This is a genomic window from Gluconacetobacter diazotrophicus PA1 5 (assembly GCF_000067045.1).
GTDB classification, from domain to species: Bacteria; Pseudomonadota; Alphaproteobacteria; order Acetobacterales; family Acetobacteraceae; genus Gluconacetobacter; species Gluconacetobacter diazotrophicus.
In genome coordinates this window covers 3,862,561-3,944,163 of the sequence record NC_010125.1, presented here as the reverse complement: position 1 = coordinate 3,944,163, position 81,603 = coordinate 3,862,561, and the positions used below count along the sequence as shown (strand labels likewise).

Below are 81,603 nucleotides of genomic sequence, written 5' to 3'. Positions count from 1 at the left end.
CGCATGGCTGGGACGGTTCAGGCGGCTCGCCAAAGACTGTGAACAATCCATTGCTTCCTCAACCGCATGGACATTGATCGCCTCGATCCGAATGCTCACACGACGGACAGCAAGGCATTGTCACGGTTGAAGAACTTTCGGATCGGGCTCTAAGCAGGCTGTCGGATTGGGCGCTGTCGTAGTGATGAGTGATGGCGACGACGGCGTTTATGCGGCCGTCAGTCGCGTGATCCTACGGCAATTATATGCGAGGGCGACGAGCGTCCATTCTGTTGCGACGTTGGGGAGGCCACGGAGATGGAAACGGGTGAAGCCCATGGCGCTCTTGATGATACCGAAGACCGGTTCGACGGTCTGCTTGCGTAAGGCGTAAAGGGCTTTTGCCGGGTTCTGTTGCAGCCTGGCCTTCATTTCCAGGCGCCAGGGCTCGGTGATCCGGCGCGGCTCCCTGGGTGGCGGTTCTGGCCGGAAGTCATAAGGGCGCCGATTCACAGGGCGTCCGATGGCGACCAGCGGGTCCACGCCGCTGGCCTGCAACGTTTCGACGGCTTTGCCGCTGGCGAAACCCGTGTCGGCGAGGACGGTTCGTGGCAGGCCGATCCTCTCCTCCATACCCAGGATGGTGGCGGCGAAGCTGGGCGCGTCCGCCGTCGTCGCAACGACGCCATTTTCCAAGATCAACTGGCTGCCCTCGGCACAAACCACGGCCTGGGCATTGTAGGCTTGCCGGTATTCATGCGCGTCGGAGCGGCGCATCAGCTTGCTGTCCGGATCGGTCAGGTTGATCTGCCGGTCTGGTGGCGGTTCATCGTCCGGTTCTTTCGGCGGCCGACCGCGCCGTCCCCGCTTCGCATCAAAAGCTGCCTTCTTGCGCTCATATTCTGGTCGGGCGGTCTTGGCCTGCTCGCGGGCTTCCGCCTCCAGTCGCGCACAGGCTTCATCCAGCTTTGCCTTCAGAGCCTCCCGCCGGGCCAGTTCCTCCGGCAACGCCTGATGATCCACATCGGTTGTATCCGCCGCCTCTGCCCGTTCCATCAGGGTGGAGATATCGGTGGCCAGTTTCTCGCGCAGCTCTTTCGCGCGATCATAACGAATGGAACGGTATTTCGAGGCATTGGCATCGATCTTCGTGCCGTCGATCGACACCGTGCCAAGCCGCACCAGTCCCGTCTCGCGTGCCAGCAGGAGTACATGCATGAACGCTGCCTCGATCGCCGTGCGGTTGCCGCGCCGGAACGTCGCGATCGTGTCATGGTCAGGATGCAGGTTCGCCGCCACAAAGCGCATACCGATATCACGATATGTCGCCCGTTCGATCCGACGCGATGAGAACACGCCGTTCGCATAGGCGTAAATCAGCAGCGCCAGCATCAGGCGCGGATGATACTGCGCCTTGCCGCCAGTCCGCACAGGAACGGAAAATGCCCTCAACGGCACCCGCTCTACCGCCGCCACGATGAAATGCGCCACATCGTCCGACGGCAGCCATGACTTCAGATCCGGCGGCAGAAGATACGGCTGCGATCGATCAAACGGAATGAAGCTGCTCATCCTGAAAGCTTACCGCAGATCGCCAGAGCCAGGTACCCCAACCCGACAGCCTGCTAAGAGCCTGTTTGGAAAGTCATGGATGAGCGTTTCTTCGGGTGAGATTGGCGCCCATGGCGACGAAGATCATGGCCTGTGAGACATCGATGCGACGCTCGTAATCGCGCACGAGGCGTCGCCATCGGGTCATCCATCCGAAGGTTCGCTCCACGACCCAGCGCCGGGGGAGAACCTCAAAGCCTTTCGCTCCGTCCCTGCGACGGATCACCTCGACGACGAAGTCCAGGTAGGCAGCCTTGTCCATCAACTGGAGCCGGTCATAGGCACCGTCCGCGAATAGATGCTTGACCCACGGCCAGCGCTTGCGGATCGCGTCCAGGATCATCTGCGCTCCGGCGCTGTCGGAGATGTCCGCCGGCGTCAGGTTGACCATCAGCAGGCGTCCGTCCGTATCCACGGCGATATGCCGCTTGCGCCCGACAATCTTCTTTCCAGCGTCGTAACCTCTTGTTTTCGCGTGCGGCGCCTTGATGCTCTGGCTGTCGATCACTCCGGCCGAAGGGCTGGCTTCACGGCCCGAGCGCTCCCGGTCAAGCATCAGTTCCACATCATGAATGGTCTGGAACAGGAACCGCCGGGCCAATTCCCTGAACCAACCATAGACCGTACGCCAATGCCCGAAATGGATCGGCAGCATTCGCCAGCCGCAGCCGGATCGAACCAGGTAACGAACCGCGTTGATCACCTCGCGGAATTCGATCTCGCGCGGACGCCCCGTGCGTCCCGGCTCGGGCATCAGTGGCGCGATGCGCGCCCATTCCTCCTCCGTCATATCAGACGGATAACGCTTCGTCTTGCGGGTAATCCTGGCCATGCGGCCTCTCTGCTCTGGCGTCCACATCCAGAGCTTGAATCACACTTCAGCGACTTTCCAAACAGGCTCTTAGGAAAATGAGAAAAATTGTTTTTTACAATAACAAATTTGGGGAGGGTGAAAAATGACAGAGGATGAGGTCGTTAAGGATATTTTGTCCAGATTGATGGGTGATCAGAAATCGAGTTTTCCATATTATAGAAGCGATATCCACACGGAGTATCAAGCGAATAAAGCTACGGATCTTCCTCTTGTTTATATGTGGGGAGAAACGGTGGATGCTGACGGCAACTCAGGCTTTTCCCTTTCTGTGAATGGGAATATTGTGGGTCGTATGCTTGAGGAGTATATGCCACGAAGTCATCCGGAATTTCCGGATGTGCGGGATCACATCATCGGGCTGATTTCTCGTGTACAAAGAGATGTTGTCATCTCTATGTGTCAGAAATTCCGGTGTACACCGCGCCAAATCGCTGAGAACTTACCACGTTAGTCCGCAATTTTTTGTCTCCCTGTTACACTATTGATAATAGTGTAACAGGCCGCACCGTCCGAGCCGCCCCGGACCCCGGAAAAACCGCCCGCTCACCGCCTTTTTCCTGGTACCGCGTCGCCCGGCCTGTTACACTTCTCGGGAAAACATGCCCAAAGCGCCCCATCCAGCCCCGCCTCGCCCCCTGCGTCAGTTGGCCATCTTCCCCGAGGCGGCCGAGCTGCGGCACGTCGTGCCGGCGACCAATTGCTGGCGCTTCTACCGGCTGTGCCTCCAGGACGATCTGTTCGGCGGCACCGCCCTGCTCCGCCAGTGGGGACGCATCGGCACCCAAGGGCAATCCCGCCTCGATCTCCATGCCGATCGCGGCCAGGCCCAGGCCGCCCTCGCAACCCTGCTGCGGCAGAAGGTCAAGCGGGGCTATCGCTCCAGAGAGAAGACGTGACGAAGGCAAGGGCGAGGGCGCTCCCTCGGCAGGCCATTCCATCCGGCACAGCCGGACGGAACCTTGCGGCCGCCTCGCCCTCGCGCTCCCGGCAGGAGCCTCGGGCTCCTGCACCTCGGGACGTCAAGGCGGCGCCGGCGGCCGGCATGCAGCTCTTCGATCCGAGCGGCGCGCGCAAATATCTCACCGTCGCCGAGCGTGACCGCTTCCTCAAGGCGGCCGAGCAGGCGCCGCGTGAGTCGCGCACCCTGTGCATGACCCTCGTCTGGTCGGGCTGTCGGCTGTCCGAGGCCCTGGCGCTGAGTGCCGATCGCGTCGATCTCGCCGCCGGCGTGCTGGTGTTCGAGAGCCTGAAGAAGCGTCAGGCCGGCGTCTATCGCGCCGTGCCGGTGTCTCCTGCCCTGCTCGACGCCCTCGACTTGGTGCATGGCATCCGCCAGGCGCAGAAGCGCCGCGATCGCGGCCAGGCGGTGCGGCTGTGGCCGTGGGCGCGGATGACCGGCTGGCGGGCGGTGCATGCCGTCATGCAGGAGGCCGGGTTTCCGGGCCGGCTGCCTCGCCCAAGGGGCTGCGCCACGCCTTCGGCGTCGCCGCCGTCACCAATGCCATCCCCCTCAACCTGGTCCAGAAATGGCTCGGCCACGCCCAGCTCACCACGACCGCCATCTACGCCAATGCCGTCGGCGCCGAGGAACAGGATATCGCACGCCGAATGTGGGGATAATCGGTGCTGATCCACGGCCAACCAGTGGGCGAAGTCCGTTTCGCTGAGTTGCCGTGCGATTAGAGCGTGATGATTTCGGTCTGAATCGGAATATGGGTACCCAGATTGCCGAAAATCTGATTCAACATGCTGTCTGGATTGGAGGCCAGCATGGATGGCGCGTCCTTATTCGATGGATCTTCGCGACCGGGTTGTGGCAGCCGTGGAGACAGACGGCCTCTCCTGCCACGAGGCCGCGAAGCGCTACGGTGTAGCACCCAGCACCGCGATCCGGTGGATGCAGAGCTTTCGGCGGACCGGCAGCGTTTCCCCTGGCCAGATGGGCGGCCACAAGCCGAAACGGCTGACGGGTGCGCATCGGGAATGGCTGATCGAGCGTTGCAAGGCGGGGGGCTTTACCCTGCGGGGCTTGGTCGCAGAACTTGCCGGGCGCGGGCTCAGGGTCGATTATCGCTCTGTGTGGGTCTTCGTCCACGACGAGGGGCTCAGCTTCAAAAAAAACACTCGTCGCAGCCGAACAGGACCGTCCTGATGTCGCCCGACACCGGGCGCGATGGCAAAAATACCAACACCTCATAGATCCCGCCCGCCTGGTGTTCATCGATGAAACCTGGACCAAAACCAATATGGCGCCGCTACGCGGCTGGGCGCCGCGTGGCGAACGGCTCCGGGCCAAAGTGCCTTGGGGTCATTGGAACACCATGACCTTTATTGCCGCCCTGCGGGTCGATCGGATCGATGCGCCGTGGCTGCTCGATGGTCCGATCAACGGCGAAAGCTTCCGCATCTACGTCGAGAATGAACTCGTGCCGACGCTCAGGCCTGGTGACATCGTGATCGCTGACAACCTCGGCAGCCACAAAAACAAGGCAGCACGCGCAGCCATCCGACAGGTCGGCGCGCGCCTGATCCTCCTGCCAAAATACTCCCCAGACCTGAACCCCATTGAACAGGTCTTTGCCAAGCTCAAGCACCTGCTCCGCAAGGCCGCGGCTCGAAGCCGCGACGCAGTCAGTTCAACCATCGGCGAACTCCTGCGCAGCTACGCTCCCAGCGCATGCGCCAATTATTTCATAAACTCAGGATATGGACCAACCTAAAATCATCACGCTCTAGAGACACGATTTTTCTTTGAAAGACGGAGGTGGTGAATCTGGCCTCGGGCTTCCCCTCTTGCCGGCAAGACGGGTTATCGCGTATGACCACATGCAAACATGCGGTCATGTAAGGATATACACATGCCAACAATCGCGATCATCAGTCAGAAAGGCGGCGCTGGCAAGACCACCCTCGCCTTGCATCTGGCCGCCGCCGCCGAGGATTCCGGGCATACCGCGCTGGTGATCGACCTCGATCCGCAGGCGACGGCGAGCCAATGGGCGGCATGGCGTCAGGATGCGCCCCCGGTCGTGATCGACAGCGCGCCCCCTCGCCTCGCCGCCAAGATCGAGCAGGCGACGGGTCAGGGTGCGGCGTTCATCGTGATTGATACCCCCCCCCATGCCGACAGTGCGGCCAGCGCTGCCGTCGAGGCGGCCGACCTGGTGCTGATCCCGTGTCGGCCGAGCGCGTTCGACTTGGCCGCGATCAAGACGACTGCCAGCCTTGTGAAGATGCGCGGCAAGCCCGCGTTCGTGATCTTCACGGCGGGAAGCCCGACTGCGCCGCGCATGTATGACGAGGCCGCGCAACTTGTGCGGGATTATGGGCTGGAGGCTTGCCCGCACCATATGGCCGATCGCGCCGCCTTCCGTCACGCAGCGGCCGAGGGAAAGACCGCGATGGAGATCGAGCCGAACGGCAAGGCGGCCGATGAGGTGAGGCAGATTTACAAGTGGACATGCAATCATGTAAACATGCAATCTTCAAAGAAGCGGAGAGCCAGCGCATGAGCAGCCGGAAAGGATCATTGCTTGCATTGCGGGATCGCGATCCCGCGCCGTCGCCGGCGAAGGCCGAGCCGGAGAGCAAGGCGGCCACGCCGATCGCGCCCAGCAGCGGCACGGCGATGGGTAGTAGCCCGGTTGCGCCGAGCCGCCAGGGCAAGAAGGCGATGACGGGCTATTTCAGCCCGGAAATGTCGTTCGCCATGCACATGACCGCTCGCAAGCATGGCATGAGCTTGCAGGACGCGATGGCCGAGGCGTTCAACGACTGGCTCCGCAAGATGGGAGAAAGTCCTGTAGGCAAGTGAGTATGTTCACATGCAATCATTTATGAGGAACATGGAAACAGTTGGTCGGATGGTTTCATTGCGGCGAACGGCGTGAAGTGATCCCGGATGTGGGACACGGCTTGCCCTATGATCGACCAGACATATTGAGCGAAAAGATTCAATCGTTCGCCCGCAGCCTTGGGAGGCCTTTGGACAGACTGTCCGTCCCCACTCCTAGATGTTTGGTCCCGGGATTTGGTGGTGCATTATTTTCACATGAGTGGAAGGATGCGCTATGGGCCAGGTTCACCACGGAAGCGCCACGACGACAGCGGCAGTCCGTCGAGCGATACAACATAGTCAAGAGAGCCTGAGGGTTCTGGCGAAACGCTACGGGATCAACCCGAAGACGGTCGCCAAATGGAAGGGGCGGACCGATACGTCGGATCGACGCACCGGTCCGAAGGTCGCATCCTCAACCATCCTGTCGACCGAAGAAGAAGCGATCGTTGTGGCCTTCCGTCGCCATACCCTGCTGCCTCTTGATGATTGCCTTTATGCGCTTCAGGCGACGATCCCGCATCTGACGCGAATCTTCCCTGCACCGTTGTGTTCAGCGCCATGGGATCAACCGCCTGCCCGAGACCGAAGGCGACAAACGAAACGGTCGAAGTTCAAGAGTTATCCGATCGGCTATTTTCACATCGACATTGCTGAAGTCCGCACTGAAATGGGGCGCCTTTATCTTCTGGTGGCGATCGACCGGACCTCGAAATTCGCTTTTGTCCAATTGCACGAGAAAGCGACACGTCGCGTTGCCGGTGACTTCCTGCGTGCTCTGGCCGCTGCGGTTCCCTACCGCATCCATACCGTGCTGACCGATAACGGCACGCATTTTACCGATCCGGCCGGCAATGGATGGACACCCGAAGACATCAAGGCCATGCGGGCGGATGGTGTCCTGTTCCGGTGCCACTCTTTTGAACTGGCCTGTGCTGATCTCGATATCGAGCATCGACTGACAAAGCCGCGACATCCCTGGACGAGAGGATGAACCGCACGATCAAGGACGCCACCGTCAAGCGCTTCTACTACGAAACACATGACCAGTTGCGTCAACACCTCGCCGACTTCGTTACCGCCTACAATTTCGCCCGCAGGCTCAAGACCCTGCGCGGCCTCACTCCATATGAATTCATTTGTCAGCAGTGGGAAAAAGAACCATCACGGTTCATACATAATCCGCACCACCAAATCCCGGGACCAAACATCTAGGTAGACGAAGATAGCGGCGGATTCCGTCAGGACGAAGGGGCCGTTCTCCACGGTCCGATCCAGCAGGATCGGCACCTTGCCGTTAGGATTGAACGCCAGAAATTCCGGCGTCTTTTGCTCGCCCTTGCGGACGTTGACGCCATGCAGCGTATAGGAAAGACCAAGCTCCTCGAGCGCGATCGGCACTTTGACGCTGTTCGGCGTCGCGAACGCATAGACATCGAACAGCGGCCGTTCTTCCTCGGCCGCCGCGCGTATGAATGAACCGGACATCGAGACACCTTTCTTCTGGCCCGACTTGTCCGGGCCCCTGAAAGACATGTCTCCGTACCGCTCGACATGGCAGATGCGTCGAGGCGATAAACGCCATTCCCAGGAGGAATGGCATGGATCGATATCAGGCGATGGCAACGTTCGTGCGGGTAGTGGAGACCGGCTCGTTCTCGGCCGCCGCGCGTCACCTCAACGTCGGACAGCCAGCGGTGTCCAAGACCATCGCGCAGCTCGAATCCCGGCTTCAGGTCAGTCTGCTCATCCGCTCCACACATGGGCTGACGCCGACCGAGGTGGGACAGAGCTTCTATGAGCGGGCGCGAAACGCCATCCAGGAAGCAGACGAGGCGGAGCTTGCCGCGAAGGGAGCAGGGGCGGGCCTGTCCGGGCGCCTGCGCGTTTCCGCCGCGACGACATTCGCCCGACTGCACGTCATCCCGAAGCTGCCGCACTTCCTGGCGGCTCACCCGCATCTCGACGTCGATATCATTCTCGACGATCGCATGATCGACCTTGTGGCCGAGGGCGTGGATATTTCATTGCGCATGGGGATGCTGTCCGATTCCACCGCGGTCGCGCGGAAAATCGCAACCGGCGGGCGCTCGGTTCTTGCAACGCCCGCCTATCTCGCACGGGCCGGGAAGCCGCAGAGCCCGGCGGATCTCGCGAATCACGAGGCGATTATCTACAGTCAGCAGCCCAATGTCTGGTCGTTCACGCGCGATGGCGCGGCCGTTTCCGTCTCTGTCGGCGGGCGGCTGCGCGTCAGCGCCGCCGAAGGGCTGCGCGCCGCATTGCTGGCCGACATGGGACTGACCATCGCCTCGGACTGGATGTTCGCGCCGGAACTGGAAAACGGCGCCATCGTCCGGGTCCTCGAAGCCTGGTCGCTGCCGCCGATCGGTCTGTGGGCCGTCTTTCCCGCCGGTCGCATGATGACCGCGAAAGCGCGCCGGTTCGCGGCGTTCGTCGAAGAGATCATGGGATCGAAGCCGGCCCCTTCGCAAACGGCATGATTGTCAAAAAAAAGCCCGGGACCAGCCGGCCCCGGGCTTCATGCAGGCGTCAGCGCCGCCCGGTCACCGTCCCGAAACCGGGACCGTCCCCGTGCGCAGCGTCGTCGCGCCCGTCAGGTCGTCATAGCGCGTATCGGTGTCGCCCGGCGTGTCGATGCCGCCGGCGGGCGTGGGGTGGTGCAGCCCGTCATATTGCAGGATCGAGAACGTCATCGTCTGGTCGGGCGTCGGCAGCAGCCTGTCGTTCCAGCCGCCGCCCAGCGCGCGGATCAGGCCCACCTCCGCCTGGACATAGCGGGTTTCGACCTGCACCTGCGAAATCTGCGCGTCCAGCGCCGCCTCCTGCGCGATGATCGCGTCCAGATAGGCCGACAGGCCGCCCTTGTACAGGGTCATCGTCATGTTCTGCATGTCCAGCGCGGCCGACACCGCCGCCTTCAGGCGGTCGTTTTCCGCCCACAGCCGGTCGGTGCGCGACAGCCCGTCCTCGACCTCGCGAAACGCCGAAAGGACCGAGGACCGGTAATGGTCGCGCGTCTCGCGATAGGTGGACCACGAGGCCTGCAGCGCCGCGCGGCGCAGCCCGCCCTCGAAGATCGGCATCGACGCCGACGCGCCGTACGACCACATGCTGTTCGCCAGGTTGGCCAGGTCGAACCCGTTGGCGTCGAAGCCGCCATTCGCGTTGAGCGAGATATGCGGATAGAATGCCGCGCGCGACACGCCGATGCTGCGGTTGGCCTGCGCCATCTGCCGTTCCGCCGCCGCGATATCCGGGCGCCGCTGCAGCAGGTCGGACGGCACGCCCACCGGAATAGCCGCCCGCGTGAAGGTCAGCGTATCGACCGGCGCGATATGGAAGCTGGACGGCGCGCTGTTGGTCAGCACCGCGATCGCATGCTCGGTCACCTCGCGCTCGGCCAGGATGTCCATCTCCGCCGCCTGGGTGACGTACAGACGGTTCTGCGCACGGGCCAGGTCCAGCTTGGGCGCCGCCTGGTTGGCAAGCTGCGTCTGCGTGACCGATACCGCGCGTTCGTAATAGGCGATGGACTTGCGATAGATCGCATCCTGCGCGTCATAGCCGCGCAGGGCCACGTAATCGTTGGCCAGTTCCGCCTGCAGGCTCAGCCGCGCGGCGGCGAAATCCGCCGCCTTCTCCTGGGCGGAATATTTCGCCATGCGCACCTGGTTGCGGATCTCCGACCAGAAGTCGGGCTCCCACGACGCCAGGCCGCCATAGAACTCGTCAGTCGCGGTGGTGGCGCCCTTGTAGCGGAACAGGCGGTCCGCCGACTGCTTGTTGTCCGACGCGCCGAAGGCCAGGCCGAAATGCGGCAGCAGGTCCGCACGGGCCTGCATGACCATGGCGCGGGCCTGGACGAAGCGTTCGGCCGCGGCCTGCAGGTCCGCGTTCGCGGCCGTGGCCTTGTCTTCCAGCGCGTCGAGCTGCGGATCATGCAGCATGGTCCACCAGTTGGACGGCAACTGGGTATCGGCCGGCGTGGCGGTGGCGAACGGCGCCTGCCCGTGCCAAGACGCAGGCACGACATAGGTGGGTGGGTGATAGGTGGGCGCCAGGTCGCAGGCGGACAACGCCGCCAGCGACAGCATCGCCCCCCCGGACATGACAGTCCGGCGCAGCGATCGCACGATCATCCCTCGATTTCCTCGCTTGCCTGGTCATACCCCTTGGCCGGCTGGACCACATGCACCTTCTGCCCCTCCAGCAGATCGGCCGGAGGGTTGTTGATGATCCGATCGGTGGCCGTGATACCCGAAACCACATCCGTCTCGGTATCGGCCATGCGCCCCACCTCGATGTTGCGATAATGGACGACATCGTTCGCATCCAGCACCGCAACCTGCATGCCCTTTTCCTGGAAGACCAGGGCAGCAGTCGGGATCTGGAACACTCCCGGCGTCGAAGGCGCCGTCATCTTGACCGAAGCGAACGTGCCTGGCCACAGCACGTGCTTGTCGTTGTCGATGGTGAATTCCGTTACCGCCGTGCGGGTGTTGGGGTCGTAGCCCCGTGCGATCGTCAGGAAGTCAGCCTTGAAAGCCTGGTTCGGGAACTGCGGCACGGTAACTTCCGCCGTCATCCCAGGCTTGAGAATATAAGAGAAGGTCTCGGGCACCGACACGAACAGACGCATCTTGTGCATATCCGACACGACGAAGAGCTGGCTGGCATCGCCATTGCTGCCATGCTCCCCCGCCCCGCTGCTGACATAGTCACCGACATTGATGTCACGTGACGTGACCACCCCGTCGAACGGCGCGACGATGGTCTTGAATTTTTCAAGCGCCTCGAAGCGATCGACATTGTGCTGGGCTGCCTGCATTTCCGCCAGACCCGCCTTGCGGTTCGCATCGGCGACCGAAACCGACTGCCCGGAAACGGCCTGCGACTTCGCCATCGCATGCCAGCGATCGGCACTGACGACAGCCAGGTTGTACTTGGCTTCGGCCGCCGCCAGGTCCGCCTTCGCCTGAGCATATTGCGCGTCCAGGCTTGGGGCATTGATTTCGGCCAGCACATCGCCGGTCTTCACCTCGGCGCCGTAATCCTTGTACCACATCTTCACGTAGCCCGAGGCCTGCGGAAAAATCGGCGCCTGATACCAGGCATCGATATTGCCCGGCAAAGTCAGGGTCACATCCTTGGGCGAAGGTTTCGCATGGACAACGGCCACATCGGGCAGCGCATTGCTAAGCGTCTCCGCGCGCAGTTCGGTCACCGCATGAATCCGGGTGACCACCTGATAACCGACCAACAGGGCCACAGCGCAGACCCCCGTCGCCAGAACGGTATTACGTGACAGGGAAGCCATCAGACGGTCTCCTTCCGGCTCGACGAGCGGTTATAGATGATCGCGTAAACACAAGGAACAAACAGAAGGGTGGAAATTGTGGCCACGATCAGGCCGCCGATCACCGCCTTGCCCAGCGGGGCGTTCTGCGAGTTGCTGATCGACATCGGTATCATGCCCACGATCATTGCTGCGGCCGTCATCAGCACCGGACGGATACGACCGTATCCCGCTTCCAGCGCCGCCTTGAGCGCATCGCCGTGCACTTCCAGCCTCTCACGGGCGTAGGATACGACCAGGATGGAATTCGCGGTTGCCGTTCCCATGCACATGATCGCACCGGTCAGGGCCGGAACCGACAGATGAGTATGCGTCAGGAAGAGACTCCACGCGATCCCGGCCAGCGCCCCTGGCAGAGCCGAGATGATGATGAACGGATCAAGCCAGGACTGGAAGTTGACAACGATCAGCAGGTAGATCAGCACGATCGACACCGCCAGACCGCCCACCAGTTGCACATAGGCGCTGCGCATCGTCGTGGCCTGGCCTTCGACTTCGACGGCCGCGCCGCGCGGCACGTCGCCCGCCGTCTCCGCGATCACCTTGTTCACGCCCGACAGCACTGTTCCCAGATCGGTTCCCTCGGCCGACACGTAGATATCGAACGCGGGCATCGAGTTGTAATGCGAAACCTGGCCCGGGGTTCCTTTGGCGGTGATCGTGCTGATGGCACCCAGCAACTGCATGCCCTTGCCCGACGGATCGCCATCCCCCTTGTCGACCGGAATCGACAGCAGGTCATTGAAATGCGTCAGCTGATTCTGCGTCACGTACGTGTTCAGCAGGAAGGTGACGCCCCAGGCCGGATCATACCAGTACTGGGGATCGACGGTCGAACTGCCCGACAGCGTCATCAGTTCGTTGTCGGCCAGGTCGGCGGCATCGATTCCGGTGGCCTGGCTGAAGGTCCGGTCCCCCTTCACGAACAGGGTCGGCGTCTTCATCGTCTGCTGCAGCGACACGTCCGCAGCACCGGGAACCAGACGCAGCTTGTTCACCAGTTCGACCGCATATTTGTAGCTTTTGCTCAACTCGGGACCGGCGATCTTGATATCGATCGGCGAAGGCGAGCCGAAATTGAGAATACGCGCCGTCAGGTCCGCAGGCTGGAATGTAAAGACCGTGCCCGGGAAGCTGGCCGAAAGCCCCTTGCGCAGGACGGCACGATAATCCCACACAGGCGATTCCTCGTTGGTCAAGGAGATCGTCAGGTCGCAGTCCTGCGTGCCGATGGTGGGGGTGGGAATGAAGGCCTGGTTGTGCGGTCCTTCAGGCAGGCCGCAATTGCTGACCACATCTTCGACCTTGCCGGGCAACAGTTCCTTGATCCGGTCACTGACCAGCGTTGCCGTGCGCCCCGCCACCTCGATACGGGTACCCAGGGGGGCACGCATGTGCATCTGCAGTTGGCCGGACTTGATTTCAGGGAAGAAGTCACGGCCGGCCACGGCATACAGCCCCGTCGACAGCACCGACAGCCCCAGGAAGGTGGAAACGAAACGCACACGGTTATCAATGGAACGCTTCAGGAAAGCACCATAGGCTTCGCGGAAGTGGGTAAAGCGGTGTTCGAACCCACGCTGGAAGCGGACAAACACGTTGCCGCCCTTCAACTCATCGCCATGCGTGTCATGCCCATGCGCGCCATGGGTCTGCCCGGCGAGAAGAAACTTCGCCATGGTCGGCACCAGGGTCCGCGACAGGATGAAGGACGCGATCATGGCGAAGATGATCGCCTCAGCCATCGGCATGAACAGCCAGCCGGCCACGCCGCCCAGTTCGAACAGCGGCAGCCAGACGATACAGATGCAGGTCGTGGACACGAAGGTCGGGATCACGATCTGGTTGGCCGCGTCGATAATCGCGACCTCCAGTTCCTTGCCCATTTCCAGATGGGTGTCGATGTTCTCGATCATGACGGTGGCGTCGTCGACCAGGATGCCGACGGCCAGCGCCAGACCGCCCAGCGTCATGACGTTGATCGTCTGCCCAGCCCAGCCCAGTCCGATGACCGCGCACAGGATCGCCAGGGGGATCGAGGTCGCGATGATCACGGTCGAACGCCACGAACCCAGGAACAGCAGCACCACCAGACCGGTCAGGATGGCCGCTGTCACCATTTCACGCAGCACGTCGATGATCGAATCCTTCACGAAGCCCGAGGCATCGTTCAGGACCGATATATGCGCGCTGGCCGGAATCACCTTCTGCAACCGCGGTATAAGCGCCTTCACACCGGACACGACATCCAGGGTCGAGGCCTCACCGCTCTTCATCACCACCATGATGACGGCCTGACGCCCCTTGACCAGCACGAGATTGGTCTGCGGGTGACCGCCGCGATACACCTGCCCCAGGTCATGCATGTAGATGACCGAGTTGCCGACGCGCTTGATGGGAATATTACCCAGTTCCTCCATCGAACGGGGCTGGGCGTTCGTGGCGACCATCCAGTCCGTGGGGCCGATCTTCTGATCGCCGGCCGGACGCACGATGTTCTGCTTGTCCAGCACATTCTGCACGTCCATCGCAGACAGGTGGTGGGCCTGCAACTGCTTCTGGTCCAGAGCAAACATCACGAAGGCATCCATGCCGCCGTAGGGATGCGGCACGATGGCACCGGGCACGGTCACCAGCAGGGTACGCACGCGAATCTGCGCCAGCTTGAACAGGTCAGACGGCGTCATGGTGTCGGACGTCAGTTCCAGCGTGATGACAGGAACCGAGGACGCCTCCAGCTTCATGATCATCGGTGCCGGAATCTTTTCCGGCAACTGCATCAGAACCGTCTGCGAAATCGCGGTAACGTCCGCTTCGGCCGATCCGATATCCGTGCCAGGCTGGAAGAATATCTTCACGATGCCGCGGCCGTAGTAGGAATCGGACTCCATGTGTTCGATTCCCTCGACCGTCGAGGTCACGCCCTGCTCGTAATTGTACATGACGCGGGCAGCAAACTCGTCGGGCAGCAGACCACCATAGGTCCACACCACCGCGATCGCCGGGATCTTGATGTTGGGGAACACGTCCGTCGGTGTCTTGAGGGCGGACATGACGCCGAACAAGAGAATAAGGATGGACAAGACGACGAATGTGTACGGCCGTCGCAGGGCCGTCACGACTATTGCATTCATATGCGACCTTTTTCCTGTTCAGGACGCTCTCGGCGCGGATCGAACCCAGGACGGACGCCACGGGCGGTCCGCCATTTCATTCCCATCAAGAAACAAGACTGCCTTGTCCCCGCACGAGGGCAGGCGTGAGCCCGGGCCGCCCGGCCCGCGCCACGCCTGTTTTTCCGCGGGGAAGAGCGGCGGCGAGCGGGGATCACCCCCGTAAAGGTCACGGGCTACACGGTAAGGTAGTCATAGCTGGCTCCCCAATGCCGCACGCGCCCCGCTAGAGCGGTGCTGTCTCGGCTGAGAGCCTATACAGAGATATATGTCAAACTATGTATGAAAAGATGTCCATGTGATGAAAACAAATTTCATGAAATTCCCTTAATGACGATCCCGCATGGGATCTATGCGCATCTGTTCACCATTGTTCGACGAATTATTGCGCAACGTAACACAAAACGGGCACAATACCATCGAAAGGCGCGCCGGACCGCCGCCGGCGCGCCTGTGCGGGCAGGTTCAGCGCCGCTTGATCTGCGTGATGTCGCGCACGGCGCCCCGCGCCGCGCTGGTGGTCAGCGCGGCATAGGCCTGCAACGCGACGGACACCGTCCGGTCGCGGTCGGGCCGCCAGGCGTCCTCGCCGGCTTCCTCCATCCGCAGGCGCCGCGCGGCCAGTTCCGCGTCCGGCACGGCGGTACGCAGGATGCGGTTGGGAATGTCGATCTCGATGATGTCGCCGTCGCGCAGCAGGCCGATCGCCCCGCCCTCGGCGGCCTCGGGCGAGATATGGCCGATCGACAGCCCGGCGCTGCCGCCCGAGAAACGCCCGTCGGTGATCAGGGCGCAGCGTTCGGCCAGCCCCTTCGATTTCAGGTAGCTGGTCGGGTACAGCATTTCCTGCATGCCCGGACCGCCCTTCGGCCCCTCGTAGCGGATGACGACGACATCGCCCGCCACGATCCGGTTGCCCAGGATGGCCGACACCGCCGCGTCCTGGCTTTCGAAGATGCGCGCCGGCCCGGTGAAGGTCAGCAGCCCGGCCGCGACGCCCGCCGTCTTCACGATCGCCCCGTCCTCGGCGATGTTGCCGTACAGCACCGCCAGCCCGCCATCCTGGCTGAAGGCATGCGCCCCGTCGCGGATCGCCCCCGCCGCGCGGTCCAGGTCCAGCGCGTGATACCGGCTGGCCTGCGAGAACGCCTGCGTGGTCCGCAAGCCGCCCGGCGCGGCGCGGAACAGGGTCGTCGCGGCCTCGGACGCGCCTGGGGCCGACACGTCCCAACGTTCCAGCGCCTGGGCCAGCGACGGCGCATGGACCATCGACACCTCGCGATCCAGCAGGCCCAGCCGGTCCAGTTCGCCCAGGATGGCGAAGATGCCGCCGGCGCGATGCACGTCTTCCATATGCACGTCGGCCTTGGACGGCGCGACCTTGCACAGATGCGGCACCCGGCGCGACAGCCGGTCGATATCGGCCATGGTGAAGGGCACCTCGCCCTCATGCGCCGCCGCCAGCAGGTGCAGCACCGTGTTGGTCGACCCGCCCATGGCGATATCGACCGTCATCGCGTTCTCGAACGCCCGCGCCGTCGCGATCCCGCGCGGCAGCACGCCGGCATCGTCATGCTCGTACCACCGCCGCGCCAGGCCGACGATGCGCCGCCCGGCCTCCAGGAACAATTCGCGCCGGTCGGCATGGGTGGCGACCAGGCTGCCATTGCCCGGCAGCGCCAGGCCCAGCGCCTCGGTCAGGCAGTTCATGGAATTGGCGGTGAACATGCCCGAGCACGATCCGCAGGTCGGGCAGGCCGAACGTTCGATCGACTCCGACTCGGCATCGCTGACACGCGGATCGGCGGCCGAGACCATCGACGTCACCAGGTCCACATGGCGTTCCACCCCGTCCTGGATCACCCGTCCGGCCTCCATCGGGCCGCCGGACACGAAGATGGTGGGGATGTTCAGCCGCATCGCGGCCATCAGCATGCCGGGGGTGATCTTGTCGCAATTGCTGATGCACACCAGCGCGTCGGCGCAGTGCGCGTTGACCATGTATTCCACCGCATCGGCGATCAGCTCGCGCGACGGCAGGCTGTACAGCATGCCGCCATGGCCCATGGCGATGCCGTCATCGACCGCGATCGTGTTGAATTCCCGCGCGATTCCGCCCGCCTCGGCCACCGCCCCGGCCACGAGCTGACCCAGGTCCTTCAGATGCACGTGCCCGGGCACGAACTGGGTGAAGGAATTGGCGACGGCGATGATCGGCTTGCCGAAATCGGACTCCTGCATGCCCGTGGCACGCCACAGGCTGCGGGCGCCGGCCATGTTGCGGCCATGGGTGGTGGTGCGGGAACGATAGGCGGGCATTTCTGGTGCCTTTCCGGACAATCAGGCGCTTCGGTTCGGGTGGGCGCCCCTTATATGGGACGGAATGGCCTTCCGTGAAGCACCGACTGTCCGGCCCGGCGGGTCAGGACGCGGTCAGCGGCGCCTCGGCCGCCGCATCGTCGCCCGCCGCCAGCACGCGCCGTGCCTGCGCCAGGTCGATCTCGCCCTCCCACGCGGCGACCGCGATGGTGGCCACGCAATTGCCGACGAAATTGCCCAGCGCGCGGGCAATGCCGATGAACCAGTCCACCGACACCACCAGCACCAGCCCGATCGGCGGAACCTGCGGCACCACCGCCAGCGTGGCGGCCAGGATGACGATGGCCACCCCCGGCACCCCGTGCGCCCCCTTCGACGTCACCAGCGCGGTGCCCAGGACCAGCGCCATCTGCCCCCACCCCAGCACCGTGCCGGTGGCCTGGGCCAGGAACAGCACCGCCATGCCCAGATAGATCGACAGCGCATCCAGATTGAACGAATAGCCCGCCGGGATCACCAGCCCCACGACCTCGCGCCGTATGCCCAGCCGCTCCAGCTTGTCCATCGTCTGCGGCAGCACGGCGTCCGACGCCGTGGTGGCCGCCACGATCAGCAGTTCCGCCCGCAGATAGACCAGCAGCCGCCACAGCCCGACCCCGCAGCGCCGCATCACCAGCCCCAGCGCCAGCGTGACGAACGCCGCGACGGTGCCCACATACAGCACCACCAGCAGCCCAAGCTGCCCCAGCGCGGCCGCGCCGTAATGCCCCACCGTCCAGGCCACTGCCCCCAGCACGCCCACCGGTGCCACCCAGGTGACGATCCCCATGATGCGGAACATCACCGCCGTCAGCCCGTCGATGACCCGCGCCACCGGCTGCCCGGCGGGCCCGACCTGCGTCAGGGCGCAGCCGAACAGGATCGCAAAGAACAGGATCTGCAGCACGTCATTGCCGGCGAAGGCCCGCACCGGGCTGGTGGGGACGATGTTCAGCAGGAAGGCGCCGATCCCGCCCTGGCGCAGCGCCGCCGCCGACCCGCCGACCGACCCCAGCGCCACGGCGCCGTCCGTCACGGCCCGCCCGGCCAGGGGCACATGCATGCCCCGACCCGGCCCGGCCAGGCCCGCCGCCAGCAGGCCGAAGCTCAGGGCCAGCGTTGTCATCGCCTCGAAATAGATTAGCGCCTTGATCCCGACCCGCCCGACCGTGCGCAGGCTGCCCGCGCCGGCAATGCCCTGCACCACGACGCAGAACACCAGCGGCGAGACGATCATGGCGATCAGCCGCAGGAACAGGTCGCTCAGCGGCCGTAGCGCCATGCCCAGCGCCGGGTCCAGCAGCCCGATCGCGACCCCGCCCGCCGTCGCGACGACGATCTGGAGGAACAGCGATTGATAAAGCGGCGCCTTCGTCATGCCCACCGCATACGATACGTACCCGCCACGACCAAGAGGCGATCCGGCGATCACCCGCCAGGCGGACGCTCCAGCAGGTCGGCATATTCGGGATGGCGGCGGATGAAGGCCGTCACGAACGAACAACGCGACACCACCCGCATCCCCCGCGCCCGCGCGGTATCCAGGACGGCGCGCACCAGCGTCGATCCCACGCCTCGCCCCTCCAGCGCGGACGGCACGCTGGTGTGGCTCAGCACCAGCCGCCCGCCTTCCACCGCATAGTCCGCGAACGCCACCTCGCCCCCGACAGGCAACTCGAAACGACGGCGGGACGTGTTGTCGATCAGGTCGGTCATGGACGGTCCCTCATGCATGGAATGGCTTTTTCTTTTCTGAAGAAAATGAAACGAAAAGATCCCGGTTCGTTTTTCGGTCCCTCATGCATCTGGAACGCCGTTTATAAAGAGCCTCGATGCCGCCCAAGCATTAGTGAATATTAATACTTGATCCATCATAATTCTCTCCGCGAGAATGAATTATTTTGTAAATTGACTTCTCGGCCTCATAAAATATATTTCATACATATCAGCAGGGTACGAGGCCGATTTCAGCCGGTTGGCCCCGGGATTTTAAGATTCGGTTAAAACTCTCGCCTCATCCAGGCGCTGTCGCGTTACCGATATCTGGCAGCCGCCGGCATCATACCATGACCCCCGTTACTGGAGGCGAATTGCACCGTCGATTCTGGAGGGGCGGCCGCCTGTGGGTTGGCGGCGCCATCACCATTCTGTTGTCCACCACGATGGCCACCGTCATCCTGGTCCATGCCCGTGATAATTTCATGCATACCCGGCAGGACGTGGCGGGCCTGGAGGGGTTTCGCCCGGTCCTGGACGCCGCCAGCCTCATCAGTGCCGAACGGGCCCCTTCCACCATGCTGATGGCGGACGAAACCGCCCCGGCCCGCGACAGGCTGCGCGCCGCGCGCGCCGCCACCGACCAGGCCCTGGCACACGCCGCCGGCACCGTGTCGTCCGCCGCCCTGCAGGAGACCCTGCGGCAGTTGGAGCAGGCCCGGAACCTGGTCGATCGGGCCGCCGAGCGGCCGGACCGGTATGACGGCGTCCAGGGCGCGATCGATGCGCTGTTCGCCGCAGACGATGCCTACTGGACGATGATGATACGGCAGTCCGCCACGCTCATCGGCTCCGATCCCCGGCTGGCCGCCCCGATCCGGCATGCGCTGATCCTGTGCGGCCTGCGCGACAATGCCGGGCGACTGGGTTCGGTGATGCTGGCACCGCTGATCGCACAGACCCCGATGCCGCCGCGCAACGTCTCGGCCAGCGACCGGCTGGCGGGCCGCATGGCCGTGGAATGGCAGTTGCTGGAACTCAATCCCAGCGTTGCGGATCATGGACCGCGCCTCGCCGCGCTGCGGCAGCATGCCGAGCGGGCGTTCTTCGACGACGGGCAGCCCCTGGTGGCCCGGATCATCGCCGAGGGTACCCAGGGCACGCCCTATACGCAGACGGCCGTCGCCTTCGCCGACCGGTATGCCCGGACGCTGGCGCCGCTGGAAACCTGGCGGACGAACGACCTGGACATCGTCCTGTCCGACTTCAGGCGCAAGGCGCGGCACGCCTTCGACATGCTCTGGATCATCAGCGGCGCGACGCTGACCGTCACCGGCCTGATCGCCGGCGGGGTGCTGCTGGTGCATCTGCGGGTGCTGGCCCCCCTGCTGGAAGCCAGCGAGGCCGTCGTGGACCTGGGCCACGACGAACCCCTCCGCCTGCCCCGAAGGCATCGCGGCAGCCGGGAACTGCAGCCGCTGTACGAAGCCCTGGAGATCCTGGACGCCAGGCTGCGCGAACGCGCGGCCCAGACCCAGGCCCTGAAGCATCAGGCCGAAACCGACGAACTGACCCAGCTCCTCAACCGGCGGGCGCTCCAGATCCTGGCGAAACCGAGGCTGGAGATCTCGGAAGCGGACGAACGCGCGTTTCTGATCCTGCTGGACATCGACCATTTCAAATCCATCAACGACCGGCACGGCCATACCGAAGGCGACCGGGTGCTGGTCGCGGTCGCCGCCGCCCTGCGCGAGCAGGTGCGGCCGGACGACCTGGTCGCGCGCTTCGGCGGCGAGGAATTCGCCATCCTGATCCGCGCGCACACCCAGATGACCGCCCTGTCCATGGCGCATCGCCTGCGCCGGCGCCTGGGCAGCCTCAAGGTCGTCTCCGCCCAGAATGTCCGCATTCCCGTCACCGCCAGTTTCGGCGTCGCGGCCGGCGACAATCTGACATGGCGCCAGTTGGTGGCGAAGGCGGACGTCGCGCTGTACGCCGCCAAGCGGGCGGGCCGCAACACCGTCCGCCTGGCCGAACATGATGCCGAACCGGCCGACGAAGGCACGGCGTGACGGGAGGATTCTAGTCCCCGGCCTCCGGCCAGCCGCCGCCCGTCGCCTTGCACAGCGCCACCACATCCAGCAGCACCGCCAGCCGCGCCTGGATGTCGTCCTGCCCCGCGCCACCCAGCTCGGCCCGCGCATCCAGCACCGCCAGCGCATCGCCGGTCCCGTCGCGATAGCGGGTTCGGGCCAGGGCCAGCCGGTCGGTGACGCTGGCCATCGCCGCGCGGTCGCTCTCGCGCGCCGCGCCGTCCGTGCGCAGCGCGACCAGCGCATCCTCCACCTCGCCCAGCGCATCCAGCACGCGCTGGCGATAGGCCAGGGCGGCCTCCTGCTGCCGGGCACGGGCCAGCCGGATCGCGGCCCGCAGCCGCCCGCCCTGGAACAGCGGCAGCGAAATCGCGGGGCCGAACTGGTAGAACGTGTTGCCCCAGTCCGCCAGGCTGCCCAGCGTCAGCGTGCGCTGGCCGACCTGCCCGGACAGCGTGATGTCGGGATAAAGCTGCGCCACCGCCGCGCCGATCCCGGCGGTGGCGGCATGCAGGTCGGCCTCGGCCGCGCGGATGTCCGGCCGCAGCCGTGCCAGCGCCGCCGACAGCACCACCGGCACGCGCGGCGGCGGGTCCGGCAGCGGACGGACCGCGGCAAGCGGGCCGTCCAGTGCCCCCGGCGGCTGCCCGGTCAGGATGGCCAGCCGGTTCAGCGCCTGCCCCGCCTGCCGCTGGAATCCGGCCGCCTGCCCCTGCGCCCGCACCAGCGCCGCGCGGGCCAGGTCGACATCCGTGCCGTCCGCCAGCCCCAGCCGGCGCTGGAACGCCCGCAGCGCCACCGCCCGCGCCCGCGCCGCCGCCACCTCGCCCGCCAGGTCCAGCAGCGCCTGCGCCGCCCGCCATTGCAGATAGGCCCGCACCACGTCGCCCTGCAGCGTCAGCCGCGCATCGCCCTGCCGGGCGACCTGCGCCGCCACCTGCGCGTGTGCCTGTTCCACCGACCGCCGCACCCGGCCGAACAGGTCCAGTTCCCACGATGCGTCGAACCCGACCTGATACAGGTCCGTCCCCTGCGTCAGGCCGCCGATCCCGCCCAGGAACGCCGGCTGCCCCGTGCCGCTGCCCGCCCCCCCCAGCACCGAGAACAATCCCGCCTCGCCCAGCCGTTCGCGCGTATAGCGCGCCGAGGCCCCCAGTTCCGGCAGGCCGGCGGCACGCTGGGTGGCCTCCTGCTCCCGCGCCTGGACGACGCGCGCCGCATTTTCCTCAAAGCCCGGATTGCCCGCCATCGCCCGCGCCACCAGCGCGTCCAGCACCGGGTCGCGGAACATCCGCCACCAGAGCGGATCGGGCCGCGCCACCAGCGCGACACCCCCGCCATGCGCCGACACGTCATGCCACGCCGCCGGCATATCGGCGCGCGGCGCGTGGAAGGCCGGCCCGACCGTGCAGCCCCCCAACCAGACCCAGGCGAGGCCCGCGACCCACCCCGCCCGGACCGCCCGACGCATCAATCCAGCGTTTCCCGATAGAAGCGCACGGCGACCGCGACCGTGCAGAGCGTGAACAGCACGATCGGCCACAGGTCGGGCAGGATCTCCGCCAGCCCGTTTCCCTTCAGCAGCACCCCGCGCACGATGCGCATGGCATGCGTCGTCGGCATCACCTCGCCGATCACGCGGGCGCAGCGCTCGGCCTCGTCCATGTAATGGGTGGAGACCAGCACCGTCAGGCCGCCGCCGGCCATGTCGTGGATCAGGTCCCAGAACGCGCGCCGCGCCCGCGCATCCACCCCCGCCGTCGGCTCGTCCAGCAGCAGCAGCGCCGGCCGGTGCAGCACGCAGGCCGTCAGCGCCAGCCGCTGCTTCCATCCGCCCGACAGCTGGCCGGCCAACTGGCCGGACCGGCCGCGCAGTTCCATGCGGTCCAGCATGGCATCGACCGCACCGCGCGGGTCCGACAGTTCATAGATCCCGGCGACGAGTTCCAGGTTCTCGCGCACCGTCAGGTCCTCATACAGGCTGAAGCGCTGCGTCCCGAAATCCTTGCGCAGGTCCCGCACGTCGATGACGTACTCCCCAGTCTCTTCGGGTTTCGGTCCGTTCATCGCGCCGTTCATCGCGCGGGCGCCCATGCCGGGCTGACCGTCACCGGCTGGCCGGGATTCAGCATCCCCGCCTGGTCGGCACGCGGTCGCGCCTGGACCAGGTAGACCAGCTTGGCCCGGCTCTGGTCGCTGAAGATCAGCGGCGGCGTGTATTCGGCACGCGGTGCGATGAAATCCACCTGTCCCTCCAGCCCCGGCGGGCAGCCGTCACAGGCCAGCCCCACCCGGTCGCCCGGGTGGATGCGCGCCAGCATCCCCTCCGGCACGAACAGGCGGATGACGATATGGTCCGGCGGCAACAGCGAAATGACGGGCGTTCCGGCATCCAGCACCTCGCCCGGCCAGGCCAGGATATCGGCGATGACGCCCGCATCGGGCGCCACGACGTGCCGCTGCGCCAGCCGCCAGTCCATGATCGCCAGCGCCGCGCGCGCCGCCCCCGCCGTCGCCGCTTGCGCGCGGATCTGCTCCATCCGGCCGGTGGGGGCCTGCGCCTGGTCCAGCGCGGCGCGCAGCCCCGCGACGCGCGCCTCGGCCGAGCGCCAGGCGGCACGGGCCGCGTCGCGCGCCTGCAACGTCGCGGCGCCCGCCGGGGCCGCCGCCTCCAGCCGGCGCAGGTCGGCCCGCGCACGGTCGCGCGTCGCCTCGGCATCCGCCAGGTTGGACGCCGCCTGGCGGATCTCGGTGTCGCGGGCGGGGCCCTGCAGGTTCGCCAACTGGCGTGCGCCTTCCTCGGCCTGGCGCACCGCCTGGTCGCGCGCCGCGTGCTCGGCCACGTCGTCCTGGTCGAACAGCGGCTGCCCCACCCGTACCCGGTCGCCCCGCGCGACGCGCAGCCCGGTCAGCAGCCCGGCCTGCGTCGGGCCGATCCGCACGAAATCCGCATCGACATACCCCTGCCACGCCACCGGCACGGCCTGCCGCGACCACGCCCACCACAGGGCGGCCGCCAGCAGCAGCACCGCCGCCCCGGCCACGCCGGCCCGGCGCATGCCCGCGCGCGTCACCGCGTTTCCAGCGCCCCGACCATCGCCCGACCTTTCGCGCATGCCTCAGGCCGCGATAACAGCGCGCCCGCCGCCGCGTCGCGGCCTCAGCGGAATTTTATCGTGACCAGAGGGATTTTTTCGAACGCCCCTGCTGAAAACACGCCCGATGCGTCACGACATCATATGGCGCGACACCGTGATGGGACAACGCCCATGACCCACGCACCGCCCAGCCATACCCCCGCCCGGAACGGGCAGCCGACCATCCCTCCGGCGATGATCGAAACCCTGCGCGGCAACGCCACCCCCCTGCCCGCCCCCGAACTGGCCCCCGGAGGGGTATCGGACCAGCCCGACGCCTTCGCCGACGCGTTCGACCGCTTCGGCGCCGCCCGCGTCGTCCTGCTGGGCGAGGCCACGCACGGCACGTCGGATTTCTACCGCGCCCGCGCCGCCATCACCCGCCGGCTGGTGGAACGCCACGGCTTCACCATCGTCGCGGCCGAGGCCGACTGGCCCGACGGCGCGCGGATCGACGATTACGTGCGCCATCACGCCCCCCGCCCGTGGCGCGGCCCCGCCTTCTCGCGCTTTCCCGGCTGGATGTGGCGCAACGAGGACGTTGCCGCCTTCGTGCACTGGCTGCACCACCACAATGCCGGCCTGCCCGAACACCGCCGGGTTTCGTTCCATGGGCTGGATATCTACAGCCTGGGCGAATCCATCCACGCCGTGCTGTCCTACCTGGACCGGGTGGACCCGCCGGCGGCCGCGGCGGCCCGCGCGCGCTACGGCCGGCTGACCCCGTGGCAGGACGACCCCGCCCGCTACGGCCGCGCCGTCATGCAGTACGGCCAGGACAGTTGCGAGGACGCGGTGGTGGCGCAGTTGCGCGACCTGCTGGCGCGGCGCCTGCACGACGTGCGCCACAACCATGACGGCGGCGCGTCCGGCGGCAACGGCGCGGCCTGGTTCGACGCGGTGCAGAACGCCCGCATCGTCCGCGCCGCCGAGCAATATTACCGCGTGATGTATCGCGGCAGCACCGAAAGCTGGAACCTGCGCGACCGGCACATGTTCGGCACCGTCCAGGCGCTGCTGGCCCATCGCGGCGACGCGGCCAAGATCGTGATCTGGGCCCATAATTCCCATATCGGCAACGCCGCCGCCACCGCCATGGGCTGGGCCGGCCAGTTCAATATCGGCGAACTGTGCCGCATGGCCCATGGCGACGAGGCCGTGCTGATCGGCCTGGGCACCGATCGCGGCACCGTCGCCGCCGCCAGTGAATGGGATGGCGAAATGGAGGTCATGACGGTGCGCCCCGCGCGGACCGACAGCTACGAACACGCCTTCCTGCTGGCCGGCCTGCCGCGCGCCCTGTTCGACTGGCGCGACAACCGCCCATTGCGCGAGGCCGTGCGCGGCCCGTGGCGCGAACGCGCGATCGGCGTGATCTATCGGCCCGACAGCGAACTCGGCAGCCACTATTTCGAGGCCACGCTGGCCGACCAGTTCGATGCGTGGGTCTGGCTGGAAAAGACCAAGGCCGTCACGCCGCTGAACCACGCCGCGCCGCATGGCGCGCCGGAAACCTGGCCGTTCGGTCTGTAGGATGTACGACAACCTCACCCCGTTTCGCGACAGGCAGGAAGCCGGGCAGGCCCTGGCCGCCGCGCTGATGCCCCTGCTGCCCGGACCGGCGCTGTCCGCAGGGACGTTGCCCGGACAGGCCCCCGCGCGGCCGCTGATCCTGGCCCTGCCGCGCGGGGGCGTGCCGGTGGCCGCCGAAATCGCCCGCGCGCTGGGGGGCGAACTGGACGTGCTGTACGTGCGCAAGATCGGCATGCCGGGGCATGAGGAATACGGCCTGGGCGCGGTGGTGGACGGCGCGCAGCCCCGGCTTGTGCTGGACGAGGCCGCCATTCGCGCCGCCGGCGTCCCCCGCGCGGATATCGTGGCGCAGACGCAGCGCCAACTGACCGAGATCGCCCGCCAGCGCCGCGCCTACGGCCAGGGGCGCCGGCCAGTGCCCGTGACCGGCCGGATCGTGGTCGTGGTCGATGACGGGATCGCCACCGGCGGTACCATGCGTGCGGCGCTGCGGGCCCTGCGGGCCAACCACCCGGCCGCCCTGATCGCCGCCGTCCCCGTCGCCCCGCCGGACACCCTCGCCGCCCTGGCGGAGGAATGCGACCGCATCGTCTGCCTGCGCCAGCCCGAACCCTTCCTGGCGGTCGGCGCGCATTACCGTCATTTCGACCAGGTCAGCGACGATACGGTCCGCGATGCGCTGGCGCAGGGGGCGCCCTGAACCCGGCTCCTGCTCCGTTGATCACGGCCACCCCTTGCAGGGGCGAAAGCCGATGGCATGTATTATGCGTGACCTCACAACGCGCCAGGACGAAGCGCGGACGCAACGAGGAGAACATCCCATGATCATTCCCGTTCTGCATATCCTCAACAGCAAGGGCTCGGCCGTCATCACCGTCCGCCCGGACGAAGCGGTGACGGCGATCGCGCACCTGCTGACCCACAACCGGATCGGCGCGGTGCCGGTCGTGGACGGAACCGGCCATGTCGTGGGCCTGGTCTCGGAACGTTCGATCGTCGGGGCACTGGCCCGGCACGGCGCCGAAATCGACCGCCTGTGCGCGTCGGACATCATGACGCACGACGTCCCGACCGCCCGGCGGTCCGAGGACATCCTGTCGGTCGCGCGCAAGATGACCCGCAGCCACAGCCGCCACGTTCCGGTCCTGGACGATGCCGGCCACCTGGTGGGGCTGGTCAGCATCGGCGACATCGTGAAGCTGCGGCTGGAACAGGCCGAACTGATGGCCCGGGAAATGCAGTCCTACATCATGCAGGAAGGATACGGGGCGGTCGCACCCCGCCCCTTCGCGTCCTGAGGCACGGCCCCTGCCCGGCCCCCGCGCGGGGCCGGGCAGGGGCAGCGCCCGATCGATCAGGCATACGTATCCAGCAGGGACGCCGCATCGCCCGTGCCGCCGCTGGCCGTCTGGGACCCGCCGCCGGTCGTGGTCTGGGACACGATGACGCCCTGCGCATTGGTCACGGTCACGGTCGTGGTCCCGTCCGCGTTGATCGTGGTGGTCGTCGTGTCGGTGCTGGAAGATGTACCGGTGGAACCGCCCGAGGACGACGCCGAGGGCGAAAGCTGCGACGATGCGTCGGCCGACGAAATGGTGCTGTTGAGGGAGATCATGAGGCACGCTCCATATTGAATATCACCGGAAACCGGCCCGAGATCCCGAATAGCGTCGACCCCGGCTTCCACGATACTGCGCGGGCTTCCCGCGTCCCGTCAAAGACGTTTTGGTGTATTTTCGTTACCGACGCCCGCGACGATGGAATACCAGCCCCGCCAGATCATATAGAAGGCGACCACGAAGATAACGCAGGCGAAAACCCGCGCCAGCGCGCCCCGCGACCCGGCCAGCCGCCGCGCCGCCCGGGTGCCCCCCAGGCTGCCCGCCACCCCGCCGGCCACGAACAGGCCCGCCAGCGGCCAGTCCACCAGGCCCGACAGGGCATAGCTGGCGGTGGTGCTGAACCCGAACACCGCCACCGCGACCAGCGACGTGCCCACCGCGTTCAGGATCGGCATGCCGGTCGAGGCCATCAGGCCGGGCACGATCAGGAATCCGCCCCCGATGCCGAAGAAGCCGGACAGCAGCCCGGTGGCCAGCCCGGTCCCCGCGATCCGCCCGGCATTGTCGCGGGTGCAGGTGGCGTCCGGGTCGCCCGCCCCGTCCCGGCCGCGCAGCATCAGCACGCCGACCCCCACCATCAGCACCGCGAAGGCCAGCAGCAGGCGCTGCCCGCCCACGATCTTGCCGGCATGCGCGCCCAGCAGCGCGCCCAGCACCCCGGCGGCGGCGAAAACGGCGGCACAGCGCCAGCGGACGGTATGCGCCCGCGCGTGGCTGGCCAGCCCCGCCAGCGCGTTCACCGCCACCGCGGCGGCGCTGGTGCCGATGGCGACATGCGCGTCGCGCAGCCCGACCAGATAGACCATCAGCGGCACGGCCAGGATCGACCCGCCCCCGCCGACCAGCCCCAGCGTGAACCCGACCAGCACGCCCGAGGCCACCCCAAGCCCCGCCTGGACAGGATTCATCGGCGCCGCCCTACAGCGTGTCCAGCGGGATCTTGATATAGCGGGTACCGTTGGATTCCGGCTCCGGCAGGCGGCCGCCGCGCATGTTCACCTGCACCGACGGCATGATCAGCCGCGGCAGGTCCAGCGTCGCGTCGCGCGCGGTGCGCATGGCCACGAACGAATCCTCGTCCACGCCGTCATGGACGTGGATATTGCCCGTCCGTTCGGCCCCGACCGTGGTTTCCCACGCGAAGTCCGGCCGCTCCGGCCCCCCGTAATCATGGCACAGGAACAGCCGCGTGGCGTCGGGCAGCGACAGCAGCCGCCGGGTGGACCGGTACAGCGTCCGCGCGTCCCCGCCCGGGAAATCGGCCCGCGCCGTCCCGAAATCCGGCATGAACAGCGTATCGCCGATAAAGGCCGCATCCCCGATCACGAACGCCATGTCGGCCGGGGTATGGCCGGGCACATGCAGCGCGATCGCGTCGATCTGTCCCAGGCGGAACGTGTCGCCATCGGTGAACAGGCGGTCGAACTGCGACCCGTCGCGGGCGAACGCCGTCCCGGCATTGAAGATCTTGCCGAATACCGCCTGCACCCGGACGATCTCCGCCCCGATGCCCAGCGCGCCCCCGACCTGGCCCTGCAGCCACGGCGCGGCCGACAGATGGTCGGCATGCACGTGGGTTTCCAGTTGCCACGCCACCTCCAGCCCCTCGGCCCGCAGATAGGCCAGCACCGCCGCCGCCGAGTCATGCCCGGTCCGGCCGGATGCCGGATCGTAATCCAGCACGCTGTCGACGACCGCGGCCTGCCGCGTCGCGGGGTCGTGCACCACATGGGTGGCGGTGAAGGTCGCGGGGTCGAAGAAGCTGCGCACCACGGGCGCCCCCGGCCGGCCCGACCAGGCGGCAACCTGCCGCGCCGCCGCCTCCCGCGCCGGATCGCCCGGGGGAATGGCGGAAGCGGCGGATGTGGGATCGGTGGTCATGGTCGTGCCCTTTCCGGTTCTCCCCGGCATCGGCCTGCGGCGTGTCGGGCGCGGTTCACTTTCGCACTTTCATAATTTGTGTATTTCATGTTTGGTATTGCGTCAAGCCGCACGGGATGCAAGAGCCGCCTCATGTCCGACACGCCATCGCCTGCCCTGTCCATTGGGAGTCCTTCCTTGGGGGGCCCCTCCATCGTGCGGATCGGCGATGCCGCGCCCGATTTCCAGGCCCGCACCAGCCAGGGCCCGGTCCGGCTCAGCGACTATCGCGGGCGGTTGCTGGTCCTGTTCTCGCACCCTGGCCGATTCACGCCGGTCTGCACCAGCGAATTCGTGGCCCTGGCCCGCGCGGCGGACCGCTTCGCGGCGCTGGACTGCGCGCTGCTGGGCCTGTCGGTGGACAGCCTGCACGCCCACCTGGCCTGGATCGACGCCATCCGCGCCCGCTTCGGCGTCACCATCCCCTTCCCGGTGATCGAGGACCCGACGATGGCGGTCGGCCGTGCCTACGGCATGCTGGATGCCGCCGCCCGCGACAGCGCCACGGTGCGCGCGACCTATTTCATCGACCCGGCGGGCATCGTGCGCGCCACCACCAGCTATCCGGTGTCCACCGGCCGGTCGGTGGCCGAAATGCTGCGGCTGGTCGCCGCCCTGCAGCGCGCGGCGGTGGGCGACGTCCTGACGCCGGAAGGCTGGGAACCCGGCGCGGACATCGTCCTGCCCACCATCGCCACGGCGGACGACATGGCCGCCGCCGGTCCGTCCTGGTTCTGCCGCATCACGCCGGACCCGCAGGCATGACCGCCCGCCCGCTGACGCGCCCGGCGGCCGAACGGCTGGCCGACCGGCTGCGCCCGCTGGCCCAGCCCCAGCGGCTGATGATCCTGTCGCTGCTGCTGGCCGGCGAACACACGGTGGGCGAGATCGAAACCCGCACCGGTATCGGCCAGCCGGCACTCAGCCAGCAACTGGCCGAACTGCGCCGGTCCGGCCTGGTCACGACCCGCCGCGCCGCGCGGCAGGTCCATTACCGCATCGCGGACACGGCCGGCCTGCGCCAGACCCGCGCCATCCTGACCCTGTTCGGCGACGACGCCCCGCAAATCCGGGCCGAGGCGCCGGCCGACCCTGTCCCGGCTACTCCCTCACCAGCCACTCCGTCACGGGCCGCCCCGCCGCCCGACGGCGCGGCCCGTTTCGTCCATATCCTGGCGCCCGGGACCTGACCGGCTCCTATTCCACGTAATCCGGCTGTTCGCGGTCCAGCTTGCGGCGCAACGCCCGCCAGACCAGTTCCCCCTTGTCTTCCTCGGCGGCGAACTGCGCCTGGGCCCGTGCGATCCGCTCGGCCGAGGGCACATGCAGCGGAACGCCGGTCGATTGCGCGGCGATCTGGATGCGGCACGCCTGCTCCAGGTAATAGATGCGATAGAACGTCTCGGCCACGGTGCGCCCGACCGTCAGCAGGCCGTGATTCTGCAGGATCATCGCATTGCGCGTCCCCAGGTCGCGGACCAGCCGCTCGCGCTCGCCCAGATTGTCGTCGGCCGCGATGCCCTCGTAGGCGTGGAAGGCCACGTCCTCGTGGAATTCCATGCTGATCTGGTTCAGCGGCAGGATGCCCTCCTGCTGCGCCGCGACCGCCATGCCGGCCAGCGTGTGGGTGTGCATGACGCAGGCGGCGTCGGCCCGGCTGCGATGGACGGCGGAATGGATCACGAACCCCGCCGGGTTGACCGGCTGGGACGTCGGCTGCGTCGGCAGGCCGTCGGCATCGACCACCACCAGCGAACTGGCGGTGATTTCCTCGAACAGATAGCCGTACGGGTTGACCAGGAACCGATGGTCCGGCCCCGGCAGGCGCACCGACAGGTGGGTATAGACCATGTCGGTCATGTCGAAGATGGCCAGCAGGCGATAGGCGGCGGCCAGATCCTCGCGCAACGCCTGCTCGGCGGCCTGGATGGTATCCATGATGGAACTCCGGTGAATGGCAACAGGGAGGATGGGGGCACGGTTCGAGGCTTCGCCCGCCCTCGTTGCAGATTAAACATGATTCGCCCAAAGTGAAGTTCAGCGATCACGACAGCAAGCCGGGGAATGGCGTGATATGCAGCATACCCCCACAGACGAAGGATGCCCCGTTTGCCCGGCAGCCGGCATGGCGAACCACCCCGCCCCGCTTCACCCCGCCCCCCGATGGCCAGGCTGCTGGCCGGATTCCTGGTCCTGCTGCTGGCCGGGCTGGGCGCGGCATTCGGCCCGGTCGCCCCGCCGGCCCGGGCGCAGACCCCGCCCCGCCCCGCCTTCGCCGCCGACGGCACGCTGACCGTCTGCACCAACCCCACCCTGCCGCCCATGAGCTTCATGGGCGGCGCCGCGGGCGGCGACATGGTGGGCGAGGATATCGATGTCGGCCGTGCGCTGGGCGCGTACTGGCACGTGCCCGTCACCTTCGTGTCGATGGATTTCGTGGGCCTGTTCCCCAGCCTGGCCGCCGGGCGCTGCGGCATCGTCATCAGCGGCGTGCTGCGCCAGCAGGCGCGCGAGGCCCGGTTCGACGCCGTGCCCTACCAGCCCACCGCGCTGGTGGTGGTGGCGCGCGCCGGCACCGCCCGCGTGGCCTCGATGGCCGCCCTGTCGGGCAAGGTGCTGGCGGTGCAGTCGGGCACCAGCTACGCGGCGCGCGTCGCCCAGGAAAATACCGCCCTGGCCGCCGCCGGCCGCCCGCCCATCATCATCCAGCAATACCCGACCGAGGACGAGGTCGTGCAGCAGGTGCTGATCGGCCGCGCCTTCGCCTTCGTCAGCCAGGATGTCGAACTGTATTTCCGCCAGGCCCAGCTGCACGGCAAGGTCGCGGTGATCGTCCAGCCCGACTACCCGGAATACCGCGATTTCGCGATCTACATGCGCAAGGACGCGCAGGACCGCGCCCGGTTGCAGGACGCCGTCACCGCGCTGCGCGACAGCGGGCAGATGGCGCAGATCCGGCAACGCTGGCAGATCACGCCGGCCGCCGCCGCCGCGGTCCAGGGCGCGGACGGCCCGGCCGGCGGCTTCGACGCGCGCGTCTTCCTCTCGGCCCTCGCCTCGCCCGCCTTCCTGCGCGGGGCGGGGGTCACGCTGGTCATGGCGGTGCTGTCGCACATGACGGCGATCGTGATCGCCATCCCGATGGCGCTGGTGCTGAACGGCCGCGACGGGCTGCTGAAATCCGGCGTGCGCGCCTATGTCGCGCTGTTCCGCGCCGCGCCGACCCTGCTGCAACTGCTGTTCGTGTGGAACGCGCTGCCGCAGTTCCTTCCCGTCTTCCGCGAGGCCTGGTTCACCCCCTTCCTGGCGGCCTGGATCTCGCTGTCGATCAACGAGGCCGCGTACCAGGTCGAAATCAACCGCGCGGCGCTGCAGGCCATCGATCCCGGGCAGGCCCTGGCCGGCGACGCGCTGGGCATGACGCGGATGCAGGTGTACCGCCACGTCATCTTTCCCCAGGCGCTGCGCATCGCCCTGCCGCCGACGATCAACGAATTCATCAGCCTGATCAAGACGACGTCGCTCGCCTCGGTGATCTCGCTGCAGGAATTGCTGGCGGTGACGCAGATCAACGTGGCGCGCACCTTCGCCTTCACCGAATATTACGCGGCGGCGCTGGTCTATTACCTGCTGATCGTATTCTTCTTCCTCGGGCTCCAGCGCCGCATCGAACGCCGCTTCGCCTGGGCCGATCGCCTGGGGGCCGACCGCCGATGATCACGGTCCAGAACCTCCAGAAATCCTATGGCGGCTTCCAGGTCCTGCACAACGTCTCCCTGACGGTCGCGCGGGGCGAGAAGATCGCGATCCTGGGCCCGTCCGGTTCGGGCAAATCGACGCTGGTCCGCTGCTTCAACCGCATCGAACCCCACGATGCCGGCACGATCGTCATCGACGGCACCCGCGTCGACCAGACGATCGAACTGACGCGCCTGCGCTGCATGGTCGGGCTGGTGTTCCAGAACTACAACCTGTTCCCGCATCTCAGCGTGCTCGAAAACTGCACCCTCTCGCCCCGCGTGGTGAAGAAGATCGCCCGCGCCGAGGCCGAGGACCTGGCGATGAATTTCCTGCATCGCGTGAACATCGCCGACCAGGCCGGCAAATATCCGATCCAGCTCTCCGGCGGCCAGCAGCAGCGCGTGGCCATCGCCCGCGCGCTGTGCATGCAGCCCTCGGTGATGCTGTTCGACGAACCGACGGCAGCGCTGGACCCGGAAGCGGTGTCCGGCGTGGTCGACATCATCGACGGACTGGCCGCCGACGCCATCACCACCCTGTGCGTGACCCACGACATGGGCTTCGCCCGCCGCATCGCCGACCGCATCCTGTTCATGGATCGCGGCCGCATCCTGGAAGACGCCCCGCCCGAAACCTTCTTCACCCAGCCCCGAACCGACCGCGCCCGCGAATTCCTCAGCCAGATGCTGCGCTACTGAGAGCCTGTTTGGAAAGTCATGGATGAGCGTTTCTTCGGGTGAGATTGGCGCCCATGGCGACGAAGATCATGGCCTGTGAGACATCGATGCGACGCTCGTAATCGCGCACGAGGCGTCGCCATCGGGTCATCCATCCGAAGGTTCGCTCCACGACCCAGCGCCGGGGGAGAACCTCAAAGCCTTTCGCTCCGTCCCTGCGACGGATCACCTCGACGACGAAGTCCAGGTAGGCAGCCTTGTCCATCAACTGGAGCCGGTCATAGGCACCGTCCGCGAATAGATGCTTGACCCACGGCCAGCGCTTGCGGATCGCGTCCAGGATCATCTGCGCTCCGGCGCTGTCGGAGATGTCCGCCGGCGTCAGGTTGACCATCAGCAGGCGTCCGTCCGTATCCACGGCGATATGCCGCTTGCGCCCGACAATCTTCTTTCCAGCGTCGTAACCTCTTGTTTTCGCGTGCGGCGCCTTGATGCTCTGGCTGTCGATCACTCCGGCCGAAGGGCTGGCTTCACGGCCCGAGCGCTCCCGGTCAAGCATCAGTTCCACATCATGAATGGTCTGGAACAGGAACCGCCGGGCCAATTCCCTGAACCAACCATAGACCGTACGCCAATGCCCGAAATGGATCGGCAGCATTCGCCAGCCGCAGCCGGATCGAACCAGGTAACGAACCGCGTTGATCACCTCGCGGAATTCGATCTCGCGCGGACGCCCCGTGCGTCCCGGCTCGGGCATCAGTGGCGCGATGCGCGCCCATTCCTCCTCCGTCATATCAGACGGATAACGCTTCGTCTTGCGGGTAATCCTGGCCATGCGGCCTCTCTGCTCTGGCGTCCACATCCAGAGCTTGAATCACACTTCAGCGACTTTCCAAACAGGCTCTGATCATATCCGAAACCGCGCCGGACCCAGCCCGCATGGGCGGCAGAAGGCCCCGTCCTTGACTCACCACTTGATATGCAATACGTACCGCATATGATTCGAACCTTTGCCGACAAGCGAGCGGAACAGGTTTTTACCGGGAAGCTGCCAAAAGGCTTTCAGGCGCAGATCGCCAATGCGGCACGACCGAAACTGCGCATGCTGGCAGCGGCGACCGTCCTCGACGATCTGCGGGTCCCGCCGGCAAACCGCCTTGAGGCACTGGCTGGCGACCGGCAGGGGCAATACTCGATCCGCATCAACGACCAGTTCCGGATTTGCTTCGTATGGCGTGACGGCGACGCCTATGATGTCGAAATCATCGATTATCACTAAGGCCAGGAGGTCGGACATGACCGAACTTCACAACGTATCGGCGGGCGACGTGCTGCGGGAGGAATTCATGCTCCCGTTCGGCCTGTCCGCCCGCGCCCTGGCGGCGGAAATCGGCGTGCCGGCCAACCGCCTGAGCGATATCGTGCGGGGGCGGCGGAGCGTGACGGCGGATACGGCCATCCTGCTGGCGGAACGGTTTGGTACATCCGCCGAATTCTGGATGAACCTCCAGGTGGCCTACGACCTTGAAGAAGCACGGGAGAAGCTGGCAAGCCGGCACCGCTCCACCCTGTAATCCCAGCCAGCCGGAACCGCACGCCGGATCGCCACCAGCGCGCGTTTGCGGACAGACTTACCCTCCCAGGACGTAGAACAGGCTGGCCGCGACCGCGATCGTGACCGGCAGGGTGCAGATCCAGGCCAGGGCGATCTTCATCAGCATGCCGCGATTGATGCCCGATCCCGATCCCAGCATGGTGCCGGCGATGCCGGCGGTGATGATGTGGGTGGTGCTGACCGGCAGGCCGGTATAGCCCGCGGTGGCGATCAGCCCGGCGCCGACCAGTTCCGCCGACGCGCCCTGCGCGGGCGTCAGGTGGGTATTGCCGATCTTCTCGCCCAGCGTGTGAACGATCCGGCGATAGCCGACCATGGTGCCGATCCCCAGGCACAGCGCGCTGAGCAGCCGCACCCACCAGGGCGCATATTCCACCGTGGGACGCAGTTCCCGCCCGATGCGGGCCGCGACCGCGCGGTCGGCACCGCTGGCGGCCCTGCTGGCCGAAACCGCCTTCAGCCCGGCCACGACCTCGTACAGGTCGGCACGCAGTTGCGACGCCACCACATGGTCGGCCTGGGTGTGCGACAGGCGCGCGGCGGATGCCAGCGCCTCGGCCCGCAGCCCGTCATGGTCGTAGGCATCCAGCAGCGGTGCCGCGATCGCGGCGCGTTCGGCAATGTGCGCGATATCGGGTGCGGTTGCGGGATTCAGCGCGAAGGTCGCGGGCAGCAGGCCGATAATCGTCAGCATGATCAGCCCGATGCTCTTCTGCCCGTCATTGCTGCCGTGCGAGAAGCTGACGCCGGTGCAGGTCAGGATCAGCAGCCCCTTGACCCAGCCGCGCGGCGGCGCGTCACCCTGCGGCGGCTGGTACAGCGCCGGGTCGCGCACCAGATGCTTCAGCGCGAAATACAGCGCCCCCGCCCCCACCAGCCCCAGCAGCGGCGAAATCGCCAGCGCCCGCAGGATCTTCCAGATCTGCGACCAGTCCACCGAATTGCCCAGGTCGCGCGTATGCAGCAGCGCGTCGCCGACCGCGATCCCGATCAGGGCGCCGATCACGCAATGGGAACTGGAATTGGGAATACCGAACCACCAGGTGAACAGGTTCCACGCCAGCGCGGTGCCGAACAGCGAGATCAGCATCGGCACCGCCGGGTCGCCATTGGGCGGCGACAGCACGTCGGCCGGCAGCAGTTCCACCAGGCCGTAGGCGACGCTGATGCCGCTCAGTACGACGCCGACGAAGTTCATCAGCCCCGACCAGACCACCGCCGTCCGGGGCTTCAGCGAATTGGTATAGATGACCGTCGCCACCGCATTGGCGGTGTCATGGAATCCGTTGACGAATTCGAACACGCAGACCAGCAGGAAGCAGGCGAGCAGCGCGAGGATCGAAAACAGCGAATAAGGTGCGAAATGCAGCATGATGCCGAAGACCGGTTGCAGTGATTTCGAACAACTACAGAAATAATATCATATTTTCATATAATATCAGGACATTCACAAAACATTTCACAGGGTACCCAATGCGGCTCCCCCCCAACGCAAAAGCGGCGCCCCCGGAATCGACCGGAAGCGCCGCTTCTCCAATATCCAGCTGGTCCCATGGGACCGGCCGGGACAACCGGGCGATGCCTTATTGGAAAGGCATATAGCGCATCGACAGGAAGACCATGTTGTCGTCGGTATGCGCCGTTCCGCCGACACCCGCGAAGGCACGGACGTTGGTGTAGGAATACTGCATGCCGAACTGCATGGTGCCGTAATCGCCATGCAGGTAGCGCCACCAGAAGCCGACCGTGCCCTGGGTCACGCGCTTGATGTTCGTAGCCGTGCAGTTCGAGGCCATTTCCGTCTGGCAGCCCGTAGCGATCAGGGCCGGATTGCCGTAGCCGTAGGCCTTGTTGCCGACATTGAACGAACGGCCGCCCAGAATGTCTTCCATGCCGCCATAGGCATAGACATCCATCGACTTGATCGGATGACCGACCAGGCCGGCCAGAACCTGCGCTTCCGGCAGGGCGACCGGCGCGCCGAAGCGATTGGTCGTGGCGTCGGCCAGATTGCTGGTGCCGTATCGGCCGATGCCGTTTCCGACCAGGCCGGACGCCTGGAAGTCCAGCTTGTGCTTGATGATCGGGATCAGCATCGCACCGCCGCCGCCGCCGGCCACGACGACATGGCTCTGGCCATGACCCAGATAGCTGACGCGATCGTGCAGGAAGCGCATCATGCCCAGGGCTTCGAAGTGACCGAACTTCGGATCGGCCGCGCCCTTGAGGATGATGTCGGGCGCCACGTCATCCGAATAGGTGGTGGTCGCGTTGTTGACCTGACCGCCGGCCGTATTGACCGTAACGGTCGAACCCGGCGGCGCGTAGTTGGTTCCCCCCCAGACCGACTGCGGGTTTTCCAGCGACAGACCGATATGGTACTCGCCGTGATTGAAACCCTTGACGGCACGGACGCCGGTATTACGCGTCCAGGTAAAGCCCGGAAGGTACTGCGCGTCGATCACAAGCGGGATGTTCTCGTTACGCTCGTCCATGCCATGCTTGAACATGGTCGCCAGCGACCACATCTGGCCGCCCGCTACGTACCAGTCGTTCTCCGTATCCTGCAGTTCGCCATACACTACGCGTGCACGCAGAACGTAAGAGCCCGATCCGAAAGTTTTTGAACAATACCAGCCTGTTGTGATTCATCCGTCTTTGCGAAGAGATGGAGTGAATGGTGACATGGACTGGTATTGCCCGACGTGAACATAGCCGGGAAGGGTTGCGATATCCATCGGATATGACGGACGGGGAGTGGGCTTTGATCATGCCATTTGTACCCCCGGCGAAACGGGGCGGTCGCCCCCGCACTACGGATATGCGCGAGGTGGTCAACGCGATGCTCTACATAGCCTCGGCCGGGTGTGCGTGGCGCCTGCTGCCGAAATGCTTTCCGCCGGTCTCGACCGTCAGGCGCTATTTTTACGCCTGGCGTGGTGCCGGAGTGTTCGAAGTCATGAATACGGTGCTGGTCATGAGCCTGCGCGAGATCGAGGGGCGTGAAGCCTCTCCGAGCGCGGGCGTGATTGACAGCCAGTCGGTGAAAACCACGGAAAGTGGCGGGCTTTCGGGCTATGACGCGGGGAAGAAGGTCAAGGGCCGCAAGCGCCATATTGTGACGGATACCTGCGGCTTCCTGATCTTTCTCCTCGTTCATGCCGCCGACATCCAGGACCGTGATGGGGCTGTTGATGTCCTGGCAGCGATACGCAGGCGCTTTCCCTGGCTGCGCCACATCTTCGCTGATGGCGGCTATGCTGGCGACAAATTGCGATCCGCGCTCGCCTCCATGGGAAAATGGACCCTTGAAATCATCAGGCGGTCCGATACGGCGAAGGGCTTTCAGATCCTGCCGCGCCGCTGGGTGGTTGAACGGACATTCGCATGGCTGGGACGGTGCAGGCGGCTCGCCAAAGACTGGGAACAATCCATTGCTTCCTCAACCGCATGGACATTGATCGCCTCGATCCGAATGCTCACACGACGGACAGCAAGGCATTGTCACGGTTGAAGAACTTTCGGATCGGGCTCTAAGAGTTGGATTGACGCGAGTTGGACGCCGTGCCGGAGCCCTGGAAATCCACTTCGGAATAGCCCGACGCATGCAGATGGCTGTTCAGGTCGCCCTGCACCAGAACCGAAAGGCGGCTCTGACGTTCGGTCTGATGGTATTCGTTCATATGGGCGTTCGGCGAGTTCAGCCAGGGAATCGTCGCGAAGTTCGAGCTGATATCCGAAGCTTCGTTGCGTGAACGGAAGATGCCCGCCATTTCGAAGAAGCCACCGAGGGTGATCGTCACGCCACCGATTGCGAACTGCCCTTTGCGGAGCGGTGCTTGGGACGAGGAACGAGCCACGGGCATGCCGGTGATCTGCCCATAGGGCGTGTTGTTGATCTGGGGAGCCGGCGACTGCGACGCGCTCAGCCCCTGCACACCGCTGACATACGTGGCCTGCCCCTGCGCACCGCCGACATAACGCGGCGTGGCCAGCCCCTGCGCGCCGCCGACATACTCGCGCCGCATGGCGTATGGATTGCTTTCAGCTTCGATACGTGCCTGGCGGGCAGCATCACGCGCTTCCTGCACTTCGCGCGCATGCTGGGCCTGCTGGGACTTCATCTCCTTCAGTTGGACCTGAAGAAGCCGGATCTGCTTCTCCATGACGTCGATCGACGTCTCGGCATGTGCGGACTTGCCGGGAAGGCACTGAGCCCAGACCAAGGCACTGGTCAAAAGGAGAATGCTCTTCTTTGGTTTGAAGACGGGCACCGGTTTTCTTTCCCATAAAAGAAGTGGACGGCCCCAAGTAGGAAATTGACTGATTTTAATCCAAAGAAGGTTCTTGGTCAGAAATGCTACAATTTTATTACATTGAAATATAATTCTGAATATTTTTAATAATTATTATTTAATAATCATTTATTAATTATAAATAACTCGCACAGCCAATTAATTTTCGCAATATGTCAAACCATTTTGTTCATTATTCATAATTTTAAGCAATTACCTTCGGACTATAAATGAACATTTATGATCGTATTCATATCGTTCCGAAGAAAATACTGCACACAACCGGAAATGCAGCCCGACAGACCATCGACATCCGGCAACACCGTGTCTTTTCTGCAACGGCCCGATGGACCGTGCCCTGCCGAAGCCGAGCAGGGACTGCCGCCGACCCACATGCCAACCGCCCCGAACAAACAAAACGGGCGGGGGCACAAGGCCCCCGCCCGTCAGACACGCGTTTCCAGACCCCTTGCGGAAGCCTGTTGGCGGGTGCATGCCTTACCAGGCGGCGCGAATCGACGCCTTCACCTCGGCCGGCAGGACGACGTAGTCCAGGCCACGGGCAATGCCGTCGCCATTGTCGAATGCCCAGCCGAAGAATTTACGCACGGCCGCGCCCTGGGCGGCATCCTTCGCCTGCTTCGGCACCAGCACGTAGGTCGCCGAGACGATCGGCCACGCGCCCTTGCCGGACGTATCCAGCAGGTCGACCGCGAAATTGGCGGCGCCCTTCCAGTCGGCGGCGGCGGCGGCGCGCGAGAAGCTGTCCAGGTCGGCGGTCACGAAATCGCCGGCCTTGTCCTTCAGCTGCACCGTCGTCATATGGTTGCGGCTGGCATAGGCATATTCGACATAGCCGATGCCGCCTTCGGTGTTGCGGACCGACGCCGCGACGCCGTCATTGCCGCGCGCGCCGACACCGCCGGGCCAGGAAATCGAGCTGCCGGCGCCCGTGCCGTCATGCCACGCCTGCGACGAGCGTGCGAGGTAGGACGTGAACACGAAGGTCGTGCCCGACCCGTCGGCGCGGTGCACCGTCGCGATGGGCAGGTCCGGCAGGTTCACGCCCGGGTTCAGGGCGGTGATCTTCGCATCGTTCCACGAGGAGATGTCGCCCGAATAGATGCCGGCCAGCACCTCGCCGGTCAGGCGCAGCGTGTTCGCGGCGATGCCCGGGATGTTCACGACCGGAACGATGCCGCCCATGACCGTCGGGAACTGGAACAGCGCGCCCTTCTGCAGCTTGGCGGGGTCCATCGGGGCATCCGAGGCGCCGAAATCGACCGTGCCGGCCAGGATCTGGTTCTGGCCCGCGCTGGACCCGACGCTCTGGTAGTTGACGGCGACGCCGCTGGCGCTACGGCCGGCCGAACCCCAGGCCTCGTAGATCGGGGCGGCGAAGCTGGAGCCGGCACCGGTGATGTTCGCGGCATGCGCGACGGAAAGGGCAACCGGGGCAGTTCCCAGAAGGACGGCGGCAAACACTGTGACAGAACGACGCATCGAGTTCAGATCCCTGACGAGCGTGACAGACAAGCCCGGCCAGGCCCCGCTAAGCGCCCCCCAGGCTGCCCTTCTCCTAGCCCGGATCGGCTGGCCAGGGGAGTGATGTGTCCATGACAGTTTCATGACGCTTCCAAGACATCGGCCTGACACCGGCCCGGCATCAGCCTGCCAGCGGAAACCACACGGTAAACGCCGTCCCCCGTCCGACCACGCTGTCGATGGTCAGCCGCCCGTCATGGCGGTCGATGATGTGCTTGACGATCGCCAGCCCCAGGCCGGTGCCGGTGCGCCGCGCCGCCGTGCCTTCGACGCGATAGAATCGCTCGGTCAGGCGCGGCAGGTGCCGGGCCTCGATTCCCGGCCCGTTATCCGTCACGGCAAACGCGATCCCGTTTCGCGCCCCGCCGGTCGCGCCCACGTCCACTCCCACCATCGCCGACGGCGCCGCCTGCCGCACGCGCAGGCCGATCCGCACCGCGCGGTCGGATTCGCCCGATCCGTATTTGATCGCGTTCTCGATCAGGTTCAGCAGCACCTGCACGACCTGGTCGGAATCACCGGGGAAGGACGGCAGGTCGTCCGCCATGTCGATATGCAGGGTGGCCGGCCCACCATCCAGCAGGGGGGCCGTCTCGTCGCGTACCCGCGCGATCACCGCGGCCGGATCGACCTGGCCGCGCGGCTTGCGGTGCTCGCTCATCTGCACGCGCGACAGCATCAGCAGCCGGTCCAGCAGGCGCTGCATCCGCGCGGCCTGCCCGGCCATGACGCCCAGGAAACGCTGCTGCGCCGGCGGATCGTCGGCGGCGGGGCCGCGCAGGGTCTCGATGAACCCCGTCAGCGCCGCCAGCGGCGTGCGCAGCTCGTGGCTGGCATAGGCCACGAAATCGGTGCGCATGCGCTCCACCGCGTCCTGCTCGCTCACATCCAGCAGGGTCGCCAGCACCACCGATTCCCCGCGCCCGATATCGACGCGCCGGAACTGGGCGCGCACCGCGCGGCGCACCGGCACATCCAGCACCATGTCCACTTCCGCCCGGTCGCCCTCGTGCAGCCGCAGCAGCGCCGATTGCGCGGCGGGATGCCGCACGATCGCGCCCAGGCTGTCCCCGAACAGTTCCCACGCCCCGGGCCCCGCATGCAGGATGCGCCCGCCGGCATCCAGCACCAGGATGGCCGCCGGCACCAGGTCCAGCACCTCGATCATGCGCGACAGGGCATCCGCCGAAGGCGGGGCCGCGCGGGCGGGATCGCTGCCAGGGTCCTCCGTGGCGGCCCGGCGCCGCCCGGCGACCATCCGCCACCCCATGCCGCCCGCCGCCAGCAGGGCCATGCCCGCCACGACATCCTCGGGCCACAATCCGGCCATGCCTAGGTCCCGCCGCTGCCCGGACCGATCCGCGCCGTCAAGGACGCGGATCGTCCAGGGCGTAGCCCGCCGCCCGCACGGTGCGGACGATATCGGCCTCGCCCGGCCCGTTCAGGATCAGCCGCAGCCGGCGGATATGCACGTCCACCGTCCGCGGTTCCACATGCACCCCGCGTTCCCACACCCGCTGCAACAGGTCCTCGCGCGAGAAGACCTGGCGCGGATGGCGCAGGAAGAATTCCAGGATGCGGTATTCGGTCGGCCCCAGGGTCAGTTGCCTTCCGTTGCGCTCGGCCCGGTGAGCGACGGTGTCCAGCGTGACGTCGGCGAAGCTCAGCATCTGCTCGGCCGGCGGCGCCCGGCGCATCAGTGCGCGGATGCGGGCCTGCAGCGCCTCGATGCTGCAGGGCTTGGTGACGTAATCGTCGGCGCCGATATCCAGGCCGCGAATATGGTCGGCCTCGCCCGCGCGGGCGGTCAGCATGATGATCGGCAGGGTGCGGGTCGCTTCCTGGTCACGCAGCCGGCGGCAGACATCCAGCCCCGACAGGCCCGGCAGCATCCAGTCCAGCACCATCAGGTCGGGACGCCGGACGGCGACACGCGCCAGGGCCTGCTCCCCGTCCTCGGCCACGCCGACCTCGTATCCCAGTTTTTCCAGGTTGTAGCGCAGCATCATCAGCAGCGCCTCGTCATCCTCGACCACCAGGATGTACGATTTGCGGCCGTTCGTCTGACCTTCGTTCCCGTTCGCCATCGTTCCGGACATTCCGCTACTCCGTCACACCACCGGGCCGCCGCGCGGCCGCGCGACAGGCAGTTGCTCGCCGGTCGCGGCGTAATAGACGCGCTCGGCGATATTGGTCGCGTGGTCGCCGATCCGCTCCAGGTTCTTGGCGATGAACAGCAGGTGGGTGCAGGACCGGATGGTCCGCGGGTCCTCCATCATGTAGGTCACCAGTTCGCGGAACATGGCGGTGTACAGCTCGTCCACCGCCGTGTCGGATTGCCAGACCTCAACCGCGCCCGCGCCATCCTGCTGGCTCATCGCGTCGATGGCGCGGCGCAGGTTCTCCTGTACCAGCCGCCCCATGGTCCGCAGCCCGCCCAGCGCCAGGCGCCCGTCGCCGGTCTCCAGCCGCAACGTGCGGCGCGCGATGCTGGCGGCGCAGTCGCCGATGCGCTCCAGGTCGCCGGTGATCTTCATCGCCGACACGATCTCGCGCAGGTCGCCCGCCATCGGCGCGCGCAGCGCCAGCACGCGGATCGACAGCGCCTCGACATCGCGCTCCAGCGCGTCGACCTGCGGGTCGCATTCCGACGCCGCCATCGCCGCGTCCTCGTCCCGATCGACGATCGCGGCCATCGCCATCGCCATCTGGCTTTCGACGATACCGCCCATCCGCGCCATCATGGCGCGGATCTGGCCCAGTTCCTGCTCGTAGCTGCTGACGGTATGCGCCTGTTCCTTGCCCACGCTGCCCTCTTTCCTGTCAGCCGAAGCGGCCGGTGATGTAATCCTGGGTGCGGCGTTCGCGCGGGGCGGTGAACATGCGGTCGGCGTTGTCCACCTCGACCAGCTCGCCCATGTAGAAGAACGCCACCCGGTCGGCGCAGCGCGCCGCCTGCTGCATGTTGTGCGTCACGATCGCGATCGTGAACTCGCCCTTCAGCTCGTCCAGCAACTCCTCGATCCGCGCGGTGGAAATCGGGTCCAGCGCGCTGGTCGGCTCGTCCAGCAGGATCACCTCCGGCCGGGTCGCGATGGTCCGCGCGATGCACAGCCGCTGCTGCTGCCCGCCCGACAGCGCCAGCGCCGACGCCCCCAGCCGGTCCTTCACCTCGCCCCACAGCGCCACCCGCCGCAGCACGTCCTCCACCCGCTCGTCCATCTCCACCCGCGTCAGCCGGTCGTGCAGCCGCACCCCGAAGGCGATGTTCTCGTAGATCGACATCGGAAACGGCGTCGGCTTCTGGAACACCATCCCCACCCGCGCCCGCAGCACGTTCAGGTCCAGGTCCGACGACAGGATGTTCCGCCCGTCGAACATCACCTCGCCCGTCGCCCGCTGCCCCGGATACAAATCATACATCCGGTTCAGCACCCGCAGCAGCGTCGACTTGCCGCAGCCCGACGGGCCGATCATCCCGGTCACCCGCCGCGCCGGGAAATCCAGCGTGATGTCCTTCAGCGCGTGGTTCGACCCATACCAGAAATCCAGGTTCCGCACCGCCAGCGCCGCCGTCGACGCGGCCGCCGCCGGCACATCCTGCATCACCGTATCCCTCATGCCATCATCCTCGTGGATATCCCTTTGGGCCATCCTACCGCGCCAGGCCCGCGCGCCGGCTCCATACCCGCACCAGCACGTTCAGCACCAGCACCCCCGTCGTCACCAGCAGCGCCCCCGTCCACGCCAGTTGCACCCAGTCGTCATAGGCCGACCCGGCATACTGGTAGATCGCCACCGGCAGGCTGGCCATCGGCGCGTTCAGGTCCAGCGACCAGTTCATGTTGCCCAGCGACGTGAACAGCAGCGGCGCCGTCTCGCCCGACACCCGCGCCACCGCCAGCAGGATGCCCGTCAGCACCCCGCCCCGCGCCGCCCGCAGGCAGATCTGCAGCACCACCCGCCATTTCGGCGCCCCCAGCGCATACGCCGCCTCGCGCATCGTCAGCGGCACCAGCCGCAGCATGTCCTCGGTGGTGCGCACCACCACCGGCACGAACAGCACCGCCAGCGCCACCGCCCCCGACAGCCCCGAGAAATGCCCCACCGGCGCCACCAGCGCCAGATACACGAACAGCCCGACCAGGATCGACGGCGCCGACAGCATCATGTCCGACACGAAGCGCACCACGTTCACCACCCGCCCGTCCTGGCTGTATTCCGACAGGTAGACCCCGGTCAGCAGCCCCACCGGCGTGCCGATCGCCGCCGCCAGCCCGGTCTGCAGCAGGCTGCCCACGATCGCGTTGGCCAGCCCGCCCCCCGCACCCGGCGGCAGCGTCGCCCGCAGGAAGGTCGCGGGCGACAGCCCGGGCAGCCCCCGCACCAGCAGCGTCAGCAGGATCGAGCCCAGCGCCGCCAGCACGATCCCCGTCGCCGCCAGGCTCAGCCCCGTCGCCACCCGGTCCACCAGCCGCCGCCGCACCGCCAGCGGCCCGCCGCGCGCCCAGCCATGCCCGGCCGCCGCCGCCGTCCCCGTCATGCCCGTCGTCACGCCCGCCATCCTAGACCCCGCCCCGGCGCAGCAGCAGCCGCGAGCACGCCAGCGTCAGGAACGAGATCACCATCAGGATGAACCCCAGCGCCAGCAGCGACGACAGCTTCAGGCTGCCCGCCGGGCTCTCGGGAAATTCCAGCGCGATCAGCGACGCGATCGTGTTCCCCGGCGCGAACAGCGACCAGCCGATCCGGTTGGTGTTGCCGATCACGAACGTCACCGCCATCGTCTCGCCCAGCGCGCGGCCCATCCCCAGCATGATCCCGCCGATCAGCGCCGGGCGCGACCACGGCAGCGTCACGCTGCGCATCACCTCCCACCGCGTCGCCCCCAGCCCATACGCGCTCTCGCGCACCTGCGCCGGCATCGCCATGAACACGTCGCGCATCACCGCGCACACGAACGGCGTCACCATCACCGCCAGCACCAGCCCGCCCGTCAGCAGCCCGGTGCCATACGGCGCGCTGCGCAGCACCGCCCCCAGCACCGGAACAGGACCCAGGTGGTGGTTCACCCACGGCTGCACATACCGCGCCATCACCGGCACGATCACGAAGAAGCCCCACATGCCGAAGATGATCGACGGCACCGCCGCCAGAAGCTGCACCGCCATCCCGATCGGCGCCGCCACCACCGCCGGCGCCATCTCCACCAGCCAGAACGCAATCCCGAACGCCAGCGGCACCGCAAACAGCAGCGCCAGCACCGTCGTCACCACCGAACCGAACATCGGCGCCGCCGCCCCGAAATGCTCCGTCACCGGGTTCCACACCGTGCTCCACACAAACCCCGGGCCAAACGCCGACCACGCCGAAACGCCGCCCCACGCCAGGACCGCCACCAGGCCGCCCATTAGAACCAGAATCGACAGCGCGCACGCCCGCACCACACCCGCAAACAGGCGGTCACCCGCCACGCGGCCCATGATTCCATCCGTGTTTCCGGTGAATCCGATTGCGCTTCGCCCCGGCGGAGCAGCGCCCCGCACCACGGGTTGCGGCATCTGCTGCATCCATCCGTTCCCGATGCCGTCTCTCTTCCCACCACCCATAGCCTTCGGCCCATCCCGCTTCAATCGGACAGGACCAGGGGGGCAGTTAAGTTTTTATGACATGGAGGAAGGGGCTATGCGCCCACGACCCGACGCGGCAGCGCCTCCGGCACGGGGCGGGACCGGTGCCATTCCTCCAGCCAGGACGGCACCTTTCCGGCATCGAGGGGACGCGACATCAGGAAGCCCTGCACCACCGGGCAGTCCAGGCCGTCCAGCAGGTCGAGCTGCCGCTGGGTCTCGACGCCCTCGGCCACCACCGTGACCCCCAGGCTCTGCCCGATACGCAGCACCGCGTTCACGATGGAATAGGTATCCCCCGCCCGCTCCAGCCCGACGACGAAGGCCCGGTCGATCTTCACCTCGCTCAGCGGCAGGCTGACCAGGTTCGCCAGGCTGGAAAATCCGGTCCCGAAATCGTCCATGGACAGGCCCACGCCCAGAGCGCGGATCGCGCGCGCCGCGGCGATGGTCGTTTCGGAATCGGTGATCATCGTGCTTTCGGTGATTTCCACCATCAGGCGCCCGGGTGGAATGCCGGATTCCTCCAGGATGGACCCGATCAGGCCCGGCAGGCCCGGATCGCTGAAATGCCGGGCCGACAGATTGACCGACACGACCGGAATCCCCACCCCGTGGGCCATCCAGATCGCCATCTGGCGGCAGGCCTGGCGCAGCGCCCATTCCCCCAGCGCCTCGATCAGCCCGGCTTCCTCGGCCATCGGGATGAAGCGCGTGGGCGGGATGTCGCCCCATTCCGGATCATGCCAGCGCGCCAGGGCCTCGACCCCATACAGCGCCCCGCTGCGCGAGCGCACCTGCGGCTGATAGACCAGCCGCAGCCGGCCATCGGCCAGCGCGTCGCCCAGCGCCGAGGCCAGCATCACCCGGTCCTGCGCCCAGCGGTTCATTTCCGGGCTGAAGAAGCGATAGAGGCTGCCCCCGGCTTCACGCGCCCGCGACACCGCGATCTGGGTATGGCGCAGCAGCGTCTCGACCGTGCGCCCCTTGTCGCGGCCAGCGCAGATTCCGATGCTGATGGGCGAACCGATCGGCATGCCGTTGACGACGACCGGGCTGGCCAGCGCGCGCAGGATCGCCCCCGCCAGGGTCGAAGCCCGATCGACCGCCATCATCCCGCTGCGATCGCGGCACTCCGGCTCCGTCCCGTCATGGCCGCAATCCGTCAGGATGGAAAACTCGTCCTCGCCGGTACGGACCAGGATGTCGTCCTGCCCCACCACGGCCCGCAGCCGTTTCGCCATGCCGCCCAGCACCTCGTCCGCCGCGGCACCCCCCAGCGCGTCGCGGATTTCGCGATAGCGGTTGACGTCGACCGACATCAGCGTCAGGCCGCACCAGTTCGCCGCCCCCTGGCGGGCCGCCAGATGCTCGCGCAGCCACGTGCGGTTGGGCAGGCCGGTCACCGCGTCGTAATGCGCCAGATGAGCGATCTGCGCCCGGGCACGCTCCTGCTCCACCGCCAGGGTGCAGAGCTGGATGCAGGCATCGACCACCCGCCGATGCCACGGCGACGGCTCGCGCAGAGTCTGGAAATACAGCGCCAGGCTGCCCGCGACCGTGCCGCCGCGCAGGCGTATCGGCACCGACCAGCATGCCACCACCCCCAGGGGCCGCATCAGGTCGCGCATCGCCGGCGTCCAGTTCGGGTCGGTTTCGATATCGGAGGTCAGGACCTCCTGCCCCGAAGAGATCGCGGCCCCGCATGTGCCCGCCATGGGGCCGACCGGAAACCCGTCGCATGCCGCCGCAATGGCGTCGGGCATCGCCGCACGACCGGCCATCCAGGCGGTGCCGTCCCCGCTCAGCAGGATGATCGACGCCATGACGCCCGGCGCGATCGCCTCGATCCGCGCGCAGATCAGCGTCATGACGTCGTCGAAATCCATGGCGCGGGACCCGGTGACCCCCGCCAGCGCCGAGGTCACGTCCAGCCGCAGGTGCTGCAGTTCCGTCGCCGGGGTCTCGTCGGACAGGATGACGATCGCGCCGCCGTCCAGCACGCCGCCGTCGCGCACCGGACTGGTCGCGGTGGACATCCAGATATCCTGCCCCGACCGCGACCGCGCGTGCAGGTCGCGGCCGAAGGTCCGGCGCCCATGCAGGTCGCGGCGGAATTCGCCCAGCGCCGCCCGGTCGTCCACATCCGGCGAGAGGATGACGGACACGTCGCGCCCCACGACATCCTCCGGCCGGTAGTCCAGCAGCCGCGTGAAGGCCGGATTGACGTAGACGATCCGGTCCCGGTCATCCAGGACCATCACGCCGCGGCCGGCGTGGTTGACGATCGTGGAAAACAGATGCGCCGCCGTGCGCCGCGCGACCTCGTCCGTCACGTCCCGCAGGGCCGCCACCCGTATCTCTCGCGGCGTCTCCTCCGGCACCTCCAGGCCCACGCCCGGCAGGGCGCCCCCCCGGTTCAGGGTCACCTCCAGCCACAACGCGGCGCCATCGCGGCCTGCCAGCCGCACCTCGCGCGGGGTGCCGTCCGGCGTCATGTCCATGTCGGGCAGCAGGACCGCCAGCGAACGGCTGGCCCATTCCTCGGGCTGTCCGCCGCACAGGCGCGCCGCCGCACGATTGATGAAGAGGATGCGCCCGTCCGCGTCGGTCACGACCACGCCGCCGGGCATGGCATCCAGAACACCTGCCAGGACAACCGGAAGAGTTGACGGCCCGTCGAACATCGCCACCTTTCCTCTTCTTTATTCCCGGCGTGGTCCAGAGACCCGCAAGACGGCGTTATCCGACCGGAACGGTCGAACTGGACCCTAATGCTAACTTACTTCACATCCGTACTGCAATCATGGTCCGCCCTCTTTTCTCTACATTCCGCACATGGCAGCCATTCGGCAAGTAAAACCGCGCTTGAAATGATACGAGACGGCGCAGGCCGGCATATCCCGATGCCCTATGCGACCCCGGGTCATGGCGCATCCGCGCCACGATCGGCAGGGAATGAGATCGTTTCTTATTAACAACGACACATGTGGCCGAAAACGGCCGGAGGTCCTGCCCGGCGGCGGGGGCAGCCGCCAGACAGGACCCGTCGGGATCATCCCCCCGGAAACGATCAAAGCGGGATCGTCGGCGCGAACGCGCAGGCCAGGACGATGGCCGCCAGGAACCCCGCGACGATCGCGACGGCGACCAGCGCGGTGCGGCGCTCGTGATGGGTGGCGAACGGGGTCTCGGCTTTCGGTCCATTTTCCACAATCGGTGTCATGGCAGCCTCCTATGCTCCATGCCCCTCCAACGCGCGGCCGGCCCGGGCGTTTGGCCCCACCGCCGTCCCCGGCGCGGTCTCACCGGAATGTGCCCCCACGCCGGTCCATGCGCGCCGGGTGCCGATGGCGGGCCTCCCGCCCCGGGCGAGGAGGAACCACAACCCGTTGACAACGCGCACCTTTGTGCGAATTCGGCCGACCGGACGAATAAACTCGTGCATTCCCGGCGAAAAATCCCTACAAGCTTTTCACGGCTGGACTTTTCAGCCACGGCAAGATTTCAATGTAGCCGCACTAGCGACAACCTGGCGTCTCCGAAAAACGAAAAGTCTCAACCCCGGGCATGTTCGCTCGGGAGCCGTTTACGAAGGAGACCTGTCATGGCTACAGGCACAGTCAAGTGGTTCAATTCCCAGAAGGGTTTTGGCTTCATCCAGCCGAATGACGGCAGCAGCGACGTGTTCGTGCATATTTCGGCCGTCGAGCGCGCCGGTCTGCGCGGGCTGAACGAAGGCCAGACCATCAGCTACGAGCTGGAGACCGGCCGCAACAACAAGACCTCGGCCGTCAATCTGAAGGCCGACTAAAGGCTGGCGGTTCCGATCCCTTCGGGGAGTACGGACACGGCTTCGAAAAGGGCACCGCAAGGTGCCCTTTTTGCGTTTCAGGCCCCTGGTGGCCGGTTTACGGGTGAGGCCGAATTTTTACAATTTTCACATTCTAGTGATGACCGATTTCGGTTATCGTTCCCATGCTGTGCGAATGACTTCGGCCGGGCTCCCGGACCCGGCCCTTTTCCATCCTTCGCCGAACTCTTTCGTGGTCGAAATGTTCAGACCGGCGAAAGGGGATATCCGCCATGTCCGACGCCGGCCTCTCCCGCGAGGGACTCATCTGGAAAGTAGCCATGGCCGTGGCCCAGGCCGAAAAGGGCATCACCGCCGACCCCAACAGGGGCCGCCTGGGCGGAGACCGCACCTATATCCTGGCGCTGATCAAGGAAGTCGCGGACACCATCGATGCGACCGGCAAGCCCCCCGAACCCGCCATCGAATCCCGCGCCGAATAACGCCGGCCGTCACCTTGCAGCCGCATCGCGGCTGCCCATTGTTCTACGCCAACCCACGGAGGCCACGATGGACACGAAGAAGGGACGCAAACCCGCTGGACAGGCAAAAGCCCCGACCCGCCCAGCAACCGTCGGGACCAGGACGGACGCCTACGCCGACATCACCCGGGGAAAGGACCCCAGGGAGCCCCCCACCGCAGGAGGACAGCCGCGCCACACCCCCGGCGCGACCAAATAGGCAGCCGGCGGCCACCCGGCCACCGTGCGCGTTCACGCCGGCCGTGAGGGACGCGAAGTACCGAAGCGTCTTTCCATCATCCGCACGGCCGGCAGCACGAGGATGATGACCGCCGTACCCGCGCCGGCCAGCAGCGTGAAACCCCGGAAAAGAGCATGGAACGCGACCAGGCTCTCCGCAACGGATACCGAGGCCCCCAGACGACGGATGCCCATCGCGTTCGCCAGCACGCTGCCGCCGTACATCGCCAGACCGGTCGAGATGTAATAGACGGCAACGGACATGTTGCGCACGCGCGACGGCAGGTAGGTTGTGACGACCGACAGGCCCAGCCCGTTCATGACCAGCCCCGCCACCGAAACCGCGGCATAGGCCCCGAACATGCCCCACGGAGCGCGCAGCCCCGATGCCGGACCGGCCGTGTCGACAGACAGGATCAGAAAGCAGACGACGATGAAGACCGACCCGCACGCATATTTCGTCGAGAGCGCGATCGTGCCGAACGTCCTGTCCAGCGCACGGTAAAGCCCGACGAACGGCGGCCCCATCAGCATGGTCAGTCCGGCATTGATGGCGACGATCTGCGGCGCGTCGAGCCGGAAGAGCGTGAACCCGGCAACACTGAAATCGCGATTCAGATCATGCAGCGCGTACAGGACGAAGGTCGACGTCGTCTGTTCGTCGAAGACGCCGTAAAACATCGCCTCCGCAACCAGGATCAGGCAGATCGCAATGCCCGGACGCTCCGCCGCCGCCGCGCTGCGCCACAGCCCGGCCCAGAACAGCGGAATGGCGGCGATGACGATCCAGAAGACCCAGCGCCCACCGGCCGGAAAATTCAGGACGACCCAGTAGAACAGCACCGCACCGCCGATTTCGGCCAGGGCGCGCAAGATGGTCCGTCCGCCCGCCCACGCTGCATCGGTGGCGTATTCCTTGCCGTCCGCCCCCCCGCCAACCAATCCCCGCCCGTTCAAAAGGACCGTCGCGATGCCCAGGAGCAGGCTCACGGCGCAGGTTCCGAAGGCAATCGCATAGCCGTGGCGCTTGCCGATCCAGGGCACGAGCAGGAACGCGAACATGGCCCCCAGATTCACGGCGAAGGCATATAGCGTATACAGCCCGTCGACGGACTGCCCCCTGCCCGCATGCCGCAGGACTAGCGTCGCCATGTTCGTCCGCGTCAGGCCATTGGTCACCGCGATGACGGCTGCGGCCGGCAGGAAGACCGCCGGCCATGTGCCCGAAAGACCCAGCAGACCCAGGGCCGCGCACTGGATCAGACAGCCGCACAGGACCGTCCGCGCCGGGCCCAGCACAGCATCGCCCAGACGGCCACCCAGCAGCGTGCTGACCAGAGACAGCGCGTTGAAGCTGCCGACGAACAGATTGGCCTGCGGTGCCGAGAGCGAGCGGACATCCAGCAGGTAGACCAGAAGGATGCTGAGCATGCCGTAGAAGCTGAACCGCTCGGCGGCCTCCAGCATCAAGGCCGCCGTCAGTCCGTACCGTCCCGCCGCCGCGGTGCCGTGCCGCGTCCTTGACGACATGTCAGAAGGACGCGCGCACGGAGCCAAAGAACTGACGGGGCGCGCCGATGAATAAGGTCGGAGAATCCCCCGAGATCGGATAGCCGAAAAGGCCCATGCCGCCGACATAAGTGGTGTTGAAAAGATTATAGACGTTAAAGCTGACACCCAGATTCTTCATGAATCCGATCGACCCGAAATCGTAGGATGCGGACAGCCCGGCCAGCCAGTAGGGTGAGACATGGGTATCGTTCATATAGGACAGCGGGCGCGATCCGGTATAGGTCGCGTTGAAGCTCACCCGTGCCCGACGATAGGCATAGGACAGGCTGGTCTTGTACATCCATGTCGGATAGCCGACCTGGTTCTTCCCTTTCAGGTCGTAATATTTTCCTTCGTAGTCGACACCGCCGCCATATTGTTCCTTGGCGAAGCTCATGCTGTTGAAGAATTCCAGCCCCCTGACCGGACGCAGCGTCACGGCCGCGTCCACGCCGGTAATCGTCTCCTTGCCCGTGTTGACGAAGGAATTGATCGGATTAGTCGGGGTTCCGGTCGTGATGTTTTCCAGCCGGTTGTAGTAATCGACGTGATAGGCGTCGGCCTGCGCAGAAATCAGCGTGCTGTTGTAGCGATATCCGCCAAGATAGGTCCAAGTGCGCTCGGGGCGGATCTTGGTCTTCACCGACTGGAATTCGGACTGGTTTTCGACCGACCACGCGCCGTCCGACATCAGGAACGGGTTATAGGTATAGGCCCGCATGTTTTCCGCGATGTCGATATAGAATTCGTGATGGTCGCGAAAATGATAATCCAGCGCGACATGTGGCAGGAAGGCACTGGCCGCCGTCAGAGCGCCACGGGGAAGTTCGGCCTGACCGGTCAGGGACTGGTTGTTGTAGACCGCGCCGCCATGCGTCGTGGCGATCAGTGACCGGAACCCCGCGCTGATCTGAAGATGGGGCAGGATGTCGTAGGTATCCTGCAAATGGAACTGAAAGGTATTGGTATTGAAGGAATCCGAAAACCAAGTGGCATAAGGGTCGACGAAGGGACCCAGCGCGTTGCGTGGGCGCCCCTGGCCGAGCGCCGGCTGACTGTAGAGTTCGGCAGGGAACCAGTAAGAATTGTTTTCGTACCAGACCCCGGTATCGATGTGATTCCGGGCGATGGTATAACGGAAGGACTGCGTGAAGCCGATCCTGCGGATACCCTGATGACTGTCCAACTGGGAAAAGGGCGCGCCGGTCGGTGAGGGGAACGTCGGGGTAGCCTCGTAATCGCCGCTGGAAAGGTGGGCGTACAGCACCGTGTTTTCTTCAAGGTTCGGCGCCAGCCTCAGTTGACTGGTGATCGCGGACAGGTAATTGCGCTGGATCTGCGCACCGTCATATTGCGTGGCATTGGACTCGTCGGTCGCGTTGCCCAGCGCGGCGATAGACGACGAATAATTGCCCAGCGCGGCTTCATAGGCTTCCGCATAATTCGGCGTCAGGAAGTCGGAGCCCGTCGCCCCGAATTTCTTCAGCATATTCAGACTGTAATTCATGTAATTGTACTGGTCGAATTCCGACCAGTTGAAAATCGCGCTGATCGTGCCGCGATCCTGGATCGGTTGGACCAGTTTAAAATTCGCCTGGTATTCCAGCTGGTCGCCGTATCCCTTCCATTTGTTGTCGTCGGTGCGAGCGAAGCTGGCGCGGAATTTCGTCCCCGTCGCATTCAGGACACCACTGTCGACGCTGCCCATCGTGCGGACCGTCGTATTGCTGCCGAAGGTCTGCGACAGGTTGCCCCCGGTCCTGTCCGTCGGATCGGCGGTGAAATAGCGGATCGCGCCGCCCAGGTTCTGCGCCGACGGCACATCCACCGCCCCGGCGCCCTGCGAGACACCGATCGACGAGATATTGTCCTGGATTACCGCTTCGTTGATGTCCAGGCCGTTGTACTGCATGAACCCCTGATCGCCCAGGGGAATGCCGTCCAGGGTCGCGCCGATCTGCGACTGGGTGAACCCACGCAGGTACAGCGTATTGGCAACCCCATCCAGGCCGAAGGGATCATCCGAACCGAAACTGACGCCTGGCGTGGTCGCGGCAAGAATCTGCAGCGGACTGGTCCCGGGCACGAAGCGGTCCATGACGTCGCGGCCAACGAACTGTTCGGAACCATGGGAGACATGCGGGTTTGCCGACACCGCGATCGCCTCCACAGCCGGCGGGGCGGTCCGGAAGGCTGACGCCTTCGGTCGCCGTGCCGCCTGACCGTGCGTCGCCTGACCGTGCGTCGTCACGCCGCGCGCCGCGCCGCCGCCCACCTTGTGTCCACCGGACGCGCGGGGCGCGGCGGCGACATCCGCCCCATAGGATCGTCCAGCCCAGATAGCCACCGTCGAGAACAGAACCAGGCCGAGCGTTTTCATACGTTGAATTCCAAATTAACTATTTTTTTGTTATTATATTACGTTCTGCCCTACGTCAACCAGCCATAATGATGATTGTATAAATAACATTTTTTTATGCGGAATTATATTCCCACTTGTGCAAAGAGAGACAAGCAATGAAGAAATTATACCAACGGTTATATGTTAATTTCTGCTGAGATTTGACCCTGGGTTTTCATCGAGAACTGACCCGGCCTTTGGTTATCTCTGCTATGTTTTATGGGCTGGTCAAGCGGTTGCCTTTTCCTTCCGGTTCCTGGGGGCGGCGGAGCTTGCGCGGAACCGGTAGCTGTCATTTCCGGTTTCGAGGATATGACAGTGGTGGGTAAGGCGATCGAGCAGGGCTGTCGTCATTTTGGGATCACCGAAGACTTCGCCCCATTCGCTGAAGCTCAGATTGGTGGTGATGATGACGCTGGTGCGCTCGTAGAGACGGCTGAGGAGATGGAACAGCAGGGCACCGCCTGATGCGCTGAACGGCAAATAGCCAAGTTCGTCCAGGATCACGAGATCGAGGCGCAGGAGACGTTCCGCGATCTGTCCTGCGCGATTGGCGGTTTTTTCCTGTTCGAGGGCGTTGACGAGGTCGACCGTGGACCAGAACCGTATCTTCTTGCGGTGATGTTCGATCGCCTGCACGGCAAGTGCGGTGGCCAGATGGGTCTTGCCGGTTCCTGGTCCACCAATGAGGACGACGTTGTCGGCACGGTCGATGAAATCCCCGGCATGGAGTTGACGGACCATGGCCTCGTTGACCTCGGCGGCCGAGAAATCGAACCCTGCCAAATCTTTGTAGGCCGGGAACCTGGCAGTCTTGGTTTGATAGGCGATGGAGCGCACCTCTCGCTCGGCGAGTTCCGCCTTCAAAAGCTGGAAGAGGACGGGGATGGCGGCCTCGAATGCCGGCGCACCCTGTTCGGTCAGTTCGGCCGTGGCCTGGGCCATGCCATACATCCGCAGGCCGCGCAGCATGACGACGAGGGCACCGGCCGCGGGATCATGACGCATGACGGGCCTCCCCGCGCAGGGCGTCATACCGTCCGGTATCGGCCTGAGGCTCGCGTTCGAGCACCAATGCCTGCGGCGCGTCGAGCCTGGGTGCTCCTGTTTTCTTGGCGTCCGTCAGACGATGCAACGTATTGAGGACGTGTGTCTTGGTGGCTACTCCCTCCTCGAGCGCGAGTTCAACCGCGCAAAGCACGGCCTGCTCATCATGCTGCAGCACCAGGGCGAGGATCTCGACCATTTCCCGGTCGCCGCCCGTGCGCCGGAGGAGGTGCGTCTGCAGCGTCCGGAACGCCTCGGGCAATTCAGAGAAGGGCGCGCCATTGCGCAAGGCCCCGGGTTTGCGCTGGAGCACCGCCAGGTAATGCCGCCAGTCATAGATCGTGCGACCGGGCACGCCGTGGGACCGCTCGACGATCCGGGGATGTTCGCATAGTATCCGTCCCTCGGCCGCGATCACCAACCGGTCGGGATAGACGCGCAGGCTGACCGGCCGATTGGCAAAAGAGGCGGGCACACTGTAGCGGTTGCTTTCGAACTGCACGAGGCAAGTCGGCGAAACCCGTTTGGTATGTTCGACGAACCCGTCGAACGGGCGCCCTGGAACCATCAGGTGAGGCACTTCCGCCGCATGGGCCTCGGCGAGGCTGCCGGGCAATTCGACATGCCTCAAGATAGTCCAACGTTCCCGGCAACGCGCCTCGAGCCAGACGTTCAGGGAGGCCAGATCAGGAAAATGCGGCATCTCCTGCCAGATCTGCCGCCGGGCGTCCTGGACGGTCTTCTCGATTTGACCTTTCTCCCAACCCGCTGCCGGATTGCAGAACTCCGCCTCGAACAGATAATGGCTCACCAGGGGCCAAAAACGCAGATTGGACTTGGCGAACCTGCCGGGGCCCAACCGGTTCCCCGCGGTTTTCCTAATGTCAAAAAATACTCGACGCGGAAACCCGCCCAAAACGCGAAAGGCTTCCGTCAGCCGGTCGGAACAGCTCTTGGTGTGTCTGGAGGGAATACGCCCGCAGATGAAAGGCCCGGCTGTAGAACAGCTGGGTGTGGGCGACCTGCAGCTTGACGCGCCGCCCTCCGATCACCGCCCAGTCCTCTCCCCAGTCGAACTGGAAGGCCTCTCCGGGTTGAAAGCGCAGCGGAACGAACACGCCGCGTCCCGTCGTCTGCCGCGCCCTTTGCTGTTCCGCCTTCCAGTTCCGGATAAAGGCCGCAACCCGTCCATACGATCCGTCATAACCCAGCGCTACAAGGTCCGCATGCAGGCGCCGCCCCGTGCGGCGCTGCTTGCGCGACTTTGACGTCTCCAGAGCAAGCCAGGTCGCCAGTTTCTCCGCAAACGGGTCCAGCCGGCTCGGGCGCCCGGCAACCTTGAACTGCGGCTCAACCGTCTCCGCCCGGAGATACTTGCGGATCGTGTTGCGCGACAATCGCGTCCGACGCTCAATCTCGCGGATCGGTACATGATCCCGGTAATGCCACCGCCGGATCACACTCAACAATTCCATGCTGATCACTCCTTTAACCCCCGGACAGTTGCTCCGGGGAAGTGTCAGACACGGGTCAATTCTCAATGAAAATTTCCGCCCCTACAGGGTCAGTTCTCGCTGGAAATCAACACGCCATGGGATCAGCCGCCTGCCCGAGACCGAATACCAACTCCTGTTTGTTAAAACCCATGTGCCCATTGTCGTAGCCCGAGGGACATGATGCGCCAGGGCTGGTCGACGAGCTGGTTCCAGGCGTGGCAGCAGATATCGACGATGTCGTCGTAGGTGCGGAAGATCCGGTTCGACAGCCAGGTATTGCGCATGAACTGCCAGACGTTTTCCACCGGATTGAGTTCGGGCGAGCGTGGCGGGAGCGGCAGGATGGTGATGTTGGCGGGGATATCGAGTTTCGGGCTGGTATGCCACGCTGCCTGATCGACGATGAGGATAGCGTGAGCGCCCGGCGCTACGGCCTGCGAGATCTCGTCGAGATGCCGGTTCATGGCGTGGAGGTTGCACCAGGGCAGGACGAGGGCCGCTCCCTTGCCTAGCGCCGGACAGATCGCTCCGAAGATCCAGGCCGAACGTGTGCGCTGATCGGCAGGCGCGCGTGGACGGGTGCCGCGTCTGGCCCAGCGGCGCGTCAGCTTCGTTTTCTGGCCGACCCTCGCCTCGTCGCCCCACCAGAGTTCGATGGCCTTGCCGGGATGCCGGGCCCGGATCCCGGCCATGACGTCGGGGAAGCTTTTTTAAAAACGTCCTGGGCCTCGGGATCCTGGGCATGGTGCCGGGGGCGTCCCGTCAGAAGGCGGAAGTCGAGGCCCCGGATAACGGCGCTCAGCCGGCTGCGCGAAAGAGAGACGCCGAATTCCTCATAAAGCCATTGCCCCAGATCAGCCTGCCGCCAGCGCACCACCCCATGCACGGCAGCGATCGGGCCGTCCTCGATCCGGCGCATCAGCGCTTCCAACATGGCTGGTGTCAGGCGGGGAACGACACCGCCCCCATGATGATCCCGCACGCCATCCGGGCCCTCGGCGTTGAAACGCACCACCCAGTCCCGCACAATCTGCCGATCCGTCCCAGCCAGTCGTGCCGCGTCTCCGCGTGACGCACCATCGTAGATCGCCGCCAGCGCCAGAAGCCGACGCGCCTGGCCCGCATGCCTCGTTGTCCGCGCCAGAGCACGCAGTCCCGCCGCATCATAATCCTCACGCAACGCTAACGCCCCGCCCATTCGGATGCCTCCCGCCCGGTTCGGCATCCTGTGAATCACAGCTCGTTCCAGAACGATACCGTCAGGCAATCACATATGAGTCAGGGCGGACCGGAGTTGGTAGAAGGCGACAAACCGAAACGGTCGAAGTTCAAGAGTTATCCGATCGGCTATTTTCACATCGACATTGCTGAAGTCCGCACTGAAATGGGGCGCCTTTATCTTCTGGTGGCGATCGACCGGACCTCGAAATTCGCTTTTGTCCAATTGCACGAGAAAGCGACACGTCGCGTTGCCGGTGACTTCCTGCGTGCTCTGGCCGCTGCGGTTCCCTACCGCATCCATACCGTGCTGACCGATAACGGCACGCATTTTACCGATCCGGCCGGCAATGGATGGACACCCGAAGACATCAAGGCCATGCGGGCGGATGGTGTCCTGTTCCGGTGCCACTCTTTTGAACTGGCCTGTGCTGATCTCGATATCGAGCATCGACTGACAAAGCCGCGACATCCCTGGACGAATGGCCAGGTCGAGAGGATGAACCGCACGATCAAGGACGCCACCGTCAAGCGCTTCTACTACGAAACACATGACCAGTTGCGTCAACACCTCGCCGACTTCGTTACCGCCTACAATTTCGCCCGCAGGCTCAAGACCCTGCGCGGCCTCACTCCATATGAATTCATTTGTCAGCAGTGGGAAAAAGAACCATCACGGTTCATACATAATCCGCACCACCAAATCCCGGGACCAAACATCTAGGCGAATAACAGCGGCGGTCAATCAACCGGCCCCCTGGGAAGGGCCATTATGAGAGCCTCGGGCTGTGGGTAATGGAACTCGGCCTACAAGAGCAGGGCTATTCCACCCAGCCGGTATGTTCATTACCCAGTTCCCCAAGCGGTAAAATACTAGCAGACCAAGAACAAATGGGAGGCCAGAAAGGCCGGGCAGAACTTCAGCTACGAAACCGGTTGTGTGTTGCACACGGCAATTCTATCCGCGCTTCTCCCGGCCGGTCACATGAATTCGCGGTGGGGCAACGGGTGCCCGTCATGCGCTTAGCGCCAGCTTGGCGATAAACCCAGAGCGTGTTTCTCCCGCATCTTTTGCCCGGCTGTCCAGCCGAGCCAGGACACGACGCGGAAGTGTGATGTTCACACGCTCGGACGTATCGTCGAACAACGTAGGATCGACGCTCGCAAAGCCCCAGATCCATTCCGGTCCAGACCATTCCAGGCTGGCGCGCAGGCCATCGAGCGACGACGGACGCGGGATGGACTGCCCGTTATCGATGGCATCTTCGACCCATAGAGCGATGGCCTCGGAAGCATTGCTCACCGCCTCGTCGAACGTGTCGCCGGCGGAGAAGCACCCCGGCAAATCAGGCACGACAACGCCATATGCCTCAGCGTCCGAACCGCGCTCGATCACGATAGGATATCGCATTTTCCCCTCCTGCCGGGTCATTTCAATCCGGCCTGCTTGCGAATGGCGGCGACCAATCCCTTTCCCAAGCCCTTCTTGGGATGGGGCACCGTGACCGAGTGTCCGTGATCGGGGTGGCGGAATATGTGGTGAGAGCCACGCGACCGAACCTCCATCCATCCCGCTTTCTTCAATTCCCGGATCAGGTCGGCGCTGTTCATGTACCTCTTATACACACGATACACATCTTCGGCAACGGAAGAGTGTGTGCAGTGTGTATTTTGGCGACGATCGGGGCAATGAGACGTACCGGGAAACAGTCTTGGCCGCGCAGAACTTCCGCAACGTGGCAAACCGGACGGCGCCCGCATCGACGGCGACGACCAAGAGCACCATCGCCCCGCTGGGTTTGGCCTTGCTGTTCGCTGCTGGACTTGATTGCAGCGCCTGCACCATGACCGGCAGCACGACCACGATCGACACGGCCGAACTGGCGGCCGATGCCGGCGCGATCGATTTCGCTGCCCAGGCGATCGAGAGCATCCCCACGCTGTCCTCGCACCTGAGCGCGGACCAGGTCGCTCAGGTCAATGCGGCCCTGACCCGGATCAAGACCATCACGCGTCCACGTCGGGCTCGATCGACATCAACACCGGCAAGGGCTGGGCATCGTCCCTGGCGACCGAGTTCCAGACGGTGCTGACGATCGCGGGAACTGTGGCGTCGGCCCTGGACCCGTCCGTAGCCGGCTACATCGCGACGGCCGAGCAGATCATCCCGCTGATCGAGGCGGCCGTGGGCCTAACGCCGGCGAAACTGTCGCTGCGGCCGGGTTCGTCGGCGACTGTCCGCGTGAACGGCTCAGTGGCATCGCCAATCCGCCTGCGCGTCTGGGGTCAATCCCCAGCCCAACCCGCGTTTGCCTTGCATGACCGTAGCGCGATCAGAATCGCACGGATGGGGGAACAAGGGCCACGTTTCCCCGTTCGTCTGGCCGAGGAAATTGCAGGCACTACATTTTAGGAAATGTAGGAAAATCATGGTGCTGCTGGACAGGATTGAACTGTCGACCTCTCCCTTACCAAGGGAGTGCTCTACCACTGAGCTACAGCAGCAGCGTGGGACGGGTTCCTACCGCCTCTGCCGGTGGGTTGCAACCCCCCTCGGCGAGAAAAGGCGACGGACCCGGCCCGGGGGTGGTCAATCGTCGCGGTGGATCTTTTCCATCCGCTCGTGCCGCTCCTGCGCCTCGATCGACAGGGTGGCGATGGGGCGCGCTTCCAGCCGCTTCAGGCCGATCGGCTCGCCCGTTTCCTCGCAGAAGCCGTAGGACCCGTTCTCGACCCGCAGCAGCGCCTGGTTGATCTTGGAGATCAGCTTGCGCGCACGGTCGCGGGTGCGCAGTTCCAGCGCGCGGTCGGTCTCGACACTGGCGCGGTCGGTAATGTCGGCCTCGTGAATCCCGCCTTCGGACAGGCTCGCCAGGGTCTCATCCGCTTCCTTCAGCAGATCCGCCCGCCACTTCAGCAGCTTCTGGCGGAAATATTCCACCTGTAGCGGATTCATGAATTCCTCGTCTTCCGAGGGGCGGTAATCGGGAGGCAATGTGATCATGATACGCGTCCTTGACTTTCGCCCCCGGGCAGGACCTCGGCCGGCGAGGCCTCGCCGGACCGGGGCCCGCCGCGAAACGGGCGGCTTATACGCTGCCGACCGCCATCCGCCAAGCCCGAAGACTTGCAAAACGGCCCGGACCATCCCCGCACGCCGCGTCCGGCCCGAATCGGCCTCATGCCGGGGGGGCCGCGCCGGGCGCGGCACCGGCCAGGCGGGCCGGGGCCGCCATCTGGACCGGGAAGGTATTTTCCCACCCGCCGCCCAGCGCGGAATAGAGCTGCACCAGATCGGTCGACAGGCTGGCCGTGCTGCTGGTCAGGTCGGTCTGCGACCCCAGCACCCGGCGTTCGGCATCCAGCACCGTCAGGAACGTCACCATGCCGTGGCGATACTGGTCGCGGGCCAGGTCCAGCGACCGCTGGTCGTCGGCCACCTGCCGCGCCAGACTGTCATGGCGCATCTGTTCGTCACGATACGCGGTCAGGGCGTTGTCGACCTCGTGCCAGGCGCCCAGCACGGTCCGGCGATAGGTGATCGCGGCCTCCTGCTCCGCCGCGTGGCGCAACTCAAGCTGCCCGCGCAGCCGCCCGCCCTGGAAGATCGGCAGGCTGATCGACGGGCCGACATTCCACGCCCGGGCATTCCAGAATCCGAAATCGCGGAAGGACAGCGACTGGAAGCCGAATCCGGCGTCGATGGTCACGCGGGGATAGAACTCGGCCACTGCCTCGCCCACCTGCGCGGTGGCGGCATGAAGCTGCGCCTCGGCCTGGCGGATGTCTGGGCGGCGGCGGGCCAGTTCGGACGGCACGCCGGCCGGCACGCGCGGCGGCACGGGCGGAATGTCACGGTCGGTCAGCAGTTCGCCGGCCAGGGCGGACGGCGGCGCCCCCAGCAGCAGGCTCAGCGCGTTCACCTGCAGCGCGATCTGCTGTTCCATCTGCGGAATGCGCGCGGTGACGGAATCCAGTTGCGACTGCGCGCTCTGCACGTCCAGTTCGCTGACCAGGCCCGCCTGGTTGCGCTGGCGGCTGAGGTCCAGCGAGCGGGACGCGGTGTCGCGATTGTCCAGCAGGATGCGCAGTTGCGCCTGGGCCTCGCGCAGGGCCACGTAATCGCGGGCCAGTTCGGCCATCTGCGCGGTCAGCACGCCGCGCCGTTCCTCGACCGAGGCCTGCAGGTCGGCGCCCGCCGCCTCGTACTGCCGGCGCACGCGGCCCCACAGGTCGACCTCCCACGTCGCGTCGATGCTGTCGCGCCACTGGTCCAGCAGCGGAATGGTGAACTGCCCGGACTGGTCCGCCAGGTTGACCCCGCCCAGCGGCAGGTTGCCGGACTTGCCGACATCGCTGACGATCCGCTGCAATTCCTTGGTGCTGTATTGCGACCGGGTGTACGACCCCGCGGCGCTCAGCCCCGGATAACGCTCGGCCCCGGCAATCCGCAGTTGCGACCGGCTCTGCGCCAGACGGGCGGTGGCGATGGCGACGGACAGGTTCTGCCCGGCCACCCGGCGTTCCAGCGCCGACAGTTCGGGATCATGGAACACGTCCCACCATGCGGGGTCGGGGGCGGCATCCGAGATATCGCTGCTGACAGGCGGCCTGGATGCCCCAGAGGTCGACCCGGGGGCTGAACCCACCCAATGCTGGCCCGCCCAGTGCGGCGGCGCCCAGGCCACGGGCTTGTGGAAGTCCGGCCCGACCGCGCATCCGGTCGCAAGGACCGACAGCCCGACGATCGCCGCCCGCCAAGAATGTCCCCTATGCACCAGACGGCCCCCTGTTACGCTTCGATCCCGCCATCGCCCTATCGACAGGACAGGAGGCGGTATGACATCATCCACCAAAACTGACCGACCCGTTCGGTCATTACCGCCACCCTATCGGCTTTCCTCGGCGGGTCAATCCGTCCGGACCGGGAAAGCAACGCACCGACCACCGGAGAGACCACGCACATGCCAGCCGCCCCGCCCCCCACCGCGCCGGACCTGCCGGGGGCATCGGCCGCCAAGCGGCAGCAGATCCTGGAAGGCGCCGGGCGAATCTTCGCGGCGCATGGATACGAGGGCGCCAGCATGTCGCAGATCGCGCGGGGTGCCGGCGTGTCGAAGGGAACGCTGTATAATTACTTCGACAGCAAGGCGACCCTGTTCGCCGCCTTCATCCAGCAATGCGCGTGCGAGAAGCTGCCCAGGCTGTTCGAGACGATCGGCGAGGAACGCACGCCCGAGGACACGCTGGTCGGCATCGCCACCGCGATGATCCACCTGACCACCTCGCCCCTGTCGCTGATGCTGAACCGCATCATCGTGTCCGAGGCCGCGACCTTTCCGCACCTGGCGGAAACCTTCTGGCAGGTCGGGCCGCAGAAGGCGATCGGCATCCTGGCCGACTGGCTGACCGCCCGCACGCGCGAGGGCACGCTGACAGTGCCCGACCCGGTCCTGGCGGCGGAACTGTTCTATACGCTGTGCCAGACCCGCATCACCGGGCGGAAGCGGATGCAACTGCCCGTCGATTCCGACCCCGACCACATCGCCCTGATCGCCCGGGCGGTGACGCGCATGTTCCTGAACACGTTCCAGACCGGCAAGGGGCCACCTGTCCCCGAGCCGCACCCACACGTCACGGCTTGATCTGGATCAACGTTTCGCCACGCCATACGCAGCATCATGGCGGCGGAGCGCTTCCTGCACTCCAGATCATGTGGGAAACCGGGGCCCTCGGGTTCCGGTTTTTCCGGGCTGCCGCCTGGTCGCGCCGCCCCACCATCACGCTTTCGTAATCGCATGGGCGGGACGGAACCGCCCCTGCCGCCACCTGTTTCGATCTGCGGGCGCGACGCATGCGCCGCCGCTCGCCGACCCAGCGGCGGCACGGCGTCCCGCCTGCAACCCGATCGGATGGCGAGGCCCCCCATGACGATAACCGCCCCCCGACCGGCGCCGGAAGGCGCCCTGCCCGACAGCGCCGTGATCACCCTTGTCTCACGCCCCTGCGCCACGGTCGCGATCCGCGACATCATGCCCGGCGTGCAGGCCGAACTGAACGCGGTGGGCGACATCATCCGGTTGCGCCTGACATCGGACTGGAACGCCTGAGCACCCCGCCCGGCATCCGCGAGCATCGCCATGATCGGGACGGCCTGGGCGGTCATCCGCCAGTCGATCGCGAACTTCATCGATGACGAGGGACTGAGCCGGGGCGCCGCGATCGCGTTCTACACGATGTTTTCCATCGTGCCGGTGCTGGCGATCATCGTGGACGTCGTGGGCGTCCTCTATGGCGCGGAGGCGACGCGCGGCGCGGTGTTCGACCAGATCCGCGCCGTGATGGGGCCGGACAACGCCGGGGCATTGCAGGACATGCTGATCGCATCCCACCGCAGCCCGGCCAGCCTGCCCGCGCGGATCGCCACCGTGGCCATGCTGCTGGTCACGGCCACCGGCGTCTTCGGGGAATTGCAGACCGCCCTGAACGTCGTCTGGCGGCATGACACGGCGGACGGCATCGCCGCCCGGCCCGCGGCCGCCCCCCCGCCCGATACGCCCCCGCCCGCGACTCCCCCGCCTGCCACACCCTGGATGACGGCCCTGCTGTACCAGCGCGTACTGGCGCTGGGGCTGATCGCCGCCCTGGCCGGCCTGCTGCTGGTGTCGCTGACGGTGAACACCGCGCTTGCGACCCTGCTGGGCCATATACACTGGAACTTTCCAGGCCAGGTGCGCCTGGTCCAGGCGCTGAACCTGAGCCTGTCGTTCGGCCTGGTGATGACGCTGTTCGCCGCGACCTTCCACCTGCTGCCGGACCACGAACTGGCCTGGCGCGACATCTGGACCGGGGCCGCCATCACCGCGCTGCTGTTCATGATCGGCGAGACCCTGATCGGCCTGTATATCGGCAACCTGGTCTCGGCCACGTCCTACGGCGCGGCCGGGGCGCTGATCGTCGTCATGCTCTGGATCTATTATTCGGCACAGATCTTCCTGCTGGGCGCGGAATTCACCCGCGCCATAGCGGCACGCCGCACCGGCTCCTGACAGCCTGGTTGCGCAGGCGCGCGGGTGGGCGGTCCGGCCCGCGACCACCCCAACGGGCAACCTTCACGGCGCGCGGCACGTTTTCCACCACATCTGCCCGCGATCGCGGGCCACCGCCCGCCCATCCCATGGAGGTTCCATGCCTGCCGACGCATGCGCCTGGCAACGCCCTGATTCTTCCATCATTCCCTTCCGAAAGCCGGCTGCGATCCTGGCGGCGGCCGCCCTCCTGCTGGCCGGCATCGCGGGCGGCCCGGGCCTGACGTCCCCGGCCCGCGCGCAGGACACCGCGCCGCCGGCCACGCGCCCGGCCGCCCCCCCACCATCCTCCCTGCCGGCCGAATCGCGGCCCCTGCCGGACCAGGCGCAACTGCGCCACCTGCTGCGCACGCTGGACGACCCGGAGCGCCGCGCCGCCTTCGTGCAGGACCTGCGCACCCTGGCCACCCTGCCGCCGGGCGCCGCCCCCGCCATGGGGGTCCCGGTCGCCCCTGCACCCGTCTCGGCGCCCGCCCCGGCGCCAGCGGCGGCCCCCGCCCGGGCCCCGGCACCGGCGGCCCGGACCGCCCCGGCAGCGCCCGCCCCCGCCACGCCGGCCCCGGCGGCCCCGGCCGCCCCACCGGCGCAGCAGAAGATCGCCCTGGCACCCGGCAGCCTGGGCGCGCAGACCCTCCACGGCCTGACCCTGGCCGCCGGCACGCTGGGCCAGCGCCTGAGCCGCTTCGGCGCCCTGTTCGCCGACCTGCACATCGTGGGCGTCTGGATACGGCACATCACGACCCCCGGGGCGGCCCGCACGCTGCTGGCCGCGCTGTCCTGGCGGCTGGGCCTGGCCATCCTGGCCGGACTGGTCGTCGAACGCCTGCTGGCCGTCCCGCTGGACCGGCGCGTCGCCCGCATGGACGCGTACCTGGCCACGCGCCTGCCCCCCATCTCCACCGCGCCGCCCGAACCCGCCTTGCCCGAGCCGTCGGATGCCCCCGCCCCCGACCTTGCGGAACGCGGCACGGATGCCGATGCCAACCGCGACGGGCCGGAACCCGACCTGGCCGAGGCCGGCCCGCCGCCCGCCTCGGACATCGAGGCCGCCCGCGCCGCCGACGCCCAGTCCCGGCGCCGCGCGCTGCGGCTGCTGCGGCTGCTGCCCTGGATCGCCCTGCGCCTGGGGCTGGACATCCTGCCGCCCGCCGCCTTCTTCGGCGTGGCCAGCCTGGTGGCGAACAGCCTGACCGCCGGCCTGGCCGACGGGCCCCGGCTGCTGGCGATCATGCTGGTCGTGATCAACGCCTATGCCATCGGCCGGCTGGCGGCCCTGGTGCTGGGGGTGCTGCTGTCGCCCGGCCTGCCCCACCTGCGCCCGCTGCCGCTGCGCAACGACACGGCGCGGGTGCTGCTGTGGTGGGCGACCGGGCTGGTGGCGGTGCCGGTCACCGCCCTATGCCTGATCGATATCGGCGACATGCTGGACCTGCCCGAACCCGGCCAGACGCGATCGGCCGCGTGTATCCTGCTGGCGGAACACCTGCTGCTGGCCGGGCTGATCCTTCAGGTCCGCGTCCCGATCGCCCGCATGCTGCAACCGTCGCGCCGCCTGCGGTCGCGCTTTACCGGCAGCCTGTTCGACGGGCTGGCCGAGCGGTGGTGGATCGTGGCGCTGATCCTCGACTTCGCGCTGTGGCTGGTCTGGGCGGCGGAAATCCCCGGCGGCTATGTGCGGATCTGGCGCCTGTTCGCCATCGCCGCGGGCGTCCTGATCGCCTTCCGCATCGTGGCGTCGCTGCTGTTCGGGCTGCTGGACCGCCTGTTCCGCGCGCCGGAGGACGCGGAGCAGCCCCTGTCCGACCTGTCGCGGCGCGGCGCGCGCTATTACCCCTATGTGCGGCGGACCCTGTCCTGGATGCTGGCCATCGCCGGCACCGTGGCATTGCTGCAGGCCTGGGGGCTGCCGGCCTTCGGCTGGTTCGGCACCGGGCAGATCGGCCGGCGGCTGATCTCGGCGGCCGCCACCATCCTGGTGGCGCTGGCGATCGGCATCGTGATCTGGGAATGGGTCAACACGGTGCTGGACCGGCAGATCACCCGCTATACCAGCAGCGCGCAACCCATCCGCGCCATGCGGCTGCGCACCCTGTCGCCCATCCTGCGGACGATGCTGATGGTCTGCCTGATCGTCGTGGTGGCCATGACGGTGCTCAGCGAGATCGGGCTGAACATCGCCCCGCTGCTGGCCGGCGCCGGGATCATCGGCGTCGCGGTCGGCTTCGGGTCGCAGAAGCTGGTGCAGGACTTCATCACCGGCATCTTCCTGCTGCTGGAAAACGCCATGGAGGTCGGGGACACGGTCACCGCCGGCGGCCTGTCGGGCACGGTCGAGACCCTGTCGATCCGCACCCTGCGCCTGCGCGCCTCGGACGGGTCGGTGCACATCATCCCCTTCAGCGCGGTTTCCACCGTCACCAACACCAATCGCGGCCTGGGCAACGCCTCGGTCTCGGTCGACATCGCGCCCGGGCAGGACATCGACCACGCCGCGTCCGTGCTGACCGACATCGTGCACGACATGCGCGGCGACCCGGACCTGGGCCCGGGCATGCTCAGCGACCTGCAATACTGGGGCGTGAACGCCGTTTCCTCCCAAGCCGTCACCCTGCTGGGCCAGATCGTGTGCACCGACGCCGCGCGCTGGCCGGTCCAGCGCGCGTTCAACCGCCTGCTGGCGCTCCGCTTCGCGCAGGAAGGCATCCGCATGGCCCGCCCGGTGCAGCAGGTGGACCTGGTCCCGCCCCCGGCCCTCCCCGCGCCGGATACCTCCGACGCCGATGCCTCCGGCCCTGATACCTCCGCCACCCTCCCGCCGACACGGCGTCCGGCATGAAAGGCACCCCATGAGCAAAGCCCCGTCCAGCCGCCCCACCGGCCCGCGCCGCGGCCTCCGGCCCTGGCTGATCGGGCTGGGCAGCCTGGTCGCCCTGATCGTCGTGCTGATCCTGGTCTGGTCGTGGGACTGGTTCATCCCGCTGGTCGATTCGCGCGCCAGCGCGGCACTGCACCGCCGCACCACCATCGCGCACCTGCATGTGCGGCTGGGCCGCATCGTGACCGTCACCGCCGACGATTTGACGATCGACCAGCCGGCGGGCTTCGAGGATGAAAAGCAGCCCTTCGCCACCGCCCGTCACGCCACCGTCGCCATCGACGCCTGGGACTGGCTGCGCCACGGCACGCTGTCGCTGCCCCTGATCGCGCTGGACGGCCCGCGCGCGGATATCGTCCGCCGCAAGGACGGCCCCGGCAACGCCACGACCAGCAACACCACCATGGGGCCGCCCGCCCAGCCCGGCGCGCCCGCCACGAAATGGCCGACGATCGGCGAGTTGCGCATCACCGACGGCGCCCTGCGCGTGGCCGACGCCCCGCTGCGCGCCGAAATGGCGGCCACCCTGCACACCACGCCCCCCAACCCCGCCGAAGGCGATCGCGGCCGCATCGTGGTGGACGCCACCGGCCGCTATGCCGCCCAGCCGATGACCCTGCATGCCGTCGGCGGCGCGCTGCTGGGCCTGATGGACCCGGCCCACCCGTACCCGCTGGACGTGACGGTGCGCAACGGACCCACCACCGCCGCGCTGGCCGGCACCATCGACGACCCGTTCCATTTCGCCGGCGCCCGGCTGACGCTGCATTTCAACGGGCCGGACATGTCGCTGCTCTATCCGCTGACCGGAATCCCCATCCCCGTGACCCCGGCCTACGACCTGACCGGACGGCTGGACTACAGCCGGCGCATGATCCGCTTCACCGACCTGCGCGGCCGCCTGGGCTCCAGCGATATCGGGGGCGCGATCAGCGTCAATCCGCACCAGGCGGTCCCCTTCGTGGACGCCACCCTGCATTCGCACCGGGTCGACCTGGTCGATCTGGGCGGCTTCATCGGCGCCCGGCGCAAGGGCGCGAAAACCCCGGCGGAGCAGGCGGCGGAAGCCAAGGACCCCAACGTGCTGCCCGACACCCCGGTCAACATCCCCAAGCTGCGCGCGATCAACGCGCACATGGTCTATCACGGCGACCATATCGAAAACCGCCGCGTGCCGCTGGACAATATCGACGCCGACATCCGCATCGACAGCGGCACGATCGACGTCAGGCGCCTGAATTTCGCGGTGGGCAACGGCACGCTGGCCAGCGTCGTCACCCTGACGCCGGCGGCCGGCGGATTCGCCGCCAGGGCCCGCCTGGACTTCGCGCATATCGACCTGTCGCGCATCATGCAGGCCACGACCGGGACCGGCGCGCGCGGCATCATCGGCGGCCACGCCACCCTGGCGGCCACCGGCAATTCGCTGGCCAGCCTGCTGGCCCACGGCACCGGCGGCCTGACGCTGGTGCTGGACCAGGGCGGCGACCTGTCCGCCCTGCTGCCCGACATGCTGGGCCTGCGCCTGGGCAATGCCGTGCTGTCGGCACTGGGCCTGCCGCAGAAGACCGACGTGCAGTGCTTCATCGCCGACCTGCCGCTGAACGAGGGCATCGTCCAGACCCGTACCCTGCTGTTGCAGACCGGTTCCACCCGCACCCTGGGCAGCGGCACCATCGACCTGCGCCGCAACGCGATCGACTACGCGCTGACCACCCGGTCGCTGCACTTCACCGTCGCCTCGCTGCCCGGCGCGTTCCACATCACCGGCCCGCTGAAGGACCCGACCGTCCTGCCCGGCGCCGAGGTCATCGGCCGCGCCGCCGCCGCCGCCGGGCTGGGCGTCGTCATGCCGCCCCTGGCGCTGCTGCCGACCATCCAGTTCGGCGTCGGCGAGGGCTCGGTCTGCGCCCGCGCGGTGCAGGAGGCCAATGCCAACCCCGCCGCCGGGATCGCGCCGGGGGCGTTGAGCCATCCCCGGAAAAGGAGGAGATAAAAGGAAGCAGAAGACTTCGATTCGTTCAGGGACCTCGTATGACTGACATTATCCGCCCGGCGTGCGACGCCGATGCCGCCGCCCTGCCGGAACTGGAGCGGACATCGGGCGAGGTGTTCCGCGGCATCCCCGACCTGGCATGGATCGCGGATGACGACGTCATGCCCGCCGAGGCCCACCTGGCCGCAATCCGGGACGGCACCTGCTGGGTCGCGGCCGACGCCACCGGCATTGCCGGCTTCCTGACCGCCCGCGCGGCCGTCGAGGACGGGACCGGCCCGGACTCCGGCCGCCCGGTGCTGCATGTCTGGCAGATGGCGGTGGCGCCGGGCCGGCAGAGGCGCGGGCTGGGCCGCCGGCTGCTGGACCACGCCGCCGCCCACGCCGCCCGCCATGCGTTCGCGTCCCTGACCCTGACCACGTTCCGCGACGTACCCTGGAACGGCCCGTTCTACGCCCGCACGGGCTATGACCTGCTGGCCGACGCGGCGCTGACCCCGCGCCTGCGCGCCATCCTGAAGCAGGAGGCAGCGCACGGCCTGCCCCCCGCCCGGCGTTGCGCCATGCGGCGCACCCTTCCAAGTTGCGCCATGCGGCAGATCCTTCCAAACAGCTAACCCCGACGCCCCCGACGCGTCCGATCTTTCGCGGAGCCCCCGATGCGCATCACCCTCTTCGACGTGCAGGCCATGAAGCCCGCCGGCCAGCGGATCGCCATGCTGACGGCTTACGACCACCCCTCGGCCGTGCTGGCCGAACGCGCGGGCGTGCCGATGCTGCTGGTGGGCGATTCGCTGGGCATGGCGGTCCACGGCTTCGACACCACCCTGCCGGTGACGCTGGACGACATGATCCGCCACGCCCGGGCCGTGGTGCGGGGCACCAGCCGCGCCCTGGTGGTGGCCGACCTGCCGTTCCTGACCTACGCGACCGAAGCCGACGCCATCGCCTCCGCCCGCCGCGTGATGCAGGAAGCCGGGGTCCAGGCCCTGAAGCTGGAGGGCGGCGCCACGATCGCGCCCACCGTCCGCCGCCTGACCGAACTGGGCGTGCCGGTGATGGGCCATCTGGGCCTGACGCCGCAATCCCAGCACACGCTGGGCCTGCGCGTGCAGGCCAGACAGGCCGCCGAGGCCCGGCGCCTGCTGGACGACGCCCTGGCCCTGCAGGATGCCGGCGCGTTCGCCATCGTGCTGGAACTGGTGCCCACCGAACTGGCCCAGGCCGTGACCCGGCGGCTGCAGATCCCCGTCATCGGCATCGGCGCCGGCGCGGGCTGCGACGGGCAGGTGCAGGTCTGGCACGACATACTGGGCCTGTTCCCCGGCAAGTCGCCCCGCCACGCCAAACGCTTCGCGGAAATCGGCACCGCGATCGAGGACGCGCTGCGCGCCTACGTCAGTGAAGTCCAGTCCGGAACCTTCCCGACCGAGGCGCAGAGCAGCAGGATGAAGCCCGACGAACTGTCACGGGCGCTGAACGCGGAATAGACGCTCCCGCGCCAGCAGCAGGCCGCCCAGCCACACGGCGTCCAGCGCGAAGGGCACGTACAGCCGCCCGACCCACACGATGTCCAGCCCGATGGCCAGCAGGAAGGCGATGGCGACCAGGTTGCTGGCCGGCGCCCACGGCAGCGCCGCCACCCGGCGCGTGCCCGCGCCCGCCCCCGCCCCACCGTCGGCGCCGCGCCGATAGGCCAGGTGCGCCGCCATGATCGTGACCCAGACGAAGATCAGCAGGAAGGACACGCCCTGGATCGCGTAGCCGAACAGCCGGTCGGGCAGGAAGTAGTTCAGCACCACCCCCGCCAGCACGGTAACGAACGAGGCCGCGAACGCCAGGGCCGGCACGCCGTTCGCGGCCCGGTCGCGCAGCCGGGCCGAGGCCATGCCGCCCTCGGCCAGCGACGCCAGGGTCCGGCTGGTGGCATACAGCCCGGTATTGCACGATGACAGCGCCGCCAGCGCCATGACCGCGTTGATGGACGCGGCCGCCGTCGGCAGGCCCATATGCGTGAACGCCAGCACGAACGGGCTGTGCGTCGCGTCGGCCTCGCCCCACGGCACGATGGCCATGATGATCGCCAGGCTGCCGACATAGAACACGACGATGCGCCCCACGATGCCGTTGACCGCGCGCGGCAGCACGCGCACGGCGTCCTCGGTTTCCGCCGCCGTCAGGGCCACGACCTCGGTGCCGCCGAAGGCGAACAGCGCCATCGGCAGGATGGCGGCGAAGCCCGCCGCCCCGTGCGGCAGCATCGTGCCCGCCTGCCAGATATGGGCGAAGGATGCGCCCGGCCCCGCCAGCCCCACATGCAGGACGATCGTGGCCAGCCCGCACAGGATCAGCGCCACGATGGCCCAGATCTTGATGATGGCCAGCCAGAATTCCATCTCGCCGAACGTGGCGACGGCGCGCGACCCCACGGCCAGCAGCACCCCGCCCAGCACGGCGGCGACCGACCATTGCGGCACGGCGGGAAACCAGTAGCGCACGAAGATCCCGGCGGCGGTGATTTCCGAAATGCACACCAGCGTCCAGATCAGCCAGTAGCTCCAGCCGGTCAGGAATTCCATGCGCGGGCCCAGATAGCGCCCGACGAACGCGTTCAGCGTCCGCCCCCCCGGATCGCTCAGCGCCAGTTCCGCCGCCGCCCGCCCGATGAAGAACACGATGATGCCGCACAGCACATAGGCCACCAGCACGGACGACCCCGCCTGATGGATCGCCCCGCCCGAACCCAGGAACAACCCCGCCCCGACCGACCCGCCCAATGCCATGAACAGGATATGGCGCTGCTTCAGACCCAAGAACCCGCTCCCTTGACTCGCCGGGCCCCCACATCGTTGCGCCGCCCGAACCACGCGCACCATAGACACGGCCCGCGGATCCGACAAAGCGGCCCACGGGCGCCGGCGCGCGCGTCCCGGCCGGGTCGGGTTACCTGGTGGTGTAGCCGCCGTTGATCAGCACCGTCTGGCCGGTGATCCACCACCCGTCGGACACCAGGAAGCGGATGAAGGGGGCCACGTCCGCGATATCCGTCAGCCCGGTGGGGCTGAAGGCCGACAGCGCCGCCGCCTGCCTGTGATAGGACACGGCCTCCGGCGCTTCCTGCCCGTAGAAGAACGGCGTATCCATCGGGCCCGGCCCCACCGCGTTGACCGAAATGCCCCGCGCGCCGAATTCCTTCGACGCCGCGCGCGTGAAATGCTCCACCGCCGCCTTGGTGCCGGCATAGGTGGAATAGAACGGGGTGTACGCCCCCAGCAGCGACGTCACCAGCGTCACCAGCTTGCCGTTGTCGTTCAGGTGCAGGCCGGCTTCCTTGATGAAGAAATAGGCGGCCCTGGTGTTGATCGCGACCATGCTGTCGAATTCGGCCTCGCTGGTCTCCAGGATCGGCTTCTTCAGCACCCGGCCGACGGTGTTGATCGCGATGTCCGGCCGCCCGATCGCGGCGATGGTGTCCGCGAACAGTGCCGCATTGGCCCCGGCCTGCGTCAGGTCGGCCTGGAACGCCACCGCCTGCGCCCCGGCTGCCCGGATGTCGGCCAGCGTCCGCTCGGCCTCGGGCCGGGTGGCGTCGCTGTTGTAGTGGATCGCGATCGCCCGCGCGCCCTGCGCCGCCAGGTCGCGCGCGATCAGCCCGCCCAGGTTCTTCGCCCCGCCGGCGATCAGCACCGTCTTTCCGGTTATACCGTGATCGGCCATGTCATGCCTCCCTCTCCCGGCGCCCGCTGGACCGCAGGCTCCCGTCAGGGGGACAGTATCATCCCGAAATCGGCGATAAACGCGCCATTCCAAACAACACCTGTCGCGGAATCCGAACAAACCGGACATGCTGGCAGGAAGGGGACACCCTTCCCCGCAGCACGCTTTCCCCGGAGCACGCCTTGGACCGGATCGACCTGTTCCGCATCTTCGCCCGGGTGGTGGAAACCGCCAGCTTCACCCGCGCGGCCGACACGCTGGGCATGCCGCGCTCATCGGTGTCCACTGCGATCCGCGATCTCGAGGCCCGGGTCGGCACGCGCCTGCTGTCCCGCACTACACGCATTGTCGCCCCCACACCGGACGGCTCGGCGTTCTACGAGCAGTGCGTCCGCCTGATCGCGGACGTCGAGGATGCGGAAAACCTCTTCCGCCGCGACGCCGCCGGGCCGCGCGGCGTGCTGCGGGCGGACATGCCCGGGCGCATCGGCCGGCTGATCGTCGCCCCGGCCTTGCCCGACTTCCTGGCACGCTATCCCGCCATCGACGTCGAACTGGGCGTGACCGACCGGGCGGTGAACCTGGTCGAGGACGGGATCGACTGCGCGCTGCGCGTCGGCCCGCTGCATGATTCCGCGCTGATCGCGCGCCGGCTGGGCACCCTGCGGCTGATCAACGTCGCCAGCCCCGCCTACCTGGCGCGGCACGGTGTCCCGCTGGCCCCCGCCGACCTGCCGGGCCATTGCGCCGTGCGCTACGCCTCGCCCACAACCGGCCGCATCGAGGACTGGGAGTGGACCGAGGACGACACGCCCCGCACCCTGGCCCTGCCCGGCCGCGTGACGGTGAACAGCGCCGAGGCCCAGATCGCCTGCTGCCTGGCCGGGCTGGGCCTGATCCAGGTCCCGGCCTACGACGTCCGCCCGCACCTGGACGCGGGCACGCTGGTCGAAGTGCTGCCCGACTGGCGCGCCGCCCCGCTGCCGATGAGCGTGCTGTATCCGCACCGCAAGCACGTCGCACACCGGGTCCGCGCCTTCATCGACTGGCTGGCCGACCTGCTGGCACCGCATCTTCAGGCGTGACCGAATGATTTGACTGCCGGCGGACATCGCGTGCAGCGTCCGTCCCGACAGTGAACGGGGATTCAGCCCATGACCGACCCTTTCCATCTCGAACGCTTCGTCACCGCCCAGACCGACAGCTTCGACACGGCGCTGGCCGAAATCCGGCACGGCGCCAAGCGCAGCCACTGGATGTGGTTCATCTTCCCGCAGATCGCCGGGCTCGGCACCAGCACGATGGCGCGGACCTACGCCATCCGCTCGCTCGACGAGGCACGCGCCTATCTCGACCACCCGGTCCTGGGCACGCGCCTGCGGCAATGCGTGGCCGCACTCCACGACCTGCCCCCCACCACCGCCGAAACCGTATTCGGCAACATCGACGCCGCCAAGCTCCGCTCGTCGCTCACCCTGTTCATCGAAGCCGGCGCCGACGCACCATTCCAGACAATGCTCGATCGCTGGTTCAAAGGCCACAAGGACGAAGCAACCCTCCGGCTATTGGCGAACCCCGCCTGACCGTCTCCGCCGGCCGATACGATCAGGAAGCAGGCCCCCGACTGGCGCGACCGGGATCTCAACGCCAGTTCCATTCCCATTTATATTCACCATCGCAATGGCGTGGCGCCAGGTGTGCGAATTTGAGGGCTCGGCCACGCCTCAGAGCCCGATCCGAAAGTTCTTCAACCGTGACAATGCCTTGCTGTCCGTCGTGTGAGCATTCGGATCGAGGCGATCAATGTCCATGCGGTTGAGGAAGCAATGGATTGTTCCCAGTCTTTGGCGAGCCGCCTGCACCGTCCCAGCCATGCGAATGTCCGTTCAACCACCCAGCGGCGCGGCAGGATCTGAAAGCCCTTCGCCGTATCGGACCGCCTGATGATTTCAAGGGTCCATTTTCCCATGGAGGCGAGCGCGGATCGCAATTTGTCGCCAGCATAGCCGCCATCAGCGAAGATGTGGCGCAGCCAGGGAAAGCGCCTGCGTATCGCTGCCAGGACATCAACAGCCCCATCACGGTCCTGGATGTCGGCGGCATGAACGAGGAGAAAGATCAGGAAGCCCGCAGTATCCGTCACAATATGGCGCTTGCGGCCCTTGACCTTCTTCCCCGCGTCATAGCCCGAAAGCCCGCCACTTTCCGTGGTTTTCACCGACTGGCTGTCAATCACGCCCGCGCTCGGAGAGGCTTCACGCCCCTCGATCTCGCGCAGGCTCATGACCAGCACCGTATTCATGACTTCGAACACTCCGGCACCACGCCAGGCGTAAAAATAGCGCCTGACGGTCGAGACCGGCGGAAAGCATTTCGGCAGCAGGCGCCACGCACACCCGGCCGAGGCTATGTAGAGCATCGCGTTGACCACCTCGCGCATATCCGTAGTGCGGGGGCGACCGCCCCGTTTCGCCGGGGGTACAAATGGCATGATCAAAGCCCACTCCCCGTCCGTCATATCCGATGGATATCGCAACCCTTCCCGGCTATGTTCACGTCGGGCAATACCAGTCCATGTCACCATTCACTCCATCTCTTCGCAAAGACGGATGAATCACAACAGGCTGGTATTGTTCAAAAACTTTCGGATCGGGCTCTCAGAAGCGGACGTCAGCTTGGACAGCGCGTAAGTCCGACTTGGCGGGACGTAGGTCCGAAAGGGGGGGGATTCGGCCTGTCCGCTTTGGAGCGCCCAAACTATGTATCCTGCCGTTCAGTCAGCTGCGTGTGACAGTCGCTGTGCGTCCCAATGCCGGTCGTCTAAGATTGTCTAGCAGGCTGTCGGATTGGGCGCTGCCGTAGTGATGAGTGACGGCGACGACGGCGTTTATGCGGCCGTCAGTCGCGTGATCCTACGGCAATTATATGCGAGGGCGACGAGCGTCCATTCTGTTGCGACGTTGGGGAGGCCACGGAGATGGAAACGGGTGAAGCCCATGGCGCTCTTGATGATACCGAAGACCGGTTCGACGGTCTGCTTGCGTAAGGCGTAAAGGGCTTTTGCCGGGTTCTGTTGCAGCCTGGCCTTCATTTCCAGGCGCCAGGGCTCGGTGATCCGGCGCGGCTCCCTGGGTGGCGGTTCTGGCCGGAAGTCATAAGGGCGCCGATTCACAGGGCGTCCGATGGCGACCAGCGGGTCCACGCCGCTGGCCTGCAACGTTTCGACGGCTTTGCCGCTGGCGAAACCCGTGTCGGCGAGGACGGTTCGTGGCAGGCCGATCCTCTCCTCCATACCCAGGATGGTGGCGGCGAAGCTGGGCGCGTCCGCCGTCGTCGCAACGACGCCATTTTCCAAGATCAACTGGCTGCCCTCGGCACAAACCACGGCCTGGGCATTGTAGGCTTGCCGGTATTCATGCGCGTCGGAGCGGCGCATCAGCTTGCTGTCCGGATCGGTCAGGTTGATCTGCCGGTCTGGTGGCGGTTCATCGTCCGGTTCTTTCGGCGGCCGACCGCGCCGTCCCCGCTTCGCATCAAAAGCTGCCTTCTTGCGCTCATATTCTGGTCGTGACGCGTCTAAGCCTGCTCGCGGGCCCGTCTCGAGTGCCACAGGAGTACATCATAACGCTGCTCGATCGTCGTGCGGTTGCCGCGCCGGAACGTCGCGATCGTGTCATGGTCAGGATGCAGGTTCGCCGCCACAAAGCGCATACCGATATCACGATATGTCGCCCGTTCGATCCGACGCGATGAGAACACGCCGTTCGCATAGGCGTAAATCAGCAGCGCCAGCATCAGGCGCGGATGATACTGCGCCTTGCCGCCAGTCCGCACAGGAACGGAAAATGCCCTCAACGGCACCCGCTCTACCGCCGCCACGATGAAATGCGCCACATCGTCCGACGGCAGCCATGACTTCAGATCCGGCGGCAGAAGATACGGCTGCGATCGATCAAACGGAATGAAGCTGCTCATCCTGAAAGCTTACCGCAGATCGCCAGAGCCAGGTACCCCAACCCGACAGCCTGCTAGACGCTCCCCGAAAGCGGACATGCGCAAGGCGTGGTGCCCCCAAGATCAAAAATGCTAGGCATGGCTTGATGCGGGCTATCGTACTGAGCTCCGGTTCTCCTGCCGGACGGTTCTGTTCGCACCTATTGCGCGGTTCGCCGGGATCGCGCAGCCCCCCGGTTTAATTCCCAGTTTCCTCTGTTCCCGCGTCGGGATCGTCGAAACCGCTGACGTCGGAAAAAGCCGTCCAGCCGGCTGGAGTCGCGCCGTTGTGTACCCCGCCCTGCGAGAGCACTTTGTGATCATCGTGATGCGCTCGTTGTGACCCTTCATCTATATGATCGGCGTCTGGTAGCGCGCGCGGGAGGCGAGTGCGGTCGATGCTGGCATTCATCCAGTCTGTGGCAGAACCCCGGCTATGCTGGTGATAGTTCTCTCGCGTATTTGCGCCGCCAACTGGGTGGCCGTTGGGCTCAAGCGCGACTTAGCGGAAAGCTCGCACTCCCAGATTACAAAAACGTTCCAGCCTAACTCCTGGAGCTCCCGCATGACCTTCCCATCGCGGGCAACATTTCGGTCGAATCTTGCAACCCAAAAGTCAGTATTCGACTTTGGCGTCGATGCAACCTTGCAACCGGGATGGCGGTGCCAGAAGCAACCGTGAACGAATACCGCGGCACGATGGCGTGGTAGTACAATATCAGGGCGCCCGGGCAATCCTGCGCCACCTAGGCGGAAGCGTAACCCGAGCCGGTGCAATGCCCGTCGGAGCGCGATCTCTGGCTTCGTGTCCTGTGACCTGATCCGCCCCATGCGGCGTGATCGTTCCAGAGGCTCAAGGAAGTCTGCCAACTTGCCTCCTGCGTGCGACCGTGCAAAAGAGACAGATGGGTAGGGAAAGTCAGTTTTCCCATGCTGGCTGTTCGGGGCAACTTACGATCCACATTACGGGCTTAAGCCGGATCAGGCCAACTGGGTGGGGTAACCGTGGCGGTTCATTGTTTTGTGGCTGGATCAAACTACGTTAAGTTGTCAGCATGACAACACGAGAATCCTTCCGAGTCAGCTCGCATCTTAAGGACATTATCGGGCGCGATCTGGTCACGAACGAGTTCGTGGCGATTTTCGAGTTGGTGAAGAACTCATTCGATGCCGGGGCGACGAGGGTCGACATCGAGTTTGATCCGGGTGAGGCTTCCATCACCATCGTCGACGATGGCAAGGGGATGACGTCGACGGATATTCGCGACAAGTGGCTATTCGTCGCCTACTCCGAGAAGGCACTTTCAGCTTCAGATAACTATCGTGACAAGATCGCGTTCGCGGGGAGCAAGGGGATTGGCCGCTTCGCATGCGACACGCTCGGGGATGGCTTGGAACTCTATAGCCGCACCGAAGGCGGCAACTGGATCTCAAGGCTTGAAATCGACTGGACGCGCTTCGAACAGGATAGCACTGAGGAGTTTCAGGAAGTCGAAGTCGAACTTGGGACGGCGCCATCGTTTCCCAGGATCGCAAATGCCGAGCCTCCACCCCAGCATGGAACGATGCTCGTCATTAAGGGCACTCGGCAGGAGTGGAACGAAAACGCCATCCGCCGGTTGCGCAGGGATCTTGCTAAGCTCATCGACCCATTCGGTACGACCAGTCATGTCGCCGTCTCGACCTGGCTGGTAGATGGGTCCGAGGAGAGGATGGAGGGCGTCGATGGTCCGGTAGGGAATAACATTGCTGACATACTCAGGGAGAAGACAAGCCGGATCGAGGTAACCGTCGCGGACGGCCGTGTTGACACGACGCTTTTCGATCGTGGTCGGAAAATATATGCAATCCGTGAGCCTTCTCCCTATGACGAACTTACTGACTGCCGCGTCGAAGGGCAGGTATACTTCCTCAACAGGTCAGCTAAGCATACTTTTACGTCTCGCATGAGCGTGCGGCCCGTGGAGTTCGGGAGCGTTTTCCTTTTCCTAAATGGGTTCCGTGTCTCGCCAATCGGCGATGAGTTTGACGACACCCTCGGATTGAACCGCAGGAAGCAGCAAGGCCAATCCCGCTACCTTGGTACGCGCGACATCATCGGGCGGGTTGATGTAACAGCGCCGCCCAAGATGTTCCGAGAAGTGTCGAGCCGGGACGCGGGCCTGATCGAAGATGCGCGGAGTCGCGCGCTGTATGAAGCGATCCGCCGTCATATGATCTTCCGGCTTGAGCGTTATGTGGTCGGCGTGAACTGGCAGGACAGGCCTGATCAAGACCGTGATACATCCGAAGGCCTTGAAACTGACCGGGCACGCGAGCGCGTCCTTGGTATAGTTGGTTCGCTTGCGCGATCGAAGGACGTCGAAATCCTGTACTACGATACAGAACTCGTCCGCGTGGCCGACGATCCCGACAAGATCACTGACGATGCGCTCAAGGCGATGTCGGCGGTTGCGGAGAGCCGCAGCGATGTCTCCTTGCTTGGCCAGGTAGAGGAAGCGAGGAGGCGGATCGCTGAATTGCGGGCGTCGCGCGACGAAGCTCGCCAAGCCGCCCTGCGCGCGATGGCGGAGCGGGCCACCGCCGATGCGCGGATTGCGGCGCTAGAGAAGCAGGCAGCGTTCCTCGGGAGCAGCCAGGATGTCGATGTCGAGCGCATCCAGTTGCTCATGCACCAAGCCACGATACACCTCGGGCATGTGCGCGCGGCAATCGAGAACATGGCGCATGAGGTGCGGAACATTCTGGCTGCGGCCGTGATGCCAAAAGAAATCGATGACCTCGGGGACGTCGAGGATCTGCTCGCCACGATCCGCCAGTCCGCCCGTCGTGCATCGGTCTCGATCGCCGGCGCAAGCTTATCCGGGGATCGCTTGCGCACCGTTCTGTCATTTGCACCGAACATCCGTGTCGATTTGGAAACCGACAAGGTG

General features: G+C 66.1%; 73 protein-coding genes, 1 tRNA gene and 5 pseudogenes (1 of these 79 only partly in view). 35 read left to right on the top strand and 44 right to left on the bottom strand.

Annotated elements, in window-relative coordinates:
• Position 1 precedes the first annotated feature (1 nt).
• Positions 2 to 130, top strand: a pseudogene (locus GDI_RS19920) (IS5/IS1182 family transposase); the annotation flags it as partial.
• A 77-nt stretch (positions 131 to 207) separates the two neighbouring features.
• Here GDI_RS19920 and GDI_RS18235 read toward each other — a convergent pair.
• Positions 208 to 1,551, bottom strand: a complete 1,344-nt coding sequence (locus GDI_RS18235; RefSeq protein WP_012223140.1) for an IS1182-like element ISGdi13 family transposase — start codon at positions 1,549 to 1,551, stop codon at positions 208 to 210.
• A gap of 73 nt (positions 1,552 to 1,624) precedes the next feature.
• Complete coding sequence (locus GDI_RS18230; protein ID WP_012553437.1) at positions 1,625 to 2,449, bottom strand: IS5-like element ISGdi2 family transposase; 825 nt, start codon at positions 2,447 to 2,449, stop codon at positions 1,625 to 1,627.
• 97 nt (positions 2,450 to 2,546) lie between these two features.
• Here GDI_RS18230 and GDI_RS19915 point away from each other — a divergent pair, with 97 nt between their 5' ends.
• From GDI_RS19915 to GDI_RS19425, 7 genes and pseudogenes are all read left to right on the top strand, one after another.
• Entirely contained in the window at positions 2,547 to 2,915 is a 369-nt protein-coding gene (locus GDI_RS19915) for a hypothetical protein (protein WP_144880588.1), read from the top strand.
• Positions 2,916 to 3,063: 148 nt separating this feature from the next.
• Positions 3,064 to 3,360: a WGR domain-containing protein gene (locus tag GDI_RS18225; protein WP_012554521.1), complete on the top strand. Its 297-nt coding sequence runs from the start codon at positions 3,064 to 3,066 to the stop codon at positions 3,358 to 3,360.
• Positions 3,361 to 3,610: 250 nt separating this feature from the next.
• Positions 3,611 to 4,084, top strand: coding sequence for a tyrosine-type recombinase/integrase (locus tag GDI_RS20685; RefSeq protein ID WP_390614220.1), 474 nt, complete (start codon positions 3,611 to 3,613; stop codon positions 4,082 to 4,084).
• Positions 4,085 to 4,238: 154 nt separating this feature from the next.
• A protein-coding gene (locus tag GDI_RS19430; RefSeq protein WP_012554519.1) for an IS630-like element ISGdi6 family transposase occupies positions 4,239 to 5,184 on the top strand; the annotation gives its coding sequence in 2 pieces (ribosomal slippage) (positions 4,239 to 4,577 and positions 4,579 to 5,184; 945 coding nt in all).
• Between the two features lie 138 nt (positions 5,185 to 5,322).
• Positions 5,323 to 5,976: a ParA family partition ATPase gene (gene parA / locus GDI_RS18205; protein WP_012228658.1), complete on the top strand. Its 654-nt coding sequence runs from the start codon at positions 5,323 to 5,325 to the stop codon at positions 5,974 to 5,976.
• Positions 5,973 to 6,278, top strand: coding sequence for a ribbon-helix-helix domain-containing protein (locus GDI_RS18200; protein ID WP_012228657.1), 306 nt, complete (start codon positions 5,973 to 5,975; stop codon positions 6,276 to 6,278). Before parA ends, GDI_RS18200 begins: the two co-directional genes overlap by 4 nt.
• 256 nt (positions 6,279 to 6,534) lie before the next feature.
• A pseudogene (locus tag GDI_RS19425) lies at positions 6,535 to 7,514 on the top strand (IS481 family transposase).
• On the opposite strand, the gene GDI_RS18190 reads toward GDI_RS19425, so the two are convergent.
• Positions 7,464 to 7,787 carry a glutathione S-transferase N-terminal domain-containing protein gene (locus GDI_RS18190; protein WP_231854168.1) on the bottom strand — a complete coding sequence of 108 codons (324 nt, stop codon included), beginning with the start codon at positions 7,785 to 7,787 and terminating at the stop codon, positions 7,464 to 7,466. The pseudogene GDI_RS19425 and the gene GDI_RS18190 sit on opposite strands and share 51 nt — an antisense overlap.
• Before the next feature lie 113 nt (positions 7,788 to 7,900).
• Here GDI_RS18190 and GDI_RS18185 point away from each other — a divergent pair, with 113 nt between their 5' ends.
• Positions 7,901 to 8,803 (top strand): LysR family transcriptional regulator, encoded by a 903-nt coding sequence (locus tag GDI_RS18185; protein WP_012228651.1) that lies wholly within the window; start codon positions 7,901 to 7,903, stop codon positions 8,801 to 8,803.
• Positions 8,804 to 8,866: 63 nt separating this feature from the next.
• Here the strand turns inward: GDI_RS18185 and GDI_RS18180 are convergent, their stop codons facing one another.
• The 6 genes from GDI_RS18180 to GDI_RS18155 all read right to left on the bottom strand — a co-directional run bounded on the left by GDI_RS18180 (position 8,867) and on the right by GDI_RS18155 (position 18,926).
• Positions 8,867 to 10,462, bottom strand: coding sequence for an efflux transporter outer membrane subunit (locus GDI_RS18180; RefSeq protein ID WP_012228649.1), 1,596 nt, complete (start codon positions 10,460 to 10,462; stop codon positions 8,867 to 8,869).
• Positions 10,459 to 11,640, bottom strand: a complete 1,182-nt coding sequence (locus GDI_RS18175) for an efflux RND transporter periplasmic adaptor subunit (protein ID WP_012228648.1) — start codon at positions 11,638 to 11,640, stop codon at positions 10,459 to 10,461. Before GDI_RS18175 ends, GDI_RS18180 begins: the two co-directional genes overlap by 4 nt.
• Positions 11,640 to 14,813, bottom strand: coding sequence for an efflux RND transporter permease subunit (locus GDI_RS18170; protein WP_012228646.1), 3,174 nt, complete (start codon positions 14,811 to 14,813; stop codon positions 11,640 to 11,642). Before GDI_RS18170 ends, GDI_RS18175 begins: the two co-directional genes overlap by 1 nt.
• Before the next feature lie 504 nt (positions 14,814 to 15,317).
• Positions 15,318 to 17,171, bottom strand: coding sequence for a dihydroxy-acid dehydratase (ilvD, locus tag GDI_RS18165; protein WP_041249599.1), 1,854 nt, complete (start codon positions 17,169 to 17,171; stop codon positions 15,318 to 15,320).
• Between the two features lie 103 nt (positions 17,172 to 17,274).
• On the bottom strand, positions 17,275 to 18,642 hold the full coding sequence (locus GDI_RS18160) for a cation:dicarboxylate symporter family transporter (RefSeq protein ID WP_012228643.1): 1,368 nt from the start codon (positions 18,640 to 18,642) through the stop codon (positions 17,275 to 17,277).
• Positions 18,639 to 18,926, bottom strand: a complete 288-nt coding sequence (locus GDI_RS18155) for a GNAT family N-acetyltransferase (protein ID WP_012554510.1) — start codon at positions 18,924 to 18,926, stop codon at positions 18,639 to 18,641. The genes GDI_RS18160 and GDI_RS18155 overlap by 4 nt, the downstream gene beginning before the upstream one ends.
• A gap of 350 nt (positions 18,927 to 19,276) precedes the next feature.
• On the opposite strand from GDI_RS18155, the gene GDI_RS18150 reads away from it, so the two are divergent.
• Positions 19,277 to 20,998, top strand: a complete 1,722-nt coding sequence (locus tag GDI_RS18150) for a GGDEF domain-containing protein (RefSeq protein WP_157871085.1) — start codon at positions 19,277 to 19,279, stop codon at positions 20,996 to 20,998.
• Positions 20,999 to 21,008: 10 nt separating this feature from the next.
• On the opposite strand, the gene GDI_RS18145 is transcribed toward GDI_RS18150, so the two are convergent.
• From GDI_RS18145 to GDI_RS18135, 3 genes are read right to left on the bottom strand one after another with little or no spacing between them, the layout of a single operon-like run.
• The gene (locus GDI_RS18145; protein WP_050935099.1) at positions 21,009 to 22,490 is read right to left on the bottom strand and encodes an efflux transporter outer membrane subunit; all 1,482 of its coding nucleotides are present in this window, start codon (positions 22,488 to 22,490) and stop codon (positions 21,009 to 21,011) included.
• Positions 22,490 to 23,086 (bottom strand): ATP-binding cassette domain-containing protein, encoded by a 597-nt coding sequence (locus GDI_RS20680; protein WP_408735204.1) that lies wholly within the window; start codon positions 23,084 to 23,086, stop codon positions 22,490 to 22,492. The genes GDI_RS18145 and GDI_RS20680 overlap by 1 nt, the downstream gene beginning before the upstream one ends.
• Positions 23,087 to 23,094: 8 nt before the next feature.
• On the bottom strand, positions 23,095 to 24,093 hold the full coding sequence (locus GDI_RS18135) for an HlyD family secretion protein (RefSeq protein ID WP_231854167.1): 999 nt from the start codon (positions 24,091 to 24,093) through the stop codon (positions 23,095 to 23,097).
• A 195-nt stretch (positions 24,094 to 24,288) separates the two neighbouring features.
• Between GDI_RS18135 and GDI_RS18130 the strand changes: the two genes are divergently transcribed.
• From GDI_RS18130 to GDI_RS18120, 3 genes are all read left to right on the top strand, one after another.
• Positions 24,289 to 25,689: an erythromycin esterase family protein gene (locus GDI_RS18130; RefSeq protein WP_197535940.1), complete on the top strand. Its 1,401-nt coding sequence runs from the start codon at positions 24,289 to 24,291 to the stop codon at positions 25,687 to 25,689.
• Position 25,690: 1 nt separating this feature from the next.
• Entirely contained in the window at positions 25,691 to 26,389 is a 699-nt protein-coding gene (locus GDI_RS18125) for a phosphoribosyltransferase (protein WP_012228634.1), read from the top strand.
• 121 nt (positions 26,390 to 26,510) lie between these two features.
• Positions 26,511 to 26,987, top strand: coding sequence for a CBS domain-containing protein (locus tag GDI_RS18120; protein ID WP_012228633.1), 477 nt, complete (start codon positions 26,511 to 26,513; stop codon positions 26,985 to 26,987).
• A 56-nt stretch (positions 26,988 to 27,043) separates the two neighbouring features.
• Here the strand turns inward: GDI_RS18120 and GDI_RS18115 are convergent, their stop codons facing one another.
• The 3 genes from GDI_RS18115 to GDI_RS18105 all read right to left on the bottom strand — a co-directional run bounded on the left by GDI_RS18115 (position 27,044) and on the right by GDI_RS18105 (position 29,192).
• Positions 27,044 to 27,304, bottom strand: a complete 261-nt coding sequence (locus GDI_RS18115; RefSeq protein WP_012228632.1) for a hypothetical protein — start codon at positions 27,302 to 27,304, stop codon at positions 27,044 to 27,046.
• A gap of 99 nt (positions 27,305 to 27,403) precedes the next feature.
• The gene (locus tag GDI_RS18110; RefSeq protein ID WP_012228631.1) at positions 27,404 to 28,219 is read right to left on the bottom strand and encodes a sulfite exporter TauE/SafE family protein; all 816 of its coding nucleotides are present in this window, start codon (positions 28,217 to 28,219) and stop codon (positions 27,404 to 27,406) included.
• A gap of 10 nt (positions 28,220 to 28,229) precedes the next feature.
• Entirely contained in the window at positions 28,230 to 29,192 is a 963-nt protein-coding gene (locus GDI_RS18105; protein ID WP_012228630.1) for an MBL fold metallo-hydrolase, read from the bottom strand.
• A 132-nt stretch (positions 29,193 to 29,324) separates the two neighbouring features.
• Here GDI_RS18105 and GDI_RS18100 point away from each other — a divergent pair, with 132 nt between their 5' ends.
• Together GDI_RS18100 and GDI_RS18095 are read left to right on the top strand one after the other, a co-directional pair.
• The gene (locus GDI_RS18100; protein ID WP_041249598.1) at positions 29,325 to 29,996 is read left to right on the top strand and encodes a peroxiredoxin; all 672 of its coding nucleotides are present in this window, start codon (positions 29,325 to 29,327) and stop codon (positions 29,994 to 29,996) included.
• Entirely contained in the window at positions 29,993 to 30,421 is a 429-nt protein-coding gene (locus tag GDI_RS18095; protein WP_012228628.1) for an ArsR/SmtB family transcription factor, read from the top strand. Before GDI_RS18100 ends, GDI_RS18095 begins: the two co-directional genes overlap by 4 nt.
• Positions 30,422 to 30,428: 7 nt before the next feature.
• Here GDI_RS18095 and GDI_RS18090 read toward each other — a convergent pair whose 3' ends face one another.
• Positions 30,429 to 31,169 carry a class II aldolase/adducin family protein gene (locus GDI_RS18090; protein WP_012228627.1) on the bottom strand — a complete coding sequence of 247 codons (741 nt, stop codon included), beginning with the start codon at positions 31,167 to 31,169 and terminating at the stop codon, positions 30,429 to 30,431.
• A 162-nt stretch (positions 31,170 to 31,331) separates the two neighbouring features.
• Between GDI_RS18090 and GDI_RS18085 the strand changes: the two genes are divergently transcribed.
• The gene (locus GDI_RS18085) at positions 31,332 to 32,948 is read left to right on the top strand and encodes an ABC transporter substrate-binding protein/permease (RefSeq protein ID WP_012228626.1); all 1,617 of its coding nucleotides are present in this window, start codon (positions 31,332 to 31,334) and stop codon (positions 32,946 to 32,948) included.
• Positions 32,945 to 33,670 carry an amino acid ABC transporter ATP-binding protein gene (locus GDI_RS18080; protein WP_012228625.1) on the top strand — a complete coding sequence of 242 codons (726 nt, stop codon included), beginning with the start codon at positions 32,945 to 32,947 and terminating at the stop codon, positions 33,668 to 33,670. The genes GDI_RS18085 and GDI_RS18080 overlap by 4 nt, the downstream gene beginning before the upstream one ends.
• 16 nt (positions 33,671 to 33,686) lie before the next feature.
• Here GDI_RS18080 and GDI_RS18075 read toward each other — a convergent pair whose 3' ends face one another.
• The gene (locus tag GDI_RS18075; RefSeq protein WP_012553437.1) at positions 33,687 to 34,511 is read right to left on the bottom strand and encodes an IS5-like element ISGdi2 family transposase; all 825 of its coding nucleotides are present in this window, start codon (positions 34,509 to 34,511) and stop codon (positions 33,687 to 33,689) included.
• 135 nt (positions 34,512 to 34,646) lie between these two features.
• Here GDI_RS18075 and GDI_RS18070 point away from each other — a divergent pair, with 135 nt between their 5' ends.
• Both GDI_RS18070 and GDI_RS18065 read left to right on the top strand, forming a co-directional pair.
• Positions 34,647 to 34,928 (top strand): type II toxin-antitoxin system RelE/ParE family toxin, encoded by a 282-nt coding sequence (locus GDI_RS18070; protein WP_012228624.1) that lies wholly within the window; start codon positions 34,647 to 34,649, stop codon positions 34,926 to 34,928.
• A gap of 16 nt (positions 34,929 to 34,944) precedes the next feature.
• Positions 34,945 to 35,223: a HigA family addiction module antitoxin gene (locus GDI_RS18065; protein ID WP_012228623.1), complete on the top strand. Its 279-nt coding sequence runs from the start codon at positions 34,945 to 34,947 to the stop codon at positions 35,221 to 35,223.
• Between the two features lie 57 nt (positions 35,224 to 35,280).
• On the opposite strand, the gene GDI_RS18060 is transcribed toward GDI_RS18065, so the two are convergent.
• Positions 35,281 to 36,636 (bottom strand): inorganic phosphate transporter, encoded by a 1,356-nt coding sequence (locus tag GDI_RS18060; RefSeq protein WP_012228622.1) that lies wholly within the window; start codon positions 36,634 to 36,636, stop codon positions 35,281 to 35,283.
• Between the two features lie 211 nt (positions 36,637 to 36,847).
• The gene (locus tag GDI_RS18055) at positions 36,848 to 37,846 is read right to left on the bottom strand and encodes a hypothetical protein (protein WP_012228621.1); all 999 of its coding nucleotides are present in this window, start codon (positions 37,844 to 37,846) and stop codon (positions 36,848 to 36,850) included.
• 95 nt (positions 37,847 to 37,941) lie between these two features.
• Between GDI_RS18055 and GDI_RS18050 the strand changes: the two genes are divergently transcribed.
• Entirely contained in the window at positions 37,942 to 38,778 is an 837-nt protein-coding gene (locus GDI_RS18050) for an IS5-like element ISGdi1 family transposase (RefSeq protein WP_012222260.1), read from the top strand.
• Positions 38,779 to 38,797: 19 nt separating this feature from the next.
• On the opposite strand, the gene GDI_RS18045 is transcribed toward GDI_RS18050, so the two are convergent.
• From GDI_RS18045 to GDI_RS19910, 10 genes are all read right to left on the bottom strand, one after another.
• Positions 38,798 to 39,538, bottom strand: a complete 741-nt coding sequence (locus GDI_RS18045; protein WP_012228620.1) for a hypothetical protein — start codon at positions 39,536 to 39,538, stop codon at positions 38,798 to 38,800.
• Positions 39,539 to 40,057: 519 nt separating this feature from the next.
• Positions 40,058 to 41,062, bottom strand: a complete 1,005-nt coding sequence (gene pstS / locus GDI_RS18040) for a phosphate ABC transporter substrate-binding protein PstS (RefSeq protein WP_012228618.1) — start codon at positions 41,060 to 41,062, stop codon at positions 40,058 to 40,060.
• A gap of 163 nt (positions 41,063 to 41,225) precedes the next feature.
• Positions 41,226 to 42,434 carry an ATP-binding protein gene (locus tag GDI_RS18035; RefSeq protein ID WP_012228617.1) on the bottom strand — a complete coding sequence of 403 codons (1,209 nt, stop codon included), beginning with the start codon at positions 42,432 to 42,434 and terminating at the stop codon, positions 41,226 to 41,228.
• A gap of 37 nt (positions 42,435 to 42,471) precedes the next feature.
• A complete protein-coding gene (phoB, locus tag GDI_RS18030) occupies positions 42,472 to 43,203 on the bottom strand; it encodes a phosphate regulon transcriptional regulator PhoB (protein ID WP_012554500.1) in 732 nt (243 codons plus the stop codon).
• A 12-nt stretch (positions 43,204 to 43,215) separates the two neighbouring features.
• The gene (gene phoU, locus GDI_RS18025; RefSeq protein ID WP_012228615.1) at positions 43,216 to 43,911 is read right to left on the bottom strand and encodes a phosphate signaling complex protein PhoU; all 696 of its coding nucleotides are present in this window, start codon (positions 43,909 to 43,911) and stop codon (positions 43,216 to 43,218) included.
• Between the two features lie 16 nt (positions 43,912 to 43,927).
• Positions 43,928 to 44,725, bottom strand: coding sequence for a phosphate ABC transporter ATP-binding protein PstB (pstB, locus tag GDI_RS18020; protein WP_012554499.1), 798 nt, complete (start codon positions 44,723 to 44,725; stop codon positions 43,928 to 43,930).
• 34 nt (positions 44,726 to 44,759) lie between these two features.
• Positions 44,760 to 45,668, bottom strand: coding sequence for a phosphate ABC transporter permease PstA (pstA, locus tag GDI_RS18015; protein WP_012227455.1), 909 nt, complete (start codon positions 45,666 to 45,668; stop codon positions 44,760 to 44,762).
• 1 nt (position 45,669) lies between these two features.
• Positions 45,670 to 46,587, bottom strand: coding sequence for a phosphate ABC transporter permease subunit PstC (gene pstC, locus GDI_RS18010; RefSeq protein ID WP_050935097.1), 918 nt, complete (start codon positions 46,585 to 46,587; stop codon positions 45,670 to 45,672).
• A 200-nt stretch (positions 46,588 to 46,787) separates the two neighbouring features.
• Complete coding sequence (locus GDI_RS18005; protein ID WP_041249597.1) at positions 46,788 to 49,421, bottom strand: EAL domain-containing protein; 2,634 nt, start codon at positions 49,419 to 49,421, stop codon at positions 46,788 to 46,790.
• Positions 49,422 to 49,807: 386 nt separating this feature from the next.
• The gene (locus GDI_RS19910; protein ID WP_012554495.1) at positions 49,808 to 49,960 is read right to left on the bottom strand and encodes a hypothetical protein; all 153 of its coding nucleotides are present in this window, start codon (positions 49,958 to 49,960) and stop codon (positions 49,808 to 49,810) included.
• 381 nt (positions 49,961 to 50,341) lie between these two features.
• On the opposite strand from GDI_RS19910, the gene GDI_RS18000 reads away from it, so the two are divergent.
• Both GDI_RS18000 and GDI_RS19905 read left to right on the top strand, forming a co-directional pair.
• Positions 50,342 to 50,548 (top strand): cold-shock protein, encoded by a 207-nt coding sequence (locus tag GDI_RS18000; RefSeq protein WP_012228610.1) that lies wholly within the window; start codon positions 50,342 to 50,344, stop codon positions 50,546 to 50,548.
• A 272-nt stretch (positions 50,549 to 50,820) separates the two neighbouring features.
• Positions 50,821 to 51,030 (top strand): hypothetical protein, encoded by a 210-nt coding sequence (locus tag GDI_RS19905; protein WP_012554494.1) that lies wholly within the window; start codon positions 50,821 to 50,823, stop codon positions 51,028 to 51,030.
• Between the two features lie 270 nt (positions 51,031 to 51,300).
• On the opposite strand, the gene GDI_RS17995 is transcribed toward GDI_RS19905, so the two are convergent.
• From GDI_RS17995 to GDI_RS19415, 5 genes and pseudogenes are all read right to left on the bottom strand, one after another.
• Positions 51,301 to 52,818: an oligopeptide:H+ symporter gene (locus GDI_RS17995; RefSeq protein WP_012228605.1), complete on the bottom strand. Its 1,518-nt coding sequence runs from the start codon at positions 52,816 to 52,818 to the stop codon at positions 51,301 to 51,303.
• 1 nt (position 52,819) lies between these two features.
• Positions 52,820 to 55,219, bottom strand: a complete 2,400-nt coding sequence (locus GDI_RS17990) for a TonB-dependent receptor domain-containing protein (protein WP_012228596.1) — start codon at positions 55,217 to 55,219, stop codon at positions 52,820 to 52,822.
• A 249-nt stretch (positions 55,220 to 55,468) separates the two neighbouring features.
• Positions 55,469 to 56,248, bottom strand: a complete 780-nt coding sequence (gene istB, locus GDI_RS17985; RefSeq protein ID WP_012222757.1) for an IS21-like element ISGdi17 family helper ATPase IstB — start codon at positions 56,246 to 56,248, stop codon at positions 55,469 to 55,471.
• Positions 56,238 to 57,762, bottom strand: a pseudogene (gene istA, locus GDI_RS17980) (IS21 family transposase). The gene istB and the pseudogene istA overlap by 11 nt, the downstream one beginning before the upstream one ends.
• Before the next feature lie 161 nt (positions 57,763 to 57,923).
• A protein-coding gene (locus GDI_RS19415; protein ID WP_157864088.1) for an IS630-like element ISGdi4 family transposase occupies positions 57,924 to 58,981 on the bottom strand; the annotation gives its coding sequence in 2 pieces (ribosomal slippage) (positions 57,924 to 58,489 and positions 58,489 to 58,981; 1,059 coding nt in all).
• A 99-nt stretch (positions 58,982 to 59,080) separates the two neighbouring features.
• On the opposite strand from GDI_RS19415, the pseudogene GDI_RS17965 reads away from it, so the two are divergent.
• Positions 59,081 to 59,725, top strand: a pseudogene (locus GDI_RS17965) (IS481-like element ISGdi9 family transposase); the annotation flags it as partial.
• A gap of 291 nt (positions 59,726 to 60,016) precedes the next feature.
• On the opposite strand, the gene GDI_RS17960 reads toward GDI_RS17965, so the two are convergent.
• Positions 60,017 to 60,433, bottom strand: coding sequence for a type II toxin-antitoxin system HicB family antitoxin (locus GDI_RS17960; protein ID WP_012228587.1), 417 nt, complete (start codon positions 60,431 to 60,433; stop codon positions 60,017 to 60,019).
• A complete protein-coding gene (locus GDI_RS19410) occupies positions 60,430 to 60,612 on the bottom strand; it encodes a type II toxin-antitoxin system HicA family toxin (RefSeq protein WP_012554491.1) in 183 nt (60 codons plus the stop codon). The genes GDI_RS17960 and GDI_RS19410 overlap by 4 nt, the downstream gene beginning before the upstream one ends.
• A gap of 101 nt (positions 60,613 to 60,713) precedes the next feature.
• Between GDI_RS19410 and GDI_RS17955 the strand changes: the two genes are divergently transcribed.
• Together GDI_RS17955 and GDI_RS17950 are read left to right on the top strand one after the other, a co-directional pair.
• Complete coding sequence (locus tag GDI_RS17955) at positions 60,714 to 61,094, top strand: hypothetical protein (protein ID WP_043458994.1); 381 nt, start codon at positions 60,714 to 60,716, stop codon at positions 61,092 to 61,094.
• On the top strand, positions 61,088 to 61,414 hold the full coding sequence (locus GDI_RS17950) for a hypothetical protein (RefSeq protein ID WP_012228584.1): 327 nt from the start codon (positions 61,088 to 61,090) through the stop codon (positions 61,412 to 61,414). The genes GDI_RS17955 and GDI_RS17950 overlap by 7 nt, the downstream gene beginning before the upstream one ends.
• Before the next feature lie 17 nt (positions 61,415 to 61,431).
• On the opposite strand, the gene GDI_RS17945 is transcribed toward GDI_RS17950, so the two are convergent.
• The 3 genes from GDI_RS17945 to GDI_RS17935 form a co-directional block, all read right to left on the bottom strand.
• Positions 61,432 to 61,506, bottom strand: a tRNA-Thr gene (locus GDI_RS17945).
• 85 nt (positions 61,507 to 61,591) lie between these two features.
• The gene (dksA, locus tag GDI_RS17940) at positions 61,592 to 62,005 is read right to left on the bottom strand and encodes an RNA polymerase-binding protein DksA (RefSeq protein ID WP_012228583.1); all 414 of its coding nucleotides are present in this window, start codon (positions 62,003 to 62,005) and stop codon (positions 61,592 to 61,594) included.
• A gap of 175 nt (positions 62,006 to 62,180) precedes the next feature.
• The gene (locus tag GDI_RS17935) at positions 62,181 to 63,779 is read right to left on the bottom strand and encodes an efflux transporter outer membrane subunit (protein WP_012554489.1); all 1,599 of its coding nucleotides are present in this window, start codon (positions 63,777 to 63,779) and stop codon (positions 62,181 to 62,183) included.
• A gap of 186 nt (positions 63,780 to 63,965) precedes the next feature.
• On the opposite strand from GDI_RS17935, the gene GDI_RS17930 reads away from it, so the two are divergent.
• The 7 genes from GDI_RS17930 to panB all read left to right on the top strand — a co-directional run bounded on the left by GDI_RS17930 (position 63,966) and on the right by panB (position 72,450).
• Positions 63,966 to 64,646 carry a TetR/AcrR family transcriptional regulator gene (locus GDI_RS17930; protein ID WP_012228581.1) on the top strand — a complete coding sequence of 227 codons (681 nt, stop codon included), beginning with the start codon at positions 63,966 to 63,968 and terminating at the stop codon, positions 64,644 to 64,646.
• A 282-nt stretch (positions 64,647 to 64,928) separates the two neighbouring features.
• A complete protein-coding gene (locus tag GDI_RS17925; protein WP_012554488.1) occupies positions 64,929 to 65,111 on the top strand; it encodes a hypothetical protein in 183 nt (60 codons plus the stop codon).
• 30 nt (positions 65,112 to 65,141) lie between these two features.
• Positions 65,142 to 66,050 (top strand): YihY/virulence factor BrkB family protein, encoded by a 909-nt coding sequence (locus tag GDI_RS17920; protein ID WP_012228575.1) that lies wholly within the window; start codon positions 65,142 to 65,144, stop codon positions 66,048 to 66,050.
• Between the two features lie 139 nt (positions 66,051 to 66,189).
• A complete protein-coding gene (locus tag GDI_RS17915) occupies positions 66,190 to 68,925 on the top strand; it encodes a mechanosensitive ion channel domain-containing protein (RefSeq protein ID WP_081482909.1) in 2,736 nt (911 codons plus the stop codon).
• Between the two features lie 10 nt (positions 68,926 to 68,935).
• Positions 68,936 to 70,960, top strand: coding sequence for an AsmA family protein (locus tag GDI_RS17910; RefSeq protein WP_012228571.1), 2,025 nt, complete (start codon positions 68,936 to 68,938; stop codon positions 70,958 to 70,960).
• A 38-nt stretch (positions 70,961 to 70,998) separates the two neighbouring features.
• On the top strand, positions 70,999 to 71,577 hold the full coding sequence (locus tag GDI_RS17905) for a GNAT family N-acetyltransferase (RefSeq protein WP_012228569.1): 579 nt from the start codon (positions 70,999 to 71,001) through the stop codon (positions 71,575 to 71,577).
• A 42-nt stretch (positions 71,578 to 71,619) separates the two neighbouring features.
• A complete protein-coding gene (gene panB, locus GDI_RS17900; RefSeq protein WP_012228567.1) occupies positions 71,620 to 72,450 on the top strand; it encodes a 3-methyl-2-oxobutanoate hydroxymethyltransferase in 831 nt (276 codons plus the stop codon).
• Here the strand turns inward: panB and GDI_RS17895 are convergent.
• Together GDI_RS17895 and GDI_RS17890 are read right to left on the bottom strand one after the other, a co-directional pair.
• The gene (locus tag GDI_RS17895; RefSeq protein WP_012554485.1) at positions 72,427 to 73,773 is read right to left on the bottom strand and encodes an amino acid permease; all 1,347 of its coding nucleotides are present in this window, start codon (positions 73,771 to 73,773) and stop codon (positions 72,427 to 72,429) included. The two genes, panB and GDI_RS17895, sit on opposite strands and share 24 nt — an antisense overlap.
• A 130-nt stretch (positions 73,774 to 73,903) precedes the next feature.
• Positions 73,904 to 74,677, bottom strand: coding sequence for an SDR family oxidoreductase (locus GDI_RS17890; RefSeq protein ID WP_012228563.1), 774 nt, complete (start codon positions 74,675 to 74,677; stop codon positions 73,904 to 73,906).
• 182 nt (positions 74,678 to 74,859) lie between these two features.
• Here GDI_RS17890 and GDI_RS17885 point away from each other — a divergent pair, with 182 nt between their 5' ends.
• Together GDI_RS17885 and GDI_RS17880 are read left to right on the top strand one after the other, a co-directional pair.
• Positions 74,860 to 75,762 carry a LysR family transcriptional regulator gene (locus GDI_RS17885; RefSeq protein ID WP_012228561.1) on the top strand — a complete coding sequence of 301 codons (903 nt, stop codon included), beginning with the start codon at positions 74,860 to 74,862 and terminating at the stop codon, positions 75,760 to 75,762.
• Positions 75,763 to 75,831: 69 nt separating this feature from the next.
• Positions 75,832 to 76,260 (top strand): DUF1810 domain-containing protein, encoded by a 429-nt coding sequence (locus GDI_RS17880; RefSeq protein ID WP_012228554.1) that lies wholly within the window; start codon positions 75,832 to 75,834, stop codon positions 76,258 to 76,260.
• A 164-nt stretch (positions 76,261 to 76,424) separates the two neighbouring features.
• Here the strand turns inward: GDI_RS17880 and GDI_RS17875 are convergent, their stop codons facing one another.
• The 3 genes and pseudogenes from GDI_RS17875 to GDI_RS17865 form a co-directional block, all read right to left on the bottom strand.
• Complete coding sequence (locus GDI_RS17875; RefSeq protein WP_041249595.1) at positions 76,425 to 77,261, bottom strand: IS5-like element ISGdi1 family transposase; 837 nt, start codon at positions 77,259 to 77,261, stop codon at positions 76,425 to 76,427.
• Positions 77,262 to 77,564: 303 nt separating this feature from the next.
• Positions 77,565 to 78,652: pseudogene (locus GDI_RS17870) on the bottom strand (transposase).
• 426 nt (positions 78,653 to 79,078) lie between these two features.
• Positions 79,079 to 79,540 carry a very short patch repair endonuclease gene (locus GDI_RS17865; protein ID WP_012228546.1) on the bottom strand — a complete coding sequence of 154 codons (462 nt, stop codon included), beginning with the start codon at positions 79,538 to 79,540 and terminating at the stop codon, positions 79,079 to 79,081.
• 263 nt (positions 79,541 to 79,803) lie between these two features.
• On the opposite strand from GDI_RS17865, the gene GDI_RS17860 reads away from it, so the two are divergent.
• Positions 79,804 to 81,603, top strand: the 5' portion of a protein-coding gene (locus GDI_RS17860; protein ID WP_231854166.1) for a sensor histidine kinase. It continues 438 nt past the right edge of the window; 1,800 of the gene's 2,238 nt are visible here — the first part of the coding sequence; it begins with the start codon at positions 79,804 to 79,806; its stop codon lies beyond the right edge, outside the window.

What these genes read in the sequence shown, in the direction of transcription:
- GDI_RS18235 (WP_012223140.1), bottom strand. Translation starts at nt 1,551, where the DNA reads ATGAGCAGCTTCATTCCGTTTGATCGATCGCAGCCGTATCTTCTGCCG.
- GDI_RS18230 (WP_012553437.1), bottom strand. Translation starts at nt 2,449, where the DNA reads ATGTGGACGCCAGAGCAGAGAGGCCGCATGGCCAGGATTACCCGCAAG.
- GDI_RS19915 (WP_144880588.1), top strand. Translation starts at nt 2,547, where the DNA reads ATGACAGAGGATGAGGTCGTTAAGGATATTTTGTCCAGATTGATGGGT.
- GDI_RS18225 (WP_012554521.1), top strand. Translation starts at nt 3,064, where the DNA reads ATGCCCAAAGCGCCCCATCCAGCCCCGCCTCGCCCCCTGCGTCAGTTG.
- parA (WP_012228658.1), top strand. Translation starts at nt 5,323, where the DNA reads ATGCCAACAATCGCGATCATCAGTCAGAAAGGCGGCGCTGGCAAGACC.
- GDI_RS18200 (WP_012228657.1), top strand. Translation starts at nt 5,973, where the DNA reads ATGAGCAGCCGGAAAGGATCATTGCTTGCATTGCGGGATCGCGATCCC.
- GDI_RS18190 (WP_231854168.1), bottom strand. Translation starts at nt 7,787, where the DNA reads ATGTCCGGTTCATTCATACGCGCGGCGGCCGAGGAAGAACGGCCGCTG.
- GDI_RS18185 (WP_012228651.1), top strand. Translation starts at nt 7,901, where the DNA reads ATGGATCGATATCAGGCGATGGCAACGTTCGTGCGGGTAGTGGAGACC.
- GDI_RS18180 (WP_012228649.1), bottom strand. Translation starts at nt 10,462, where the DNA reads ATGATCGTGCGATCGCTGCGCCGGACTGTCATGTCCGGGGGGGCGATG.
- GDI_RS18175 (WP_012228648.1), bottom strand. Translation starts at nt 11,640, where the DNA reads ATGGCTTCCCTGTCACGTAATACCGTTCTGGCGACGGGGGTCTGCGCT.
- GDI_RS18170 (WP_012228646.1), bottom strand. Translation starts at nt 14,813, where the DNA reads ATGAATGCAATAGTCGTGACGGCCCTGCGACGGCCGTACACATTCGTC.
- ilvD (WP_041249599.1), bottom strand. Translation starts at nt 17,171, where the DNA reads ATGCCCGCCTATCGTTCCCGCACCACCACCCATGGCCGCAACATGGCC.
- GDI_RS18155 (WP_012554510.1), bottom strand. Translation starts at nt 18,926, where the DNA reads ATGACCGACCTGATCGACAACACGTCCCGCCGTCGTTTCGAGTTGCCT.
- GDI_RS18150 (WP_157871085.1), top strand. Translation starts at nt 19,277, where the DNA reads ATGACCCCCGTTACTGGAGGCGAATTGCACCGTCGATTCTGGAGGGGC.
- GDI_RS18145 (WP_050935099.1), bottom strand. Translation starts at nt 22,490, where the DNA reads ATGCGTCGGGCGGTCCGGGCGGGGTGGGTCGCGGGCCTCGCCTGGGTC.
- GDI_RS20680 (WP_408735204.1), bottom strand. Translation starts at nt 23,086, where the DNA reads ATGAACGGACCGAAACCCGAAGAGACTGGGGAGTACGTCATCGACGTG.
- GDI_RS18130 (WP_197535940.1), top strand. Translation starts at nt 24,289, where the DNA reads ATGACCCACGCACCGCCCAGCCATACCCCCGCCCGGAACGGGCAGCCG.
- GDI_RS18125 (WP_012228634.1), top strand. Translation starts at nt 25,691, where the DNA reads ATGTACGACAACCTCACCCCGTTTCGCGACAGGCAGGAAGCCGGGCAG.
- GDI_RS18120 (WP_012228633.1), top strand. Translation starts at nt 26,511, where the DNA reads ATGATCATTCCCGTTCTGCATATCCTCAACAGCAAGGGCTCGGCCGTC.
- GDI_RS18115 (WP_012228632.1), bottom strand. Translation starts at nt 27,304, where the DNA reads ATGATCTCCCTCAACAGCACCATTTCGTCGGCCGACGCATCGTCGCAG.
- GDI_RS18110 (WP_012228631.1), bottom strand. Translation starts at nt 28,219, where the DNA reads ATGAATCCTGTCCAGGCGGGGCTTGGGGTGGCCTCGGGCGTGCTGGTC.
- GDI_RS18105 (WP_012228630.1), bottom strand. Translation starts at nt 29,192, where the DNA reads ATGACCACCGATCCCACATCCGCCGCTTCCGCCATTCCCCCGGGCGAT.
- GDI_RS18100 (WP_041249598.1), top strand. Translation starts at nt 29,325, where the DNA reads ATGTCCGACACGCCATCGCCTGCCCTGTCCATTGGGAGTCCTTCCTTG.
- GDI_RS18095 (WP_012228628.1), top strand. Translation starts at nt 29,993, where the DNA reads ATGACCGCCCGCCCGCTGACGCGCCCGGCGGCCGAACGGCTGGCCGAC.
- GDI_RS18090 (WP_012228627.1), bottom strand. Translation starts at nt 31,169, where the DNA reads ATGGATACCATCCAGGCCGCCGAGCAGGCGTTGCGCGAGGATCTGGCC.
- GDI_RS18085 (WP_012228626.1), top strand. Translation starts at nt 31,332, where the DNA reads ATGCCCCGTTTGCCCGGCAGCCGGCATGGCGAACCACCCCGCCCCGCT.
- GDI_RS18080 (WP_012228625.1), top strand. Translation starts at nt 32,945, where the DNA reads ATGATCACGGTCCAGAACCTCCAGAAATCCTATGGCGGCTTCCAGGTC.
- GDI_RS18075 (WP_012553437.1), bottom strand. Translation starts at nt 34,511, where the DNA reads ATGTGGACGCCAGAGCAGAGAGGCCGCATGGCCAGGATTACCCGCAAG.
- GDI_RS18070 (WP_012228624.1), top strand. Translation starts at nt 34,647, where the DNA reads ATGATTCGAACCTTTGCCGACAAGCGAGCGGAACAGGTTTTTACCGGG.
- GDI_RS18065 (WP_012228623.1), top strand. Translation starts at nt 34,945, where the DNA reads ATGACCGAACTTCACAACGTATCGGCGGGCGACGTGCTGCGGGAGGAA.
- GDI_RS18060 (WP_012228622.1), bottom strand. Translation starts at nt 36,636, where the DNA reads ATGCTGCATTTCGCACCTTATTCGCTGTTTTCGATCCTCGCGCTGCTC.
- GDI_RS18050 (WP_012222260.1), top strand. Translation starts at nt 37,942, where the DNA reads ATGGTGACATGGACTGGTATTGCCCGACGTGAACATAGCCGGGAAGGG.
- pstS (WP_012228618.1), bottom strand. Translation starts at nt 41,062, where the DNA reads ATGCGTCGTTCTGTCACAGTGTTTGCCGCCGTCCTTCTGGGAACTGCC.
- GDI_RS18035 (WP_012228617.1), bottom strand. Translation starts at nt 42,434, where the DNA reads ATGGCCGGATTGTGGCCCGAGGATGTCGTGGCGGGCATGGCCCTGCTG.
- phoB (WP_012554500.1), bottom strand. Translation starts at nt 43,203, where the DNA reads ATGTCCGGAACGATGGCGAACGGGAACGAAGGTCAGACGAACGGCCGC.
- pstB (WP_012554499.1), bottom strand. Translation starts at nt 44,725, where the DNA reads ATGAGGGATACGGTGATGCAGGATGTGCCGGCGGCGGCCGCGTCGACG.
- pstA (WP_012227455.1), bottom strand. Translation starts at nt 45,668, where the DNA reads ATGGCGGGCGTGACGACGGGCATGACGGGGACGGCGGCGGCGGCCGGG.
- pstC (WP_050935097.1), bottom strand. Translation starts at nt 46,587, where the DNA reads ATGGGCCGCGTGGCGGGTGACCGCCTGTTTGCGGGTGTGGTGCGGGCG.
- GDI_RS18005 (WP_041249597.1), bottom strand. Translation starts at nt 49,421, where the DNA reads ATGTTCGACGGGCCGTCAACTCTTCCGGTTGTCCTGGCAGGTGTTCTG.
- GDI_RS19910 (WP_012554495.1), bottom strand. Translation starts at nt 49,960, where the DNA reads ATGACACCGATTGTGGAAAATGGACCGAAAGCCGAGACCCCGTTCGCC.
- GDI_RS18000 (WP_012228610.1), top strand. Translation starts at nt 50,342, where the DNA reads ATGGCTACAGGCACAGTCAAGTGGTTCAATTCCCAGAAGGGTTTTGGC.
- GDI_RS19905 (WP_012554494.1), top strand. Translation starts at nt 50,821, where the DNA reads ATGTCCGACGCCGGCCTCTCCCGCGAGGGACTCATCTGGAAAGTAGCC.
- GDI_RS17995 (WP_012228605.1), bottom strand. Translation starts at nt 52,818, where the DNA reads ATGTCGTCAAGGACGCGGCACGGCACCGCGGCGGCGGGACGGTACGGA.
- GDI_RS17990 (WP_012228596.1), bottom strand. Translation starts at nt 55,219, where the DNA reads ATGAAAACGCTCGGCCTGGTTCTGTTCTCGACGGTGGCTATCTGGGCT.
- istB (WP_012222757.1), bottom strand. Translation starts at nt 56,248, where the DNA reads ATGCGTCATGATCCCGCGGCCGGTGCCCTCGTCGTCATGCTGCGCGGC.
- GDI_RS17960 (WP_012228587.1), bottom strand. Translation starts at nt 60,433, where the DNA reads ATGACCCGGCAGGAGGGGAAAATGCGATATCCTATCGTGATCGAGCGC.
- GDI_RS19410 (WP_012554491.1), bottom strand. Translation starts at nt 60,612, where the DNA reads ATGAACAGCGCCGACCTGATCCGGGAATTGAAGAAAGCGGGATGGATG.
- dksA (WP_012228583.1), bottom strand. Translation starts at nt 62,005, where the DNA reads ATGATCACATTGCCTCCCGATTACCGCCCCTCGGAAGACGAGGAATTC.
- GDI_RS17930 (WP_012228581.1), top strand. Translation starts at nt 63,966, where the DNA reads ATGCCAGCCGCCCCGCCCCCCACCGCGCCGGACCTGCCGGGGGCATCG.
- GDI_RS17925 (WP_012554488.1), top strand. Translation starts at nt 64,929, where the DNA reads ATGACGATAACCGCCCCCCGACCGGCGCCGGAAGGCGCCCTGCCCGAC.
- GDI_RS17920 (WP_012228575.1), top strand. Translation starts at nt 65,142, where the DNA reads ATGATCGGGACGGCCTGGGCGGTCATCCGCCAGTCGATCGCGAACTTC.
- GDI_RS17915 (WP_081482909.1), top strand. Translation starts at nt 66,190, where the DNA reads ATGCCTGCCGACGCATGCGCCTGGCAACGCCCTGATTCTTCCATCATT.
- GDI_RS17910 (WP_012228571.1), top strand. Translation starts at nt 68,936, where the DNA reads ATGAGCAAAGCCCCGTCCAGCCGCCCCACCGGCCCGCGCCGCGGCCTC.
- GDI_RS17905 (WP_012228569.1), top strand. Translation starts at nt 70,999, where the DNA reads ATGACTGACATTATCCGCCCGGCGTGCGACGCCGATGCCGCCGCCCTG.
- panB (WP_012228567.1), top strand. Translation starts at nt 71,620, where the DNA reads ATGCGCATCACCCTCTTCGACGTGCAGGCCATGAAGCCCGCCGGCCAG.
- GDI_RS17890 (WP_012228563.1), bottom strand. Translation starts at nt 74,677, where the DNA reads ATGGCCGATCACGGTATAACCGGAAAGACGGTGCTGATCGCCGGCGGG.
- GDI_RS17880 (WP_012228554.1), top strand. Translation starts at nt 75,832, where the DNA reads ATGACCGACCCTTTCCATCTCGAACGCTTCGTCACCGCCCAGACCGAC.
- GDI_RS17875 (WP_041249595.1), bottom strand. Translation starts at nt 77,261, where the DNA reads ATGGTGACATGGACTGGTATTGCCCGACGTGAACATAGCCGGGAAGGG.